Source organism: Halomonas rhizosphaerae (genome assembly GCF_030010555.1).
Taxonomy (GTDB): domain Bacteria; phylum Pseudomonadota; class Gammaproteobacteria; order Pseudomonadales; family Halomonadaceae; genus Halomonas; species Halomonas rhizosphaerae.
The window spans coordinates 112299-199033 of record NZ_JASCQP010000007.1 but is presented as its reverse complement, the minus strand read 5'-3'; the positions used below and the strand labels follow the sequence as shown (position 1 = coordinate 199033).

The following is an 86735-nucleotide window of genomic DNA, read 5'->3' as shown; positions in this document are numbered from 1 at the left end:
CCTATCTAAAAAAGCTCGATGCCTTGACCCGAGAGAAGTGGGCGACGACACGGGGCAAAAAGCCCAAGCCGTCCAAGGGTTAAGGCATGAGCACCCACTGGCGCTGCTGCTACGTGCGGCATCGCTACCGCGCAGCACGTTCTACTACCAGCTCAAGGCCCTGGGGGCTGGCGATCCGTATGCGTCTCTGAAGGCGCGTATCCAGGCGATCTATGATTACCACAAGGGACGCTATGGCTATCGCCGTATCACCGCTGTGCTGCGCCAGACAGGCGAGGCGGTCAACCACAAGACCGTCCAGCGGTTGATGCAACAACTGGGCTTGAAGTCCCTCGTTCGCCCCAAGCGGTATCGGGCTTATCGAGGAGCCGAGGGCTACGCCGCCCCGAATACGCTACGGCGTCGGTTTCAGGCCCAAGGACCGAATCAACGATGGGTGACCGACATCACCGAATTCAAGGTCGATGACCAGAAGCTCTACCTGTCACCGGTCATGGATCTGTATAACGGCGAAATCATCGCCTTCCAGACCGGGCCACGACCGGTATTGGGCCTGGTGAAGCACATGTTGAGGAGCGCCTTCGACCGGCTGAGGCCGGGTGATCGGCCTCTATTGCACTCGGATCAGGGATGGCATTACCGGCACCCCAACTATCGTCGCCTGGTGGTGGAGAAACGGATACTGCGCAGCATGTCACGGAAAGGGAATTGTCTGGACAATGCCGCCATGGAGAGTTTTTTCGGCACCCTGAAAGCCGAGTACTTCCATCTGAACCGGTTCGACACCGTTGAGCAGTTGCAGCAAGGCATTGCCGACTACATCCACTACTACAACCATCAACGGATCAAGCAGAGACTAAAAGGCCTGAGCCCCGTGCAATACAGGACTCAGGCCATGGCCGCCGGTTAAGAGAACTAACCGTCCAACGATTGGGGGTCAGTTCACTAAGGCCGGGGCGTTTCAGGTTCTCACCCGCTACCCGTGGAACCCCGCCGGGCCCTGAGGGCCCGACGCCCATCTTGCCCATTGCAGGACCTGCCTGAAGCCTCAGGCCTCGCCGGTGAGTCGCCGCTGGCGCCGCGCGCGTAGGATCATGCGGTAACGCGAGCGGATCTCGTCGCGCTCCATGTAGCAGCCCTGCAGCCAGCGATGGCCTTTACTGCCCTCGAAGGCGTCACGGGCATGCAGCAGCCGGCGATTGTCGAAGATCACCAGGTCGCCGGGCCGGTAGGTGAAGCGGATGGCAAACACGGGCTCGCGAAGCATCGCCTGCAGGGTCATCAGCGCCTCATAGGCCGATTCTACCTCCGCGAAGGGTGCCTGCAGGGGCCCGCGCAGGAAGTCGGCGATGCGCACCTCGAGCAGCTCGCCGCGCTCGTCGAGGCGGATCATCGGCGCGTACCAGACGTAGTCGGTGGTCCTGGCGGTGTTGGCATAGCACCAACGCACCCGGGTCAGGGTGGCGAAGGCCTCGGGATGTCGCTCGCGAAGCGCCTCGGCCACGGCGAAGCCGTCGAGCATCACCGCCTCGCCGCCTTCCACGCTGTTCTCCAGGCAGTGCAGCATCTGCAGCCCCGGCTGGTATTCCCGGGTCGGAAGGTCGACGTGGGGCGGCAGGGCAATGGCGGTGTAGGCGTTGGAGTCCGGGTCCGGCTTGGCCTTGACGTCGAACAGCAGCCCGAAGTTGGTGGGTCGCAGCGGCCCGATGCGCCGGGCGATGGCCTCCAGCGAGCCGGGCCGGGTGGGCAGGCCACGCAGGCGCACCAGCCCCTTGCCCAGCACGCTTTCCAGGGCCGGGGCGAGGATCGCCTCCTCGGCCTCGCCGCCCGCTTCGGTGTCGAGCAGGCCGACGGCGTCGAGGCTGTCCGGGCCTTCCCCGGGGCCGCCCTGCCAGGTGGTCACTGGCACCGGCGGCGCCTCGGGATCGACGGCGTTATCGTAGTCGTGGGCGCGCAGCCAGCCGGGATGGAAGCGTAGACGGCGATCCTCGGGGGCGAAGGTCACGCACAGCGCGCCGGCGTCATCGATCTCGGCGCCGGTGATCTCCGGCCAGCCGGGCAAGGTGGAGAGATCCAGGATGCGCTCGCGGGTCGCCGGGTTGACGGTGGACTCGTCGGCGGCGTTCTCGCGCAGCCAGATGCCGTGGTAGCGGCTCTCACGCCCATCGTCCCAGCGCACCGCCACCAGGCGCGGGGAGAAGGAGACGGTCTCGAGGTCGGCCTCGATGGGCCAGGCATCGTAGTCGGGCGTCTGAGGAAGTTCTCGGGGCATCTCGGCCTCCTGGGCGTTACAGAGGAGAAGGGGGGAGCGCAGGAGCGGACTCAGCGGCGTATGCCGATGGTGCGCCCGGCCAGCGCCGGCCAGGCGTCCCGCGCGGCGTGGGGCAGCGCGGCGATGGCGGCCTCGATGGGCGCGGGGAAGGGCGCCGGGCGCCCCGCCTGGCTGTCGATGCCCATCAACATCTCCTCGCTGGTGGCCAGCAGGGTGCCCGCCTCGTCGAACAGCTCGAAGAAGACGTGCAGACGCTTGGCATCGCGATCCAGCAGGGTCAGTTCGACCCTGAGCGGCTGCCCCTCGTGGGCCTCGCGGCGGTAGCAGAGGTGGGTCTCCAGGGTGTAGATCGTGACGCCATGACGGGCGCGGCCGGCGGCGTCCAGGCCGATGCGATCCATCAGCGCTTCCACCGCCAGGGAGAACACCCGGGCGTACTCCGCGTCGTTCATGTGGCCGTTGTAGTCGACCCACTCGGGGGCGACGCGGCTCTCCAGGATCACCATCAGATGCGTCCCTCCAGGCCTTCGGCTTCGGGCCAGTACTTGTATACCAGGTCGAGCAGCTCGACCAGGAAGTCGTCGCGGCGGCGGTCCAGCTCGGCCACCGGGCGACCGGCGGCCTGGTGCTCGCAGCCCTCCACCACGCGGTCGATCAGCTCGTCGGTGAGCTCGGGGGCTTCCAGTTTCGTCCAGGGCAGCTTCAACGCCGGGCCGAACTGCTCGAGCATATGGCGCATGCCCTGCTCGCCGCCGGCCAGGTGGAAGGTGAGGAAGGTGCCCATCAGCGACCAGCGCAGCCCACAGCCGTAGACCACGGCGGCATCGATCTCCTCGGTGGTGGCCACGCCGTCGTTGACCAGGTGGAGCGCCTCGCGCCACAGCGCCTCCATCAGGCGGTCGGCGATATGCCCCTCGATCTCGCGGCGCACCACCAGGGGGCGCATGGCCAGCGCCTGGTAGAGGGCCTGGGCGCGCTCGATGTGCCCGGGTTCGGTGGCCTCGCCGCCCACCAGCTCCACCAGCGGCAGCAGGTAGACCGGGTTGAAGGGGTGGGCGACAATCACCCGGCCCGGCGCCCGGGGGCAGTCGTGCTGCAGGTCGCTGGGCTTGAAGCCGGAGGTGGAGGAGCCGATGACCACGCCCTCCTCGGCGGCGGCGTCCAGGGCGGCGAGGACCTCTCGCTTGAGTGCCAGGCGCTCGGGGACGTTCTCCTGGATCAGGTCGGCGCCCTGGACGGCGGCTTCCAGGCTATCCACGAAGGTCAGCCGCTGGGGGCTGGCGCCCTCGGCCAGGCCCAGGCGCTCGAGGGATCCCCAGGCGTTATCGACGAAGGCACGGGTGCGCGCGGGGGCCTCGGGGTCGGGGTCGAAGGCCACCACGTCCCAGCCGTGGGCCAGGGCGCGGGCGATCCAGCCGTTGCCGATCACCCCGGTACCGATCACGGAGAGTTGGCGGCTCATGCCCCACCTCCTGGGACCTGTGCAACGACCTCACCGGTGCGCGGGTCGCGCAGCCTGAGGTGGGCGCGGGTCTCGGCCGGCGTCATCACCCGGCCACCGAGGTTCTCGATGATGTCCCCGGCCTTCTCGACCAGCCCGCCGTTGGTGGCGAGCACCCCCTTCTTGAGGTAGAGGTTGTCCTCCAGGCCGACCCGGGCGTGGCCGCCGAGCAGCATCGCCTGGGCGACCATGGGCATCTGCTGGCGGCCGATGCCGAAGGCCGCCCAGTTGGCGTTTCTCGGCAGTCTGTTGCGCATCGCCAGCATGGACTCGGTGTCGGCCTCTGCGCCCCAGGGAATGCCCAGGCAAAGCTGGTAGAGGGGGTCGCCATCGATCAGGCCCTCCTCCTGCAGCTGGCGGGCGAACCAGACGTGGCCGAGGTCGAAGCACTCGAGCTCCGGCTTGACGCCGGCGGCCTGCACCAGGCGGGCGTGCTCGCGCAGCCAGTCGGCGGGGTTCACGTAGACCATGTCACCGAAGTTGAGGCTGCCACAGTCCAGGGTGCAGAGCTCCGGCAGCAGCGCACCCACCGGCTCGTGGCGCTGGGCGGGGGTCTGGATGTCGGTGCCCGGGCCACCCCGGGCAGGGTCCTCAGCATCGGGGATCCAGTCGCCGCCGCCGCCGGCGGTGATGTTCATGACGATGTCGACATCCGCCTCGCGCACCCGCTCCATCACCTCGCGGAAATGGTCGACGGAGTGGCTGATGGCGCCGGTCTCGGGGTCGCGCACGTGGATATGGGCCACGCTGGCGCCGGCGCGGGCGGCCGCGATGCAGTCGTCGGCGATCTGCTTCGGCGTGACGGGGACGTTGGGGTTCTTGGCGGTGGTGTCGCCGGCGCCGGTGACGGCGCAGGTCAGGATGACATGGCGGTTCACGTTCGGCCTCCTGTGGCTCAACGAGGATGTGCCTACAGTGTGGGGGCATCCCGGCCTGACGCTTTGACGCAGCGCGACGAAAATTCCACATTAAGCGACATTTCTGCCAACCCATGTCGTCAGCGGAGAGCACGGTCGGTGTCTCACCTTCGAGGGGGCCGTGGAATCCGGCGTTTCACCGAACGCCGTGCGGACTCGGCACCGCCGGCACCCCCGCCATCGCCGGATAGCGCTCGCCCCCTGCCCGATTCCCTGCCGATGCTCGATACCCACCCGGACAACCCGGCGGGTCGTCCGTTGATAGCGTGTCCACAGGCAGTGCACACAATTCCCGCCAGGACGCCTAAGCTGGATGGACGACTTTCGACAATGACGACAGCATCCGAGCCTGGGCATCGGCGATGCGTTTCGAGTAGCAAAAGGGTATCGAACATGAACGAAGCAAACCTTCACCCGCATGGCGCCGTGAGCGAGCTCCGGGCGCGCATCCGCGCCAACTATGACGCCGATGAGGCAACGGTGCTGCATGGGCTTGTCGAACGACTCAAGTTGTCCGAGGACGACCGCCGCAAGGTGGCCGATGTCGGCGCCAACTACGTGGCGCGTGTGCGCAAGGAAAGGTCGCCGTCGATGATGGAGGCGTTCCTGGCCGAGTACGGACTCTCGACCGCCGAGGGCGTCGGACTCATGTGCCTGGCGGAAGCGCTGCTGCGTGTACCCGATGCGGAAACCATCGACGACCTCATCCACGACAAGATCGAGCCATCCGACTGGGGGGCGCACCTGGGCAAGTCGTCGTCGTCGATGGTCAACGCCTCGACCTGGGCATTGATGCTGACCGGCAAGGTACTGGAAGACGACCCCAAGGGCCCGGCGCGGGCGCTGCGCGGCCTGGTGCGTCGCATGGGCGAGCCGGTAGTGCGTACCGCGGTCGGCCAGTCGATGAAGATCCTCGGGCGCCAGTTCGTGCTTGGCCAGACCATCGAGGAAGGCATGAAGAATGCCCGTGAGCTCGAGAAGCAGGGCTATACCTATTCCTACGACATGCTCGGCGAGGCGGCACGTACCGACGAAGATGCGGTCCGCTATCATCAGGCCTACGCCAAGGCGATCACTGCGATCGCCAAGCAGGCCAAGGGCGACGTGCGCGGAAGCCCCGGCATCTCGGTGAAACTCTCGGCATTGCATCCCCGTTATGAATACACCCATCGCGACACGGTGATGGCAGAACTCGTGCCGCGAGCAAAGGAGCTGGTGCAGCAGGCGGCCAAGGCCAATATCGGGTTCAACATCGATGCCGAGGAGCAGGACCGGCTGGACCTGTCCCTCGACGTCATCGAGGCGCTGATGTCCGACCCCAGCCTCGAGGGATGGGACGGTTTCGGGGTCGTGGTGCAGGCCTACGGACGCCGCGCTGCGCCAATGATCGAGACGCTCTACGACCTCGCCGAGCGGTACGACCGCAAGATCATGGTACGGCTGGTCAAGGGCGCCTACTGGGATACCGAGATCAAGCTGTCCCAGGAGATGGGGGTCAAGACCTTCCCGGTCTTCACGCGCAAGGTCAACACCGACGTCAGCTACATGGCCTGCGCCCAGATGCTGCTCGACCGGCGTGACCGCATCTATCCGCAGTTTGCGACCCACAATGCCCATACCTGCGCCGCCGTGGTGGCCATGGCGGGCGACGACAAGGACAGCTACGAGTTCCAGCGCCTGCACGGCATGGGCGAATCGCTGCACCACATCGTCAAGCAGTCGGAGGGGACGCACTGCCGGATCTACGCCCCGGTGGGCGCGCATCGCGACCTGCTGGCCTACCTGGTGCGCCGTCTGCTGGAGAATGGGGCAAACTCCTCGTTCGTGAACCAGGTAGTGGACGACTCCATTCCCCCGAGCGAGGTCTCGAAGGACCCGGTGGCCGGGATGCAGCAGCTGGGCGACGCCATCGCCAGTCCGCTGATCCGCCAGCCCGGCGAGCTCTTCGCCCCCGAGCGGAAGAACTCCCGCGGCTACCGGATCAACGAACCCGCCTCGATCCTGCCGCTGTTGGCGGCGCGCGAGCGCTTCGCCGACGCCACCTGGACTGCCGGCCCCATGCTGTCGGGGAGCCCGGCACCGCAGGGACCGGCTCGCGATGCCGTGTCTCCCGCCGACGGCTCTCGCGTGGTGGGCAAGGTGCACGAGGCGACCCCGGAGGAGGTGGCGGCCGCCCTCGACGCCGCCGAGGATGGCTACCGCGACTGGTCGGCGCGGCCTGCGGCCGAGCGGGCCGAGGTCCTGCGCCGCACCGCCGACCTCTACGAGGAACACATCGCCGAGCTGACCGTGATCACGACCCGCGAGGCCGGCAAGATGATGTTCGATGGCATCGCCGAGGTGCGCGAGGCGGTGGACTTCCTGCGCTACTACGCCAACGAGGGCGAGCGGCTGGAGGCGGAAGAGCCCGGCAATGCCCGCGGCATCTTCGTCTGCATCAGCCCATGGAACTTTCCGCTGGCCATCTTCACCGGCCAGATCGCGGCGGCGCTGGCGGCGGGAAACGCCGTGCTGGCCAAGCCGGCCGAGCAGACACCGCTGATCGCCGCCCGGGCCGTCGAGCTGATGCGCGAGGCCGGCCTGCCCGAGGCGGCGCTGCAGCTGCTGCCCGGTGACGGGCCGACGGTGGGCGGGCCGCTGACCAGCGATGCGCGGATTGCAGGCGTCTGCTTCACCGGCTCGACCCCGGTAGCGCAGATCATCCACAAGGCCCTGGCGCAGAATGCGGGGCCGGATGCGGTGCTGATCGCGGAGACCGGCGGACTGAATGCCATGATCGTGGACTCCACGGCACTGACCGAGCAGGCGGTACGCGACATCCTGATCTCCTCCTTCCAGTCGGCCGGCCAGCGCTGCTCGGCGCTCAGGATGCTGTACGTCCAGGAAGAGGCGCGCGACCGCCTGCTCCACATGCTCGATGGCGCCATGGACGCGCTCACCATCGGCGATCCCTGGAACACCGACACCGACGTCTCGCCGGTGATCGACGCCGAGGCCCAGGCCGACATCAACGCCTATGTGGCGGCGCAGGAAAAGGGCGGCAAGGTGCTGAAGAAACTGTCCGCGCCGGACGTCGGCACCTTCGTGACACCGGCCGTGGTCAAGGTCGGGGGCATCGAGGATCTCGAGCGCGAGATCTTCGGCCCGGTCCTGCACGTGGCCACCTTCAAGGCGCGGGACATCGACAAGGTGGTCGACGCGATCAATGACAGGGGATACGGCCTGACCTTCGGCCTGCATACCCGGATCGACGACCGCGTGCAGCAGATCGTCGAGCGTGTCCATGTCGGCAACATCTATGTCAACCGCAACCAGATCGGCGCCATCGTCGGCTCCCAGCCCTTCGGGGGCGAAGGTCTCTCGGGCACCGGGCCCAAGGCCGGCGGTCCCCTTTACGTCACCCGCTTCCGCCGCACCGCCGCAGCAGAGCGCCATGACGCGCCGAAAGGGCGAACCGTGACACTCGGCGACCTCCAGTCGGCCCTCGACGGGCTGGACGCGCGCAACTGGGCGGCGCGACCCGACCGGGTCGAGGTGCTGCGCAAGGCGCTTTCCGGCAAGGGCGGCGTGGTCCGAAAGGCGCTCGCCGAGACCGCGGCCCTGGACATGACACCGCAGACGCTGCCGGGGCCGACGGGGGAAAGCAACCGCCTGGCCATGTACCCGAAGGGCCCGGTGCTCTGCCTCGGGCCGACCCTGGACATCGCCGTCGCCCAGGCAGCGCAGGCGCTCGGTGCGGGCTGCCCGGCGGTACTCGTCGCCCCGGGCGCGGCGCAGGCCGTTCAGCCGCTGATCGATGCCGGGGCGCCCGTCGCCGCGCTCGAGGGCAGCGTCGAGGCCGAGACGCTGACCGCGGTCAAGGGTATCGAGGCCGTGGCCGCTGCCGGCGACAGCGACTGGACCCGCGAGCTGCGCATCGCGCTCGCCAAGCGCGACGGTGCCATCGTGTCGCTGGAGACCCAGACCATCTCGCCGGAGCGCTATGCGGTGGAGCGCCATCTGTGCATCGACACCACCGCCGCGGGTGGCAACGCAAGCCTGCTGGCGACGGCCGAGTAGACTCGACGGGCTGCTCTGCCAGGCGACACCACGGACCGCCCTCCCGGACGCCGAGGGGGCGTAACCCACCCGAGAGAAGCGCGACACCTGCGACCAGGCTGGAGCGTTTCCAGCAACGACGCCGGGGCCTTGAACCCGGCGTTCTTCGTAGGTGCGTCAGTCACGCGCTGCGCGCCATGCCTGACGCACATCGAAAACAGGCCGCCGATCATGGATCGGCGGCCTGTGGTATTACGTCATCGCGGCCCGCGCGGCGGGCCAGGAGTTACTTGGCCTTGGGAGTGGCTTCCTTGACGGCCTTGGTGGCGGTCTCGGTGGTCTCCTTGGCGCTTTCCTGGGCCTGCTTGACGCTGCCCTCGGTCAGCTTCTGGCTTTCCTGAACGAACTCCTGCTGCAGGGCCATCACCTTCTCGGCATCACCCTTCAGGCGCTCGGTCAGGTCCTGGACCACCTGCTGCTGGCCTTCCAGATAGCCCTTCAGGCCTTCGGCGTCCTTGACCTCGGTCAGGCTGCGCAGCTGCGCCAGGTTGATGTCGGCATAGACCTTGGTGGCCTCGAGCTGGGTATTGACCAGCTTCTCGGTGAAGTCGACGGAGAGGGCGGCGAAAGCCCGCGCCGGGGCGAAGAAAACGGACTCAAGCTGGGCGGTGTCAAATTGCTTGGCGTCGAATGCGAATGCGTTGGTCATGATGAGAACCTCCGGGTTCTGAATGCCATGGAACGGGAGATTCCCGCTCTGATGCACTGCACAATAGCAGGGATTTTTGTGCAGTGCAACATTAGGCAAGGACAGGACTGTCGACCAGGGCCTGCCAGGCTTCCCATGCTGGACCGACGCCCGAGGATGGCGCCCCACTGACGCCAGCGGCCGGCATCCCTGCCGGCGCCGGGCCCTCAGGCCAGGGAAAAGGGATGCTGTCCTTGATTACCGCCTCCTAATGCTGTCCATGCCGTAGCGCCATCCAGCGGATGCAATACCCTGGCCGAGCACATCGAACGCTTTCCACACCAACGACGAAGCGCCCATGAACGCCCCCCCTTACAGGCGATGCTGAGACCGCCTGGCGCCGTCCGGGGAAGGGAAGGGTTACCTGCTAGACTGGATCCGAGGCTGAGGGTGGATCGGGGCTGTCGATAACAAGGTCATCGAGGAGAGAGAGATGGGTTCCAAGGCAGAGAGGGACGTGGAAAAGGGTTATCCGAAGGCCGACTTCGTGGCCAAGCTACGGCGCCTGGCAGATGCGATCGAGAAGGAGGAGCGTTTCGAGATACAGATCGCGGGCGAACGCATCTATGTGCCCCTCCGAGCCAAATTCACTATCGAACACGAACGCTCAGATGATGAGGAAGAAATCGAGTTCCAGCTCAAATGGAACCGCTGAAGACCTGGTGAATATCACCTACTAACATCCGCTCCACGGCCTTCCACGCCGATACCCCCAAGTGGAGGCGGGTCGTGTGCAGATGAGCCATCTTCGCCGCCATGGCAGAGGGGCTTGATCAGCAGAGGCGCACTGCTTGATCCCCTCAATCGGATTGCGCGGCCAGGCGAATGAATACACCTGCCGAGTCATCTATGACAACCGCCACCTGGTTTATCTTGATTGGATCACTGCTGCTGGTAGTGGGATTTACCTTCTCGTACATCAAAAGCGTGCCCGTCACCTCTGCCATTGTGTATCTGCTTATCGGGTGTATCGTCGGTCCCATGGGCTTTGAATTGTTTCATTTCAACCCACTGGAAGAGTCGGCTTTATTGGAGTTTCTCACCGAAATAGCCGTGCTTATTTCATTGTACTGCGCCGGCGTGAAAATGCCGGCGCCTGTTACCCTGAAACGATGGCAAAATCCCGTGCAACTGGCGGTGGTTTCGATGGCTCTTACTGTCGGACTAGTGACGCTCTTCGGCTACTACTGGCTTACATTACCTCTTGGTGCTGCCGTGTTGCTAGGTGCCGTGGTTGCACCGACTGACCCGGTATTGGCGACCGAAGTTCAGGTGCGTAACGCCGATGACCCTGACGAACTTCGTTTTTCATTGACCTGCGAGGCCGGAATGAACGATGGAAGTGCCTTCCCGTTCGTGATGCTCGGCCTGGGGTTGCTGGGTCTGCACGATCTCGGCGACGCCGGTTGGCGGTGGCTGGCAGTGGATGTGCTCTGGGCGAGTGGCGCAGGTATCGGAATCGGCATCCTGGCGGGTGTTAGTGTCGGTTGGATAGTAAGCAAGATACGCAAGAACTTTGTGGGCACTGCCTTTCTGGAAAGTTTTCTCGGCCTGGGGCTGATCGCGTTCGCCTATGGAATCAGCCTGTTAGTAGATGCCTGGGGCTTCTTGGCCGTTTTTAGTGCAGCCGTTGCTCTGCGCCATACCGAATTGAAGTTGGTCGGACTCAAACAAGGTTACTCGGCACCTGTCGAGACAAGCCTGGAAGGTGAGCCGCAATCCATAACGCATGTGCACGTAAGCGAAAGCTCGCTGGTATTCAACGAGCACCTCGAACGGCTGGCAGAGATCGTTCTAGTTTTACTGATCGGTGGCTCGCTCTTCTGGGATTCATGGAGTTGGAGAGCCGTAGGTTTCGCGGCGTTTCTATTTCTTGTCGCCCGCCCCATCAGTGTGCACCTTGGCATGCTAGGGAGCAGTTCGCCCATGCGTATGCGCCACCTCGCGGGCTGGTTTGGCGTTCGTGGTATTGGCTCCCTCTACTATCTGATGTACGCCATACAGCATGGGCTGGAAGAGGAGGTCGCGCTGGAATTGATACACCTGACCCTGGTGGTGGTTGCCTTGTCGATTCTGGTTCACGGGGTTAGCGTAAAGCCCACAATCGCTCGTTATTGGCGCTCGCGAAAGCCTCGGGAATAGCTCCTGATAATGCATGTGCGTCGGGGCCAGTTACTCAATGACACGGGGGCCATCAGCTGTCGGCTCCCGGATAACCCATCCCCCGAGACTCCACAAATATCGGCTTCTGCGAGCTTTCCACCGCTTTCTGTTTCACTTCCCCCAGGCCTCGTCCGCTTCGCGTCAACCGTCCGGTTCCATTACTCGCATTGGCAGATAGGGGAAGAGAGCAGGGGCGTCAGCCGGTCGCCGGCACATAGGGGGCGCCCGCCAGGCGGCGCACTTCGACGTGGGACAGCCAGTCGATGTCCCGGGCACAGGCCTCGAGGCGGCGGATCACTGCGTCGCTGTCGAAGGACGACTGCTCGTCCAGGCAGATCACCACCGTGACGGCACCCTCCAGGTAGTGCAGCTCCATCTCGCGGATCTCCGGCCAGACGTCCAGTGCCGTCCAGCGCCGCGCCAGGGCGGCTTCCACCTCGGGGCGCAGCGGCAGTCCCGGGAAGCGGCTGGGGTCGCCTTCTCCGGCGTCGTCCTCGGGGTCGATGTGGAAGGTAAGGTCGGTGAGGGCGGGAAAGGCGTTGCGCAGGCGCCGGCTCACCTCGTTGCCGATCTCATGCCCCTCGGAGACGCTGATCCGCGGCGACACCACCACGTGCAGGTCGAGCATGGTGTGCCCGGCCGACTGGCGGGTGCGCAGGTCGTGAATGCCCTCGACGCCGGACACGCTTTTCGCCACCTGGCGCATCGCCTCCTGGGTGGCCACGGGCAGGGCGGTGTCGACCAGCTCTCGGCCCGACTCCCACAGGAGGTCCCAGCCCACCTTGCCGACCATCAGGCCGACGATGACCGCCGCCACGGTATCGATCCAGGTGGCGCCGAACTGGCTCCCGACCAGGGCGACCATCACCACGCCGGTTGAGAGCACGTCACTGCGATGGTGCCAGGCGTTGGCCTCGAGCATCTTCGAGCCGATGCGTCGCGCCACCCGTAGTGTCAGGTGGAAGAGCCACTCCTTGGACAGGAGCGCCAGGGCGGTCAACAGGATCGCCCAGGCACCGGGCGGCGGGATCACGGCGGCGGAGAACAGGCGCTGAAGGCTCGACCAGGCGATCCCGCCGGCCACGAAGATCAGTACGCTGCCCAGGAACAGGGTGGCCAGGGTTTCGATGCGGCCGTGGCCGTAGTGGTGGTCGTGGTCGGGCCCCTGATGGCCATAGTGGGACGCGGCGAGCACGAAGCCGTCGGTCACCAAGTCCGAGAAGGAGTGGATGCCGTCGGCGACCAGAGCGGCGGAGCCGACGATCCAGCCGACAAGTATCTTGGCCACGCCGAGCAGGATATTGACTGCCGCGGACAGGAAGGTGATGCGCCGGGTCGCCTGGTGCTTCTTGAGGTTGGGCTGCATGGTCGTTCCTTGCGACGCTCCTCCGTACAAGCCACCGATGAGGAGTCGACAAAATGGTACCGAAAAGGTCCAGATTGGCACAAGGCGTCGACTTGCCTCAGGTCTCCCCCCATATCCTGGTTCGTGGCATGTCTCCGGGGTAAGTCGCGCGAACCGTCAGACAAGAGCTCTCCATGTTGAGGTATCCATCAGCAATCCGCTTAATGACCTTGGTTCGGTAGTTCATGCCCTATGGCATGCTGACGTTCAGTGTCGGCGAGGCCGCCGCCCTGCCGCTGGCAAGCGCTATCCTTAGGTGCCCCAGATGCCTGCCCGGCTTCGCCCATAGTCAATCAGTAAAAGCGGATACGAAGCTAGCGGCTCTCAAAAGCGGCTCTCAGAAGCGGCGCCCAGAGTAGGCGCAGCGTGAGCACCATCTGGTCACACGCAGGAACAAAGGGGTTCCAGCGTCCGGTCGTGGACGCTTCACCTGGCGAAGCTCACAGATGGTCGCGGGGAATGACTTCGTTCCAGGTACGGGAGAAGACCCGCTCGTCGCCTTCGTAGGCATCCAGGGTGGCGTTGAGATGGAAATGGGTCGCCGTGCTGGTCATCACCGTGCGGGTGACGATATCCACCCGCCAGCCGCCACGCTCGAACATTCGTCGATTGATGACCTCGCCACTAACCGTGGCGTAGTCGTCGTTGGCCTGGGTGTAACGCTCGGTGACGTCATAGCCGAGCGTAAGGCCGAGGTCGTCGAGACGCCAGCTGCCATCGTTGTCGATGACCCCGAGCGTGGCCTCGTTGGTAGCCAGGTTGAAGAGCACCGTCCACTCCCGGTGAGCCGGCACCAACAGGGTGGTGGCCGGGCCCGGCGCCATGCGGGGTTCGCCAAGGTCAGCCAGTGTCTTATCCGCGGCGCGTAAGGGACGCTGAGGCAGGGTCAAGCTGCAGCCTCGAGGATGGAGCGTCAGCGTCGCCGGGCACGGCGACGGCCAGGCAAGCGGCCAGTATGAGGAGGAGATCGCCACCCGAATGCGGTTGCCCGCGGGGAAACACTGGGCGACGTGGTTGAGACGGACCGTGACCCGGCAAGTCTCGCCGGGCAGGAGCGGCTCGGGACAGTCGTGGCCATGGCGATGGCTGAGGTTGCACAGCCCGTAGGTCACCAGGGTGACGGTGCCGTCGGGGCCGATATCGGAGAGCCGAACGGCGACCATCGCCTGGGGCTGGTCCGCCGACAGCTCGAGTTCCACCACGGGCTCGCCGAGGATCTCGATATCCTGGGCGAGCGATGCCGTATCGAAGCACAGCGAGCCGCCATCCTCCAGGCGCTGATCGGTGGGCAGGTCGGTGCTCTCCGCGTAACTGCACCACTTGCCAGCGAACAACCCTACGCTCAGCGGGCTACGGATCGACAAGGGGTCTTCCCCGGCGGGAGCATCGGCAACCAGGCCTTCCCGTGACAGTGCATAGACCCGCGGCCGCAAACGTCGGCTGGGCCACTGCATTTCGGCAACCCAGCGCCCCGGACGGTCGTCGCTGATCGGCGAGACGCTGTCCTGCATCCAGGCCCTTAACAGGGGCTCCCCATCCACGCCGTTATCGCAATCCTTCAGCCACCGATCCCACCAGCGCAGGCACTCGTCGAGGAAGTTGATGGAGGGACCGGGCCCACCCAGGTGGGGATACTTGTGGTTCCAGGGCCCGACCAGCCCCTTGCGTGGCACCTTCAGGTGGTGGATCAGCCGGAACACCGTGTTGCAGTAGCCATCGGCCCAGCCGCTGACGGCGAACACTGGACAGCGGATCGCCGCGAAGTCCTCGCAGACCGAAGCGTGGCGCCAGTAGGCATCCCGTCGCTGGTGGTCCAGCCAGGTCTTCAACCAGAGCCCGCTGTGCTCCAGCCGCCGCTGCCACAGCTCGCGCCAGCGCTCACCGACGATGATCGGGTCCGGGGGGCAGGCGTTGTAGGAGAGCATCACCGAGGCCCAGGAGAGGTTGTCGGTGAGCAGGCAGCCGCCCATGTAATGGACATCGTCGGTGTAGCGATCGTCCGAGGAGCAAACGGTGATCACGGCCTGCAGTTCGGGGGGTTGCAGGGCGGCGATCTGCAGGCCGTTGAAGCCGCCCCAGGAGATGCCGATCATCCCGACCCGGCCATTGCACCAGGGCTGGGCGGCGATCCAGCGGATCACCTCGACGCCATCCTCCAGCTCCTGGGACAGGTATTCGTCATGGAGCACGCCGTCCGAGTCGCCGCTGCCGCGCAGGTCCACCCGGACCGCGGCATAGCCGTGCCGGGCGAAGTGGCCGTGGATCTGGCTGTCCCGGGTCGCCCGAAAGTCCCGCTTGCGGTAGGGAATGTACTCGAGGACCGCGGGCACGCCGACCGACTCGGCAACCGCCGGCAGCCAGAGCTTGGCCGCCAGCCGGGCGCCATCCGGCATGGGGATCCAGGCATTCTCGATGACCGTCACGTCGTCCTGCTGTGCATCCGCCATCCCCGCTTCTCCCCCAACATCCCGCATCGCGACCCCGACACCGGCCTGGCCCTCACCGACATGCTTCAGCATATACCCTCACCGCCATGAGGCGCGTCGCGCCCCCTGATCCGGTCGGCGGCGCAACACGACCGGACGCCGGGTTTGCCGTCGTCGTATATGCTTCAGCAAGCACCATCGCTGACGGTGCGCCCAGAGGGAAGCGCCATGAAGATCGTCGAGGATTTTCCCCGTGAGGTCCGCGTCATCGAGAATGTCTGGATCCCGATGGCTGACGGGACGCGACTGGCGGCCCGGATCTGGCGGCCCACCGACGCGGAATCCGAGCCGGTGCCGGCCATCCTGGAGTACATGCCCTACCGCAAGCGTGACTTCACCCGCCTGCGCGACGAGCCGTTGCACCGCTATTTCGCCGGGCATGGCTATGCCTGCGTGCGCCTGGACCTGCGCGGCAGCGGCGACTCGGACGGCCTGATGCTGGACGAGTACCTCCCGCAGGAACTCGACGACGCCGTGGAGGCCATCGACTGGTTGGCCGGCCAGCCCTGGTGCAACGGACGAGTCGGCATGATGGGCATCTCCTGGGGCGGCTTCAACGCGCTGCAGGTGGCGGCCCTGCGGCCGGCCCCGCTCAAGGCCATCATCACCATGTGTTCCACCGACGACCGCTACAGCGACGATGTCCACTACCAGGGCGGCTGTCTGCTCAACGAGAACCTCGGCTGGGGGTCCGTGCTGCTCTCGTGTGCCACGACCCCGCCGGATCCCGACATCGTCGGAGCACAATGGCGCACCCAGTGGAAACATCGCATCGAGCAGGTGCCCTTCTACCCCCTGGTGTGGATGCGCCATCCCCACCGGGACGCCTATTGGCGGCACGGCTCGGTCTGCGAGGACTTCGACGCGGTGACCTGCCCGGTGTACGCGGTGGGGGGCTGGGCCGATGGCTACGTCAACGCCATTCCCCGTCTGCTGGCCGGGCTGAAGGCGCCGTGCAAGGGACTGATCGGCCCCTGGTCACATGCCTTCCCCCACGCCGCCCTGCCCGGCCCGGCGATCGGCTTCTTCCAGGAGGCCCTGCGCTGGTGGGACCACTGGCTGAAGGGCCTTAACACCGGGATCATGGACGAGCCCCTGCTGCGAGTCTGGATGGAGGAATACGTCCCGCCCGCCCCGATGTATGCCGAGCGTCCGGGCCGCTGGGTGGCGGAGACGCATTGGCCCTCGCCGAAAATCCAGCCGAAAACGCTGCACCTGAACGTGCTGTCGCTGGGCGAGAAGGCCGATGGCGAGGACCGCATGCGCATCGCCTCGCCCCAGACCACCGGCCTGGGGGCCGGCGACTGGTACGGCTTCGGGTCTGAGGGCGAGGCGCCCATCGACCAGCGGGAAGACGACGGCAAGTCCCTGGTCTTCGACTCGGATCCCCTTGACCAGCGCCTCGAGATCCTCGGTGCCCCCTACGTCTCGCTCAAGCTGTCGGTGGACCGGCCGGTGGCCTACGTCATCGTGCGCCTCAATGACGTCGCCCCGGACGGCGCCTCGGCGCGGGTGAGCTACGGCCTGCTCAACCTCACCCAACGCGACAGTTGCGAGGATCCCACCCCCCTGGAGCCGGGGCATTGCTATCGCGTGGAGGTGAAGCTCAACGACATCGCCTATGCCTTCGCGCCCGGCCACACCATCCGGCTGGCGATCTCGACCAGCTACTGGCCGGTGATCTGGCCGGCACCGGCACCGGTCAACCTGACGCTGCATACCGGGATCAGCCAGCTGACACTGCCGGAACGACCGCCCCGTCCCGAGGACACCGACCTGCGGCCCTTCGATCCCCCGGAACGCGGGCCCATGCCGGAGATGACCACCCTCAAGGTGGCCCCCTTCCAGCGCCGGGTGGAACGCGACCTGACCACCGGCATGTCGACCTACCGGATCGCCACCACCGGCGGCGACTTCGGCGATGCCGCGCTGGCGCGGATCGAAGACATCGACCTGACGGTCGGCTATACCCTCGCCAAGACCTACCGTATCCACGACTACGACCCTGAAACGGCCGAAGTGACGGTCGAGCAGACCACCACCCACCAGCGAGGCACCTGGTCCACCCGTCTGGAATGCCGCACCAGCCTGACCGCCACCTCACGGAGCTTCCGGATCCGCGGCGTGCTGAAGGCCTACGAGGGCGACGCGCTCTTCGCGCGCCGGGACTGGGACGAGGAGATCGTGCGCCGGTTGCTGTGACCTGACTCAGGCAGGACGGCGAAGGCCATGGCGGGTAATCGCCGCCTCGAGGATCAGCTGAAGCAGCTCATGGTAGGAATAGCCCGCCCACTTGGCCATCAGCGCCAGCTTTCCGTCCCAGTACCAGGTCGGGTTGGTGTTGACGTCCAGCAATCGCGGCTGGCCATCCTCGCCCTCGCGGAAGTCGATACGCGCATAGTCGCGCAGCCCCAAGCGGCGGAATAATTTGACCGAATGGTCAACAAGCTGACTCCAGATGACGTCATCGATCTCGGCCCGGCGGAAACTGAGCTTCTCCCAGTACGGCGAGTCGGGATCGGCCTTGGAGCCGTAAGTCAGAATGGGTGGCAGACCGGGATCCAGCGCCGAGTAGTCGATCTCCAGCGGCGGCAGCACCGTGAAACCGCTCGCACTGTTGCCTACCAGCCCCACGGTATACTCCGGGCCGGTGAGGAAGTCCTGGATCAGCGCATCGACGACACCGGGCTGCTCCGCTAGCCAGCGCAGGTAGGCCTCTGCTTCCCTGACATCCCGCACCACGCAGTCTCGAGTGATGCCGAAGCTGCCACCGCTGCTGTTTGGCTTTATCAGGCAAGGGTAGATGGCCGGCAAGACCAGCGGGGCCGCGCTCAGGTCCACGTAGGTCTCGTTGGGGACGGGAATGCCCTGCCCCGCTGCCAGGGCTCGCACCAGGGCCTTGTCGGTGGTGAGACTGATGCCCATGGGGTCGGCGCCGGTATAGGGAATCCCCAGGATCTCCAGGAGCGCAGGTACGTCGCGCTCCAGCTCCCAGTCGTTGCGGAAGCCCGTATCGCAGAGGTTGAGTGCCAGGTCAGGGGAAACGGCCCGCAGATCGTCAATCCAGGTCTCGTGGTCGTCGAGGTAGGTGAAACGGTACCCCCGGAGTCGCGCGAGGGCATCGCGTAGATGCTCGACCGCGGCCAGTTCCTCCTCGCCGAAGCCGCCACCGACGGCATAGGCATAAGGAAGACGGGGATCGCCCAGCAGCACGGCCACCTGGATATCCGACATGTCACCTCCCGACGTCCCGGGTGATGCCTCCCGACAAGGCGCCCACCGCTTACCCGACTCTTGGGCGCAGGCCCCAGCACGCGGCGAACAGGAACAGTATAGTTCCGCGTCCATCGGATACCCCCGCCCTGGCCAAGTGAGTCGCCCCGGGTTGAGAAGGTGCATGATCCCGGAGGGTCGATTACCCCGGATCCGGCAGTTGCAGGATTAGGGTCAATCGATCCCCCGGTTACGAAGGGGCAGTAATTCTAGAGCGCTCTTCGTATTCGATCGTGAGGCAAGCAGGGCTCCGGCCTCATACCCGCTGAGCCCTCTCGCTTCAGCAGTGCCTTAAGGTCGGACAGAGCAGCCATGGGCGCCGCTGCGCGACGCTCGGCGGCCCCCAGAGGAGCATGGTCAAGCGTGCGTGCCTCCCTCGGGCCCGATGAGGTGCTTCACCTGGAGGTACTCCGCCAGCCCCCAGGGCCCCAGCTCGCGGCCGATGCCGCTGATCCCGAAGCCGCCCCAACTGGCTTCCGGCATCACCAGCTGCTCGCTGTTGACCCATATGGTGCCCGCCCGCAGCCGCAGGCCAACCTGCCTGGCGCGCTCGACATCACCGGCGACCACCGTGGCCGCCAGGCCGAACGGGCTGGCGTTGGCGAGCTCGACGGCCTCTTCATCGCTGGCGACGCTTCGACCACAGAGTACCGGCCCGAAGATCTCCTCCTGCCACAGGCGGCTCTCGACCGGAACATCACGATAGAGCGTCGGCGCGACGAACTCGCCGCGCTCGGGCAGCTGGCGATGGCGACCATCACGCACGGCAACCAGCCCCTCCTCTCGGGCCATCGCCAGGTAGCACTCGACGGCTTCCCGCTGGCGAGCACTGCTCATCGGCCCCATGTCCGTGTCGTCGGCCAGGGGGTCCCCCAGGCGAATGGCGTCGATGCGCTTACCCAGGGCCGCATAGAGCGACTCGGCGAGGGCGTCATGGACGATCAGGCGAGAGGTGGCGGAGCAGATCTGACCGGAGTTGAAGTAGATGCCCGCCATCACCCAGTCGGCAGCCTGCTCGACCTCGGCATCATCCAGCACCAGGATGGGGGACTTGCCGCCCAGCTCCAGGGAGACGTTACGGACGCCCTCGGCTGCCGCACGCATCACCATCTCTCCCACCGCATTGCTGCCAGTGAAGGAGAACTTGTCGACGCCGGGGTGGGTGGTCAAAGGCGCCCCGATGCCTTCGCCGTCGCCGTGCACCAGGTTGAGCACCCCGTCGGGCAAGCCAACGGCCTCGGCGATCTCGGCCAGCGCCTGCTCGGGCAGCGGTGTGACCTCGGAGGGCTTGAAGACGATCGTGCATCCCGCCGCCAGGGCCGGCGCAATCTTCCAGGCGCTGGTCACCAGCGGAAAATTCCAGGGGGTGATCAGGCCCACCACCCCGATGGGGTCTTCGTAGGTCTGGGCCCGGATGCCGTCAAGGCCATGTTCGACGATGCGCCCCTGCCGCAGCTCCAGTTCGGCAGCCTGTCCGGCATAGTAGCGGTAACAGGCGATGGCATCGTCCAGGTCGATGCCCGCCTCGGCCAGGGCCTTGCCATTGTTGCGGGCGGACAGCCGCATCAGCGCGTCCCGGCGCGCCACCAGGGCATCAGCGAAGGCCTGGAGAAAAGCGCCACGACGCCTCCCGTCCAGCGCCTGCCAGGCCGGCAGCGCGCCGCGGGCAGCGGCCACTGCGGCGTCCACGTCGGTGGGATCGCCGGCGGTGACCTCGGCGATTGTCTCCTGGCGGTAAGGGTCGGTGACGGGCAGACGGCGCTGGCCGGCACTCTCGACCCAGCGGTTGTCGATAAATTGTCGTGTCAGCTGTTGCACGGGTGACTCTCTCGCAGTGGGGTTCTTGGACGGTGGGACGCTATTCCTGCAGCGAGGCATTCCAGGCGTCCGCATCGATCTCGATCAGCAACGGCCCTTGCTGGGGTCGACCACGGATTGCCTCGGCCAGCGCCTCCGCATCACCAACGCGACGAGCGGCGCAACCGAATCCGGCGGCCAGCATCTGAAAGTCCGGCGACTGGATATCCACCCCCAACCGCGGGACATCCGCGCTATCCATGTAGCGGCGGATCTCTTCATAGCCCTGGTTGTGCCACAGCAGCACTACCACCGGCAGCCCCTCTTCCACCGCACAGGCCAGCTCGGTCAGCGTGAACATGATGCCGCCGTCACCGACCAGCGCTACGACCGGCAACTCGGGCTGCCCAAGACTCGCTCCCATGGCGGCAGGCAGGCCGTATCCGAGGGTGCCGTAGCCGGTCGAGGCGTTGAAGAAACGCCGTGGCGCCGGCTGTGCCACCAGGTGGTTGGCGGCGTAGGTGGTGGCACAGGAGTCACCGACCAGGATGGCCTCCGGCAGGGTGTCACGGAGGGTGTCGAACAGCGGCACATAGGGCGCGAAGGCCGGGTCCTGCGCCAGTCCCAGTGCCTCCCGAGCAGCCCGAGCCCTTTCCACGCCGTCTCGCTGGCGGGGAGTCTCGCCAAAACGCCTGGCCAGGGCCTTAAGGGTGGGTCCGGCATCCGCCACCATGGCCAGTTCCGCCGCCTGGTTTCTGGCCAGCTGCTCGGGGTCGATATCCACACGGATCAGCCGCCCGGAAAGGGAGAAGCCGCCGTCGAAGACAACATCGTAATCGGTCTCGCCCAGCTCCGTGCCGATGGCGAGCACCACGTCGGCCTCTCTTGCCAGTTCACGCACGGCTGGCAGGGAGGCATTGGCGCCCAGATCCAGTGGATGGTCGATGCCCAGCAGCCCCTTGGCATTGATCGTGGTGACCGTCGGGGCATCCAGGGCTTCTACCAGCGCCCTTGCCGCCTCCGGCTCCTTGACGCAGCCGCCACCCAGCAGCACCAGCGGGCGCCTCGCCGCTGCCAGCCAGTCACCGGCCCTCTCCAGGGCCTCGGGGTCCGGGGAGGCACTGGCCAGTGACGGGTGCCGCCGACTTCCTGGCTCGTCAACCGTCGCATCGAAGAGGTCGATGGGGATCTCGATATGCACCGGCCCCGGCCGCCCCCCCTCGAACACCGCAAAGGCCCTGGCCAGTGCCTCGGGCAAGCCGTCGGGGTCGAGCAGGGTATGACTGAAGCGGGATAGGCCAGCCATCAGCTGCTGCTGACCGGGCAGTTCGTGCAGGCGTCCCTGACCGCGCCCCAGCGTATCGCGGCGGTTGACGCTGGAGATCACCAGCATCGGGACGGAGTCGGCCAACGCCTGGCCCATGGCCGTGGCGATGTTGGTCATGCCGGGGCCGGTGATGATGAAGCACACTCCCGGCCGGCCAGTGGCCCTGGCATAGCCATCGGCCATGAAGCCCGCGCCCTGTTCGTGGCGCGGGGTGACATGCCGGATGCCGTTGGCTGCTGCGCCCCCGTCCAGCCCGCGATAGAGTTCGACAGTGTGGACGCCGGGGATACCGAAGACGGTGTCCACGCCATAGGTGTCTCGCAGCAGTTGAATGAGCAGTTCTGCACAGGTCATTTGGAGGCCCCTCATCCCACCAGCCAGTGGGCCATGACGACGATGATCGGCAGGGTGATGGCGGTGCGGATCAGGAAGATCGCCAGTAGCTCCCAGAGCTTCAGCGGGATCTTGGACTTCAGCAGAAGCGCGCCGATCTCCGACATATAGACCAGCTGGGTCAGCGACAGGCAGGCGATCACGAAGCGCGTCAGCTCGCTTTCGATGTTGCTGCCCAGCACCGCCGGCAGGAACATGTCGGCGAAGCCCACCAGGGTGGCAGGGGCCGCGGCCTCGGCCTCCGGCAGGCCCATCCACTCCAGTACTGGCACCATGGGCATCGACACCCAGGTGAACAGCGGCGTGAACTCGGCCAGGATCAGCGCCACGGTGCCGATGGCGATGACCAGCGGCAGCAGGCCAAAGAAGATATCGGCGACGTTGAACAGGGCGATGCGCACCAGTTGCCGAGGGCCGGGGGCCTTCTCCGCGCGGGCCACGGCCATGCCCAGGCTATAGCGCAACAGCCCCTGGTCGCCAGTGCGCTCCTCCTGCAGCTGACAGCCGACCGGCTCATAGTAGGAATTGGGCTTGCGCGACAGCGGCGGCAGGCGAGGCACGATCACGGCCGCCACCAGGCCGGCGACGACCACCGTCAGGTAAAAGGGGACAAAGAGGTGATTGATGCCGATGAAGCTGGTCACCAGAATCGCGAAGGCAATGGAGACGATGGAGAAGTTGGTGGCGATGGCCGCCGCCTCGCGACAGTTATAGAAGCCCTTCTCGTACTGCTGAGTGGTGATCAGCACCCCCACGGTCCCCGACCCCATCCAGGAGGCGGTGGCATCGATGGCACTGCGTCCCGGCAGCCCGAAGATCCACCGGAAGGGGGTGCGTAGCAGGCTGCCGATGAACTCCATGAACCCGAAGTCGACCAGGAATGGCAGCAGGATGGCGGCAAAGAAGAAGAAGGTCAGCAGTACCGGCGCCAGGTCGTTGAGCATCACGCCACCGGTGAAGGAGGCGGTAACGAACTCGGGGCCGGCCTGAAAGTAGGTCATCAAGGCGAAGAGCGCACCCAGCGCCCGCATCGCGACCCATAGCGGCGCCACGTCGAACAGTTCCCTGAGCATGCCCTCTCGCGCCCAGCCTGGCTGGGTGAACTTGACCACCAGCGTCAGTACCACGGACAGGCATAGAACCACCGTGGCAATGGCAGGCAGGGCGCCGCCCAGCAGGGCCTTGAGCCCATCGGCGGCGAACCCCATGCCGATGTTGATGGTATCGCCCACCGAGAAGGGCACCAGGAACAGCAGCACGCCGATCAGCGATGGCACCAGGAACTTGATCAGCCCGTGCCGGGACAGTGGGGCACCCTCGAGTGCAATGTTATCGGAGCTGTCGAGAGAGGATGACATGGAGTACCTCAGCTTAAGTTGTCATTGTCTGAATCTATGGTCGGCCTGACCCCAGGCCGGAGGCTTCAATCGCGGCGCTTGACGCCCGGCAGCACACAGAGCATCTCGTACAGGAGCGTGGCGCCCATCAGTGCGGTATTGCCGCTCGGGTCATAGGGCGGTGCCACCTCGACCAGGTCGCCACCCACCACGTTGAGCCCCGCCGCGCCGCGCACGATCTCCAGCCCCTGCTGAGCGGTCAGGCCGCCCATCTCGACGGTGCCGGTACCCGGCGCGACGGAGGGATCGAGGGCATCGATATCGAAGGAGATGTAGACCGGCCCATCGCCCATCTGCTCTCGCACCTCTGCCATCAGCGGCGCGAGCGACCTGTACCAGCACTCCTCGGCCTGCACGACCCGAAAGCCCTGCTCGCGGCACCAGTCGAAGTCTTCCGCGGCATAGCCGGTACCCCGCAGGCCGATCTGGATCACACGCTGGCTATCCAGCAGGCCCTCTTCCTGGGCGCGGCGGAACGGGCAGCCATGGGCCACCTCCTCGCCGAACATGTGGTCGTTGATGTCGGCATGGGCATCGACGTGGATCAGGCCGACCGGGCCGTGCTTCTTCGCGATGGCGCGCAGCACCGGCCAGGTCAGGGTGTGATCGCCACCCAGCGTCAGAGGGGCACAGCCGTGGGCCAGCACCCGGTCATAGAAGCCGGAGATGATGTCCAGGTTCTTGGGGAGGTTGAAGGTGTTGATCGGCACATCGCCGATATCCGCGACCTGGAGGCTATCGAAGGGTGCCGCCCGAGTCGCCATGTTGTAGGGACGCAGCATCCGCGACTCATCACGAATCTGGCGAGGGCCCAGGCGGGTACCCGGGCGGTTGGAGGTGCCGATGTCCATCGGAATACCGATGAAGGCGGCATCCAGGCCCTCGGCGCTCTGCTGGGTCGGCAGGCGCATCATGGTGGCAGGCCCGCCAAATCGCGGCATCTCGTTACCACCCAGGGGCTGATTGAACTCACTCATGCGGACGTCCTCTGGTTTCCTGGTCAGTGATGAAAGCGCCAAGCGCTCTGCATGCTGTTTTGCAGGAACCATGCCAAACCCGTTTTGGGGCCTATAGGGGGATCTTGATTCAAAAGTGGATCACTTCCGGCCCGACAATGATGCGATAATGAATCATTGATGCATTCATGAATCAAAGGCCGGGCATATGGGCACCATCGATACCCTCATCCTCAGAACCATCGTCGACACCGCACATGACCACTTCTTCGTGGTCGATGCCGACGGGAAGGTGCGCTATGTGAGCCCCAGTGCCGCCGCGGTCTACGGCATCTCCTGCGAAGAGCTCCGGGCCAGCACCGTGCAGCGGCTCGAAGCCGACGGGGTGTTGAACCCGTCGATCAGCATGGAAGTGATCCGCACTGGTCAACCGGCACAACTTGTTCAGCGTACCGGTACCGGACGCCGGGTGATTGCTCAGGCCCATCCGGTCTTCGAAGACGGGAAGCTGGTCGCCGTGGTCAGCCGCTCCATGGACCTCACCGACCTTCAGCTGCTGCAGCAGGAATACGCGCTGCTCCAAAAGCGCTTCAGCGACCACCTGAAGCGCAGCCAGGCACTGGAGGGTGATGAGACAGCGCTGGAGGAAGTGCTCGATGAACTGGAGGTGAAAAGCCCGCTGATGCGGGAGGTGGCACTGCTGCTACGCCGGGTGGCTCCCACGGACGCGACCGTGATGATGCTCGGTGAGTCCGGCGTCGGCAAGACGGCCTTTGCCCGCCAGCTGCACCGCTGGGGCTCGCGCTGCGATGGCCCCTTCGTCGACGTCAACTGCGCCGCCATACCCGAAAGCCTGTTCGAGGCGGAGATGTTCGGCTACCGTGCCGGGGCCTTCAGCGGGGCCGCTCCCGGCGGACGCATCGGGCTGATCGAGCAGGCCGCGGGCGGCACCCTCTTTCTCGACGAGATCGGCGAGCTCCCCCTGGGGGTGCAGACGAAGCTGTTGAAGGCCATCCAGGATGGGCGCATTTCTCGTCTGGGCGACAACCAGTCCCGCCGCGTCGACTTCCGCCTGGTGGTCGCCACCAACCAGGACCTCAGCCGACGGGTGGAAGAAGGGTCGTTTCGCCTGGACCTTTACTACCGGCTGAACGTTATTCCGGTCACCCTCCCGCCACTGCGTGAGCGCCGCGAGGATATTCCCGGCCTGGTAGAGCGCCAGCTGAAGCGGCTCAATCGCCGCTATGGCAAGGAGAAACTTCTCGCTCGCAGCAGCTGGCAGTCGTTGATGAGCCAGGACTGGCCTGGCAACGTGCGGGAGCTGGAGAACTGGCTGGAGCGGGCCTGGCTGTCCAGCGATGATGTCATCGATGCCAAGGGATCAGCCTCGCCCGGACTCCTTGCAGCAAGGCAACAGGAAGCCGCGCCCGTTGAAGACCGCGCGGAACCGGCTCGGCCATCCCCCTTGCGCGAGGAAGAGGGCCTGAAGGACGCCTTAAACCGCTTCGAGCACGGCATCCTGGCTGAGCTCTGCATGACGCTCTCCTCGACGTATGCCATCGCCGAGCGGCTCAACATCAGCCAGCCCAGTGTCGTGAGGAAACTCAAGCAACACGGATTGAGCATCACACGATGATGAGGCGTTTGACACGCACCGCCCGGGATGAGCCGCCCGGCCTGCTGGCAAAGGCTACCTACCCTCGAGTGCCTGGAGGCGGAGGACTCCTGCCAGTGGCGGCGGCATCTGCACCACTTCGTCGTGACCCTGCTCGGGCAGACAGCGGGTGAACCGGGTGGCCACCGGCCTGCAGGTGGCCAGCGAATGCGCCTCACGCAAACATCGCCCGTCCACTGACAAGCCCCGCCTGCCGTGCCTCTATTCCTGGGTCAGGGCGAGACGCTGCTGGATATCACCCGGCTCCTGGATGACCTGAAGCGTTGAGAGCCGGAAGGAACGACGGCGAAAGGCAACGGGTATTGGAGCCTGCCTCCTGGGCTGGCATCATGCTCGCTAATACAAACGTATGGCCTCGTCATTACAGAGATGGCGACAAAAACATTAGCGGTATAAGCCTGAAGATCGTCAAGCCTCTGACAGCCGCCCTGCGGCGACATCTCCTCTCTCTGCGCGGCCGCCTGCTGCTGGGCGTCGCGGTGGTGTGGTTCCTGCTGTCGCTGCTCCTGCTGAGCTTCGGCTGGCAGTCCGGCACCCTGCTGGTCGAGGAGACCAACCGGGTCCACCTGCGCTATGAGGCCGACCTCATCCGCAATGCCATTACCCACCAGGTCGACCAGCGCCTCGAGGCACTCGAACGCCTGGCCGGCACGCTGCCCGAGGCCTCACCAGGCACCCTGGCAACGGGACGCCATGAGGCCCTGCTCACCCTGTTCGATGGCCTGGTGGTCGTGGATGCCGAGAACGCGGTCGTCGATGACTGGCCCAGAGTGCCGGGCCGGGCCGGCAAGGACGTCAACGACCGGGCCTACGCACGTTTCATGCAAGCCGTGCAGCGCCCCCATGTCAGCGAGCCCTTCATCGGTGCGCTCTCCGGCCAGCCGATGGTCATGATGCTGGTGCCGCGTCGAGACGCGCAAGGACGCTACGCCGGCTTTCTGGGCGGGCTGGTGGAAGTCGACGGCAGCGAGTTGTTCGAGGGATTCGATCGGCTGCGACTCGGCGAGGCCGGCCATGTGGTGGTGGCCACGGCATCGGGCCGGCTGCTCTACCACCCCGAGCAACGCCATGACATGACGGACATCACCGAGGCGGAGGGCGATCCCCGCCTCGAGCATGCCCTGCTGGGCTGGGAGGGCGAGGCTCGCGGGGAGCTACGCCAGGGCGGCGAGGCTCTCAAGGCCTATCGGCAGATCTGGCCCGCCGACTGGGTGGTGGGTGTCTACCTGCCCCTCGACCAGGTGTATGCCCCGCTGACCAACGTGATGGAACGCATCACCCGCCAGGCCTGGTGGGCCCTGGGCCTGCTGCTGCCGATGATGGGCGCGCTGATCTGGCTGGCCCTGCGACCGCTGACGCGTCTGGCAAAGCAGATCAAGGAACTGAGCCTCGGGCGCAGACGCGTGCTGGAGATTCCCACCCGGATGACGGAGCTTCGCCGTGTCATCGATGTCTTCAACGAGGTGGAGCAGCAACGGCTGGAAACGCTGGAAGACCTGCAGCAGCGCCGGGCCCTCCTGAAGGGCATCCTCGCCGCCTCGCCCCAGGGCATGTTCGTCACCGACACCCTTGGCCAGCTGACCTTCGTCAACCAGGCGTTGAAGCGGTTGCTGGGCATCACACCGCCGATCCGACTTGCGACCTGGGCCCGGCACATTCACGAGGAGGACCGCGCCCCGGTGGTAGAGGCCTGGCAGGCCTGCCTCCACCACCATCAGGATTTCGATCGCCAATTCCGCTACTGCGGCGAGAACGAGGAGCCGATCTGGCTGGACGTGCACACCAACGCGATTAGCGTGGACGGCGAGTTCATCGGCCTGGTGGGGGCCGTGCGCGATATCACCCAGCGCCAGCACGAGGATGCCCTGCGCCGCTGGGAAGCGGAGCATGATCCGCTGACCGGGCTGCTCAACCGCCGCGGCTTCGAGCGCCGGCTGGAGGAGGCCTTCACCGAGTGGCAGAAGGTCGGTACCCCCTCGGCCGTGCTGCTGTTCGACCTGGACCATTTCAAGCGCATCAACGACGAGGGCGGTCACGCCCTGGGCGACGCGATGCTCCAGCAGGTAGCCGCCGCGATGGGCGCGGAGACCCGCAGCAGTGACCATGCCGCTCGCCAGGGCGGCGATGAGTTCGCCATGCTGCTGCCGGGCTGCGAGCTGACCCGGGCCATGCATATCGCCGAATCGCTGCGGGCGCGAATCATGGACCTTGGCCTGGAACAGCACGGCCGAACCTGGCGGGTGACGGTCAGCATCGGCGTCAGCGACTTCCAGCGGGCGGACCAGGCCATCGATGACGTGGTCAACCGCGCCGATGCGGCAAGCTATGAAGCCAAGGCGCGAGGCCGCAATGACGTACTCAGCGCATGATCCGCCCGGCCAGGCATGCATCAACTGCCTACTGTCTCGTGCCTTGACGCCCTGTCACGCTGCCCTGAATGTCCTGCTGGTGTGGAGGCCACCATCCGCACCACGCTGCCCACCACGATCAGGCAGGGCGAGGGCAGCGGTTCGGCGGCAAGCCTGGCCGGCATGTCGGCGAGCTCACCGATCAGAAAGCGCTGGTCGGCCAGGCTGGCATTGGCCACCAGCATCACCGGCCAGTCGTCGGGAAGTCCCGCCCCACGCAGCCCCTCACAGATCGCCGACACCTTGCTAAGTCCCATATAGAACACCAGGGTCTCGTCCCGGCAGGCCAGCGAGGCCCAGTCGGGCTCGCCGTCTTCCCGGCAGTGCTGGGCCGTGACGAAACGCAACTGCTGGGCATGGGCGCGATCGGTGAGCGGGATGCCCATGGCGGCACAGGCCGCCGAGGCGGCGGTGATGCCGGGCACGACCTCGGCCGGGATGCCGGCCTCACCCAGGGCGGCGAGTTCCTCCCCCATGCGCCCGAACACGCCGGGGTCCCCGCCCTTGAGGCGCACCACCGACTTGCCCTGACGTGCCAGCCTGACCAATAGCTCGCCGATCTCGGCCTGGGGGACGCTATGGTGGCCGCGGGCCTTGCCCACGTCGTGGCGCTCCCGTCCGGCGGGAATCAGTGCCAGCACCTCATCCCCGACCAGGCGGTCGTAGACCACGGCATCGGCCTGGCCCAGCAGCCGGGCGGCGCGCAGCGTCAACAGGTCGGCCGCCCCGCTGCCGGCGCCCACCAGATAGACGGTTCCGCTAGGGCAATCGCCTTCCCGCGGCCCGTCCACGCGACGCGCAGCGCTGCCGAACCGCTCGGCGAGCCGGCGGCCAGTCCCCTGGGCGAGACGCGCCAGCGGCATGCACGCCCTGGTTGCCGGCTCAAGCGACATCGATGGCGTCGGGTTGCGGCTTGACGCGCGCATGGCTCCCCTCCTCTTCGGCACGTTCTTCGATCAGGGACTTGAGTTCGGGAATGCAGCTGCCGCACTGGGTGCCGCAGGCGAGACGGGCGCCCAGCGCCTCGACGCTGGTCTCCCCCTCGCGGATGGCGGCGACGATGGTCCCCTGCCCCACCTGATGACAGCTGCAGACCAATGGCCCGCTGTCGCCGGCCCCGTCATCGCAGCCGGCCAGCAGCCGACGCCTCTGCCCGGTGGACAGCGCCTCGCCGCTCGCCGCCTCGGTAAAGCGCGCATCGAGCCAGGCCAGGCCGGGCAGCTCGGCCGGCGGCCCCACCATCAGCCACCAGCGCAGACGCCCCTCCTCGAGGCCCGCCGCCCGCAGACGGCCCTGGGCCGGGTCGTCACACCACAGCGACGCCGCCACCCCCAGCCGCCGGGCGGCCCAGGCCAGCCAGTCGCTCGCCGCGCCGCCGGCCAGCTGCCAGCGCTGCGCCCGGGCCAGGGGGATGCGCGCCCAGTAGTCGACCTCCCCACACCAGCTCGGCTCGACGGCCAGGTCATCGGCAACCAGCAGGGTCGCTTCCCAGGTACAGCCCAGGGGCGCGAGGGACACGGCGCCGTGCTTGGATTCCGGCTGGCCCGACAGCGGGTCGGCGTGTGGCTCGAGCAGGGCGCCCATGCGCGCCCGGCCGCTGAACTGGTCGGTCCAGTGAATGGGCACGAAGAGCTCGCCGCGGCGCTGGGCCCGGGAGAGGCGTACCCGGCCGACATAGTCGCCGCCGGCGCCGACGAGCCGCGCCAGCTGCTGGTCCCCGATGCCATAGGAGGCGGCATCGTCCGGGTGCACCTCGATGAAGGGCTCGGCGCGGTGATTCATCAGCCGCGGGGCGCGGCCGGTGCGCGTCATGGTGTGCCACTGGTCGCGCACCCGGCCGGTATTGAGGCGCAGCGGACGTGCCGGATCGAGGGTCTGCGCGGGGCCGCGTGGCCGCACCGGCACCAGCCTGGCTCGCCCATCCGGGGTGGCGAAGCGACCCGCCTCGAACAGTCGGGCGGTACCATGGGGAGCGTCGGTCGTCACCGGCCACTGGATGGGGGCCAGGGCGTCATAGGCGGCACGGTCGAGGCCGGCCAGGGCGGAGATATCGAACAGCCGGCTCCCATCGTTTTCGAAACCCGAAAGACACGCGTGCTCGTCGAAGATCTCGGCGGGATGGGCGTAGGCAAAGGCCTCGCCGAACCCCAGGCGCCTGGCCACCTCGATCAGGATCCACCAGTCGTGGCGTGCCTCTCCCGGCGGCGGCAGGAGGCCGCGCTGGCGCGAGATGCAGCGCTCGGAGTTGGTCACGGTGCCATCCTTCTCGGACCAGCCGGAGGCCGGCAGCACGATATCGGCGTAGGGCAGCAGGTCGGTGGCGGCCGCGCATTCGGAAACGATCACCAGCGGGCAGCGCTCGAGGGCGCGGCGCACGCGATTGGCATCGGGCAGGCTCACCGCCGGGTTGGTGCCCATGATCCACACCGCCTGCACCTCGCCACGCTCGATGGCCTCGAAGAGCGCCACCGCCTTGTGGCCGGGCCCCTCGGGCAGGGTCGGCACCAGGCCCGGCGTGGTCCAGAAACGCGTGACACGGTCGATGGCGCCGGGCGTGTCGTAGTCCATGTGGGCGGCGAGCTGGTTGGCCAGCCCGCCCACCTCGCGCCCCCCCATGGCGTTGGGCTGGCCGGTGATCGAGAAGGGCCCGGCGCCGGGCAGGCCGATCTTGCCGCCCGCCAGGTGGCAGTTGATGATGGCATTGCCCTTGTCGGTGCCGCTGGAGGATTGGTTGATGCCCTGGGAGAAGAGCGTCACCACATGCAGTTGGGTGGTGAACCAGTAGTAGAAGGTCTCCAGCCGTTCCGGGTCGAGGTCACAGTCGGCGGCGATTCCCTCCACCGTGGTGTCCTCCTCCTGCGCCGCGGCCAGCGCCTCCTCGAGGCCGGCGGCGTGGCGGTCGAGATAGACCCGGTCGAGCCTGCCGGTGTCGGCCATCCGGGCCAGCAGGCCGGTGAATAGCCGGCCGTCGCTCCCCGGCGCCAGGCCCAGGTAGAGGTCGGCGATCTCGCAGCTATCGGTGACGCGGGGGTCGACCACCACCACGCGCAGCAGCGGGTTGCGGGTCTTGGCGGCCTTGAGGCGCTGGTAGAGCACCGGGTGGTTCCAGGCCAGGTTGGACCCCACCAGCACCACCAGTTCGGCCTCATCCAGGTCCTCGTAGCAGCACGGCACGGCGTCGGCGCCGAAGGCGCGCTTGTGGGCGGTCACCGCCGAGGCCATGCACAGCCGCGAGTTGGTGTCGAGATGCGGCGTGCCGACGAAGCCCTTGAACAGCTTGTTGGCGACGTAGTAGTCCTCGGTGAGCAGCTGCCCGGAGAGATAGGCACCGATCGCCGACGCCCCCTGCGCCTCGCGGATGGCCGCCAGGCGAGTGGCCACGCTCTCCAGCGCGGTGTCCCAGTCGACCTCTGCGCCGTCGACCCGAGGTCGGGTCAGCCGGCCGTGCCCTCCCAGCGTCTCGTGCAGTGCAGAGCCCTTCACGCACAGGCGTCCGTAGTTGGCCGGGTGCTGGGCATCGCCCTCCACGTGGATCATCTGCTCGTCGTCCACCTGGGCCAGAACGCCACAGCCGACGCCACAGTAGGGGCAGGTGGTTCGGGCCTGTTGCATGTCGACCTCCTCGAGGCTAGCCGGGAATGGGCGGCCAAACGAAGACGCCCACCGCGTCGTCCCGGATGGGAAGGCGCAGGTGGGCGTCGTTGCCGTCTGCCGCGGGGATGACCACCTGGCCACCCCCGGTTGTTGCTTTTACCCCAAGCAAGCCATGTGCCAGGCCACGAAAACCCTCGTCATCTTGATCGGTTGCCCTGCCCGGCGGGACGCTCGCAGCGCGTCATGGGCGCCCCGCCTGCACCAGTCGCGACGCACCCGGGCAAGTGCCCGCACCACTGCAGTGCAGCATGAGACGCCCCGGGGTGTCGCCGCACCGCCAGGGCGGCTCCCCCGCCGGCAAAAGGCGAATCTGGAATGCATCTTGCTTGCAGGTGGGTCAGACGCCAAACGACGAGCGATGTCACCATGCCCCCACCCCTGAAGATCCTGCTGGTCGACGACGAACTCGTGCGCGCCGCCATGGTCGAGGAGGCCCTGGCCCAGGAAGGTCACGAAGTGGCCTGTCGGCTCCAAGGCCCGGCCAGCCTCAACGAGATGGTCGCCCGTCACCAACCCGACGTGGTGATCATCGATATGGAATCGCCCGACCGCGACACCCTCGACAGCATGGCGATACTCAACCGCGAGAACCCCCGTCCAGTGGTGTTCTTCGCCGACCAGCACGACCCCGAGACCATGCAGGCGGCGCTCGAGTCCGGGGTCAGCGCCTACGTGGTCGACGGCCTGGTCCCCGGCCGGGTCAAGGCGATCATCGAGGTCGCCATCGCCCGCTTCGACGCCTTTCAATCGATGCGCCAGGAGCTCGACAAGGTGCGCAACCAGCTCAGCGACCGCAAGCGCATCGAGCGCGCCAAGGGACTCTTGATGAAGCACCAGGACTGCGACGAGGAGCAGGCCTACCGTATGCTGCGCAAGATCGCCATGGACCGTGGCCAGCGCATCGCCAAGGTGGCCGACAGCGTCATCGATATCCTGGAGCACCTGGACAAGGGGTCATTGTCATGAGGGACACCACCATGTCGTCTGCCACGACACCGGAACTCGAGCATCTGACGCTCGGCTTCATCCCGCTGGTCGATGCGGTTCTGCTGATCGTGGCCCGGGAGCAGGGCTTCTTCACCGAGCAGGGCCTGGAGGTCACGCTGTCACGGGAGAACGCCTGGTCGACGCTGCGCGACAAGGTCGCGGCCGGCCTGCTCGACGGCGCTCACATGCTCGCGCCCCTGCCGCTCGCCATGAGCCTGGGCATGGAACGCGCCCCCTGCGACACCCTGGCACCCGCCACCCTCAGCCATAACGGCAACACCCTCGTGCTCTCCTCGCGGCTGTGTGAGCAGAGCGGTGCGGCACTGGGCGACGACCCGGCGGGCAGCGCCCGCGCCCTGGGCGAGTGGCTGGCCCGCCATCCCCACGTGGCGCGGCCCCGCCTGGCCATGGTCTACCCCTTCTCCTGCCAGCATTTCCTGCTGCGCGATTGGCTGGCCCTGGGCGGGCTCGCCGCCGATCGTGACGTCGACCTGATCGCCCTGCCACCGCCGCGCATGGTTGCCGCCCTGCGCGAGGGGCAGATCGACGGTTTCTGCGTCGGCGAACCCTGGGGCAGCCTCGCCGAGCACGAGGGGGTCGGCCGGCTGGTGGCCAGCGGCGCCCAGCTGTGGCCCGACCACCCCGAGAAGGTATTGGGCGTGACCCGCTCCTGGGCACGACGCTACCCGGCCACGCTCGGCGCCCTGCTGCGCGCGCTGAAAAACGCCGGCGACTGGCTCGCCGAGACCCCAGACCACCGTCGCCAGGCCCGAGACTGGCTGGCGCTGCCGCCTTACCTGGATCGCTCGGTCAGCCATCTCGGCAGCCTGCCCGAGGGGAAGGGCCCCATTCGCCAGCGCCTCTACGGTGGCGACCTCCTGCGCCCCGACGTCGAGGCCATGGGCCGGATCGCCGAGGCGTTGCACACCCACCTGCACGACAGGGGGCGTTCGCTCGATGTCCGCACCCTGCACGAGTGCCACACCGCCGTGCATTTCGATGCCGCCCTGCACCAGTGATGTGCAGCCAGGGCCCGCGCGCGGTGATCTCACCCCTCACGCAGAAACCGCCATCTTGTTGAAATACAAAAAGTAATACCACAAACCCGGCCTTCTGGCCGGGTTCTTGTTACTCCTTGAGTCATAGCGGCGATCAACGGTGATTGCCCCTCCTGGACGAAGACGTCTCAGTGCTCCCCGATGCCGGGGCAGCACCGAGGCGTCTTCTTTTTTTGTCGCACCGGAGGTGCCTGATCATGTACCCAGCCCCGCCCGAGACCGAACACCTGGTGATCATCGGCAACGGCATGGCCGGCCACCGGCTGGTCGAAGCCCTGCTCAAGCGACCGGACCGCCCGGCACGGATCACCGTAGTCGGCGACGAGGCCACCGCCGCCTACAACCGCATCCTGCTCTCGCCCTGGCTGGCCGGCGAGATGGAGCGCGAGGCCCTCATCCTGCGCAAGGCCGAGTGGTACGCCGAGCAGGGCATCGAGCTGGTGCTCGGCGAACGGGTCACGTCCATCGATCGCACGGCGCGCCGGCTGACCACCGATGCCGGTCGTGCCCTCGATTACCAGCGTCTGGTGCTGGCCACCGGCTCGCGCCCGGCCATGCCGGCGGTGCCCGGCATCGAGCTGTCGGGCGTCCACGGCTTCCGTGACCTCGACGACGCCGAGGCCCTGGCAGGCGTCGCCGAGCGTGGCGGCCGGGTCGTGGTGATCGGCGGGGGGCTGCTCGGCCTGGAAGCCGCGGAGGGACTGCGCAAACGCGGAGAGGCCGCGTGCCGCCAGGGCACGGGCAGCCTGGCGGTCAGCGTGCTGCAGCGCTCCGCGCAGCTCATGAATCGCCAGCTCGATGCCACCGCCGCCGGCCTGCTGGAGGCCGAGCTCACTCGTCGCGGCCTGGCCATCCACACCGGCGCACAGCTGGCAGCGATCGAGGGCGACCACCACGGCCGGGTAACCGGAGTGCGCCTCGCCGACGGAAAGCGTCTGGCCGCCGACGGCGTGGTGATCGCCACCGGCATCACCCCCAACGCCGAGTTGGGCCGTGAGGCTGGCCTCGCCACGCAGCGCGCCATCGAGGTGGATGGCCATCTCACCACCAGCGACTCGGCGATCCACGCCCTGGGCGAGTGCTGCCAGTTCGAGGGCACCACCTACGGGCTGGTGGAGCCGATCTGGCGCCAGGTCGAGGTGCTCGCCGAGCAGCTGGGGGCCAATCCCGCCGAGGGGGCCCGCTACGAGGAAAGGCCCAGCGCCACCAGGCTCAAGATCGGCGGCATCTCGCTGTTTGCCTTCGGCCCCATCGATCCTGACGCCGGCCACGAGGTGCTCGCCTACCACGACCCCGTGCAGGGCGACTACCGCCGACTGCTGCTGCGTGACGGCCGACTCGAGGGCGCCGTCCTCTACGGCGACACCGCCATGGGCCCCTGGCTGTTCGGCCAGGCCCAGGCGGGCCGCGATCTCGGCCCCTGTCGCCGGGCCCTGCTGCTCGGTGCGGCCGATGCCGACGCCCTGCTCGATGCCCACGACCTCGACACCGATTTCGACACCCAGGACCGCCCCGTCAAGGAGGCCGCATGAACACACCCAAGCAACACCTGATCATCATCGGTAACGGCATGGTCGGCCACCACCTGGTCGAGCAGCTCATCGAGCGCGGTGCCACGGCGCGCTACGCCATCACCGTCTTCGGCGAGGAGCGTCACCGCGCCTACGACCGGGTCCATCTCTCGGAGTACTTCACCGGACGCGATGCCGACGACCTGGCCCTCTCCGACGTCGACTGGTATGCCGCCAACGGCATCGAGCTGCGCCTCTCGGAGGCCGTGACCGCCATCGACCGTGACGCCGGGGACGTGGTGACCGCCCAGGGCCGCACCCCCTACGACCGCCTGGTGCTGGCCACCGGCTCCTATCCCTTCGTGCCGCCGATGCCCGGCAGCGATCGTCCGGGCTGCCTGGTCTACCGCACCCTGGACGACCTGGATGCCATACGCGCCGCCGCCGAGCGCGCCTCGACCGGGGTGGTGGTGGGCGGCGGCCTGCTGGGGCTGGAGGCGGCCAATGCCCTGCGCGGCCTGAACCTGGAGACCGCCGTGGTGGAGTTCGCGCCGCGCCTGATGCCCATGCAGGTCGACGGCGAAGGGGGCGAGCTGCTGCGCGAGAAGATCGAGGCCCTGGGCGTGCAGGTCCACACCGACCGGGCCACCCAGCGCATCGAGGATGGACTGGACGCCGGCCACCGCATGGTCTTCCAGGACGACAAGGTGCTGGAGGCCGACCTGATCGTCTTTTCCGCCGGCATCCGCCCGCGTGACGAACTGGCCCGGGACAGCGCCCTGGAGATGGGCGAGCGCGGCGGCGTGGTGATCGACGACCGCTGCCTGACCAGCGACCCGGCGATCCTGGCCATCGGCGAGGTGGCGCTCTGGAACAACAGCATCTTCGGCCTGGTCGCCCCCGGCTACCAGATGGCCAAGGTGGCCGCCGACACCCTGCTCGGCAGCGAGGGCGAGAGCTTCCGCGGTGCCGACATGAGCACCAAGCTCAAGCTGCTGGGTGTCGACGTGGGGGCGATCGGCGACGCCCACGGCGACCGGACGCCTGGAGCCCGGGTGTTCCGCTACCTCGACCAGCTCAAGCAGCAGTACCGCAAGCTGGTGGTCTCCGGCGACGGCAGGCGCCTGGTCGGCGCCATGCTGGTGGGCGACAACAGCGTGTACGATACCCTGCTGCAGTACTACAGCAACGGCCTTGACCTTCCCGAGGACCCGGCCTCGCTGATCCTGCCCAGCAGCGAAGGTGCCCCGACGCTGGGGCCGGATGCCCTGCCCGAGACGGCCACCCTCTGTTCCTGCCACAACGTCACCAAGGGCGATATCTGCGCCAGCATCGATGGCGGGGCCGGGGATCTCGCCGCGATCAAGGGCGAGACGAAGGCCAGCACCGGCTGCGGGGGCTGCACGGCCCTGCTCAAGAGCGTCGTGGAGCACGAACTGGAGCGACGCGGCGTGGCGGTCGACCGCTCGATCTGCGAGCACTTCGCCCATACCCGCCAGGAGCTCTTCGACATCGTCCGCGTGGAAGGCATCAAGACCTTCGGCGAGCTGATGGCGGCGCACGGCAACCCGGCGACCCATCGCCTGGGCTGCGATATCTGCAAGCCGGCGGTGGCCTCGATACTGGCCTCCTGCTTCAACGAGCCGATCACCGATGCCGCCCATATCCCGCTGCAGGACACCAACGACACCTTCATGGCCAACATGCAGAAGAACGGCACCTATTCGGTGGTGCCCAGGGTGCCCGGCGGCGAGATCACCCCGGACAAGCTGGTGGTGCTGGGCAAGGTGGCGCAGAAGTACGACCTCTACACCAAGGTCACCGGCGGACAGCGCATCGACCTGTTCGGCGCCCGCCTGGAGGATCTCCCGGAGATCTGGAGCGAACTGCTCGACGCCGGCTTCGAGACCGGCCACGCCTACGCCAAGTCGCTGCGCACGGTGAAGTCCTGCGTGGGCAGCACCTGGTGTCGCTATGGCGTGCAGGACAGCGTGGGCATGGCGATCCGGCTCGAGCATCGCTACAAGGGCCTGCGCTCGCCCCACAAGCTCAAGTTCGGCGTCTCCGGCTGCACCCGGGAGTGCGCCGAGGCCCAGGGCAAGGACATCGGCGTCATCGCCACCGAGCACGGCTGGAACCTCTACGTCTGCGGCAACGGCGGGATGCGCCCACGCCATGCCGAGCTCTTCGCCACCGACCTCGACGACGAGCGGCTGGTCCAGCTCATCGACCGCTTCCTGATGTTCTACGTGCGCACCGCCGACCGCCTGCAGCGCACCTCGGTGTGGCGCGAGAACCTGGAAGGCGGCCTGGACTACCTCAAGGAGGTGGTCATCGACGACCGCCTGGGGATAGGCGAGGCGCTGGAGCGCCAGATGCAGAGCGTCATCGACACCTACCAGTGCGAGTGGGCCAATGCCATCGACGACCCGGAGAAGCTCAAGCGCTTCCGCAGCTTCGTCAACGACAGTCGCCCGGACCCGGACATCATCGTGACCGAAGAGCGCGGCCAGCTGCGCCCTGCTTGACGCGTCATCTCTCGTCGATTTCTCGCTGACTCCAAGGAAGCACTCATGAATACGGCTACCGCGACCAAGACCATGACCCAGACCTGGCAAACCCTCTGCCACCGCGCCGACCTGGTGCCCTTCTCCGGCGTCGCCGCCTGGGTGGAGACCGACGAGGGGCCCGCCCAGGTGGCCCTCTTCTACCTCCCCGGCAAGGACCCCGAACTCTACGCCCTCGACCACCACGACCCCATGGCGGGCGCCAACGTCAACGCCCGGGGGATCGTCGGCGACCTGAAGGGCCAGCCGGTCGTGGCCTCGCCGCTCTACAAGCACCACTACCGGCTGGCGGACGGCCAATGCCTGGAGAATCCCGGCCTACGCCTGCGCACCTGGGCGGTGAGCTTCAAGGGCGCTGAGGTGTGGATCGAAGCATGAAGGCAGGGCATGCAAGGCCAAACCCTTGTCGCCTTAAGGAGCTGCGTCATGCGCAAGCGTCGGTGGCCGCCCCATCAAGGCACTGATCAACAACCCACTTCCCAGACAGATACCGAGCGTTACTCATCAACGGCAAGGCAGGCGTGGACCAGGCTCCCCGGAGTACGAGTGCGTCAGACCCGACCTTCAACGGTGAAGGCCCAACATCGCGTGTTCGATCATCACTCGACGAGGTACTCCCATGGAGATCCGCAACAAGGCCAACAGGATTCGCCTGTTCACCCTCAAGACGCCACAGATGCGAGCCTTCCACTTCTCGTGGTTCGCCTTCCACCTCTGCTTCTTCGGCTGGTTCGGCATCGCCCCGCTCATGGCGGTGGTTCGTGACGATCTCGACCTGACCAAGACCCAGATCGGCAACACCATCATCGCCTCGGTGGCCATCACCATCGTGGTCAGGCTACTGATCGGCGTGCTCTGCGACCGCATCGGGCCGCGCAAGGCCTATACCTGGCTGCTCTGCCTCGGCGCCCTGCCGGTGATGGCCATCGGCTTCGCCAACAGCTTCGAGACCTTCCTGCTCGCCCGCCTGGCGATCGGTGCCATCGGCGCCTCCTTCGTGATCACCCAGTACCATACCTCGATCATGTTCGCGCCCAACGTGGTGGGCACCGCCAACGCCACCTCGGCAGGCTGGGGCAACCTCGGCGGCGGGACCACCCAGATCCTCATGCCGCTCATCTTCTCGGGCCTGCTGATGCTGGGCGTCAACGAGGCCTTCGGCTGGCGGCTGGCCATGGTGGTCCCGGGCGTGGTGATGTTCCTCACCGGCATCGCCTACTATCGCTTCACCCAGGATGCCCCCGACGGCAACTTCGATGAGCTGCGTGCTCGCGGCGAGCTGCCGGCGGCCAGCGGCGAGAGCAGTGCCGGCCAGACCTTCCTGGCCGCTGCCAGGGACATCCGGGTCTGGGCCCTGTTCGTGGTCTATGCCGCCTGCTTCGGAGTCGAGCTGACCATCCACAACATCGCCGCCATCTATTTCTTCGACAACTTCGACCTGACCCTGGCCACCGCCGGCATGATCGCCGGCCTCTTCGGCCTGATGAACCTCTTCGCCCGCACCCTGGGCGGCATCTTTTCGGACCTCTTCGCCCGGCAGGCCGGCCTGAAGGGGCGTGTTCGCTGGCTGTTCATCGCCATGCTCTGCGAGGGCATCGCCCTGATGTTCTTCTCGCAGATGCATGTGCTGGCACTCGCCATCGGCATCATGCTGGTGTTCAGTCTCTTCGTGCAGATGGCGGAAGGGGCCACCTTCGGCGTGGTGCCCTTCATCAACAAGCGGGCGCTGGGCGCCGTGGCCGGGATCGTCGGTGCCGGCGGCAACGCCGGTGCAGTGGCCGCCGGCTTCCTGTTCCGCTCCGAGTCGCTCAGTTACCAGCAGGGGCTCTTCTACCTGGGCGTGGCCGTGATCATCGCCGCCCTCTGTACCCTGCTGGTGCGCTTCTCGCCGGAGGTCGAGGCCCAGGAGGCCACCGCCTACCGCGAGGCAGAGGACAATCTCGGAGGTGGCGCCCTGTCGCTGCGTTGACCCTGCCGTGTCTGCCTGTGTGATCAACACCACCGCCCGCCGGGCGGTGGTGTTGCGTTGGTACGCCATGCATGACCCAGCGGATGATTGAAGCCGTTAACGAAGGGGACTCGGGAACAGCCTGGAAGTGAAAGGCCCTTGCGTTTCGGGTCCAGGGTGATTGATTAACCGGCACCCGATACGAAATGACAACACCCGAGTAGAGCCAAGAACAAAGAGGCGGCCCGCAGGCCGCCAAAGGGTCCAACCACTTGCAAACTCCAGGAATTAATCCCGCTTGCCGTCCACCAGCCGGGTGACGCCCAGCGGGTTGCCCTCCTTGAGGGCCTCGGGCAGCAAGCCTTCAGGCAGGTTCTGGTAGCACACCGGGCGCAGGAAGCGGTGGATGGCGGCACTGCCCACCGAGGTCGTGCGGCTGTCCGAGGTCGCCGGGAACGGGCCACCGTGGACCATGGCATGGCACACCTCGACGCCGGTGGGCCAGCCGTTGGCTAAGACACGACCGGCCTTGCGCTCGAGTACCGGTAACAGCGTCCGGGCGGCGTCCAGGTCGCCATCGTCCATCTGCAGCGTGGCGGTGAGCTGGCCTTCCAGCTGCTCGGCCACGGCGCGCATCTCAGCCAGGTCCTCGCACTCGATCAACAGCGAGGCGGCACCGAACACCTCGGCCTGCAGGGCCGCGTTGGCCAGGAAGTCGGCGCTGCTCGTGGCGAACAACGCGGCCTGGCACTGGTGAGGGCCCTCGCTGGCCGAGCCGCGAGCGATCTCGCGAGCCTCTCCGGCCAGCTGGCTCACGCCATCGTCATAGGCGGCGTGGATGCCCGGGGTGAGCATGGTCTGGGCGGCGCTGCCCTTGACCGCTTCACCGGCGGCAGCGGTGAAGGCGTCCAGCGCCTCGCCCTTGATGGCGATCACCAGGCCCGGGTTGGTGCAGAACTGTCCGGCGCCCATGTTCAGCGAGCCGATGAAGCCCTCGGCGATCTCCTTGGCGCGTGCCTGGAGCGCCTCGGGCAGCAGGAACACCGGGTTGATGGAGCTCATCTCGGCGTAGACCGGGATCGGCTGGGGGCGGGCCTGGGCGGTGGCCATCAGCGCCAGGCCCCCGTTGCGCGAGCCGGTGAAGCCCACGGCCTGGATATGCGGATCGGCGACCAGCGCCTGGCCGATCTCCTTGCCCGAGCCGAACAGCAGCGAGAACACGCCTTCGGGAAGGCCACAGCTGGCCACGGCCTTCTGCACCGCGCGGCCGACCAGCTCGGAGGTGCCGGGGTGAGCAGAATGCGCCTTGACCACCACCGGACAGCCGGCGGCCAGCGCCGAGGCGGTATCGCCCCCCGCCACGCTGAACGCGAGCGGGAAGTTCGAGGCGCCGAACACCGCCACCGGGCCCAGGGCCACGTGGCGCTGGCGCAGGTCGACGCGGGGCATCGGCTGGCGATCCGGGAGAGCCGGGTCGATGCGCACGTCGAGCCACTCGCCGGCACGCACCACGGAGGCGAACAGGCGCAGCTGGCCGCAGGTGCGCCCGCGTTCACCCTCGATCCGTGCCCGGGGCAGGCCGGTCTCGGCCATGGCGCGCTCGACCAGCGCATCGCCCAGCGCCTCGATCTCGGCGGCGATGGTTTCCAGAAAGCTTGCCCGCTCCTCCAGCGAGGTCTCGCGGTAGGTGGTGAGGGCCTCCTCCGCGAGCTGGCAAGCTTCGGCCACCGCGTGGCGGTCCAGCCCCGGATACTCGGGGGCCAGCGCCTCCCCGGAGGCCGGGTCGATGGGGCGGATGACGGCCTGGTCGCCGGTGACGGCGCGCTGGCCGATCAGGGAAGTGCCTTGTGGGGTCATGCTGTCTCCCTTGGTTCGGTGGTTCAGCTTTCCTGGTACTGGGCGTACATGTTTCGTGACCGGTTGAGGTGCTGAAACATGGTCTCTCTTGCCGCCTCGGCATCGCGTGACAGGATTGCCTCGAGAATAAAGGCGTGTTCTTCCTGGACCCGCTCGAGGTAACGCGCCGCCGCGGCGGGATTGATGTCGATGCTCAGCAACTTGGCACGAGGAATGCTGCTGGGACTGAGCTGCTCGTAGAGCTGCGTGAAGGCCGGATTATGGGTGGCCTGGGTAATGGCATGGTGGAACTCGTAGTCCTCCACCCGCGCCTGGGATTTCTCGGCGCACGCCTTGAGAAAGGCCGCGTGCTTCTCCTCGAGCCGGCGACCGTCTGCCTCATCGTGACGCAGCGCGGCCAGCTCCGCCGCAGCAGGCTCCAGGGCCAGGCGGAGCTCGAGGACATGCAGGATATCCTCCACCGTGGTCGGGTTGATGCGCTCTGCCGGGCGAGCCTCCACGGCCTGGGAACGCAGCACCGTAGTGCCCACGCCACGCCGTGTCGCCACCAGCCCTAGCGACTTGAGGTGGGTGATCGCCTCGCGGATGACCGTGCGGCTGACGCCGAAGGAATCACACAGCTGACTTTCCGTGGGGAGTTTCTCGCCTACCTTGGCCTTTCCCTCAAGAATCAGCGCCTCGAGTTGGTCGGCGACATGGGCGGAGAGACTTCCCTGCTTGGCCACCTTGTGCACGTCCAATCGCGCGATTTCTGGCGACATTTTCGTATCCTCTGCCATGGAAAAATGCCTTTGACCAAAAGTATGACTTTTAGTCTAGCAGCCTGGCAAACCCTAGCGCACCAGTGCCGGACGCTTTGGGTCAAATTCCCAGCCGGGAATCAGGTACTGCATGGCCATGGCGTCGTTGCGCTGCGTCACATCGAGGCCCTGGTAGAGGCGATGCGCCTCCATCAGCTTTTCTTCATCCAGCTCGACACCCAGGCCTGGGGTCTTCGGCACGGTTAGCTTGCCGTCGCGAATCAGGAACGGCTCCTTAGTGATCCGCTGGCCGTCCTGCCAGATCCAGTGGGTATCGATGGCGGTGATCTCGCCAGGGCAGGCCGCGGCCACATGGGTCATCATGGCCAACGAGATGTCGAAGTGGTTGTTGCTGTGGGAGCCCCAGGTCAAGCCCCACTCGTGGCACAGCTCGCCCACCGCCACGGCGCCCTGCATGGTCCAAAAGTGGCAGTCGGCCAGGGGGATATCCACGGCATTGAGCTGTACGGCGTACTGCAGCTGCTTGAAGTCGGTGGCGATCATGTTGGTCGCCGTGGGCAGACCGGTGCGCTTCTTGAACTCGGCCATGGTCTCACGGCCCGAGTAGCTCTCCTCCTGGCCGCAGGGATCCTCGGCATAGCTCAGCAGGTGCTTGATCGGTTCCAGCACCCGCACCGCCTCGTCGAGTTTCCAGGCACCGTTGGGGTCGAGGGTCAGGCGCGCCTCGGGGAAGGCCTCGTGCAGCGCGCGGATGCAGTCCGCCTCTTCCTCGCCGCGCAGCACGCCACCCTTGAGCTTGAAGTCCCTGAAGCCGTAGCGCTCAAAGGCGGCCTTGGCCAGGTTGGCCACGGCATCGGGGGTCAGGGCCTCACGGCAGCGTACCTCGTCCCAAGCATCCTGTGGGTCGCTCGCCTGAGGATAGGGCAGGTCGGTCTTGGCCGGGTCGCCAAGCAGGAACAGGTAACCCAGGGCCTCGACCTCGTCGCGCTGGCGGCCGTAATGACCGAGCAGGTCGGCCACCGGCATGCCCAGCGCCTGGCCATAGAGGTCGAACAGGGCGGATTCGATGCCGGTGATCACGTGCACCGCCACCCGCAAGTCGAAGGTCTGGCGACCTCGCTCCTCGCGGCCGTTCTGAGCCAGCCGCAGGCGTACCTGGTTGAGGGTCTGCTTGATATCGTTGACCCGCGAGCCTTCTACCAGCTCACGGCACTGCTCCAGCCCCTTGAGGATGCCGGCACTGGCCGGAATCTCGCCGACCCCCTGGTTGCCGGCATCGTCCTCGAGGATCACCACGCAGCGGATGAACCAGGGCGCATGCCCGCCGCTGAGGTTCAACAGGAAGCCATCGTATCCGGCCACGGGGACCACGCGCATGGTCTTTATCTTCGGGAGCATGTCGCTTTTCCTCTGAAAATTTCAATCGTAAGACTAGGGTTCGGCTGCGCGTCCCAGATGCATCAGTATTAGACGGGAGCGTCTAGCCAATCTGCTCTTCGCGGTCTCTCTTGCGATTCTTCAGGCTCATCGCGATGGAGAACGCCACGGATGCCAGGATCAACAGCCACAGCACCACGGCAATGGGGCTCTTGGTGAAGAAGATCGAGAGGGTGCCGAACGACTCGAGGCTCTTGACGAAGTAGACCTCCGCCTGGCTGCCCAGAATGAACCCGATGATCAGCGGCGCCACTTCCAGACCGACCTTCTGGATCAGGTAGCCGAGGATGCCGAAGATCAGCAGGGTCCAGACATCGAACATGATGCCGTAGTTGATGGCATAGGCGCCCACCACACACATCATCACGATGATCGGATAAAGGATATGCTTGGGCACCATCACCACCTTGGCGATATGCTTGATGGCGAAAAACATCAGGAAGAACATCACGACGTTGGCGAAGACCAGCGCCGTCATCATGATGTACCAGGTATTGGCATTCTCGGGGATGAACAGCGGCCCCACCTGAATACCCTGTAGGGTGAAGGCGCCAATCAGTACGGCGGTGGTGGAATCACCGGGAATCCCCAGGGAGAGCAGCGGAATCAGTGCGCCGCCGGTCAGCGCATTGTTGGCCGACTCCGAGGCAATGAGCCCCTGGGGGGCGCCCTTGCCCATCTGCGAGGAGTCCCTCGCCAGGTTCTTCTCCTGGGTATAGGCCAGCACGGAGGCGGCACTGCCACCAACACCAGGCAGCATGCCGACAAAGGTCCCGATGAAGGACGAGCGCACCAGGTTGGTCAGGCGTCCCTTGAACAGCCCCAGGGAGAAACCACTCCCCTTGCCGAACTTGACGCGTTCATGGCTCAGCTCACTCTTCACCCCCTTCTCGGCCTCGAGCAGGATGGTGGAGATGCCGAAGATGCCGATCAGCACCGGCAGCAGGGAGAAACCTTCGAACAGGTAGGGTTCCATGAAATCGGCCATCAGCCGCGTCTTGCCGTTGCCGCCATCGGAGATGCTGTAGTCGCCGATCAGGCTCAGCCAGATACCAATAACGCCACTGAAGATGCCCACCAGCATGCTGCTCGACAGCGAGGCGATGACGCTCAGGGCCAAGAGAATGATCAGGAACTTCTCCACGTAGGAGAACTTGATCGAGAAGTCGGCCAGCATGGGAGCGAACAGGAAGAGCACGGCGGCACTGATCAGCCCTCCGATGACGGAGGCGATGACACACACGCGCAGCGCCTTCTCCCCTTCTCCCTTGCGAGCCATCGGGTAGCCATCGAAGGTGGTGGTGATCGAGGAGGGCGTGCCAGGTATGTTGAGCAGTACCGCCGGCACCATGCCGCCCGAGATACCGCCCACGTAGAGACCCAGCAGTAACGCCAGGCCGTGGTGCAGTCCCAGGGCATAGGTCAGCGGCAGACAGACCGCCACCGCCATGGTAGCGGTCATGCCCGGTATCGCGCCGAAGATGATGCCGATCAGTGCACCGAATCCGGCAAGCAGGAAAAAGGTGACATCGAGAAGTGAAAGGAATTCCATGGTGGCACTCGCTTAGATCACGGCAGGGTGATGGTGAAAAGCTTGGCAAGAATGAACCAGGCCAGGCCGGGAGCGACGATGGCATTGATCACCGCGATGATGACCGCCTTCTTCGTCCATTCATGCATATACATCAGCGACATGATCAGCACGAAGGGCATCGAAACGAACAGGAAGCCGTAGCCCGTGTAAGGGAAGAGGTTGCCCACCACGTCCATCAGATAGAAATACGCCACAATCAGGACGAGCGTGCCGAAGAAACGGTAAGCATCCATGGGCTCCCCCACGATGGGGAGGGTACGCTCTCCTCGCTTCACCGCGGCCAGGAAGGGGACCACCTTGGTCACCAGGATGACCAAGAAAAGCCCTGCCATGATCCAGTGGATGATCGTCGGAAACAGCAGGTGCGAGGTCCCGAAGTCTATCGAGACACTTAACAGATTGGAAAGACCTGATTCCATAGCGGCTCCGGCATGAGCAGTAGGGTAGCCTGCCCATCAGTGTTCTATAGCGATTCACGCCAAATGGCGGGGCATCGACCGCATACCGCCGTCGATGCCCGGATCGCTTATTTGATGTTATCGATGATCTCTTCGTAGCGAGACATCTTCTCGTTCAGGTACTCCGAGGCCTCGTCTGAAGGCTTGAAGTTGGGGATGAAGAAGGAGTTCTTCTGGGTCTCCTGAATTTCTCCCTCTTCATAGATCTCGGTCAGCGCCTCGTCGATCTGCTCGACGATGCCCGGATCCATGTCCTTGTTGTAGAGGAAGAAGAACTCCTTATCGAAGGTGAAGGTCTCGTCGTCGCCCATGGTGACGTGGACGTTGGGCTCGACGTACTCGAGCAGCTGCTCGCGGGAGGTCTTGCCAAGGCCCTCCTCCGGTGCCTGTTCAATAGTGTCCTGGCGCGCGGTCAGCCAGACAAAGCGCATGGCCTTCTGGTCGTCCTCGGCGAGGCGGGTGTACTGCTCATTGGCCTGCACGGAACCGTGGATCATGTCGACCTGATCATCGAAGAGCTGCTGATTCTTGTCCGACTGCGAGCCGGTGTTGACGGCGACCAGGTTGTCCTCCTGCCCCGGGTGCTCGATAGAAACGGCGTTCTTCAGGGCACTGAAGCCGATCTCGGAGACGCCCCCCGGCTGGATCGCCACGCGCACGGTCTCGCCATCGCCTACCGCCGCGATGACCTCATCGAGGGTCTCGTATGGGGAGTCCTTGGGCACCAGATAGGCGTTACCCGGGTTGATCGCCACGGTCGGCCCGATGGTGTACTTCTCGAAGATATTCTCGTAGCCCTCCACACCATACAGATGGCCCAGATAGGACTGGTCGTGGAAGATCATCAGGGTGTTGCCGCGTGCGTCGCGGTCCAGGGTACGAAAGGCAGAACTCGCACCGACGGCGTCGACCTTCATGTTGAGGTCGAGATGCTCGGCCAGCTTGTCCACCACGATGCTGGAGTTCTGGTAGGTGTCCCCCCCGGTGGACGTGGAACCGATGACGACTCGTATGTTGCCGCGCAGCTGACCGTCCTGGGCCATGGCGATGCCGGCGCCGAAAGTCATCGACGCCATGACCGCGGCGGAGCCCAGTCCTGCCAGTGTCTTCTTGGATAAGGTCATTCTTACACCTCTTAGCTGTTGTCGATTTATAGTTGCTTGGCGATACCCACCAGCGTCTCGAGCTGCTGGCGCTCCTCGGATGAGGGCATGGTCAGGGGCGCGCGTACGCTGCCCGCCGGACGACCGATGATCTCGGCGCCGGCCTTGATCAGGCTGACGGCATAGCCCTTCTTCCGATCCCTGAGGTCCACGAAGGGAATGAAGAAGTCGTTGGTGATCTGCTTGACGACTTCGCTGTTGCCCTTGCGGAGTTCCTTGTAGAAGGTCACGGCCATGTCGGGCACGAAGTTGAACACGGCCGATGAGTAGGTGTTGACGCCGATGGACAGATAGGCCTCGGCGAAGATCTCGGCGGTCGGCACGCCGCCGATATAGACAAGCCGGTCGCCCACGGTCTTGACGATCTTGTTCAGGGCCTGGATGTCGCCCTTGCCGTCCTTGAGGCCGACCAGGTTGGGGCAGGCCTCGGCCAGTGCCTTGACGGACCCGGCATCGAGGATCCCGTTGCCGCGGTTGTAATAGATGACATTGAGCGACGTGGACGCACAGATCTGGCGGGCATATTCGACCAGTCCGTCCTGGGGGCATTCGGTCAGATAGGGTGGCATCAGCAGGATGCCGTCAGCACCAGCCTCCTCAGCCGCCTGGGCGAAGGCCTTGCCGCTCTCGACGCTCAGCCCGGCACTGGCGATCACCGGCAGCTTGCCGTCCACCGTCTCCACGGCCACGCGCACGATCTCGCGGAACTCGTCGAGCGACAGGTTGAAGAACTCGCCGGTACCACCGGCCACGAAGACCGCGGAGATGTCGTGGCTGATGAACCACTCCAGCCGACGGCGATAACTCTCGGCGTCGAAACGGCCCTCCTGGTCGAAATCCGTGATGGGAAACGACAGCAGACCATCGCCGATGGCTTGCACCACTGCTTCTCTGGAAAACTTCACGCAACCGTCCTCATGCTTTCCGGGTCAGGGGCTCCCCGACCGCCTCGCGGGTGATCGACAACGGGTGTGTTGTCATACATCATACAAATGACAAATTAATCACCAGTCACTTGCCGGGCAAGTCCTACTGATCGAATTGCGACCAAAGTTTAAGGGTGCCCGCGAAGCATGCTCTCACCCAGCAGCCTATCCAGGCTGGCTTACCCTCGATGGCGCAGTAGCGGCTGGCCAGTTAGTCATGAAGGGTTGCAGACTGGCCCCTTCTCGACACTCGCTCTCGCCGGTACGCGGTACCCCTCGGCAACCTGGTCGGCGCACTGGTAATGCAGGTGGTGGGGACATGGAGTGTCTGCTCGGTCGTGAGCGCCTCACTGCACCTGAAGCCCGAGCCGCCCGGTAGATACCTTGTCCTTTGCCCAAAAGGAGCCTGAACCATGAAGAAACGCATCCTGGCCTATGGCCGCCTGAACGATGACCAGCTGGCCCAGCTTGGCCAGGACTTCGAGGTCCTGGCCTTTCCCGGCCTGACCTCCGCCGACGATCCTGACTTCCGGGCCGCGCTACCCGACGCCCACGGCCTCATCGGCGCCAGCCTGGCCATCACCCCCGAGCTGCTCGACGCCGCGCCCCAGCTCGAAGCCATCGCCACCATCTCGGTGGGCTACGACAACTACCCGGTCGAGGCGCTGACCCGTCGCGGCATCCTGCTGTGCAATACCCCGGACGTGCTCACCGAGACCACCGCCGACACCGGCTTCCTGCTGATCATGGCCGCCGCCCGGCGCGCCGTGGAGCTGGCCGACCTGGTCAAGCGCGGCGACTGGAAAGCCGGGATCGGTCCCGAACACTTCGGTAGTGACGTGCACGGCAAGACCCTGGGGCTGATCGGCTTCGGGCGCATCGGCGCCGCCGTGGCCCGGCGCGGCGCCCTGGGCTTCGGCATGCGCGTCCTCTACTCGAACGCCTCCCCCAAGCCCGAGCTCGAGCGCGAACTAGGGGCCGAGCGTCGCGAGATGGACGCGCTGCTCGCCGAGGCGGACTTTATCTGCGTCACCGTGCCCCTCACCGCCGAGACCGAACACCTGATCGGCGAGCGAGAGTTTGCCCTGATGAAGCCCTCGGCGATCTTCGTCAACATCGCCCGCGGCAAGGTCGTCAACGAGGCGGCGCTCATCGAGGCACTGGAGATGGGGCGCATTCGCGCCGCCGGCCTGGACGTCTTCGAGCAGGAGCCGCTGTCGCCGGAGTCGCCGCTGCCGCACATGACCAACGTGGTGGCCCTGCCGCATATCGGCTCGGCGACCCACGAGACGCGCACCGCCATGGCCCAGCGGGCCGTGGACAACCTGATCCTGGCGCTCAAGGGCGAGCGCCCGATCAACCTGGTCAACGAGACAGCCTGGCGGCTCGCATGACCCCGCCGAAACGGGATAGAAAAGGAATACCACCAGCTGGCGGATCCCGGATGATCAGTTGCCCGGCACCCTACACCTAGGTAAAAGACCTAATTCCGAGATATCCATGTGGTAGGTGTGAAACGAAGTGAGCGGATGCCTTTCCCTTAAAGCCCAGATTCACCCAACGGCACTGCTTGGAGTGAATCACCAAACCACTGCTGACGCAGGCCGCGCTGCTCGCGAAGCAGGATGGCGAGGTAGTCGGCCAGCGGGTGGCCAATGGGCAGGCGGGCGGCGTGGTCGCGCAGGGCCGGCTGGTAGCCCTGCTGCTCAGGCGGCAGGTGCGCGGCATTGGCGCGCTCGACCAGATCCTCGCGCGGCGGCAACAGCAGATGGGTGGCGCGGCTGGCGAGGGCGATGCTCACCCCCTTGGCGTCGAAGTCGCCGAGATAGAAGTGGGGCCTGGCGCTCTCTGCCCAGGCCGCGGCCACCCTGGCGAAGGCGCCGCCGTAGTGCCTGTCGCCGCGGTAGAGCACCAGCGGGCGGGCGTCGTCGGCCAGCGCCGCAGTGGTCGACGCGAAGGCGTAGAAGCCATCGAGGTTCTCGACCTGAACCAGCACGTCGAAGGCGTCGAGGTCGAGGTCGCGCCAGTCGAGGTCGAGGAAATCCCGGGGGCAGCTCACCAGTCCCGGCCGCTGCGCCGCCGCAGCGGGGAAGCTGGCCAGCACGCGGCGATCGCGGGGCTTCTCGCGCACACCCTTCTCCTCGCGGTTACCCAGGTGAGCCTGTTCGGCGGTGGTCAGGCCGCTGAGGTCGGCGGCGATGGCGGGCTCGCCCAGGGCAACCAGGGTCTCGTCGATCCGGGCGAGCAGGTCAGGGTCGAGCTGCAGGCGGGCGTGGGTGAGGCGCGGGCCGAGCTCGATATCGTGCGCCTGACACCAGGCCACGACCTCGTTCACCACCTTGCTGCGACGCTTCTCTACGCTGGGCGTGCGACGCAGCGCCTGGCCGGCGTCGCGGAGCAGGTGGCGAGCGCGCGACGACAGGTTCATGCCCCCGCCCTCAGCGCCAGGTTGACGTCATGGATCAGCCGCAGGTGGTTGAAGGGGCTGGCCTGGCTCTCCTGTTGGCTAAGGCGGAAGGCGCGCTGCTCGCCCCTGGGCAGGCCCTGGAACTCGGCAATCACCTGGAAGAGCCAGATCTCCTCGCCCCACGCCAGCTCGCCCTCCTGCAGGTACGCCAATGCGCTGAGCCCCTCCCCGCCGCGGTCCACCACCGCAAGATAGAAGCGCTCCACGTCCTCCTTGAGCGCCTGCTGACGAGCGGCGACGAGGGTGTCTTCCTGGGGCGCCGCGGCGCCGGCAGCGGTCACCGGTTCCGGGCGATGAACAGGCCGCGGCAGCTGGTGCAGCAGTTCGGTGAGTGCCCGAGTATCGGGGTGGTGATCCAGGGCCGCGGCCCCGGCGGCGATCAGCGGGGCGGCGCGGTTGACCAGCGCCGGCACCTCGCTGCGCCGGGCGTAGTTGCCGGGCACGAAGCCCGGATGTTCACGAAGGAAGCCGGCCATGCCGGCCACCAGGCGGCTTCGCGACTGCTGCTGGCGGAAGCGCGCCATCAGCTCGACCATGCGCCGCTGCACCTCGCGCAGGCTGGTGTAGTGCTGGGTGAGCTGGTGCTGCAGGCCGCTGACCAGCAGCTTGCGCAGGGCGCCATCGCTGCCCACCAGCTCGATCAGCTCGTGGAAGTCGATCAGCGCCAGGCTGTCGAGCAGGCGCACGATCTGCTTCTGGGCGCGCTCGTTCTCGCGAATCTTGTCGCCCAGGCGGCTGACGAAGCCGAAGTCGCTGTTGAGGCGCCGCCACAGGCTGTCGATGGCGTCGGCGAAGCGGCCGTTGAGGTCATCCACCTCCTGGCGCAGGCGCAGTAGCTGCTGTTCCTGGCGCCAGTACTCGCCGGCGTCGCGGGCCTCGCGGTAGCTCTGCACCAGGGTGCGCATGAGCTCCAGGGTCTCGGCCACGTCGGCGTTGACGTGGCGCCGGGTCTCGTCGGCGAGCATCTCGGCGATCAGCTCGCGCACCTTGGGGGAAAGCTTCACCCCGCCCTGCTCGTCCGGCCGCCACAGGATGCGCGCCGCCAGCAGCCGGTTGAGGGCGGTGGTGCTGAGCCCCTCCAGGGGCACCTCGTCCCGGGCATAGCCGGCCATCAGCGCCTCGGCGTGCTTGCCGAGCAGCGCCAGGCGCTCGACGCCGGTGCCGATCAGGCGGCTCTCCAGGGCGTGGGCATCGCGGTCGCTCACAGCAGGCTCTCCTGGCTGGCCGGGGGCTGGTCGTCCACGGGCAGGTTCTCCTCGTCGCGGATGAAACGCACCAGGTCGACCAGGTAGTCGATCTTGGCGGTGACCACGAAGTACTGGCGATCGGCGTGGGGCTGGAGCAGGTAGCCGTGCTCCTTCAGGCGCTTGAAGACCTGCTTGAGCTGGGCATCGAGCTGGTCGCTCTGGGAGCCGAAGAAGGGATCGGTGGCCAGTCGCTCGAGGCGCTCGCGAAGCCCCTGGTTGTCCTCGCAGCGCGAGCTGAAGTCGGCGGGCTTGAGCACGTCGCCGGGGGCAGCCAGGCCGTCGCGGCCCAGGGTCTCCTGCACCAGCTGAAGCCACTCCAGCATCGGCAGCAGGCTGTTGACGGTGTCCGCCAGCTGGCGCGAGAGCTGCTCGCGAGCGCCCTCGTCGAGCCGGCGCCAGGCCAGGAAGTAGACGCTGCCCTCGTCGTTGGTGGCCAGGCGACGGTTGAGCGGGCGCAGGTAGGTATCGAGCTGCTCGCGAACCTCGTCGTCCTGCAGGCGGCGGAAGGCGCTCTCGTCGCTCACCGCGCAGATGAACTCGCCGGCCAGCAGGCGTTCGAGCAGGGGGCCATGTTCGGTCATCGAGCGCTCGGTCATGGGGCGGCCTCCTCGGCGCGGGCCTGAAGCCGCTGGGCCAGGCGGCTCAGGCGCGGTTCGATGCGCTTGAGGCGCCGCTTGCCGGGAGCGGCCTCATCGCGGTCAATCAGGTAGCGGTTGTGGAACAGCAGCAGCACATCCGACTCCGGGTTGGGAAAGGCGCCGACGATGTGGATGCGGTTGTTGTCGCAGGCGTCGAACAGCTTCTCGACGTTGTGATAGGCCAGGGTGCCGATCTCGTCGATGGGCCAGTGGATGGCCACCTGGGCCTGGCCGCGCAGCAACCGGGTGAAGGCGAGCAGGAACTTGCACAGGATCAGGTAGGCCATGCCGTGGCTGGACGACTCCAGCAGCTGGCGGTCGTTCCTGATGACCAGGTCGGTGCCGCCCTCGTTGAGGTGCAGCTCCAGGCGCAGCAGGCTCTCGAAGCTGTACTGCTGATCACTGCGCAACAGCTCCACCACCTCGGCCAGGGCATCGAGGTAGTCGTCACCGGGCAGCGGCTGGCCCGAGTCGCGCCATTCGTGGTAGCGCTGGGCGAAGCGCTTGAGCGGCTCCCAGAACCCGAGCTCGTCGATGGTCGACTGGATCTTGACCTCGGCGCGACCGATGCCCTCGAGCCTGAGGTCGTCGGCCACCTCGTCGGAGAGCCGCCGGCTCTGGGCATTGATGCGCCGATTGAGGTCGCGGAACACGGTAAAAAACTTGTCCAGGTCGTCGGAGAGATTGCGTCCCTCCTGCAGCAGCTGCTGCTGTTGTCCCTCGAGCAGCTGGAGCATGCCGGCGATCACCGGCAGCAGCCGGCGCGGGCTCTCGCCCTCGAGCTTGGCGCGCTCGGCCTCGAGCATGTCCTGGAAGTCGGCGCTGGCGCCCTTGATCAGCTCGGACTCGATCTTCTCGCAGCCGCGACGCAGCTCGTCCAGCCGCCGAGCATGGTCGGCAAGCCCCTGGCGAACGCGCTCGATGCGTTCAGCGGCATCCCCCGGGGCCTCGCCGATGGGTTCCGGGGCGGGATCGAGACTCAGCGCCTCGAGCTTGTCGAGCAGCGGGGCGAGGGTCTCGACCAGCGCCCTGGCCGCGTCGCGGCGGGCCTTCAGCGCCCTCACCGCCGCCTGGTGCTCGCTGCGGGCGGTGCGGAAGTCGGCCCGGTGCTGTTCGCGTTCGCGCTCGGCCTGCTGGCGCTCGCGGGAGAGCTCGGCCTCCCTTTCCACCAGGCGCGGCTTGCGCTCCCCCCACGCCACGCGCATGAAGTGACGATATTCCCTCAGTTCATCCTCGCGCTCGGTGGTCTGGCGAATGCGTATGGCCAGGGCCTCCAGGCGTGAGCGGGTCTCGCGCACGGTGATCGGGTCGACGCCCTGCTCGGTCAGCTCGCGGTCGAAGGCGGCCTGCAGCTCGTCACGCTGGCGGCGGGTCTCCTCTCGGTGGTCGTCCAGCTGGCGGCGGTGCTGGGCGACCTGCTGATCGAAGCCGGCCAGCCGCCCCTGGAAGTCGGCGGTCAGCTCCAGGCGCTGGGCACGGTGGCCGTCGGCCAGGGCCTCCAGGGCCCGACACTGCTCGTCGCGAAGCGCCTGCTGCACGGCCTCCTGCTCCTCGAGCGCCTCGCGACAGGCGACCTGGCGCGCCTGCTGCGCGGCGGCGTGGCGCTGCTGGCACTGGCTGCGCGCCTGCAGAGCATAATCGACCTCCTCGGCGGCGCGGCGACGAGCGCCCCGGGCACGGTCGAGGCGCGCATCGGTCTCCTGGACCCGTTGGTGGCAGGCGCGGAGCGCCTTCTCGGCGCCCTTCTCGGCTTCCTGTGCCTCACCCAGTGCCGCCTCGGCGGCCTCGATCTCGGCCAGCAGGCTGGCCTCGTCCTGGGCGTGCTCGGGCAGCGCGATGGCGGCCAGGTCCAGCGCCAGCCCAAAGAGGTCGTCGCTGGCGTCCTCGTTGAGCTGGGGCGCCAGGTCGCGACGCTCGAGGAGCTCGGGCGCGATCACCTTGCCCAGGCCCTGCTCCCAGCCCGGGCGGTGGTGGCGCAGGAAGTGGCGCAGGCTGCCCTGGGCGGGGTCGCGCTGAACCAGCAGGGCATCGCGGTGTGCCTCGGCGCGGGAGCGCTGCGCTCGGACTCGTTCCAGCGCGCGCTCGGCGGCCTCGCGTTCCTGCTTGCGCTCATCGAGCTCGGCTCGCACGCTCTCCATGGCGGCGGCAGCCGCACTCTGTTCGCTCTGGGCCTGGTCGACCCGGGCCTGAGCCTGCTCCGCCTCGCGGGCCTCCTCCGGGGTCTGGGCGCCATGGGAAAGCTGCGCCTTGAGCTCGGAGAGCCGCGCGGTGACCTGGTCCAGGCGGGTGCGGAAGTCCTCCTCCAGGGCCTGGCGGCGGGCCTGGTAGTCGGCGTCCAGGCGGCTCTCGGCATCGCTCTGCTGGTCGCGACAGACCTCCTTCTCCTCGCCCAATGCATCGATCAGTGCCTGGAGCTCGTCGCGGCGCTGCTCGAGGAGGTCGCCCAGCTCCACCAGACGCGCCTCCAGCCTGGCCTTGCTCTCCTTCACTGCCTGCTGCATCAGTTCCAGGTGGTCGCGCAGCTGTTGTTGCTGGTCGCGCCACTGGGGCAGCGCCTTGAGGTCCTGTTCGAGGCCCGGCATGTCGGCCTCCTCGAAGGCCTCGAACTGGCGCTGCAGGTCATCGAGGTCGGCTCGCGCCTTGCTCAGCTCGCTGTCGAGCGAACTCAAGCGATCATTCAGCGCATCGCGGGCCTCCTGGTAGGCTTCCTCCCGTGCCTGGAAGGCACGCTGCTGGCGCTGGATCTGCGCCTCGAGATCTGCGCTCTCGCGTTCGGCGCGATGGCGGTCGGCCTCGAGCTGGGGCCGAAGCTGCCACAGCGAGGTCTCGACATCGGCGATCTCTCGATCGAGGCTCTCCAGGGCAGAAAGCGAGCGCTGAAGGGGCGCCAGGCGCATCGACTGACGCATGCGGTCGATCCACTCCCGTGCCTTGGTGTTGCGGATGCGGGTCACCGGCAGCTCGACACCGTCCTCCTCGAAGATCGCCGCCAGCATGGTCTTGAGGGTGTCCATCTTGCCCTCCTTGGCGTGTACCGCGGACACCAGCTTCTCCATATGCCGGATGCGCTGCCCCGGGCGCACCAGGCTGAAGCGGGCGGCCACCTGGCGCAGACGCAGCCCCTCCTTGCTGTTGCCCCTGGGCTGGGACCCGGTCTGGGTGAAGTCATTCTGGATCACCGAGCGGTATTCCGAGGTGGCGCCCAGCTTGGGCGAGACCGAGACGCCCTGTCGGCGCAGGCCGTTGGCCCACTGGGCGTAGTCCAGGGCGGTGACGCCGCCCTCGCTCTCCACCAGGTAGTCCTCGGGGCGATAGGGGGCCCCGACGAAGCGATACTCGACGCCACCATCGCTCTTGCGTGTCAGCACCGCCTGACAGACATCGCCCTCCTCACGACTGTACTCGTAGACGAGATAGCTATTGCGGTGCGGAAGATAGAAGGCATCGAACTTGAGCCGGGTCTTCGGCACCACCTTGTTGGGCTGCTCGCCGTAGAAGACCGGCACCAGACGCTGCAGGGTCGTCTTGCCCGAGGCGTTGGTGCCACAGATGTTGGTGTGGCCGTCCACACTGAGTTCCACCACCCCCTCGAGGTGGCCGTGGATCATCACGATGCGTTGCAGGTGAGCCATGTCGCGTCCTTGGTCGTTGGCGATCCATGCTGCCCGTAGGCGACATCAGGATGGTGCCCGAGCCAAGCGGTGGGTTCAAAAGCGGCTATGAAGGTAGCGGTTTCCGGACAGGGCGCCAAATGGAGAGACGCACGAAAAAGGGCCTGCGACAGTGTCGCAGGCCCTTGAATTCGTGGCGCGCCCGGCAGGATTCGAACCTGCGACCCTCGGCTTCGGAGGCCGATACTCTATCCAACTGAGCTACGGGCGCACGTGCCTGGCGGTGGGTGCCAGGCGGTCGACATCGTACCCGCCAGCCCTGCCGCTGTCCAGCGGCCATCCCGCTCGCCCCCGGCCATGGTATGAGCCGGGACATTTTCCAGGCGTTGGTGATGCCGGTATACTGGCGGACACTTATGCGCGCCATGGCGTCCACCGGCTGACGTGATGCCGAGCGTGATTCCGATGACAGGACCGTCGAGAGGTGGTGAGAGTGAAATCCAGCAAGCTGATCATGGGGTGTCTGGCCACCCTGGGCCTGACCACAGGTATCGCCGTGGCACAGGACGACGCCGAGCGCGAGGCCGTCGCGGAACGCCTGAAGCCGGTCGGGGAGCTCTGCCTGCAGGGCGAGGACTGCGGCACCGCCGCCGCCTCCGACAGTGATGGCGGCGACGACGGCGGCTCCTCCGACGGTGCCGATGGCGAGTCCATCTACGGCAGCGTGTGCGCCGCCTGTCACGACAGCGGTGCCGCCGGCGCTCCGATGTACGAGGATGAGGACGCCTGGGCCGATCGTGTCGACAAGGGCTGGGACGAGCTGCTCGCCAACGCCATCAACGGCATCGGCGCCATGCCGGCCAGGGGCGGCAACTCCAGCCTCTCCGACGAGGAGGTCGAGGCGGCCATGGCCCACATGCTGGATCCGGTGATGGACGTGCCGGACCTGGGCGGTGACGCCGCCTCCGATGACGAGGCAGCCAGCTCAGACGATGAGGCCGCCTCCGAGGAAGACGGCGCCGCCTCCGGTGAAGAGGAAGACGCCGCCTCCGACGAGCAAGAAAGCGCTTCCGATGACGAGGCGAGTTCCGATGACGAGGCCGCGTCCGGCAGCGACTTCGACGGTGAAGCCCTCTATGGCAGCTCCGGCTGCGCCGCCTGCCATGACTCCGGTGCCGCCGGCGCCCCCGTGCTGGGCGATGCCGACGCCTGGGCGCCGCGCATCGAGCAGGGCATGGACACCCTCTATGAGAGCGCCATCAATGGCAAGGGAGCCATGCCGCCCAAGGGAGGCAGCAGTGCCTCCGACGAGGAGATCCAGGCCATCGTCGACTACATGGTGGAAGAGTCCGAGTAAGCTCACGATCACACCACCATGTGACAAGAAGCGGGGCGCCTTCGGGTGCCCCGCTTGCGTTGGTCGCTCATTTCTTGATCGGTGCTACCGCCATCACGCAGCACTCCCTCAGCCCAACAGAGAACGCAGCCCGGCGATGGCGTCCTGCCCGCGTGCCTGCTTCTTCTCCGGGTCTTCCCGGTCGGCACGGCCCTCCCACTCGAGGTCGCCCTCCGGCAGTTCGTCGAGGAAGCGGCTGGGCGTGCAGTCCATCAGCTCGCCGTAGGTCTTGCGCTGACGCGCCAAGGTCAGGGTCAGGGTGCGTCGGGCCCGGGTGATGCCCACATAGGCCAGGCGACGCTCCTCCTCCACGGTGCCTACCTCGATGGCGTTGCGATGGGGAAGGAGCTCTTCCTCCAGGCCCATCAGGTAGACATGGGGGAACTCCAGGCCCTTGGAGGCGTGCATGGTCAGCAGCTGGACGCGGTCGGAGTCGTCCTCCTCGGCCTGCTGCTCGAGGATGTCGCGCAGCACCAGCCGGGAGATGGCCGCCTCCACGTCATCGGTCTCGGTCTCCGTACTGGCCGTGTCCTCGGGGTCACGGTTCATGGATTTCTCGAGCTGGTCGACCAGCACCCAGACGTTGGCCATGCGCCGCTCGGCGATGGTCGGGGCGCTGGCGTTCTGGTAGAGCCAGGCCTCGTAGTCCATCTCGTGCAGCATGCCGCGGATGGCGTCGATGGCGTCGCCCTGGTCCATGCGCCGCCGGACGCCGTCGATGAAGTGGGTAAAGCGCGACAGCCGCTCGACGGCTCTGACCGGCAGCAGCTGCTCCAGGCCCAGCTCGTGGCAGGCGGCGAACAGCGAGATATTGCGCTCGGTCGCATAGTTGGCCAGCTTCTCCAGGGTGCTGGGGCCGATCTCGCGGCGCGGCACGTTGACGATGCGCAGGAAGGCGTTGTCGTCGGCGGGGTTGATCAGCAGCCGCAGGTAGGCCATGGCGTCCTTGATCTCGTTGCGCGAGAAGAAGGAGGTGCCACCGGAGAGCTTGTAGGGGATCTGGTAGTGCTGCAGCTTGAGCTCCAGCAGCCGGGCCTGGAAGTTGCCGCGATAGAGCACCGCGAAGTCGCGCCACTCGGCGGACTCCTTGATGCGCCGGGTGAGGATCTCGCTGGCCACGCGCTCGGCTTCGGCCTCCTCGTGGCGGTTGACCACCACGCGGATCGCCGCGCCCTCGCCCATCTCCGACCACAGGGTCTTGTCATAGACGTGGGGGTTGTTGGCAATCAGCGTATTGGCGGCGCGCAGGATGGTGCCGGTGGAGCGGTAGTTCTGCTCCAGCTTGATCACCTTGAGGCGCGGGAAGTCCTCGCCCAGGGTCACCAGGTTCTCGGGGCGCGCCCCGCGCCAGGCGTAGATCGACTGGTCGTCGTCGCCCACCACGGTGAAGGTCGAGCGCTCGCCCATCAGCAGCCGCACCAGCAGGTACTGGCTGATGTTGGTGTCCTGGTACTCGTCCACCAGCATGTAGTGGATCTTGCGCCGCCAACGCGCCAGCGCCTCGGGATCGTCGCGCAGCAGCACCACCGGCAGCAGGATCAGGTCGTCGAAGTCCACGGCGTTGTAGGCCTTGAGGTGGCGCACATAGGCCTCATAGACCCGAGCGGCGTACTGCTCGTCGTCGTCCGCGGCGTGCGAGAGTGCCTGGCCGGGCAGCACCAGGTCATTCTTCCACTGGGAGATCTGGTGCTGCACGGCGTTGATCTGGTCGGCGTCAACCTGGGCGTCCTTGTTCATCAGGTCGCGCAGCAGCGCCTTGGCATCCTCCGGGTCGAACAGCGAGAAGCCCGGCCGGTAGCCCAGCGCCTTGAGCTCGCTGCGGATGATGTTGAGCCCCAGGGTGTGGAAGGTGGAGACGGTCAGCCCGTGCCCCTCCTTGCCCTTGAGCATGCTCCCCACCCGCTCCTTCATCTCCCGGGCGGCCTTGTTGGTGAAGGTCACCGCGGCGATGCGCCGGGCACTCATGCCGCACTCCTGCACCAGGTAGGCGATCTTGGTGGTGATGACGCTGGTCTTGCCGGAGCCCGCCCCGGCCAGCACCAGGCAGGGGCCGTCGATATAGCGCACGGCCTCCTGCTGGCGGGGATTGAGGCCGGCGAGCCGGCTGGCGATGGTCGGTGACATCAGCGGATCCTCGCAGGCGCGGGGGCGTCGCGCGCCGGCAAGCCGGCCCCCGGGAGGCCGGATCCCGGAAGGCCGGACCCCACGAATCCCAGCTGGCGCCAGGCCTCGAAGACAACCACCGCACACGCATTGGAGAGGTTCAGGCTGCGGCTCTCCGCCAGCATGGGAATACGCAGGCGCCGGGATTCGGGCAGGGCATCGAGCAGCGCCTGGGGCAGGCCACGGGTCTCGGGGCCGAACACCAGGGCATCCCCCTCGCGATAGGCGGGCTCATGATAGCCGGTGCGCCCGCGGGTCGAGACGGCGAAGACCCGCTCGGGGGTCACGGCCGCCAGGAAGGCCGACCAGTCGGCATGGACCCGGACCCGCGCCCACTCGTGGTAGTCGAGCCCCGCACGGCGCAGGCGCTTGTCGTCCAGCACGAAGCCCAGCGGCTCGATCAGGTGCAGGCGGAACCCGGTGTTCGCGCAGAGGCGGATCAGGTTGCCGGTATTGGGGGGAATCTCGGGCTGGTAGAGCACCACATCGAGCATCAACGACTCCTGATATGAAAGGCTCACAACGCCCTCGGGCCCCGTGCGGGGCCCGAGGGACGTCGGCAAGCACCGGCAGCACGCCGCGTGACGCTCAGTCGCCTCCCACGCCATAGCGAGCGCGATAGGCACGGATCGCCTCGGCATGGGGCTGCATCGCCTCGCCGGCATGCGCTTCGAGGTACTCGAGCACCAGGTCCAGGGTGACGATGCTGACCACCGGCATGTCGTAGGCGGCCTCGACCTCCTGGATGGCACTGGTCTCGCCCTGGCCGCGCTCCTGGCGATCCAGGGCGATCAGCACGCCGGCCGCCCGCGCGCCGGCGCCCTCGATCAGCCCCATCACCTCGCGGATGGCGGTGCCGGCGGTGATCACGTCGTCGATGATCAGGACCCGCCCCTCGAGCGCGGCACCGACGATGTTGCCCCCCTCGCCGTGATCCTTGGCCTCCTTGCGGTTGAAGGCATAGGGCAGGTCACGGTCATGATGGTCGGCCAGCGCCACGGCAGTGGTGGCCGCCAGCGGGATGCCCTTGTAGGCCGGGCCGAACAGCACATCGACCTCGAGGCCGCTGGCCTGGATGGCCCGGGCATAGAAGCGCCCGAGACGCGCCAGGGCGCCACCGGTACGGAACAGGCCGGCGTTGAAGAAGTAGGGGCTGACCCGACCGGACTTCAGGGTGAATTCGCCGAAGCTCAACACGCCCTGCTCGATGGCGAACTCGATGAACTCCCGCTGATAGTCTTGCATGCGCTGCGCGCTGGGCTGGTCCGCCACGGGGCCTCCTCTACACGGTCAAGGACCTGCTATCACGTCGATCGACCGGGGCCATTTACCCAAACGTCGAAACGTCGGGTATCATACACGCGCGACGCAAAAGGGACCATGTATGAAAATCGCCACCATCAATGTCAACGGCATCCGCGAGGCCGTCGGTCGAGGCTTCCTCGACTGGCTCGCCGACCAGGACGCCGATGTCGTCTGCGTGCAGAACCTCAAGGCCAAGAGCTTCGAGTTGGACGACAGCATCCTCTATCCGGAAGGCTACGAGGGCTACTTCCTCGATGCCGAACAGGACGGCTTCTCGGGGGTCGGCCTCTACTGCCGCAAGATCCCCAAGGCGATCATGTACGGGCTGGGATTTCCCCAATGCGATCATGAGGCGCGCTTCCTGCAGGCCGACTACGACCGCTTCAGCATCGCCAGCTTCCTGATGCCCGACGGCAGCGACGTTGCCGCCAAGCAGGCCTTCATGGCCCAGTACCAGGAGTACCTGTCGAAGATGGCCCGCAAGCGGCGCGAGTACATCATCTGCGGCACCTGGCACATCGCCCACAAGACCATCGACCTGGAGAACTGGGCCGACAACCAGACCACGCCCGGCTTCAAGCCCGAGGAGCGTGCCTGGATGGACCAGGTGTTCGGCCCCACCGGCTTCATCGACACCTTCCGCGAGATCAACCGCGACGCCGGCGAGTACACCTGGTGGCCGAAGCTCGACCAGGAGGTGCCGCGCTCCCGCCAGGAGGGCTGGCGCATCGACTACCAGGTGGTAGGCCCTGAGTTCCGTCGCCATGTGGTGGATGCCTGGATCGACTACGAGGCCACCTTCTCAGAGTTCGCCCCGCTGATCGTCGAGTACGACCTGACGCTCTGAGCCCACTCCCTTCGTCGCCGTTCCGGCCCGCCCGGAACGCATCGCGCCGGCCCGAGGGCCGGCGCGATGCGTTTGCACGAGGCGAGGGGTCGACAGCGCCTCGGCCGGCAACCCGATTCAGCCGCGGATGCCCAGGGCCGCGCGCTGGTGCTCGAACAGCTCGTTGCCGGCCTTCTCGGCCAGGTCGAGCATGGCGTCGAGCTGGGCACGACTGAAGGTGCCGGCCTCGGCGGTCCCCTGCACCTCGATAAGCCCGCCGCCCTCGGCCATTACCACGTTCATGTCGGTATCGGCGCTGGAGTCCTCGGGGTAGTCCAGGTCGACCACCGGCAGCCCCTTGAACAGCCCCACCGAGACCGAGCTCACCAGCTGGTGGAAGGGGTCGCCCTTGATCAGCTTCTCGCGCTGCAGGTGGCGGATGGCGTCGATCAGCGCCACGCAGCCACCGGTGATGGAGGCGGTGCGGGTGCCACCATCGGCCTGGATGACGTCGCAGTCCACGGTGATGGTGAACTCGCCGAGCTTCTTGAGGTTCACCGCCGCCCGCAGCGAGCGGCCGATCAGCCGCTGGATCTCCAGGGTGCGGCCGCCCTGCTTGCCACGGGTCGCCTCGCGGCTGCCGCGGGTGTGGGTGGCCCGGGGCAGCATGCCGTACTCAGCGGTCACCCAGCCCTGCTTCTTGCCACGCAGCCAGCGCGGTACGCCGACCTCGACGCTGGCGTTGCACAGGACCTTGGTGTCGCCGAACTCCACCAGCACCGAGCCCTCGGCGTGGCGGGTATAGTCGCGGGTGAGACGGATCTCGCGGGACTGGTCGGGGGCGCGTCCGCTGGGACGCCGGATCTCCGAAGACATGGCACCTCTCTTGAACCGGAAGGGTGACGGGACGTCACGCTGTGGAATGGCGGCCATTCTACACGCTATCGCCGGGGAATCGGTTACACTGCCCGACCCAGAAAGATCACGGCGCACCGGGAGGCACCATGGTCCACAGCATGACCGCCTTTTCACGCCAGGATCGCGATACCGCGGCCGGCACCCTGCAGCTCGAGCTGCGCTCGGTGAACCAGCGCTACCTCGAACCCCACTTCCGCCTGCCGGAAGCGCTGCGCGACCTGGAGCCGATGTTCCGCGAGGCGCTGCGCGCGCGCCTGGCCCGGGGCAAGGTCGAGTGCACCCTGCGCTTCGAGCCCGCCGGCGACGAGGCCGCACCGGCCGTCGACCGCCGGCGCCTGGCGGCGCTGGCCACGGCCCTGGAGGAGGTCCGCGAAAGCGTCCCCGGGACCGCCATGCCCGATGCCCTGAGCCTGCTCGGCCACCCCGGCGTGCTGGACAGCCGCGGCCCCGACATGGAGGCCGTCAAGCAGGAGGCGCTGGCGCTGTTCCAGGCCGCCCTGGACGACCTGGTCGCCGGCCGCGCCCGGGAGGGCGAGAAGCTCGCCGCGTTGATCCGGGAGCGGCTCAACGCGGTGAACGCCCAGGTGGCCGAGGTGCGTCGGCTGATGCCGCAGATCCTCGAACGCCAGCGGGCCCAGCTACTGGAGCGGCTGGAAGCGATCCGCGCCGAACTGGACCCCCAGCGGCTCGAGGCCGAATTGGTCCTGCTCGCCCAGAAGGCCGACGTCGATGAGGAGCTCGACCGCCTAGCCACCCATGTCGCCGAGGTGGAGCGCCAGCTCGGCCAGCCAGGCCCGGTGGGGCGTCGCCTGGACTTCCTGATGCAGGAGCTCAACCGCGAGGCCAACACCCTGTCGTCCAAGTCGGTGGTGGCCGCCACCACCCGCTGTGCCGTGGAGCTCAAGGTGCTGATCGAGCAGATGCGCGAGCAGATCCAGAACATCGAGTAAGGCCGCGGATGACCGCGACGCCGATCACCCCTCTCTTCTCGCACCGCTTCGCCACCACCGTGCGGCAGATCGTCGTGTGGCTGGTCGCCGGTTTCGCCGCCCTGCCGGCCAGCGGCCTGGCCCAGAACGGCGACGAAACCATCGTGGTCGGCGGGGACCGCTACCACCCGCCCTACGAGTTCCTCGACGAGGACGGCCGCCCCGCCGGCTACAACGTGGAGCTGACCCGGGCCATCGCCGAGGTGATGGGCATCGAGGTGCGCATCGAACTGGGCGACTGGAGCGCGATGCGCCGCGGGCTGGAAAGCGGCGAGATCGACGTCCTCCAGGGCATGTCCTACTCCGAGCAGCGCGACGACGCCTTCGATTTCGCCCCGCCCCATGCCATCGTGCATCAGTCGATCTTTGCCCGCCGCGGCACGCCGCCGGTGCAGGACCTGGAGGCGCTGCGCGGCAAGGAGGTCATCGTCCAGCGCGGCGACATCATGCACGACTACCTGGTCGAGCAGTCGGTGGGCGCCGAGCTGATCACCACCGACACCCATGGGGACGCGCTGCGCGCGCTGGCCGCCGGCCGGCACGACTACGCCCTGGTGGCCAACCTGCCGGCCCTCTATCTGAGCCGGGAACTGGGGCTGATCAACCTGGAGCCCGTCGCCCGGCCCTTCTCGCTGCGCTACGGCTATGCGGTGCGCGAGGGCAACGCCGACCTGCTGGCCCAGTTCAGCGAGGGCCTGGCCATCCTCAAGAACACCGGGCGCCACCAGGCGATCTACGACGAGTGGCTGGGCCCAATGGAGCAGGCGGATGGCATCCCCTGGAAGCGCATCGGCCTGGTCGGGGCCATCGCCTCCGGGCTGCTGTTGCTGATCCTGGGCGGCATCGTGGTCTGGAACCGCATGCTCAAGCGCGAGGTGGCGAGCCGCACCGAGGAGCTGCGCCGCCAGCAGCAGCAGCTGATCCAGGCCGACAAGATGACCTCCCTGGGCATCCTGGTCTCCGGGGTCGCCCACGAGATCAACAACCCCAGCAGCCTGCTGCTGCTCAACCTGCCGGTGCTGCGCGACGCCTACGCCGACGCCCAACCGGTGCTCGACGAGCACTACCGCCAGCAGGGGGACTTCCCGCTCGGCGGCCTGCCCTACTCGCGCATGCGCGACGAGATCCCCGCCATGCTCGACGAGATGCTGGAGGGCAGCCAGCGCATCAAGCGCATCGTCGGCGACCTCAAGGATTTCGCCCGGCAGGGCAGCAGCGAGCTCGGCGAATGCCTCGACCTCAACGCGGCGGTGCAGACGGCCGTGCGCCTGGTCGACAACTCGATCCGCAAGGCCACCGACCGCTTCGAGACGCGCTACGCCGACGACCTGCCCGACATCCAGGGCAACGCCCAGCGCATCGAGCAGGTGGTGATCAACCTGGTGCTGAACGCCTGCCAGGCCCTGGAGGGCCGCGGCCAGGGCATCTACCTGACGACCCGTTACCTTCCCGGCGACGGGGCCGTGGCCCTGGAGGTCCGTGACGAGGGCCGGGGGATCGATCCCGAGTCGATCCACCGGCTGACGGATCCCTTCTTCACCACCCGGCGCGAGTGCGGCGGCACCGGCCTGGGGCTCTCCGTCTCCGCCGGCATCGTCCGCGAGCACCAGGGCCGTCTCGACTTCGACTCCCGCCCCGGCGAGGGCACGACCGTCACCCTGACGCTGCCCCTGGCCGCGACACGCGACGCCGACTCCCCCTGGACGCAAGCCGACCGATGAGCATGAATCTCTATCCTGCCTTCGGCCTCCTGCTGGTCGATGACGAGCCCTCCTTCCTGCGCAGCCTGAGCATCGCTCTGGAACGCAGCGGGGGCATCACCAACCTCCATCGCTGCCAGGACAGCCGCGAGGTGATGGACATCCTGGCCCGGGAGAACATCGGCCTGGTGACCCTGGACCTGACCATGCCCCACCTGTCGGGAGAGGAGCTGCTCGGCCGCATCGTCGAGGAGCACCCGGATGTCGGCGTGATCGTGATCAGCGGCCTGAACCAGGTGGAAACGGCCGTGAACTGCATCAAGCTCGGCGCCTTCGACTACTTCGTCAAGACCGACGAGCAGGACCGGCTGATCGAGGGCATCAAGCGCGCCATCCGCCTGCAGGAGCTGCGCCACGAGAACCAGGAACTGCGCCGACGCTTCCTCCACGACACCCTGGAGCACCCGGAGGCCTTCGCCCGCTTCGTCACCGACGACAAGGGCATGCGCTCGGTCTTCCAGTACCTCGAATCGGTGGCCCCGAGCAGCCAGCCCCTGCTGACCGGCGGCGAGAGCGGCGTCGGCAAGGAGCTGATCGCCCGGGCAGCCCATGAGTTGAGCGGCCGCCGGGGCCCGCTGGTCTGCGTCAACGTGGCGGGCCTGGACGACAACGTCTTCGCCGACACCCTCTTCGGCCACCAGCGCGGCGCCTTCACCGGGGCCGACCAGCCCCGCGCCGGGATGGTCGAACAGGCCGCCGAGGGCACCCTCTTCCTCGACGAGATCGGCGATCTCAGCCTTGCCTCCCAGGTCAAGCTGCTGCGGTTGCTGCAGGAAGGGGAGTACTATCCCCTGGGCAGCGACCGCCCCAAGCGGATGCAGGCGCGGATCGTGGTGGCCACCCACCATGACCTCGACGCGCGCCAGCGGGAGGGATCCTTCCGCAAGGACCTCTACTACCGGCTGCGCACCCACCAGGTCCAGATCCCGCCGCTGCGTCGGCGCAAGGGGGACATCCCGCTGCTGCTGGATCACTTCCTCGCCGAGGCCGCCGACGAGCTCGGCAAGGCCCGGCCGACCTATCCCCCCGAGCTGCCGGTGCTGCTGGCCAACTACGACTTCCCCGGCAACGTGCGCGAGCTGCGCGCCATGGCCTACGACGCCATGAGCGTCCACCGTTCCAGGACGCTATCCATGGAGGTGTTCAAGCGCGCCATCGACCCGTCCCAGGCGTCTCCTCCGCCGACGAACGGGCGGCAGGCCGAGCAGGCGGTCTTCGCCCCGGACGCGCCCCTGCCGACGCTGCATGAGGTGACCGACCTGCTGGTGCACGAGGCCATGCGTCGCGCCGAGGGCAATCAGTCCATCGCCGCCCGGCTGCTCGGCATCTCCCAGCCGGCACTGAGCAAGCGGCTGAAGAAGATGCGCGAGACGGGGCCGGAACCCCTATAACCTCCTTGCGCCCATAACCCAGGTTATAAGCTCGAATAATCCATTCTACTTCATGCACTTACATACACCACGCCGACTCGTGCCGCCCCGGGGTTATACCCCTTTGGCACCGCGTCTCGCCGCCTGCGCCGTCAGTAGTCCCTTTTTATTCAACCACCTATGACGAAACCTCCCGATTGGCACACGCCTTGCTCTGGATAGGCTGGCTCCCTGACGGGAGCCACCACCCTCCAAGAGCAAGAGGTTCGACGACCCATGCCAACAACAATGATGGCGGCCGCGACGGCCGCACCCGCATCCCGCACGACGACCACCGCGATGACAGGAGGTGCCGGATGCTGGATCTGATCAACGACCTGCTGTGGGGCAAGGTGCTGATCGCCTTGCTGATCGCCGTCGGGATAGGCTTCACGCTGCGCTCCCGCTGCGTCCAGTTCCGCTATTTCGGCCGCATGTTCCGCATCCTCGGTGCCAGCCAAGCGTTCAAGCGCGACAAGCACGGCCACCTGAGTTCTTTCCAGGCGCTGCTGCTGTCGGTGGCCGGACGTGTCGGCGGTGGCAACATCGCCGGCGTCGCCGTGGCCATCACGCTCGGCGGCCCTGGAGCCGTCTTCTGGATGTGGGTGGTCGGCCTGATGGGCATGGCCACCAGCTTCCTCGAGTGCACCCTGGCCCAGGCCTACAAGACCGCCGAGCCCGATGGCACCTTTCGCGGCGGCCCGGCGCGCTACATCGCCCGCGGGCTCGGCCGCCGCTGGAACTGGCTGGCCGGGCTCTACTCGGTGCTGCTGCTGGCCACCTTCGGCTTCGCCTTCACCGCCCTGCAGTCCTATGCCGTGGCCACCTCCTTCGACGATGCCTTCGGCATCCCGGCCCACGTCACCGGCCTCGCCCTGGCCCTGCTCGTGGGCCTGATCATCTTCGGCGGCGTCAAGCGGATCGCGCGGGTCACCGAGGTGCTGGTCCCGGTGATGGCGGGTGGCTACCTGCTGATCGCCCTGGTGGTGCTGGCGCTAAACCTGACCCGGCTGCCCGACGTCATCGGACTGATCGTCAACAGCGCCTTCGGCCTCGAGCCGGCCATCGGTGGGGGCATCGGCGCGGCCATCCTGATGGGGGTCAAGCGCGGCCTGTTCTCCAACGAAGCGGGGCTGGGCAGCGCGCCGAACGTCGCCGCCGTCGCCTATGTACCGCACCCGGTCAACCAGGGCATCGTTCAGGCGTTCTCGGTGTTCATCGACACCATGATCATCTGCTCCGCCACCGCCTTCATCATCCTGCTCGGCGGGGCCTATGACCCGGCCGCCGGCGCCGGAATCGACGGCATCGCCCTGACCCAGGCCTCCCTGGCCGAGCATGTGGGGGAGTGGGGCCGCAGCTTCGTCAGCATCGCCCTGCTGCTGTTCGGCTTCAGCACCATCCTCTACAACTACTATCTGGGCGAGAACAGCCTCGACTTCTTCAGTCACCGCAACCGTCCCCTGTTCAACGCCTTCCGTGTCGCCATCATCGGCCTGTGCACCTGGGGCGCGATGACCGACCTGGGCACCGTCTTCGCCTTCGCCGACACCACCATGGGCCTGCTGGCCCTGGCCAACCTCGTCGCCCTGATGCTGCTGTTCAAGCCGGGGCTGCGCTTCATGCGTGACTTCGACGGCCAGATCCAGGATGGGGTGAAACAGCCGATCTTCGACGCTGCTCGATTCGCCGACCTGAACGTGGATCCGGCCGCCTGGGCGATCGAACCCGAGGACCGCGAGCGGGTACGACGCGCGTCCTCCGCCCGCCCCGCCGCCCAGTGAGCGACACCCGGCCCGGACCCCGTCCGGGCCATTTTCCCTGCCTCTCGAGGTCACCAGCATGAATGCCACACTCTCCTGTCCACGGCCCGGCACCTCGCCGGTGTTGCAGGCCTGGGTGAACGACATCGAGCGTCGAGCGCGAACCCGGCTCGGCATGGGGCGGATCGCCGACTACATCCCGGCCCTGGCGAACCAGGACCCCGCATGCTTCGGCCTCGCCGTCTGCACCAACGACGGCAACCTCTACATGGCCGGCGACGCCGAGATACCCTTCTCGATCCAGAGCCTGTCGAAGGTACTGCTGCTGAGCCTGGCGCTGCGCACCCATGGGGATGGCCTATGGCGGCGGGTCGGGCTCAACCCCTCGGGGATGCCCTTCAACTCCCTGATGCAGCTCGAGACGGAGCAGGGCAAGCCCCGCAACCCCTTCATCAACGCCGGGGCCATCGTGGTCGCCGATCACCTGGTCGGCGCCTTCGCCACGCCGGCGAAGCACCTGCAGGACATCGCCCGGACGCTGTCCGGGAATCCCAGGGTGCTGATCGACCACGAAGTCCTGGCGTCGGAATGGGGGCATCGCGCCCGCAATGCGGCCGCCGCCTACCTGATGAAGGCCTTCGGCAACCTCTACAACGAGGTCGACGAGGTCCTGACTGCCTACTTCGCCTGCTGCGCGCTGCGCATGAGTTGTGCGGACCTCGCCGTCGCCCTGAACTACCTGGCGGCCGACGGCCGCGCCCTGACCACGGGCGAGCCCTTCGTCCCACCCGCCATGGCACAGCGCATCAACGCCCTGATGTTCACCTCCGGCATGTACGACGCCGCGGGGGACTTCGCCTATCGCGTGGGGCTGCCGGCGAAGAGCGGGGTGGGCGGCGGTATCGTCGCCATCGTGCCCGGCCGGCTGTCGGTCTGCGCCTGGTCGCCGGCGCTCGACGCCAGCGGCAACTCGGTGGCGGCCCAGTACGCCCTGGAGCTGATCGCCGAGGACCTGGGGCGCTGGCATCAGGCGCCCTTGGACTACGTCGATGCATCGACTCCCTGCTGACACCTAACCACCGACTGCCCCAGCCAACCGTGCCGAGCTCCACGGCAGAGCTATCTCAGGCGGACATGGCGAGCGGCGCCGGGGACAAGTCGAAGAGAGGGTCCTACGCCACGCGTGAGGAGGATTCCTCCGAACGGGCTGGCCAGGGATGGCCAGCACCGGTCCTGCAAGCGTCGCAGGATGCGAGAGCGCCGCAGGGCGTCGGTAGCGCCCTAGGATGGGGTCACAGTGCCCCCTCGCAAACCTGTCGACGGTCTTAGCCCCGAGCAGCCTGATTAACCGCGACAGCCTCGGTTCTCGAAGCCCGGGTGCTGCGGGCGACAAGCCAGTTGTGCGATACTCCACCCTTTCCGCAGCCGCTCACCATCCGTTGTAACGTCGGGGACCCCCTTCTCATGGCCCAAGGTACGCTCTTCATCGTTTCCGCTCCCTCCGGTGCCGGCAAGACCAGCCTGGTCCGCGAGCTGATCGAAAGCCTCGACGGCATCCAGGTCTCGGTCTCCCACACCACCCGTGAGCGCCGCGAGGGCGAGGTGGACGGCGTCAACTACCACTTCGTGGACGTGCCGGCCTTCGAGGCGATGATCGAGCACGGCGACTTCTTCGAGTATGCCCGGGTCTTCGACAACTACTACGGCACCTCGCGCCGCACCGTGGAGGCGATGCTCGCCGCCGGCCAGGACGTGATCCTGGAAATCGACTGGCAGGGCGCCCGCCAGGTTCGCCAGCAGCTGCCTGATGCCGTCTCGGTCTTCATCCTGCCCCCTTCCCGGGAAGAGCTGGAGCGCCGTCTGGCCAGCCGCGGTACCGACGAGCACGCGGTGGTCGCCCGGCGCATGCGCGATGCGGTGAACGAGATGACTCACCACGACGAGTACGACTACCTGGTGATCAACGACGACTTCACCACCGCCCTGCGCGAGCTGCAGTCGCTGGTCATCGCCCGCCGCCTGACCCGCGAGCGAGTGAGCGAGCACCACGCCCCACTGCTTGCCGCGCTCTTGTCCTGACGCCAGCAGCGGCGCTTGTCTTGAGGCTGCGGCGCCTGTCCTGACCCCGCCACGGCGCTTGTCAGGGCAACCTGGCGTCGAGTAATCTATCCGGTCTACCCATCGGTGGAATTCCCGGGGCGTTCCCACGCCGGCCGGGGTTTTGCCCGTCAGCATTATTCAGGAAGGCATCCATGGCACGTGTCACCGTCGAAGATTGTCTGGAAAACGTCGAAAACCGCTTCAAGCTGGTGATGATCTCCACTCACCGTGCCCGCCAGCTGGCCCGTGGCTCCCGCGACGCCCTCTTGCCCTGGGAGAACGACAAGCCCACCGTCATGGCCCTGCGCGAGATCGCCGAGGGGCTGGTCGACGCCAGCGTGCTCGACGAGCCCGTCGAGGCGGCGCCGGTGCGGGTCCGGCCCGAGTTCGAGCCGGGCACCCACGTCGAGGAGTGATCCTGCCCCTCCCGGCGCAGGAGCGCTTTCCCGCAGGGCCACCACGCAGCATTCAGGGCGCGCCGCATGTTCACCATCGATGACCTGGCCGACCGACTCGGCGGCTACCTTCCCCAGGACGAGATCCGGCAGGTCAGGCGCGCCTTCTACTATGCCGAGCAGGCCCACGACGGCCAGCGTCGCCGTTCCGGGGAGCCCTACGTCACGCATCCCCTGGCGGTGGCCAACATCCTGGCCAACATGCACATGGACCATCAGAGCCTGATGGCCGCCATGCTGCACGATGTCATCGAGGACACCGGCGTCTCCAAGAAGGCCCTGGGCGAGCAGTTCGGTAAGCCCGTCGCCGAACTGGTCGACGGCGTCTCCAAGCTGACCCAGATCACCTTCGAGGACAAGGCGGTCGCCCAGGCCGAGAACTTCCAGAAGATGGTGCTGGCGATGTCCCGGGACATCCGCGTGATCATCGTCAAGCTCGCCGACCGCCTGCACAACATGCGCACCCTGGGCGCCCTGCGCCCCGAGAAGAAGCGCCGCATCGCCCGCGAGACCCTGGAGATCTATGCCCGTATCGCCAGCCGGTTGGGCATCAACACCATCCGGGTCGAGCTCGAGGACCTGTCGTTCCAGGCCCTCTACCCGATGCGCGCCGAGCGCATCAAGCGCGCCGTCTCCAGCGCCCGGGGCCATCGCCGCTCGACGATCCGCCAGCTCCAGACCAGCCTGCAGCAAAGCCTCGACGACGAGGGCCTGCCGGGCACGGTGATCGGCCGCCAGAAGCACCTGCTGTCGATCTATCGCAAGATGCGCGACCAGCGGAAGTCCTTCGCCGAGATCATGGACGTGTTCGGCTTTCGCATCATCACCGAGGACGTCGACAGTTGCTACCGCATCCTCGGCGTGGTCCACAATCTCTACAAGCCGGTGCCGGGGCGCTTCAAGGACTACATCGCCATCCCCAAGGCCAACGGCTACCAGAGCCTGCACACCACCCTGTTCGGCCGGGGCGGCATGCCCATCGAGGTGCAGATCCGCACCCGCGAGATGGAGGCACTGGCCAACAACGGCATCGCCGCCCACTGGCTCTACAAGGCCGGCCAGACCGAGCACCCCATTGCCCAGGGCAGCCATGCCCGGGCCCGGGCCTGGGTCAAGGGCCTGCTGGAGATGCAGCGCCACGCCGGAGATTCCCTGGAGTTCATCGAGCACGTCAAGAACGACCTCTTCCCCGACGACATCTACGTCTTCACGCCCAAGGGCGACATCATGGAGCTGCCCCAGGGTGCCACGGTGATCGACTTCGCCTACAGCGTGCACACCGATATCGGCAACGGCTGCATCGCCTGTCGCATCGACCGGCACCTGGCCCCGCTCTCGACCCGCCTGGAGAGCGGCCAGACGCTGGAGATCATCACCGCCCCGGGGGCGCGACCCAACCTGGCCTGGCTCAATTTCGTGGTCACCGCCAAGGCGCGCTCGGCGATCCGCCATGCGCTGAAGCACCAGCAGCACACCGAGGCGGTGCAGCTCGGTCGGCGCCTGCTCAACAAGGCCCTGGCGCCGTTCGAGACCAGCCTGGAGGAGTTGCCGGAGGGCCTGCTTGCCAGCCTGCTCAGGGAGCATTCGCTGAAGGGGGAGGAGAGCCTGCTGGAATCCATCGGGCTGGGCACCCGGGTCGCCCATGTGGTGGCCCGCCGGCTGCTCGACCTGCAGCAGGGCGAGTCGGGCGATACCACGGAGGACCCGCAGCGCGCCCAGGGGCCGATCGTGATCAGCGGCGCCGAGGGCATGGTGATCAAGTTCGCCCGCTGCTGTCGCCCGCTGCCCGGCGACCCGGTGATCGGCCACCTGTCCGCGGGCAAGGGCATCGTGGTCCACCGCGCCGAGTGCCGTAACCTCGCCGAGCTCAGGAACGACCCGGACAAGCTGTTCGCCCTGGAATGGTCCGACGACATCGACGAGGACTTCCCGGCCGCCCTGCGCCTGGAGGTGGAAAGCCGCCGCGGCCTGGTGGCGGAGCTCGCCGCCCTGGTCACCGACGCCGGCGCCAACATCGAACGCATCGGCATCGAGGAGCGCGACGCGCGGCTGTCGATCGTCAACCTCATCCTCTCGGTACGCAACCGCGTGCACCTGGCGCGGATCATCAAGCGCCTGCGCAACCTCGCCCACGTGGGCCGCATCACCCGCCTCGGCAACTGAACCCATGCCGTCCCGCCAGCCGCATGGGGCGGTGGGCGGGCGGCTTTCCCATTTCACGACGCTGGACTGAAAGGAGCACCACCATGAGCAACAAGGCCGTGATCAACACCGACCAGGCCCCCGCCGCCATCGGCCCCTACTCCCAGGCCATCAAGGCCGGCAACACCGTCTACCTGTCCGGGCAGATCCCGCTGGACCCGGCCACCATGGCGCTCGTCTCCGATGACTTCGAGGCCCAGGCACGCCAGGTCTTCACCAATCTCAAGGCCGTCTGCGAGGAGGCCGCCGGCACCCTGCAGGACGTGGTCAAGCTCAACCTCTACCTGGTCGACCTGGAGCACTTCGCCGTGGTCAACGAGGTGATGGAGGAGTTCTTCGACAAACCCTACCCGGCCCGAGCCGCCATCGGCGTCAAGGCGCTGCCCAAGGGGGCGCAGTTCGAGGCCGAGGGCATAATGGTCATCGGCGACTGATAAGCATCCGAATAAATGCCTGCGCGGGCGAATCACTGCGTTGCACAGCGCTCGGAATCCTCAGTTCCTGCGCGCTGTGCGCCTTGTGCTTCATCCCGCTCGGCGATTGATTCGGCCACTTCTATGAGATTATTTCTGGCGCTGGAGCCTCCCGAGACGCTGCGCCAGCAGCTCGGCGAGCTGGCCGAGCTCGCCCAGGCCCGCTGCGGTGGGCGCCGCATGCCCGACGATAGCCTGCACCTGACGCTGGCCTTCCTCGGCGAGGTGGCCGAGGAGCGAGCAGCGGCGCTCGCGGCCTGGGTCGGCGAGCGGTCGATCCCGGCGGGGGAGTGGCGACTCGATGCCTGGGGGGCTTTCCGTCGCCCCGGCATCGTCTGGGTCGGCGGCCAGACGCCGGACCCTGAGCTGGTGCGCCTCCATGAAGCACTGTGGAAAGAGCTGGCAGCGTTCGGCTTCAACCACAGGCCGGGGCACTTCGTGCCCCACGTTACCCTGCTGCGCCGCGCCCACCACCTGGAGACTCGGGGACTGCCCTCGCTCGACCTGGTCTGGCCCTGGCGGCGGCTCTCGCTGGTGCGCTCCTTCACCGAGAAGGACGGGGCCCGCTACGCGACCCTGGCCCGCTCGTCGTCGGCCTGAGCGGGCCGTCTTTCTCTCGGGTCTCCATCAGGCCCTTTCTGGCAGGAAGCCCCCTTGCTTCAGCACCTGGGCATAGCCCTCGCGGAAGCTGGGATAGCGGAAGCGATAGCCGCTCTCGAGCAGCCGGGTGTTGTCGCAGCGCTTGCTGGCGCGGCGGCGCAGCGGCGACTGGATGGTCTCGGTGGCCTCGACCTTCAACTGCTTCGCCAGCCAGGCCATCACCTCGTGCAGGGGGGCCGGCTCGCAGTCGCTGGCGAGGTAGAGCGCCTCGAGCGACTCGCCGGCCAGGTGCCGACCGATCAGGTGTGCCAGCACCCCGGCGCAGTCGTCACGGTGGATGCGGTTGGAGTACATGACGGGGCTCGAGGGGGCGATGCGCCCCTCGCCGACCTGGTGAATCAAGCGATCTCGACCCGGGCCGTAGATGCCCGAGAAGCGCACCACGGTACCCGGAAGGTCATGGTCGATCAGCGCCTGCTCGGCCTCGCACATCAGCAGGCCCGAGAAGCCCGAGGGCTCGGCGGGGCTGGTCTCGTCGACCACCTCGCCATCGCGCTGGGCGTAGACGCTGGTCGAGGAGACGAAGAACACCCGTCCGGGCGCCTTGTCGCGACCGGCGAACTCGGCCAGCACCGCGGTCAGGCCATCGAGGTAGGCGGCACGATAGGCCGCCTCATCGAAGCGGTCGGCGCTGACCACGTAGACCAGCGTATCGGCGTCCGGCAGCCCGGCCAGGGTGGCCGGGTCGGTCAGGTCGACCGCGACGGCCTCCAGTCCGCTGCCTTCCAGCGCGCGAGGGTTGCGGCGCGCCCCGATCACCCGGTGCCCCGCCTCGCGCAGCTCGCGTCCCAGGGCCATGCCGATGTCGCCACAGCCCAGAATCAGTGTCGTTGTCTTCACCTTTCCCTCGCCCCCTGATAAAAAGTCCCTATTGGCATTATTGTGTCCCTGTGTATCGGGCGAGATCACTGGGACCTTCACCCGATTCGGAAGAGGATGCCTGCCGGCACCACAATGACTCTAACAGAACTCCGCTACATCGTGACACTGGCCCAGGAGCGCCATTTCGGACGCGCGGCGGAGCGCTGCTTCGTCTCCCAGCCGACCCTGTCGGTGGCCGTCAAGAAGCTCGAGGAGGAGTTGGGCGTGGCGCTGTTCGAACGCTCGAAATCCACCGTGCAGGTCACCCCGCTGGGCGAGAAGATCGTCGAGCAGGCCCAGCGCGTACTGGAACAGAGCAGCGTCATCAAGGAACTCGCCACGGCCGGTCGCGACCAGCTGGCGAGCCCCCTGCGCATCGGCGCCATCTACACCATCGGCCCCTACCTCTTCCCTCACCTGATCCCGGAGCTCTCCCGGCGTGCGCCGCAGATGCCGCTCTACATCGAGGAGGGCTTCACCGGCAACCTGCGCCGCAAGCTGCGCAGCGGCGAGCTCGACGCCATCATCATCGCGCTGCCCTTCACCGAGACCGACGTGGTCACCAAGCCGCTCTACGAGGAGGCCTTCGAAGTGCTGCTGCCGGCCGACCACCGCTGGGCCTCCCGGGAGAGCATCGACAAGGAGGACCTGCTGGAGGAGCGCCTGCTGCTGCTCGGCGAGGGCCACTGCTTCCGTGACCAGATCCTCGAGGCCTGCCCGGCCATCAGCCACCAGCTCAACAGCCCCTCCAACACCCTCACCGCCGAGGGCGGGTCGCTGGAGACCATTCGCCACATGGTGGCCTCACGGCTCGGCATCACCGTACTGCCCCACTCGGCCATCGGCACCGGCCATTACGAGAGCGGCATGCTGATCAGCCGCCCCTTCACCGCCCCGGCACCCGCACGGACCGTGGCCATCGCCTGGCGCGCCAGCTTCCCCCGGCCCCGGGCCATCGATGCCGTCACCGAGGCCATCGCGCACTGCCGTCAGGCAGAGCTCGAGCCGGCATGAACGAGCTCGACGCGCCCGTCACGGAGCTCAAGGGCGTCGGCGAGGCGCTGTCGCTCAAGCTGGCCCGGCTGGGCATCGAGCGCGTCAGCGACCTGCTGTTTCACCTGCCGCTGCGCTACCAGGACCGTACCCGCATCACTCCCATCGCCACCCTGCGCGCGGGCCACGAGGCCGTGGTGGAGGGCGAGGTGGTGGCCGGCGAGGTGGTGCGCGGCCGCCGGCGCAGCCTGCTGGTGCGCCTGCGCGACGGCTCCGGGATCCTCAGCCTGCGCTTCTTCCACTTCTCCCCGGCACAGCAGCAGCAATTCCAGACCGGGGCGAGAGTGCGCGCCTTCGGCGAGGCCCGCGCCGGCGCCACCGGCCTGGAGCTCTATCACCCGGAGTACCGCCTGCTGGCCGGTGGCGAGGCGCCGGTGGAGGACCACCTGACGCCCATCTACCCGGCCACCGAGGGCCTCCACCAGACCCGCCTGCGGGCGCTGATCGACCAGGCCCTGGCCCGCCTGGATGCCGCTCCGGACGCCCTCCCCGACGGCATTCCCGCGCCCCTGCGCCAGCGCTTCGGCCTGCCCGAGCTTCACCACTGCCTGGACACCCTGCACCGGCCGCCGCCGGAGGCCGACGCGGAGCAGCTGGCGGCCGGCCGGCACCCGGCGCGGCGCCGCCTGGCTCTTGAGGAGCTGCTCGCCCACCGGCTCAGCCTGCAGGAGGTGCGCCAGCGCATCCAGGAGGACGGCGCCCCGGCCCTGCCCGGCGGCCGCAGCCTTCAGGCGCGCTTCCTGACCCAGCTGCCCTTCTCGCTGACCGGCGCCCAGCGCCGGGTGCTCGACGAGATCGCCGCCGACCAGGCACGCCAGGTGCCAATGCTGCGCCTGGTTCAGGGCGACGTGGGCTCGGGCAAGACGGTGGTCGCCGCCATGGCGGCGCTCTCGGCCATCGCCGCCGACTGCCAGGCGGCGATGATGGCCCCGACCGAGATCCTCGCCGAGCAGCACTACCGCACCTTCAGCGCCTGGTTCGAGCCGCTGGGCATCGAGGTGGCCTGGCTGTCCGGCAAGCTCAAGGGCAAGGCGCGACTCGACACCAAGGCGGCCATCCAGGACGGCCGGGCCCGCATGGTGGTGGGGACCCACGCGCTCTTCCAGGGCGACGTGCACTTCCAGCGCCTGGGCCTGGCAATCATCGACGAGCAGCACCGCTTCGGCGTCCACCAGCGCCTCGCGCTGCGCGAGAAGGGCGAGGCCGGCGGCCTGACGCCCCACCAGCTGGTGATGACCGCCACCCCGATCCCGCGCACCCTGGCGATGAGCGCCTATGCCGACCTGGACGTCTCGGTGATCGACGAGCTACCCCCGGGCCGGACCCCGGTGAAGACGGTGGTGATGCCCGATGAGCGGCGCCCCGAGGTGATGGCGCGCATCCGCCACGCCTGCGCCGAGGGGCGCCAGGCCTACTGGGTCTGCACCCTGATCGAGGAGTCCGAGGTACTGGAGTGCCAGGCCGCCGAGGCGACCCGCGACGAGCTCGTCGAGACCCTGCCGGAACTGGCCATCGGCCTGGTCCACGGGCGCATGAAGGCCAGCGAGAAGGCCGCGGTGATGGAGGCCTTCAAGGCCGGCGAGCTGGACCTGCTGGTTGCCACCACGGTGATCGAGGTGGGGGTCGACGTGCCCAATGCCAGCCTGATGATCATCGAGAACCCCGAGCGCCTGGGCCTCTCCCAGCTCCACCAGCTGCGCGGGCGGGTGGGACGCGGCGCCGTCGAGAGCTTCTGCGTGCTGCTCTATCACCCGCCGCTGTCCGCCCACTCCCGGGAGCGCCTGGCGGTGATGCGCGAGACCACCGACGGCTTTCGCATCGCCGAGAAGGACCTCGAGATCCGGGGTCCCGGCGAGGTGCTGGGCACTCGCCAGACGGGGCTTGCGCAGATGAAGGTCGCCGACCTGGAGCGCGACGCCGACCTGCTGGACCGCGTCGCCCCGTTGGCCGAGGCGCTACTCGACGAGCATCCCCAGGCCAGCCGCCCGCTGATCAGGCGCTGGCTGGGGGAGGAAGCGGGACGCTACGGGCAGGTGTGACAGCGCCAAGCTGCCAAGCAGAGGATCCGCGTATAAGGGGCTGGGCGTAACGGGCGGGAAGGGGCAACGTCTTGCTTGGCGCTCGGCGCTTTCAGCTCGTGCTTACAAATGCTTGAGAAGCTTCTGCAGCTTCTGCAGGTCGCCTGAGTCGCCGACCAGGCGCACGCTGCCGGCCATCATGCCGTCGAGAAAGGCCTGCTGGGTGGGCTTCTTGAGGACCTTGATGGCCGTTGCCTCGTCCTCGAAGCGCAGCTCCAGGTCAAGGTCCACCGGCAGGCCGCGGCCCGCGCGGATACCGCGGGGCGACATGCGGTAGTGGCGGGCGATGGAGAGGTCCTCGGTGGCGATGCCCCAGTCGAGGCCACGCATCTCGCCGAGCAGTTCGCGGAACCGCGCCTTGCGGCGCAGGGCACGCTTGAGCATCAGCCCGAGCAGCCACAACATCATTCGCAGCTTCATATCGGCTCCGCCACCGGGAACAGGGAGTGGTTGGGCGACCCGCACGGGACGGGCCGCAATGCCTTACTTCGCGACGGCGTCCTTGAGGCCCTTGCCCGGCTTGAAGGCGACGGTCTTGCTGGCCGGAATGGTCAGCGGCTGGCCGGTCTGGGGGTTCTTGCCGGTGCGCGCGGCTCGCTCGCGCACGCTGAAGGTACCGAAGCCGATCAGGGTGACATCCTGACCCTGGGAAACGCTACCGGTAATCTCGTCGAGGATCACATTGAGCACCTGGCTCGCCTTGTCCTTGGAAAGATCGGCACGCTCGGCAATCGCCGCGGCGAGTTCTGGCTTGCGCATACAGCCCTCCTGGTATTGGCATCATGTTGCCGGCGATCACCACCGGCGGTGTTGTTATGGCATATGACCTGTCAGTGGATCACGCGCATGCCGGCTGACTCGATCCCGGGGCCTCGTGCCGCAGACGGGGAGATCTCGGGAAACGACATGCGGATGATACCGGTCCTCAACGCCGCTGCCTTGCCGGCTCGCTATCCGCTGCAGGCCCCGTCGTTGACGAGACTAGCCTAGCAACGGCGGCGCGGCTCGCGCCAGTTCGACTTTCCGACGGACGCAGCGTCCTGTCAACGCAAATCCGATCAAACGTCCGTCCTCGGCCTCGGCCAGGGCGGTCAGGTCACCGCCCTCGCCCTCGAGGCGCCAGCGGGACGGGGGACGGGCCGGCGGAAGGGCCACCACCGGCAGCAAGGGGGTCTTGACCAGCACCGGCCAGGGGCCATAGGTCACCGCGGTGGGCGTGCCGGTCAGGGTGCTGGCCAGGGCCTTGGCACTGGCCAGCAGCGGCTGCACGTACATGGCATTGACGCCGTCGACGCAGGCCGCATCGCCCAGGGCATGGATGCCCGGCGCCGAGGTGGCCAGGTGCCGGTCGGTGTGGATGCCCGCCTCGCTGACCCTGAGCCCGGCCGATTCGGCCAGGGCGGTACGCGGCCGCAGCCCCGTGGCCACCAGCACCAGGTCGGCCGAGAGCGAGGCGCCATCGTCGAGTTCCAGGCCGACGGAGGCGCCATCCGCCCCCAGGGCCACCAGCTGGCGTCCGCTGTGCAGCACCATGCCCGCCTCCCGGAAAGCCTCGCCCAGGGCGCGTCCCAGGGGCTCCGGCACCAGGCGCGGCAGGGGGGCCGGCTCCGGGGCTATCAGCTCGACGGCGTGGCCGCCGGCGGCGAGGTCGTTGGCGAACTCGCAGCCCACCAGGCCAACGCCGATGATCGCCACGCGTGCCGGCCTGCCCAGCGCCTCCAGAGCCGCGTGGAAGGCGCGATAGTCGTCCAGGTCATTGACGCTGAAGACCCGGTCGGCCACGGCGTCGGGTACCGTGAAAGGGCGCACCGGCGCGGCGCCGGTGGCCAGCACCAGCTCGCTCCAGGGCAGGGTCTCGGTGCCGATGGTCAGGGTGCGCTCCACCGGGTCGATGGCCTCCACCCGGGTGTGGGTGCGCACCACGGCCCCGAGATCGGCTGCGACCTCCAGGGCCGAGCGTGCCGCCAGGTGCTCCGGCGGCAGGCGCTTGGCGAAACCGGTGGAGAGCAGCGGCTTGGAATAGTCATCGCCGCTGTCGGCGGTGATCAGCGTCATCGGTCGTGCCGGGTCCTGCCCGCGCAGCTGGCGCAGCAGGCCCAGGCCCGCCATGCCGGAACCGATGATGGTCAGGGGTGCAGCCATGGCAATCCTTCCTGCAGGGGCCGTCGAGATCAGATTTGTCTTCTTTTGATCGGGGCTGACTGGAGTTTTCCTGGCTCTCGCGGCCGGCCACGATAAGCGTTTCCGGTCGCCATGGTACACTAGCCGCCCCCGAAATCGACGCGGAGAGTGACGGTGAGCAACGGCCCGGGAAGCGATCCCCGCTGGCGCCCCCTGGCGGCGGCGCGCCCTGCCATGAGCGCTGCCTGGTGGCAGTGGGTCGCCTCCCGCGACTCGCTCACCGCCCGGCTGATCAGCGCCGGCGGCCAGCGTGCCTTCAGGGTCCGGCTGCTGGACCAGCGCCTCGGCCGGCCACGTCGCGACGAGGCGCTGGCCCTGGGCCTCCCCCCGGCCCGCCATGCCTGGCTACGCGAAGTGGCGCTGTGCCTCGACGAGCGCCCCTGGGTGGTGGCGCGCTCGGTGGTGCCCCTGGACGGGCTGCACGGCCAGCGGCTCGACCGCCTGGGCGAGCGCTCTCTGGGCAGCTGGCTGTTCCGCCAGCCGGACCTGGAGCGCGGCCCCCTGGAGGTCAGTGCCGACCCGGCCCCCTTCCACGCCGCCCCGGGCCCCTGGGCGCGCCGCTCGCTGTTCCGCCACCGGCGCTTCGCCGTGCTGGTCCAGGAGTTCTTTCTCGAGCGCATGGCGGATGACCTCGGGCTGCCTTCACGCTAGGCTCTGCCGGCAAGCTTCCACATGCGAGAGACCGAGATGGATCGATCCCTGATGCACCCCAGGGGCCTGGCCCGGGTGCCCGACTTCCTGCACCTGACCCGCCTCGACCGCCCCATCGGCACCTGGCTGCTGATGTGGCCCACCCTCTGGGCCCTGTGGGTCGCCGCCGAGGGCATCCCCGGTCGCAAGGTGCTGCTGATCTTCGTGGCCGGGGTCTACCTGATGCGCGCCGCCGGCTGCGTGGTCAACGACTATGCCGACCGCCACTTCGACGGCCACGTCAAGCGCACCAGGAACCGCCCCCTGGCCACCGGCCGGATCAGCGAGGGGGAGGCTCAGGCGCTGTTCCTGATGCTGGTGATGGCCGCCTTCGTGCTGGTCTGGTTCACCAACCTCTTCACGGTGATGCTCTCAGTGGTGGGGGTCATCCTGGCCTTCATCTACCCCTTCATGAAGCGCTACACCCACCTGCCCCAGGCCTTCCTCGGCGCGGCCTTCTCCTGGGCGATTCCCATGGCCTTCGGTGCCGTGCTGGGAACGCTACCCCCGGTCGCCTGGCTGCTGTTCGCCGCCAACGTGGCCTGGACGGTGGCCTACGACACCGAGTACGCCATGGTCGACCGCGACGATGACCTGAAGATCGGCATCAAGTCCACCGCGGTGTTGTTCGGCCGCGCCGACCGGCTGATGATCGGCCTGCTGCAGGGCCTGACCCTGGGGCTGCTGGCCTGGGCCGGCGGGCTGCTGGCGCTGGGGGGCTTCTTCTGGCTGGGGCTCGCCGCCATGGCGGCGACCTTCGTGCACCAGCAGTTCCTCATCCGCGAGCGGGACCGGGACCGCTGCTTCCAGGCCTTTCTCAACAACCACTGGTCGGGCCTGCTGGTCTTCGCCGGCATCGCGCTCTCCCTGTGGCCGACGGTGAACGGCGGCTGAGCGGGCGGGCGACAGGCCGAACCTGTCACGCTATTGTCATCATGACGTGCTGTCATCGTCATCGATCTGTCATTGACCACGAGGCTCCGGGATGACCGCCAAGACCGTACTGATTGTCGATGATGAGGCGCCGATCCGCGAGATGATCGCGGTGGCGCTGGAGATGGCCGACTATCGCGTCCTCGAGGCGGACAATGCCCAGGATGCCCACGCCATGGTGGTCGACCACCAGCCCGACCTGGTGCTGCTGGACTGGATGATGCCCGGGACCAGCGGCATCGAGCTGGCCCGTCGCCTGAAGCGCGAGGAGGCCACCGCCGAGCTGCCGATCATCATGCTCACCGCCAAGGGCGAGGAGGACAACAAGATCCAGGGGCTCGAGGCCGGGGCCGACGACTACATCACCAAGCCCTTCTCGCCGCGCGAGTTGGTGGCCCGCCTCAAGGCAGTACTGCGCCGCGCCACGCCGCGGGGCATCGAGGACCCGGTGGAGGTCGCCGGGCTGCTGCTCGACCCGGTCAGCCACCGGGTCAGCGTCGATGGCCGCTCGCTGGAGATGGGGCCCACCGAGTACCGCCTGCTGCAGTTCTTCATGACCCACCAGGAACGCGCCTACACCCGCGGGCAGCTGCTCGACCAGGTGTGGGGCGGCAATGTCTATGTCGAGGAGCGTACCGTGGACGTGCATATCCGCCGCCTGCGCAAGGCGCTGGGCGAGCCTCATCACCAGCTGATCCAGACCGTGCGTGGCACCGGCTACCGGTTCTCCACCAAGGGCTGACGTGGGGCGGCTCTGGCGACGCGAGCTCTGGCGCCTGGCGACCCTGGTCGCCGCCGGGGCCCTGGTCGGCTGGCCCTTTTCCGCCATTCCGGCCGGCATCGCCGCCGGTCTGCTGCTCTGCCTGACCTTCCACCTGCGCCAGCTGCACGCCCTCTACCAGTGGCTCACCCTGCGCCCCCAGGAGGAGCCCCCCGCCGCCAGCGGCCTGTGGGGCGAGCTGTTCGACCGCCTCTACCGCTACCAGAAGAGCCAGCGCCTCACCCAGCAGCGGCTGCGGGCCACGCTGCAGCGTATCCAGGAGTCCTCCGAGGCGATGCGCGACAGCGTGGTGATGCTCGACCGCCACGGCGACCTGGAGTGGTGGAACAGCGCGGCCGAACGCATGCTGGGCCTCAAGCCCCAGCTCGACCGCGGCCAGCACATCACCAACCTGCTGCGTGACCCGCGCTTCGTCGACTACTTTCATGGCCGCGACTATCGCGAGCCGCTGACCCTGCCCTCGCCCATCGACGAGAGGCTGATCCTGCAGTTCCAGATCACCCTCTACGGCGACGACGAGCGGCTGGTAATGGCCCGCGACATCACCCGGCTGCACCGCCTGGAGCAGATGCGCCGCGACTTCGTGGCCAACGTCTCCCACGAGCTGCGCACCCCGCTGACCGTGTTGGCCGGCTACCTGGAGACCTATGGCGACATGGCCGGCCAGCTGCCGCCGCGACTGGGCCGCGGCCTGTCGCAGATGAAGGCCCAGACCGACCGCATGCAGAACCTGGTCAACGACCTGCTGCTGCTGTCACGGCTGGAGATCGACCAGGGCGGGCGCGATGACGCCCCGCTGGCGATGGGCGAGCTGCTCGAGGCCGTGCAGAGCGACGCCGCGGCGCTCTCCGCCGGCCGCCAGTCGATCGCGGTGGAGGTCGAGGAGTCCCGCGCCCTGGTCGGCAGCGAGCAGGAGATCCGCAGTGCGCTCTCCAACCTGGCCTTCAATGCCGTGCGCTATGCCGGGGACGGGCGCCATATCGTGCTGCGCTGGCGCCCCCATGGCGAGGGCGCCTGCCTGGAGGTGGAGGACGACGGCGAAGGCATCGACCCGGTGCACCTGCCGCGCCTCACCGAGCGCTTCTACCGGGTCGACAAGGGCCGCAGCACCGCCACCGGCGGCACCGGCCTGGGGCTCGCCATCGTCAAGCACGTGCTGCTGCGCCACGACGCCCGCCTGGAGATCGCCTCCCGCCCCGGCCGCGGCGCCACCTTCCGCTGCCTGTTCCCCGCCGAGCGCCTGCGCGACACGAGCGAGAGGGCTCAGCGCGCCTGAGGCGGCCCGCCATGCGCCGCGCCGATCTCGATACCTCGATAGTGCCGCTCCCACATCAGGACGGCGGCGGCCACGGCGCCGGGCAGCAGGAAGAGGTTGGCCAGGGGGATCCAGGTGATCAGGGTCACCCAGCCGCCATAGGTGAGGGTCGGCCACCAGCGGGCCTTCAGCCGGCGACGCATGTCGGCGAAGCTGACCTTGTTGTTGTCCATGGGGTAGTCGAGGTAGGTGATCGCCATGATCCAGGCCGAGAAGGCCGCCCACAGCAGCGGCGCCACCAGGTTGAGCACCGGGATCCAGCTGAGCACGAAGAGCAGCGCCATGCGTGGCAGGATGTAGCCCAGCTTGACCAGTTCGCGCCCCATGGCGTCCATCGCCGTCTTCGCCAGGCCACGGTCGTCCAGCGGCGGTCGCCCGGTCGCCTCCAGCTCCACCCGGGCGGCCAGGAAGCCGTAGAAGGGCGCGGCGATCAGGTGGGTCACCAGGGTGAAGGTGAAGAAGACGATCAGCACCAGGCTGACCACAAAGAGCGGCCAGATCAGCCAGGAGAGCCACTCCAGCCAGCCGGGGACCATGGCCATCCAGCCCTCCAGCCAGCCGCCGAAGTGGCCCAGCACGTACCAGAGCATGGCCGTGTAGACCAACAGGTTGACGACTATCGGCAGGAACACGAAGCGCCGCAGGCCGCGGGAGTAGACCAGGCGGGTCCCGCGGGTCAGCGCCGTCAAGGCATCGAGCATCCGTCACGTCCTCATGTCACACGGCAGGCCGCCGCCCGACGGGGCGGCGGCCTGCATCATTGAGGGTCAAGCGACGTTTGCGGTCAACCCTTGCCCTCGAGCATATCCTTGTCGAGGTCCTCGGGGTCGGTGTGGCGGATATCGAGCCCCTTGACCAGGTAGACCACGTACTCGGCCAGGTTGTTGGCGTGGTCTCCGATGCGCTCGAGGGCCCGCAGGATCCACATCACGCTGAGGACCGACGAGATCGAGCGGGCATCCTCCATCATGAAGGTCATCAGCGAGCGCATGGCGCTGCGGTACTCGTTGTCCACCTCCTCGTCCTCGTGGACCAGCTTGAGCGCCAGCTCGGTGTCGAGGCGGGCGAAGGAGGTCAGGGCGTCGCGCACCATGCGCCGCACGTGCTCGCTGATCATGCGCACCTCGACGAAGCCACGGTTGCCGTTGTCGGCCTCGATCAGGTCGATGGCGTTGCGGGCGATCTTGCTCGCCTCGTCGCCGATGCGTTCCAGGTCGGACGCGGCGCGAATCACCGCCAGGACCAGGCGCAGGTCGGAGGCGGTGGGCTGGCGCCGCGCCAGCACCTGGGTGCACTCCTCGTCGATCTTGATCTGCATGTCGTTGACCGCGCGGTCGTTGGCGACCACGCGCTGGCCCAGTTCGGAGTCACTCTCGAGCAGGGCCGCCACGGCGTCCTGGACCTGCTTCTCGACCAGCCCCCCCATCGCCATCAGGTGGGTCTTGAGCTCCTCGAGCTCCTGGTTGAACTGCCGGGAGATATGCTGGCTGTGGATATCGCTGGTAATGTCCATGGGATCTCTCCTTGGGGCCGGCCGTCAGGCCATGCGCCCGGTGATGTAGTTCTCGGTACGCCGCAGGCGCGGGTGGGTGAACAGCGTGTCGGTGGGGCCATATTCCACCAGCGCGCCGTCCTGCAGGAAGGCGGTGTAGTCGGAGACCCGGGCCGCCTGCTGCATGTTGTGGGTGACCAGCACCAGGGTCAGGTGCGACTTCAGGTTGCCGATCAGCTCCTCGATCTTCAGCGTGGAGATGGGGTCGAGGGCCGAGGCGGGCTCGTCGAGC

The 86735-nt window shown here is 67.3% G+C and carries 68 protein-coding genes and 1 tRNA gene (1 of these 69 only partly in view); 32 read left to right on the top strand and 37 right to left on the bottom strand.

All coding sequences use genetic code 11. The annotated features are described in order from the left end of the window. The coding region (locus QLQ83_RS02605) for an IS3 family transposase (RefSeq protein WP_282733855.1) at positions 1 to 910 on the top strand (910 nt) is incomplete at its 5' end. A gap of 138 nt (positions 911 to 1048) precedes the next feature. Here QLQ83_RS02605 and QLQ83_RS02600 read toward each other — a convergent pair. From QLQ83_RS02600 to QLQ83_RS02585, 4 genes are read right to left on the bottom strand one after another with little or no spacing between them, the layout of a single operon-like run. Further along, positions 1049 to 2272, bottom strand: a complete 1224-nt coding sequence (locus tag QLQ83_RS02600; RefSeq protein WP_282734011.1) for a TauD/TfdA family dioxygenase — start codon at positions 2270 to 2272, stop codon at positions 1049 to 1051. Between the two features lie 50 nt (positions 2273 to 2322). Next, on the bottom strand, positions 2323 to 2778 hold the full coding sequence (locus QLQ83_RS02595; RefSeq protein WP_282734010.1) for a thioesterase family protein: 456 nt from the start codon (positions 2776 to 2778) through the stop codon (positions 2323 to 2325). Continuing rightward, complete coding sequence (locus QLQ83_RS02590) at positions 2778 to 3734, bottom strand: L-carnitine dehydrogenase (protein ID WP_282734009.1); 957 nt, start codon at positions 3732 to 3734, stop codon at positions 2778 to 2780. Before QLQ83_RS02590 ends, QLQ83_RS02595 begins: the two co-directional genes overlap by 1 nt. Beyond that, positions 3731 to 4651, bottom strand: a complete 921-nt coding sequence (locus tag QLQ83_RS02585) for a beta-keto acid cleavage family enzyme (protein ID WP_282734008.1) — start codon at positions 4649 to 4651, stop codon at positions 3731 to 3733. Before QLQ83_RS02585 ends, QLQ83_RS02590 begins: the two co-directional genes overlap by 4 nt. 432 nt (positions 4652 to 5083) lie before the next feature. Between QLQ83_RS02585 and putA the strand changes: the two genes are divergently transcribed. Beyond that, entirely contained in the window at positions 5084 to 8749 is a 3666-nt protein-coding gene (putA, locus tag QLQ83_RS02580; RefSeq protein WP_282734007.1) for a bifunctional proline dehydrogenase/L-glutamate gamma-semialdehyde dehydrogenase PutA, read from the top strand. A 265-nt stretch (positions 8750 to 9014) separates the two neighbouring features. Here the strand turns inward: putA and QLQ83_RS02575 are convergent, their stop codons facing one another. Beyond that, on the bottom strand, positions 9015 to 9437 hold the full coding sequence (locus QLQ83_RS02575) for a phasin family protein (RefSeq protein WP_282734006.1): 423 nt from the start codon (positions 9435 to 9437) through the stop codon (positions 9015 to 9017). A gap of 472 nt (positions 9438 to 9909) precedes the next feature. On the opposite strand from QLQ83_RS02575, the gene QLQ83_RS02570 reads away from it, so the two are divergent. Continuing rightward, positions 9910 to 10131 (top strand): amphi-Trp domain-containing protein, encoded by a 222-nt coding sequence (locus tag QLQ83_RS02570; protein WP_282734005.1) that lies wholly within the window; start codon positions 9910 to 9912, stop codon positions 10129 to 10131. A 194-nt stretch (positions 10132 to 10325) separates the two neighbouring features. Continuing rightward, the gene (locus QLQ83_RS02565; RefSeq protein WP_282734004.1) at positions 10326 to 11618 is read left to right on the top strand and encodes a cation:proton antiporter; all 1293 of its coding nucleotides are present in this window, start codon (positions 10326 to 10328) and stop codon (positions 11616 to 11618) included. A gap of 217 nt (positions 11619 to 11835) precedes the next feature. On the opposite strand, the gene QLQ83_RS02560 is transcribed toward QLQ83_RS02565, so the two are convergent. After that, on the bottom strand, positions 11836 to 13005 hold the full coding sequence (locus tag QLQ83_RS02560; protein ID WP_282734003.1) for a cation diffusion facilitator family transporter: 1170 nt from the start codon (positions 13003 to 13005) through the stop codon (positions 11836 to 11838). 479 nt (positions 13006 to 13484) lie between these two features. After that, a complete protein-coding gene (locus QLQ83_RS02555) occupies positions 13485 to 15491 on the bottom strand; it encodes a CocE/NonD family hydrolase (RefSeq protein ID WP_282734002.1) in 2007 nt (668 codons plus the stop codon). A 207-nt stretch (positions 15492 to 15698) separates the two neighbouring features. Between QLQ83_RS02555 and QLQ83_RS02550 the strand changes: the two genes are divergently transcribed. Continuing rightward, positions 15699 to 17732, top strand: coding sequence for a CocE/NonD family hydrolase (locus QLQ83_RS02550; RefSeq protein ID WP_282734001.1), 2034 nt, complete (start codon positions 15699 to 15701; stop codon positions 17730 to 17732). A gap of 6 nt (positions 17733 to 17738) precedes the next feature. Here the strand turns inward: QLQ83_RS02550 and QLQ83_RS02545 are convergent, their stop codons facing one another. The 5 genes from QLQ83_RS02545 to speB form a co-directional block, all read right to left on the bottom strand. Beyond that, positions 17739 to 18764: a D-alanine--D-alanine ligase family protein gene (locus QLQ83_RS02545; protein WP_282734000.1), complete on the bottom strand. Its 1026-nt coding sequence runs from the start codon at positions 18762 to 18764 to the stop codon at positions 17739 to 17741. A gap of 396 nt (positions 18765 to 19160) precedes the next feature. Further along, complete coding sequence (locus QLQ83_RS02540) at positions 19161 to 20621, bottom strand: aldehyde dehydrogenase family protein (RefSeq protein ID WP_282733999.1); 1461 nt, start codon at positions 20619 to 20621, stop codon at positions 19161 to 19163. A 40-nt stretch (positions 20622 to 20661) separates the two neighbouring features. Further along, positions 20662 to 22281, bottom strand: a complete 1620-nt coding sequence (locus QLQ83_RS02535) for a 5-guanidino-2-oxopentanoate decarboxylase (RefSeq protein ID WP_282733998.1) — start codon at positions 22279 to 22281, stop codon at positions 20662 to 20664. 11 nt (positions 22282 to 22292) lie between these two features. Continuing rightward, a complete protein-coding gene (locus tag QLQ83_RS02530; RefSeq protein WP_282733997.1) occupies positions 22293 to 23678 on the bottom strand; it encodes a YjiH family protein in 1386 nt (461 codons plus the stop codon). 65 nt (positions 23679 to 23743) lie between these two features. Next, positions 23744 to 24694, bottom strand: coding sequence for an agmatinase (gene speB / locus QLQ83_RS02525; RefSeq protein WP_282733996.1), 951 nt, complete (start codon positions 24692 to 24694; stop codon positions 23744 to 23746). 187 nt (positions 24695 to 24881) lie between these two features. Between speB and QLQ83_RS02520 the strand changes: the two genes are divergently transcribed. Further along, entirely contained in the window at positions 24882 to 26309 is a 1428-nt protein-coding gene (locus QLQ83_RS02520) for a sigma-54 interaction domain-containing protein (protein ID WP_282733995.1), read from the top strand. Positions 26310 to 26830: 521 nt separating this feature from the next. After that, positions 26831 to 28717 (top strand): sensor domain-containing diguanylate cyclase, encoded by a 1887-nt coding sequence (locus QLQ83_RS02515; protein ID WP_282733994.1) that lies wholly within the window; start codon positions 26831 to 26833, stop codon positions 28715 to 28717. Between the two features lie 20 nt (positions 28718 to 28737). Here the strand turns inward: QLQ83_RS02515 and cobA are convergent, their stop codons facing one another. Continuing rightward, positions 28738 to 29682, bottom strand: coding sequence for a uroporphyrinogen-III C-methyltransferase (cobA, locus tag QLQ83_RS02510; RefSeq protein ID WP_282733993.1), 945 nt, complete (start codon positions 29680 to 29682; stop codon positions 28738 to 28740). Then, positions 29639 to 32368 carry a nitrate reductase gene (locus tag QLQ83_RS02505; protein WP_282733992.1) on the bottom strand — a complete coding sequence of 910 codons (2730 nt, stop codon included), beginning with the start codon at positions 32366 to 32368 and terminating at the stop codon, positions 29639 to 29641. The genes cobA and QLQ83_RS02505 overlap by 44 nt, the downstream gene beginning before the upstream one ends. 408 nt (positions 32369 to 32776) lie before the next feature. On the opposite strand from QLQ83_RS02505, the gene QLQ83_RS02500 reads away from it, so the two are divergent. The 6 genes from QLQ83_RS02500 (at position 32777) to QLQ83_RS02475 (ending at position 40502) form a co-directional block, all read left to right on the top strand. After that, positions 32777 to 33376: an ANTAR domain-containing response regulator gene (locus QLQ83_RS02500; RefSeq protein WP_282733991.1), complete on the top strand. Its 600-nt coding sequence runs from the start codon at positions 32777 to 32779 to the stop codon at positions 33374 to 33376. Between the two features lie 11 nt (positions 33377 to 33387). Continuing rightward, positions 33388 to 34416, top strand: coding sequence for a CmpA/NrtA family ABC transporter substrate-binding protein (locus tag QLQ83_RS02495; RefSeq protein ID WP_282733990.1), 1029 nt, complete (start codon positions 33388 to 33390; stop codon positions 34414 to 34416). Positions 34417 to 34652: 236 nt separating this feature from the next. Next, positions 34653 to 35987, top strand: coding sequence for an NAD(P)/FAD-dependent oxidoreductase (locus tag QLQ83_RS02490; protein ID WP_282733989.1), 1335 nt, complete (start codon positions 34653 to 34655; stop codon positions 35985 to 35987). Further along, on the top strand, positions 35984 to 38494 hold the full coding sequence (gene nirB, locus QLQ83_RS02485; RefSeq protein ID WP_282733988.1) for a nitrite reductase large subunit NirB: 2511 nt from the start codon (positions 35984 to 35986) through the stop codon (positions 38492 to 38494). The genes QLQ83_RS02490 and nirB overlap by 4 nt, the downstream gene beginning before the upstream one ends. A gap of 45 nt (positions 38495 to 38539) precedes the next feature. Continuing rightward, positions 38540 to 38911 (top strand): nitrite reductase small subunit NirD, encoded by a 372-nt coding sequence (nirD, locus tag QLQ83_RS02480; protein WP_282733987.1) that lies wholly within the window; start codon positions 38540 to 38542, stop codon positions 38909 to 38911. Between the two features lie 241 nt (positions 38912 to 39152). After that, positions 39153 to 40502 carry a NarK family nitrate/nitrite MFS transporter gene (locus QLQ83_RS02475; RefSeq protein ID WP_282733986.1) on the top strand — a complete coding sequence of 450 codons (1350 nt, stop codon included), beginning with the start codon at positions 39153 to 39155 and terminating at the stop codon, positions 40500 to 40502. Between the two features lie 267 nt (positions 40503 to 40769). Here the strand turns inward: QLQ83_RS02475 and QLQ83_RS02470 are convergent, their stop codons facing one another. From QLQ83_RS02470 to kdgD, 7 genes are all read right to left on the bottom strand, one after another. Further along, positions 40770 to 42338 (bottom strand): aldehyde dehydrogenase (NADP(+)), encoded by a 1569-nt coding sequence (locus tag QLQ83_RS02470; protein ID WP_282733985.1) that lies wholly within the window; start codon positions 42336 to 42338, stop codon positions 40770 to 40772. Positions 42339 to 42361: 23 nt separating this feature from the next. Then, entirely contained in the window at positions 42362 to 43099 is a 738-nt protein-coding gene (locus QLQ83_RS02465) for a FadR/GntR family transcriptional regulator (RefSeq protein WP_282733984.1), read from the bottom strand. A gap of 72 nt (positions 43100 to 43171) precedes the next feature. Next, the gene (locus QLQ83_RS02460) at positions 43172 to 44497 is read right to left on the bottom strand and encodes an enolase C-terminal domain-like protein (RefSeq protein ID WP_282733983.1); all 1326 of its coding nucleotides are present in this window, start codon (positions 44495 to 44497) and stop codon (positions 43172 to 43174) included. A gap of 82 nt (positions 44498 to 44579) precedes the next feature. Continuing rightward, on the bottom strand, positions 44580 to 46088 hold the full coding sequence (locus QLQ83_RS02455; protein WP_282733982.1) for a tripartite tricarboxylate transporter permease: 1509 nt from the start codon (positions 46086 to 46088) through the stop codon (positions 44580 to 44582). Positions 46089 to 46105: 17 nt separating this feature from the next. Then, a complete protein-coding gene (locus QLQ83_RS02450; protein WP_282733981.1) occupies positions 46106 to 46549 on the bottom strand; it encodes a tripartite tricarboxylate transporter in 444 nt (147 codons plus the stop codon). A gap of 107 nt (positions 46550 to 46656) precedes the next feature. Beyond that, positions 46657 to 47712 (bottom strand): ABC transporter substrate-binding protein, encoded by a 1056-nt coding sequence (locus QLQ83_RS02445; protein WP_282733980.1) that lies wholly within the window; start codon positions 47710 to 47712, stop codon positions 46657 to 46659. Between the two features lie 26 nt (positions 47713 to 47738). Next, positions 47739 to 48656 (bottom strand): 5-dehydro-4-deoxyglucarate dehydratase, encoded by a 918-nt coding sequence (gene kdgD / locus QLQ83_RS02440; RefSeq protein WP_282733979.1) that lies wholly within the window; start codon positions 48654 to 48656, stop codon positions 47739 to 47741. A gap of 434 nt (positions 48657 to 49090) precedes the next feature. Between kdgD and QLQ83_RS02435 the strand changes: the two genes are divergently transcribed. Then, a complete protein-coding gene (locus QLQ83_RS02435; protein WP_282733978.1) occupies positions 49091 to 50071 on the top strand; it encodes a 2-hydroxyacid dehydrogenase in 981 nt (326 codons plus the stop codon). 146 nt (positions 50072 to 50217) lie between these two features. On the opposite strand, the gene QLQ83_RS02430 is transcribed toward QLQ83_RS02435, so the two are convergent. From QLQ83_RS02430 to QLQ83_RS02410, 5 genes are all read right to left on the bottom strand, one after another. After that, positions 50218 to 51105 (bottom strand): DUF7281 domain-containing protein, encoded by an 888-nt coding sequence (locus QLQ83_RS02430; RefSeq protein ID WP_282733977.1) that lies wholly within the window; start codon positions 51103 to 51105, stop codon positions 50218 to 50220. Further along, positions 51102 to 52349: a hypothetical protein gene (locus QLQ83_RS02425; protein WP_282733976.1), complete on the bottom strand. Its 1248-nt coding sequence runs from the start codon at positions 52347 to 52349 to the stop codon at positions 51102 to 51104. Before QLQ83_RS02425 ends, QLQ83_RS02430 begins: the two co-directional genes overlap by 4 nt. Further along, positions 52346 to 52972 carry a condensin complex protein MksE gene (locus QLQ83_RS02420; protein WP_326521397.1) on the bottom strand — a complete coding sequence of 209 codons (627 nt, stop codon included), beginning with the start codon at positions 52970 to 52972 and terminating at the stop codon, positions 52346 to 52348. Before QLQ83_RS02420 ends, QLQ83_RS02425 begins: the two co-directional genes overlap by 4 nt. An 11-nt stretch (positions 52973 to 52983) precedes the next feature. After that, positions 52984 to 56661 carry an ATP-binding protein gene (locus QLQ83_RS02415; RefSeq protein WP_282733974.1) on the bottom strand — a complete coding sequence of 1226 codons (3678 nt, stop codon included), beginning with the start codon at positions 56659 to 56661 and terminating at the stop codon, positions 52984 to 52986. A gap of 173 nt (positions 56662 to 56834) precedes the next feature. After that, a tRNA-Arg gene (locus QLQ83_RS02410) sits at positions 56835 to 56911 on the bottom strand. 222 nt (positions 56912 to 57133) lie between these two features. Between QLQ83_RS02410 and QLQ83_RS02405 the strand changes: the two genes are divergently transcribed. Further along, positions 57134 to 57997, top strand: coding sequence for a c-type cytochrome (locus QLQ83_RS02405; protein ID WP_282733973.1), 864 nt, complete (start codon positions 57134 to 57136; stop codon positions 57995 to 57997). 108 nt (positions 57998 to 58105) lie between these two features. Here the strand turns inward: QLQ83_RS02405 and rep are convergent, their stop codons facing one another. The 3 genes from rep to pyrE all read right to left on the bottom strand — a co-directional run bounded on the left by rep (position 58106) and on the right by pyrE (position 61444). After that, complete coding sequence (gene rep / locus QLQ83_RS02400) at positions 58106 to 60160, bottom strand: DNA helicase Rep (RefSeq protein WP_282733972.1); 2055 nt, start codon at positions 60158 to 60160, stop codon at positions 58106 to 58108. After that, positions 60160 to 60693, bottom strand: coding sequence for a tRNA (uridine(34)/cytosine(34)/5-carboxymethylaminomethyluridine(34)-2'-O)-methyltransferase TrmL (gene trmL, locus QLQ83_RS02395; RefSeq protein ID WP_282733971.1), 534 nt, complete (start codon positions 60691 to 60693; stop codon positions 60160 to 60162). Before trmL ends, rep begins: the two co-directional genes overlap by 1 nt. Positions 60694 to 60787: 94 nt before the next feature. Beyond that, positions 60788 to 61444 (bottom strand): orotate phosphoribosyltransferase, encoded by a 657-nt coding sequence (gene pyrE, locus QLQ83_RS02390; protein WP_282734016.1) that lies wholly within the window; start codon positions 61442 to 61444, stop codon positions 60788 to 60790. A gap of 139 nt (positions 61445 to 61583) precedes the next feature. Between pyrE and QLQ83_RS02385 the strand changes: the two genes are divergently transcribed. After that, positions 61584 to 62351: an exodeoxyribonuclease III gene (locus tag QLQ83_RS02385; protein ID WP_282733970.1), complete on the top strand. Its 768-nt coding sequence runs from the start codon at positions 61584 to 61586 to the stop codon at positions 62349 to 62351. Between the two features lie 117 nt (positions 62352 to 62468). On the opposite strand, the gene rph is transcribed toward QLQ83_RS02385, so the two are convergent. Then, positions 62469 to 63206 (bottom strand): ribonuclease PH, encoded by a 738-nt coding sequence (rph, locus tag QLQ83_RS02380; protein ID WP_282733969.1) that lies wholly within the window; start codon positions 63204 to 63206, stop codon positions 62469 to 62471. 128 nt (positions 63207 to 63334) lie between these two features. Between rph and QLQ83_RS02375 the strand changes: the two genes are divergently transcribed. The 10 genes from QLQ83_RS02375 (at position 63335) to thpR (ending at position 74999) form a co-directional block, all read left to right on the top strand. After that, positions 63335 to 64198: a YicC/YloC family endoribonuclease gene (locus tag QLQ83_RS02375; protein ID WP_282733968.1), complete on the top strand. Its 864-nt coding sequence runs from the start codon at positions 63335 to 63337 to the stop codon at positions 64196 to 64198. An 8-nt stretch (positions 64199 to 64206) separates the two neighbouring features. After that, the gene (locus QLQ83_RS02370) at positions 64207 to 65958 is read left to right on the top strand and encodes a transporter substrate-binding domain-containing protein (protein WP_282733967.1); all 1752 of its coding nucleotides are present in this window, start codon (positions 64207 to 64209) and stop codon (positions 65956 to 65958) included. Then, the gene (locus tag QLQ83_RS02365; protein ID WP_282733966.1) at positions 65955 to 67388 is read left to right on the top strand and encodes a sigma-54-dependent transcriptional regulator; all 1434 of its coding nucleotides are present in this window, start codon (positions 65955 to 65957) and stop codon (positions 67386 to 67388) included. The genes QLQ83_RS02370 and QLQ83_RS02365 overlap by 4 nt, the downstream gene beginning before the upstream one ends. Before the next feature lie 335 nt (positions 67389 to 67723). After that, the gene (locus QLQ83_RS02360) at positions 67724 to 69190 is read left to right on the top strand and encodes an alanine/glycine:cation symporter family protein (protein WP_282733965.1); all 1467 of its coding nucleotides are present in this window, start codon (positions 67724 to 67726) and stop codon (positions 69188 to 69190) included. Between the two features lie 58 nt (positions 69191 to 69248). Beyond that, entirely contained in the window at positions 69249 to 70238 is a 990-nt protein-coding gene (gene glsB, locus QLQ83_RS02355) for a glutaminase B (protein WP_282733964.1), read from the top strand. Positions 70239 to 70633: 395 nt separating this feature from the next. Continuing rightward, positions 70634 to 71248 (top strand): guanylate kinase, encoded by a 615-nt coding sequence (gene gmk, locus QLQ83_RS02350; protein ID WP_282733963.1) that lies wholly within the window; start codon positions 70634 to 70636, stop codon positions 71246 to 71248. Positions 71249 to 71421: 173 nt separating this feature from the next. Further along, on the top strand, positions 71422 to 71685 hold the full coding sequence (gene rpoZ / locus QLQ83_RS02345) for a DNA-directed RNA polymerase subunit omega (RefSeq protein WP_278032308.1): 264 nt from the start codon (positions 71422 to 71424) through the stop codon (positions 71683 to 71685). Positions 71686 to 71751: 66 nt separating this feature from the next. Next, positions 71752 to 73887, top strand: coding sequence for a RelA/SpoT family protein (locus QLQ83_RS02340; protein ID WP_282733962.1), 2136 nt, complete (start codon positions 71752 to 71754; stop codon positions 73885 to 73887). A gap of 83 nt (positions 73888 to 73970) precedes the next feature. After that, positions 73971 to 74360, top strand: coding sequence for a RidA family protein (locus QLQ83_RS02335; protein ID WP_282733961.1), 390 nt, complete (start codon positions 73971 to 73973; stop codon positions 74358 to 74360). Between the two features lie 123 nt (positions 74361 to 74483). Next, entirely contained in the window at positions 74484 to 74999 is a 516-nt protein-coding gene (thpR, locus tag QLQ83_RS02330) for an RNA 2',3'-cyclic phosphodiesterase (RefSeq protein ID WP_282733960.1), read from the top strand. Positions 75000 to 75026: 27 nt separating this feature from the next. Here the strand turns inward: thpR and QLQ83_RS02325 are convergent, their stop codons facing one another. Beyond that, complete coding sequence (locus QLQ83_RS02325) at positions 75027 to 75899, bottom strand: SDR family oxidoreductase (RefSeq protein WP_282733959.1); 873 nt, start codon at positions 75897 to 75899, stop codon at positions 75027 to 75029. A 114-nt stretch (positions 75900 to 76013) separates the two neighbouring features. On the opposite strand from QLQ83_RS02325, the gene QLQ83_RS02320 reads away from it, so the two are divergent. Next, complete coding sequence (locus QLQ83_RS02320; RefSeq protein WP_282733958.1) at positions 76014 to 76934, top strand: hydrogen peroxide-inducible genes activator; 921 nt, start codon at positions 76014 to 76016, stop codon at positions 76932 to 76934. Further along, a complete protein-coding gene (gene recG / locus QLQ83_RS02315; RefSeq protein ID WP_282733957.1) occupies positions 76931 to 79012 on the top strand; it encodes an ATP-dependent DNA helicase RecG in 2082 nt (693 codons plus the stop codon). Before QLQ83_RS02320 ends, recG begins: the two co-directional genes overlap by 4 nt. A 102-nt stretch (positions 79013 to 79114) precedes the next feature. Here recG and QLQ83_RS02310 read toward each other — a convergent pair whose 3' ends face one another. The 3 genes from QLQ83_RS02310 to QLQ83_RS02300 all read right to left on the bottom strand — a co-directional run bounded on the left by QLQ83_RS02310 (position 79115) and on the right by QLQ83_RS02300 (position 81193). Beyond that, positions 79115 to 79471, bottom strand: a complete 357-nt coding sequence (locus QLQ83_RS02310) for a hypothetical protein (RefSeq protein ID WP_282733956.1) — start codon at positions 79469 to 79471, stop codon at positions 79115 to 79117. A gap of 63 nt (positions 79472 to 79534) precedes the next feature. Beyond that, positions 79535 to 79810, bottom strand: coding sequence for an HU family DNA-binding protein (locus QLQ83_RS02305; protein ID WP_040183570.1), 276 nt, complete (start codon positions 79808 to 79810; stop codon positions 79535 to 79537). 222 nt (positions 79811 to 80032) lie between these two features. Next, positions 80033 to 81193, bottom strand: coding sequence for an NAD(P)/FAD-dependent oxidoreductase (locus QLQ83_RS02300; RefSeq protein ID WP_282733955.1), 1161 nt, complete (start codon positions 81191 to 81193; stop codon positions 80033 to 80035). 213 nt (positions 81194 to 81406) lie between these two features. Between QLQ83_RS02300 and QLQ83_RS02295 the strand changes: the two genes are divergently transcribed. The 4 genes from QLQ83_RS02295 to phoR all read left to right on the top strand — a co-directional run bounded on the left by QLQ83_RS02295 (position 81407) and on the right by phoR (position 84912). After that, on the top strand, positions 81407 to 81883 hold the full coding sequence (locus tag QLQ83_RS02295; RefSeq protein WP_282734015.1) for a chorismate--pyruvate lyase family protein: 477 nt from the start codon (positions 81407 to 81409) through the stop codon (positions 81881 to 81883). Between the two features lie 36 nt (positions 81884 to 81919). Beyond that, positions 81920 to 82816 (top strand): 4-hydroxybenzoate octaprenyltransferase, encoded by an 897-nt coding sequence (ubiA, locus tag QLQ83_RS02290; RefSeq protein ID WP_282733954.1) that lies wholly within the window; start codon positions 81920 to 81922, stop codon positions 82814 to 82816. Positions 82817 to 82907: 91 nt separating this feature from the next. Beyond that, positions 82908 to 83597 (top strand): phosphate regulon transcriptional regulator PhoB, encoded by a 690-nt coding sequence (gene phoB / locus QLQ83_RS02285; protein WP_282733953.1) that lies wholly within the window; start codon positions 82908 to 82910, stop codon positions 83595 to 83597. A gap of 1 nt (position 83598) precedes the next feature. After that, positions 83599 to 84912 carry a phosphate regulon sensor histidine kinase PhoR gene (gene phoR, locus QLQ83_RS02280; protein ID WP_282733952.1) on the top strand — a complete coding sequence of 438 codons (1314 nt, stop codon included), beginning with the start codon at positions 83599 to 83601 and terminating at the stop codon, positions 84910 to 84912. Here phoR and cysZ read toward each other — a convergent pair. From cysZ to pstB, 3 genes are all read right to left on the bottom strand, one after another. Continuing rightward, positions 84900 to 85652: a sulfate transporter CysZ gene (cysZ, locus tag QLQ83_RS02275; RefSeq protein ID WP_282733951.1), complete on the bottom strand. Its 753-nt coding sequence runs from the start codon at positions 85650 to 85652 to the stop codon at positions 84900 to 84902. The two genes, phoR and cysZ, sit on opposite strands and share 13 nt — an antisense overlap. 83 nt (positions 85653 to 85735) lie before the next feature. Further along, positions 85736 to 86464 carry a phosphate signaling complex protein PhoU gene (gene phoU / locus QLQ83_RS02270; protein WP_133637172.1) on the bottom strand — a complete coding sequence of 243 codons (729 nt, stop codon included), beginning with the start codon at positions 86462 to 86464 and terminating at the stop codon, positions 85736 to 85738. A 24-nt stretch (positions 86465 to 86488) separates the two neighbouring features. Further along, positions 86489 to 86735, bottom strand: partial view of a phosphate ABC transporter ATP-binding protein PstB gene (gene pstB, locus QLQ83_RS02265; RefSeq protein WP_282733950.1) — the 3' end only. It continues 572 nt past the right edge of the window; 247 of the gene's 819 nt are visible here — the last part of the coding sequence; its start codon lies off the right edge, out of view; its stop codon occupies positions 86489 to 86491.

Bases quoted from the DNA above. Each gene is read 5' to 3' on its own strand.
- QLQ83_RS02305 (WP_040183570.1), bottom strand. From the start codon at position 79,810: ATGCGCAAGCCAGAACTCGCCGCGGCGATTGCCGAGCGTGCCGATCTT.
- speB (WP_282733996.1), bottom strand. From the start codon at position 24,694: ATGAGTGAGTTCAATCAGCCCCTGGGTGGTAACGAGATGCCGCGATTT.
- trmL (WP_282733971.1), bottom strand. From the start codon at position 60,693: ATGCTCGATGTGGTGCTCTACCAGCCCGAGATTCCCCCCAATACCGGC.
- rep (WP_282733972.1), bottom strand. From the start codon at position 60,160: ATGTCACCGACCATCGCCAGCCGGCTCGCCGGCCTCAATCCCCGCCAG.
- rpoZ (WP_278032308.1), top strand. From the start codon at position 71,422: ATGGCACGTGTCACCGTCGAAGATTGTCTGGAAAACGTCGAAAACCGC.
- QLQ83_RS02335 (WP_282733961.1), top strand. From the start codon at position 73,971: ATGAGCAACAAGGCCGTGATCAACACCGACCAGGCCCCCGCCGCCATC.
- QLQ83_RS02465 (WP_282733984.1), bottom strand. From the start codon at position 43,099: ATGTCGCCAGAAATCGCGCGATTGGACGTGCACAAGGTGGCCAAGCAG.
- QLQ83_RS02575 (WP_282734006.1), bottom strand. From the start codon at position 9,437: ATGACCAACGCATTCGCATTCGACGCCAAGCAATTTGACACCGCCCAG.
- ubiA (WP_282733954.1), top strand. From the start codon at position 81,920: ATGGATCGATCCCTGATGCACCCCAGGGGCCTGGCCCGGGTGCCCGAC.
- recG (WP_282733957.1), top strand. From the start codon at position 76,931: ATGAACGAGCTCGACGCGCCCGTCACGGAGCTCAAGGGCGTCGGCGAG.
- QLQ83_RS02550 (WP_282734001.1), top strand. From the start codon at position 15,699: ATGAAGATCGTCGAGGATTTTCCCCGTGAGGTCCGCGTCATCGAGAAT.
- QLQ83_RS02415 (WP_282733974.1), bottom strand. From the start codon at position 56,661: ATGGCTCACCTGCAACGCATCGTGATGATCCACGGCCACCTCGAGGGG.
- QLQ83_RS02495 (WP_282733990.1), top strand. From the start codon at position 33,388: ATGTCGTCTGCCACGACACCGGAACTCGAGCATCTGACGCTCGGCTTC.
- QLQ83_RS02420 (WP_326521397.1), bottom strand. From the start codon at position 52,972: ATGACCGAACATGGCCCCCTGCTCGAACGCCTGCTGGCCGGCGAGTTC.
- QLQ83_RS02430 (WP_282733977.1), bottom strand. From the start codon at position 51,105: ATGAACCTGTCGTCGCGCGCTCGCCACCTGCTCCGCGACGCCGGCCAG.
- nirD (WP_282733987.1), top strand. From the start codon at position 38,540: ATGAATACGGCTACCGCGACCAAGACCATGACCCAGACCTGGCAAACC.
- cysZ (WP_282733951.1), bottom strand. From the start codon at position 85,652: ATGCTCGATGCCTTGACGGCGCTGACCCGCGGGACCCGCCTGGTCTAC.
- QLQ83_RS02460 (WP_282733983.1), bottom strand. From the start codon at position 44,497: ATGCTCCCGAAGATAAAGACCATGCGCGTGGTCCCCGTGGCCGGATAC.
- QLQ83_RS02385 (WP_282733970.1), top strand. From the start codon at position 61,584: ATGAAAATCGCCACCATCAATGTCAACGGCATCCGCGAGGCCGTCGGT.
- QLQ83_RS02570 (WP_282734005.1), top strand. From the start codon at position 9,910: ATGGGTTCCAAGGCAGAGAGGGACGTGGAAAAGGGTTATCCGAAGGCC.
- QLQ83_RS02435 (WP_282733978.1), top strand. From the start codon at position 49,091: ATGAAGAAACGCATCCTGGCCTATGGCCGCCTGAACGATGACCAGCTG.
- QLQ83_RS02490 (WP_282733989.1), top strand. From the start codon at position 34,653: ATGTACCCAGCCCCGCCCGAGACCGAACACCTGGTGATCATCGGCAAC.
- cobA (WP_282733993.1), bottom strand. From the start codon at position 29,682: ATGCGCGCGTCAAGCCGCAACCCGACGCCATCGATGTCGCTTGAGCCG.
- QLQ83_RS02590 (WP_282734009.1), bottom strand. From the start codon at position 3,734: ATGAGCCGCCAACTCTCCGTGATCGGTACCGGGGTGATCGGCAACGGC.
- QLQ83_RS02505 (WP_282733992.1), bottom strand. From the start codon at position 32,368: ATGCAACAGGCCCGAACCACCTGCCCCTACTGTGGCGTCGGCTGTGGC.
- QLQ83_RS02555 (WP_282734002.1), bottom strand. From the start codon at position 15,491: ATGGCGGATGCACAGCAGGACGACGTGACGGTCATCGAGAATGCCTGG.
- QLQ83_RS02445 (WP_282733980.1), bottom strand. From the start codon at position 47,712: ATGACCTTATCCAAGAAGACACTGGCAGGACTGGGCTCCGCCGCGGTC.
- QLQ83_RS02300 (WP_282733955.1), bottom strand. From the start codon at position 81,193: ATGGCTGCACCCCTGACCATCATCGGTTCCGGCATGGCGGGCCTGGGC.
- QLQ83_RS02470 (WP_282733985.1), bottom strand. From the start codon at position 42,338: ATGACCCCACAAGGCACTTCCCTGATCGGCCAGCGCGCCGTCACCGGC.
- QLQ83_RS02365 (WP_282733966.1), top strand. From the start codon at position 65,955: ATGAGCATGAATCTCTATCCTGCCTTCGGCCTCCTGCTGGTCGATGAC.
- QLQ83_RS02340 (WP_282733962.1), top strand. From the start codon at position 71,752: ATGTTCACCATCGATGACCTGGCCGACCGACTCGGCGGCTACCTTCCC.
- QLQ83_RS02455 (WP_282733982.1), bottom strand. From the start codon at position 46,088: ATGGAATTCCTTTCACTTCTCGATGTCACCTTTTTCCTGCTTGCCGGA.
- QLQ83_RS02320 (WP_282733958.1), top strand. From the start codon at position 76,014: ATGACTCTAACAGAACTCCGCTACATCGTGACACTGGCCCAGGAGCGC.
- phoU (WP_133637172.1), bottom strand. From the start codon at position 86,464: ATGGACATTACCAGCGATATCCACAGCCAGCATATCTCCCGGCAGTTC.
- QLQ83_RS02475 (WP_282733986.1), top strand. From the start codon at position 39,153: ATGGAGATCCGCAACAAGGCCAACAGGATTCGCCTGTTCACCCTCAAG.
- QLQ83_RS02535 (WP_282733998.1), bottom strand. From the start codon at position 22,281: ATGACCTGTGCAGAACTGCTCATTCAACTGCTGCGAGACACCTATGGC.
- QLQ83_RS02545 (WP_282734000.1), bottom strand. From the start codon at position 18,764: ATGTCGGATATCCAGGTGGCCGTGCTGCTGGGCGATCCCCGTCTTCCT.
- phoB (WP_282733953.1), top strand. From the start codon at position 82,908: ATGACCGCCAAGACCGTACTGATTGTCGATGATGAGGCGCCGATCCGC.
- QLQ83_RS02450 (WP_282733981.1), bottom strand. From the start codon at position 46,549: ATGGAATCAGGTCTTTCCAATCTGTTAAGTGTCTCGATAGACTTCGGG.
- nirB (WP_282733988.1), top strand. From the start codon at position 35,984: ATGAACACACCCAAGCAACACCTGATCATCATCGGTAACGGCATGGTC.
- QLQ83_RS02595 (WP_282734010.1), bottom strand. From the start codon at position 2,778: ATGGTGATCCTGGAGAGCCGCGTCGCCCCCGAGTGGGTCGACTACAAC.
- pyrE (WP_282734016.1), bottom strand. From the start codon at position 61,444: ATGCAAGACTATCAGCGGGAGTTCATCGAGTTCGCCATCGAGCAGGGC.
- QLQ83_RS02360 (WP_282733965.1), top strand. From the start codon at position 67,724: ATGCTGGATCTGATCAACGACCTGCTGTGGGGCAAGGTGCTGATCGCC.
- QLQ83_RS02370 (WP_282733967.1), top strand. From the start codon at position 64,207: ATGACCGCGACGCCGATCACCCCTCTCTTCTCGCACCGCTTCGCCACC.
- putA (WP_282734007.1), top strand. From the start codon at position 5,084: ATGAACGAAGCAAACCTTCACCCGCATGGCGCCGTGAGCGAGCTCCGG.
- QLQ83_RS02560 (WP_282734003.1), bottom strand. From the start codon at position 13,005: ATGCAGCCCAACCTCAAGAAGCACCAGGCGACCCGGCGCATCACCTTC.
- QLQ83_RS02310 (WP_282733956.1), bottom strand. From the start codon at position 79,471: ATGAAGCTGCGAATGATGTTGTGGCTGCTCGGGCTGATGCTCAAGCGT.
- QLQ83_RS02600 (WP_282734011.1), bottom strand. From the start codon at position 2,272: ATGCCCCGAGAACTTCCTCAGACGCCCGACTACGATGCCTGGCCCATC.
- QLQ83_RS02295 (WP_282734015.1), top strand. From the start codon at position 81,407: ATGAGCGCTGCCTGGTGGCAGTGGGTCGCCTCCCGCGACTCGCTCACC.
- rph (WP_282733969.1), bottom strand. From the start codon at position 63,206: ATGTCTTCGGAGATCCGGCGTCCCAGCGGACGCGCCCCCGACCAGTCC.
- QLQ83_RS02530 (WP_282733997.1), bottom strand. From the start codon at position 23,678: ATGTCATCCTCTCTCGACAGCTCCGATAACATTGCACTCGAGGGTGCC.
- QLQ83_RS02375 (WP_282733968.1), top strand. From the start codon at position 63,335: ATGGTCCACAGCATGACCGCCTTTTCACGCCAGGATCGCGATACCGCG.
- QLQ83_RS02520 (WP_282733995.1), top strand. From the start codon at position 24,882: ATGGGCACCATCGATACCCTCATCCTCAGAACCATCGTCGACACCGCA.
- thpR (WP_282733960.1), top strand. From the start codon at position 74,484: ATGAGATTATTTCTGGCGCTGGAGCCTCCCGAGACGCTGCGCCAGCAG.
- QLQ83_RS02500 (WP_282733991.1), top strand. From the start codon at position 32,777: ATGCCCCCACCCCTGAAGATCCTGCTGGTCGACGACGAACTCGTGCGC.
- gmk (WP_282733963.1), top strand. From the start codon at position 70,634: ATGGCCCAAGGTACGCTCTTCATCGTTTCCGCTCCCTCCGGTGCCGGC.
- QLQ83_RS02565 (WP_282734004.1), top strand. From the start codon at position 10,326: ATGACAACCGCCACCTGGTTTATCTTGATTGGATCACTGCTGCTGGTA.
- glsB (WP_282733964.1), top strand. From the start codon at position 69,249: ATGAATGCCACACTCTCCTGTCCACGGCCCGGCACCTCGCCGGTGTTG.